At 36.7% G+C, this 115343-nt stretch carries 115 protein-coding genes, 1 pseudogene, 2 riboswitches and 1 other annotated feature (2 of these 119 cut by a window edge); of the genes and pseudogenes, 27 read left to right on the forward strand and 89 right to left on the reverse strand.

What is annotated here, in order from left to right; translation table 11 throughout:
* The 6 genes from I573_RS02610 to arr all read right to left on the reverse strand — a co-directional run.
* Positions 1–74, reverse strand: partial view of a sensor histidine kinase gene (locus I573_RS02610; RefSeq protein ID WP_016185025.1) — the 5' portion only. The gene continues 2503 nt to the left of window position 1, outside the view; 74 of the gene's 2577 nt are visible here — the first part of the coding sequence; it begins with the start codon at positions 72–74; its stop codon lies off the left edge, out of view.
* 25 nt (positions 75–99) lie between these two features.
* Positions 100–633: a potassium-transporting ATPase subunit C gene (locus I573_RS02615; RefSeq protein ID WP_016185026.1), complete on the reverse strand. Its 534-nt coding sequence runs from the start codon at positions 631–633 to the stop codon at positions 100–102.
* Between the two features lie 32 nt (positions 634–665).
* Positions 666–2696: a potassium-transporting ATPase subunit KdpB gene (gene kdpB / locus I573_RS02620; protein ID WP_016185027.1), complete on the reverse strand. Its 2031-nt coding sequence runs from the start codon at positions 2694–2696 to the stop codon at positions 666–668.
* 16 nt (positions 2697–2712) lie between these two features.
* Positions 2713–4389: a potassium-transporting ATPase subunit KdpA gene (gene kdpA, locus I573_RS02625; protein ID WP_016185028.1), complete on the reverse strand. Its 1677-nt coding sequence runs from the start codon at positions 4387–4389 to the stop codon at positions 2713–2715.
* 248 nt (positions 4390–4637) lie between these two features.
* Positions 4638–6104 (reverse strand): glycoside hydrolase family 1 protein, encoded by a 1467-nt coding sequence (locus I573_RS02630; protein ID WP_035020390.1) that lies wholly within the window; start codon positions 6102–6104, stop codon positions 4638–4640.
* A 243-nt stretch (positions 6105–6347) separates the two neighbouring features.
* A complete protein-coding gene (gene arr / locus I573_RS11560) occupies positions 6348–6740 on the reverse strand; it encodes an NAD(+)--rifampin ADP-ribosyltransferase (protein ID WP_245555061.1) in 393 nt (130 codons plus the stop codon).
* A 499-nt stretch (positions 6741–7239) separates the two neighbouring features.
* Between arr and I573_RS02640 the strand changes: the two genes are divergently transcribed.
* Positions 7240–7776 (forward strand): phenolic acid decarboxylase, encoded by a 537-nt coding sequence (locus tag I573_RS02640; RefSeq protein ID WP_016185031.1) that lies wholly within the window; start codon positions 7240–7242, stop codon positions 7774–7776.
* Between the two features lie 11 nt (positions 7777–7787).
* Positions 7788–8321, forward strand: coding sequence for a PadR family transcriptional regulator (locus I573_RS02645; protein WP_016185032.1), 534 nt, complete (start codon positions 7788–7790; stop codon positions 8319–8321).
* A 59-nt stretch (positions 8322–8380) separates the two neighbouring features.
* Here I573_RS02645 and I573_RS02650 read toward each other — a convergent pair whose 3' ends face one another.
* Both I573_RS02650 and I573_RS02655 read right to left on the reverse strand, forming a co-directional pair.
* Positions 8381–8680 (reverse strand): zinc ribbon domain-containing protein, encoded by a 300-nt coding sequence (locus I573_RS02650; protein WP_211213390.1) that lies wholly within the window; start codon positions 8678–8680, stop codon positions 8381–8383.
* A gap of 424 nt (positions 8681–9104) precedes the next feature.
* A complete protein-coding gene (locus tag I573_RS02655) occupies positions 9105–9785 on the reverse strand; it encodes a DUF554 domain-containing protein (protein WP_016185034.1) in 681 nt (226 codons plus the stop codon).
* A 162-nt stretch (positions 9786–9947) separates the two neighbouring features.
* Between I573_RS02655 and I573_RS02660 the strand changes: the two genes are divergently transcribed.
* The 4 genes from I573_RS02660 to I573_RS02675 all read left to right on the forward strand — a co-directional run bounded on the left by I573_RS02660 (position 9948) and on the right by I573_RS02675 (position 12465).
* Positions 9948–10139: a hypothetical protein gene (locus tag I573_RS02660; RefSeq protein ID WP_211213381.1), complete on the forward strand. Its 192-nt coding sequence runs from the start codon at positions 9948–9950 to the stop codon at positions 10137–10139.
* 69 nt (positions 10140–10208) lie between these two features.
* Positions 10209–10922, forward strand: a complete 714-nt coding sequence (locus I573_RS02665) for an ABC transporter ATP-binding protein (RefSeq protein WP_211213391.1) — start codon at positions 10209–10211, stop codon at positions 10920–10922.
* Positions 10909–12000, forward strand: a complete 1092-nt coding sequence (locus I573_RS02670) for an ABC transporter permease (RefSeq protein ID WP_016185036.1) — start codon at positions 10909–10911, stop codon at positions 11998–12000. Before I573_RS02665 ends, I573_RS02670 begins: the two co-directional genes overlap by 14 nt.
* A 27-nt stretch (positions 12001–12027) precedes the next feature.
* Complete coding sequence (locus tag I573_RS02675) at positions 12028–12465, forward strand: MepB family protein (protein ID WP_016185037.1); 438 nt, start codon at positions 12028–12030, stop codon at positions 12463–12465.
* A gap of 47 nt (positions 12466–12512) precedes the next feature.
* Here I573_RS02675 and I573_RS02680 read toward each other — a convergent pair whose 3' ends face one another.
* The 19 genes and pseudogenes from I573_RS02680 to I573_RS02765 all read right to left on the reverse strand — a co-directional run bounded on the left by I573_RS02680 (position 12513) and on the right by I573_RS02765 (position 37289).
* Positions 12513–13166: a hypothetical protein gene (locus I573_RS02680; protein ID WP_016185038.1), complete on the reverse strand. Its 654-nt coding sequence runs from the start codon at positions 13164–13166 to the stop codon at positions 12513–12515.
* Positions 13167–13178: 12 nt separating this feature from the next.
* Complete coding sequence (locus I573_RS02685; RefSeq protein WP_016185039.1) at positions 13179–13676, reverse strand: hypothetical protein; 498 nt, start codon at positions 13674–13676, stop codon at positions 13179–13181.
* A 125-nt stretch (positions 13677–13801) separates the two neighbouring features.
* Entirely contained in the window at positions 13802–14362 is a 561-nt protein-coding gene (locus tag I573_RS02690; RefSeq protein WP_016185040.1) for a DUF308 domain-containing protein, read from the reverse strand.
* Complete coding sequence (locus I573_RS02695) at positions 14359–16857, reverse strand: YhgE/Pip domain-containing protein (RefSeq protein WP_016185041.1); 2499 nt, start codon at positions 16855–16857, stop codon at positions 14359–14361. The genes I573_RS02690 and I573_RS02695 overlap by 4 nt, the downstream gene beginning before the upstream one ends.
* The gene (locus tag I573_RS02700; RefSeq protein ID WP_016185042.1) at positions 16844–18283 is read right to left on the reverse strand and encodes an amino acid permease; all 1440 of its coding nucleotides are present in this window, start codon (positions 18281–18283) and stop codon (positions 16844–16846) included. Before I573_RS02700 ends, I573_RS02695 begins: the two co-directional genes overlap by 14 nt.
* A gap of 128 nt (positions 18284–18411) precedes the next feature.
* On the reverse strand, positions 18412–19404 hold the full coding sequence (locus tag I573_RS02705) for a choloylglycine hydrolase family protein (RefSeq protein WP_016185043.1): 993 nt from the start codon (positions 19402–19404) through the stop codon (positions 18412–18414).
* A gap of 15 nt (positions 19405–19419) precedes the next feature.
* Positions 19420–20799, reverse strand: coding sequence for a glutamate decarboxylase (gene gad / locus I573_RS02710; RefSeq protein WP_016185044.1), 1380 nt, complete (start codon positions 20797–20799; stop codon positions 19420–19422).
* A gap of 373 nt (positions 20800–21172) precedes the next feature.
* A complete protein-coding gene (locus I573_RS02715) occupies positions 21173–21763 on the reverse strand; it encodes a nitroreductase family protein (RefSeq protein ID WP_425387038.1) in 591 nt (196 codons plus the stop codon).
* A gap of 118 nt (positions 21764–21881) precedes the next feature.
* Positions 21882–22793, reverse strand: a complete 912-nt coding sequence (locus tag I573_RS02720) for an alpha/beta fold hydrolase (RefSeq protein WP_016185046.1) — start codon at positions 22791–22793, stop codon at positions 21882–21884.
* A 24-nt stretch (positions 22794–22817) separates the two neighbouring features.
* Positions 22818–23669: an LEM-3-like GIY-YIG domain-containing protein gene (locus I573_RS02725; RefSeq protein WP_016185047.1), complete on the reverse strand. Its 852-nt coding sequence runs from the start codon at positions 23667–23669 to the stop codon at positions 22818–22820.
* A 107-nt stretch (positions 23670–23776) separates the two neighbouring features.
* A complete protein-coding gene (locus tag I573_RS02730) occupies positions 23777–26446 on the reverse strand; it encodes an HAD-IC family P-type ATPase (protein WP_211213392.1) in 2670 nt (889 codons plus the stop codon).
* Between the two features lie 329 nt (positions 26447–26775).
* The gene (locus I573_RS02735; protein WP_016185049.1) at positions 26776–27252 is read right to left on the reverse strand and encodes a hypothetical protein; all 477 of its coding nucleotides are present in this window, start codon (positions 27250–27252) and stop codon (positions 26776–26778) included.
* A gap of 153 nt (positions 27253–27405) precedes the next feature.
* Positions 27406–27999, reverse strand: coding sequence for a DUF805 domain-containing protein (locus I573_RS02740; protein ID WP_016185050.1), 594 nt, complete (start codon positions 27997–27999; stop codon positions 27406–27408).
* Between the two features lie 94 nt (positions 28000–28093).
* A complete protein-coding gene (locus I573_RS02745) occupies positions 28094–28900 on the reverse strand; it encodes a hypothetical protein (RefSeq protein WP_016185051.1) in 807 nt (268 codons plus the stop codon).
* A 147-nt stretch (positions 28901–29047) separates the two neighbouring features.
* Positions 29048–29494, reverse strand: a complete 447-nt coding sequence (locus I573_RS02750) for a MarR family winged helix-turn-helix transcriptional regulator (RefSeq protein ID WP_016185052.1) — start codon at positions 29492–29494, stop codon at positions 29048–29050.
* Positions 29495–29531: 37 nt separating this feature from the next.
* On the reverse strand, positions 29532–31454 hold the full coding sequence (locus I573_RS02755) for an ABC transporter ATP-binding protein/permease (protein WP_016185053.1): 1923 nt from the start codon (positions 31452–31454) through the stop codon (positions 29532–29534).
* Between the two features lie 149 nt (positions 31455–31603).
* The gene (locus I573_RS02760) at positions 31604–34054 is read right to left on the reverse strand and encodes a CoA-disulfide reductase (protein ID WP_016185054.1); all 2451 of its coding nucleotides are present in this window, start codon (positions 34052–34054) and stop codon (positions 31604–31606) included.
* A 209-nt stretch (positions 34055–34263) separates the two neighbouring features.
* Positions 34264–34446, reverse strand: a pseudogene (locus I573_RS11440) (transposase); the annotation flags it as partial.
* A gap of 71 nt (positions 34447–34517) precedes the next feature.
* Positions 34518–37289 carry an MMPL family transporter gene (locus I573_RS02765; protein WP_016185055.1) on the reverse strand — a complete coding sequence of 924 codons (2772 nt, stop codon included), beginning with the start codon at positions 37287–37289 and terminating at the stop codon, positions 34518–34520.
* 151 nt (positions 37290–37440) lie between these two features.
* Between I573_RS02765 and I573_RS02770 the strand changes: the two genes are divergently transcribed.
* Complete coding sequence (locus I573_RS02770) at positions 37441–37983, forward strand: TetR/AcrR family transcriptional regulator (RefSeq protein ID WP_016185056.1); 543 nt, start codon at positions 37441–37443, stop codon at positions 37981–37983.
* Between the two features lie 56 nt (positions 37984–38039).
* On the opposite strand, the gene I573_RS02775 is transcribed toward I573_RS02770, so the two are convergent.
* A complete protein-coding gene (locus I573_RS02775) occupies positions 38040–38837 on the reverse strand; it encodes a Cof-type HAD-IIB family hydrolase (protein ID WP_016185057.1) in 798 nt (265 codons plus the stop codon).
* 179 nt (positions 38838–39016) lie between these two features.
* On the opposite strand from I573_RS02775, the gene I573_RS02780 reads away from it, so the two are divergent.
* Both I573_RS02780 and I573_RS02785 read left to right on the forward strand, forming a co-directional pair.
* Positions 39017–39400, forward strand: coding sequence for a VOC family protein (locus I573_RS02780; protein ID WP_016185058.1), 384 nt, complete (start codon positions 39017–39019; stop codon positions 39398–39400).
* 13 nt (positions 39401–39413) lie between these two features.
* Complete coding sequence (locus I573_RS02785) at positions 39414–40040, forward strand: sugar O-acetyltransferase (protein ID WP_016185059.1); 627 nt, start codon at positions 39414–39416, stop codon at positions 40038–40040.
* Between the two features lie 32 nt (positions 40041–40072).
* On the opposite strand, the gene I573_RS02790 is transcribed toward I573_RS02785, so the two are convergent.
* From I573_RS02790 to I573_RS11370, 8 genes are all read right to left on the reverse strand, one after another.
* Positions 40073–41092, reverse strand: a complete 1020-nt coding sequence (locus tag I573_RS02790) for an ROK family protein (RefSeq protein WP_016185060.1) — start codon at positions 41090–41092, stop codon at positions 40073–40075.
* A 268-nt stretch (positions 41093–41360) separates the two neighbouring features.
* Positions 41361–42164 carry a gluconate 5-dehydrogenase gene (locus tag I573_RS02795; RefSeq protein ID WP_016185061.1) on the reverse strand — a complete coding sequence of 268 codons (804 nt, stop codon included), beginning with the start codon at positions 42162–42164 and terminating at the stop codon, positions 41361–41363.
* Positions 42165–42179: 15 nt separating this feature from the next.
* Positions 42180–43022: a 5-dehydro-4-deoxy-D-glucuronate isomerase gene (gene kduI / locus I573_RS02800; protein ID WP_016185062.1), complete on the reverse strand. Its 843-nt coding sequence runs from the start codon at positions 43020–43022 to the stop codon at positions 42180–42182.
* An 18-nt stretch (positions 43023–43040) separates the two neighbouring features.
* Positions 43041–44036, reverse strand: coding sequence for a sugar kinase (locus I573_RS02805; protein ID WP_016185063.1), 996 nt, complete (start codon positions 44034–44036; stop codon positions 43041–43043).
* Between the two features lies 1 nt (position 44037).
* Positions 44038–44685: a bifunctional 4-hydroxy-2-oxoglutarate aldolase/2-dehydro-3-deoxy-phosphogluconate aldolase gene (locus I573_RS02810; RefSeq protein ID WP_016185064.1), complete on the reverse strand. Its 648-nt coding sequence runs from the start codon at positions 44683–44685 to the stop codon at positions 44038–44040.
* Positions 44686–44699: 14 nt separating this feature from the next.
* Positions 44700–45518, reverse strand: a complete 819-nt coding sequence (locus I573_RS02815; RefSeq protein WP_211213382.1) for a PTS system mannose/fructose/sorbose family transporter subunit IID — start codon at positions 45516–45518, stop codon at positions 44700–44702.
* Positions 45511–46305 carry a PTS mannose/fructose/sorbose/N-acetylgalactosamine transporter subunit IIC gene (locus I573_RS02820; RefSeq protein WP_016185066.1) on the reverse strand — a complete coding sequence of 265 codons (795 nt, stop codon included), beginning with the start codon at positions 46303–46305 and terminating at the stop codon, positions 45511–45513. The genes I573_RS02815 and I573_RS02820 overlap by 8 nt, the downstream gene beginning before the upstream one ends.
* Positions 46306–46319: 14 nt before the next feature.
* Positions 46320–47240 carry a PTS sugar transporter subunit IIAB gene (locus I573_RS11370; RefSeq protein WP_016185067.1) on the reverse strand — a complete coding sequence of 307 codons (921 nt, stop codon included), beginning with the start codon at positions 47238–47240 and terminating at the stop codon, positions 46320–46322.
* 210 nt (positions 47241–47450) lie between these two features.
* Here I573_RS11370 and I573_RS02830 point away from each other — a divergent pair, with 210 nt between their 5' ends.
* On the forward strand, positions 47451–48158 hold the full coding sequence (locus tag I573_RS02830; protein ID WP_016185068.1) for a GntR family transcriptional regulator: 708 nt from the start codon (positions 47451–47453) through the stop codon (positions 48156–48158).
* On the opposite strand, the gene I573_RS02835 is transcribed toward I573_RS02830, so the two are convergent.
* The 5 genes from I573_RS02835 to I573_RS11610 all read right to left on the reverse strand — a co-directional run bounded on the left by I573_RS02835 (position 48155) and on the right by I573_RS11610 (position 54335).
* A complete protein-coding gene (locus I573_RS02835) occupies positions 48155–49954 on the reverse strand; it encodes a glycoside hydrolase family 35 protein (RefSeq protein WP_016185069.1) in 1800 nt (599 codons plus the stop codon). The genes I573_RS02830 and I573_RS02835 overlap by 4 nt on opposite strands.
* 4 nt (positions 49955–49958) lie before the next feature.
* Complete coding sequence (locus tag I573_RS02840; protein ID WP_016185070.1) at positions 49959–51122, reverse strand: glycoside hydrolase family 88 protein; 1164 nt, start codon at positions 51120–51122, stop codon at positions 49959–49961.
* A 64-nt stretch (positions 51123–51186) separates the two neighbouring features.
* Positions 51187–52017, reverse strand: a complete 831-nt coding sequence (locus tag I573_RS02845) for a hypothetical protein (protein WP_016185071.1) — start codon at positions 52015–52017, stop codon at positions 51187–51189.
* Positions 52014–53732, reverse strand: coding sequence for a DUF2264 domain-containing protein (locus I573_RS02850; RefSeq protein WP_016185072.1), 1719 nt, complete (start codon positions 53730–53732; stop codon positions 52014–52016). The genes I573_RS02845 and I573_RS02850 overlap by 4 nt, the downstream gene beginning before the upstream one ends.
* A 468-nt stretch (positions 53733–54200) precedes the next feature.
* On the reverse strand, positions 54201–54335 hold the full coding sequence (locus I573_RS11610; RefSeq protein WP_281168749.1) for a hypothetical protein: 135 nt from the start codon (positions 54333–54335) through the stop codon (positions 54201–54203).
* A 224-nt stretch (positions 54336–54559) separates the two neighbouring features.
* Between I573_RS11610 and I573_RS02860 the strand changes: the two genes are divergently transcribed.
* Both I573_RS02860 and I573_RS02865 read left to right on the forward strand, forming a co-directional pair.
* Entirely contained in the window at positions 54560–54955 is a 396-nt protein-coding gene (locus I573_RS02860; RefSeq protein WP_016185073.1) for a DUF805 domain-containing protein, read from the forward strand.
* A 91-nt stretch (positions 54956–55046) separates the two neighbouring features.
* On the forward strand, positions 55047–55382 hold the full coding sequence (locus tag I573_RS02865) for a hypothetical protein (protein ID WP_016185074.1): 336 nt from the start codon (positions 55047–55049) through the stop codon (positions 55380–55382).
* A 381-nt stretch (positions 55383–55763) separates the two neighbouring features.
* Here I573_RS02865 and I573_RS02875 read toward each other — a convergent pair whose 3' ends face one another.
* The 6 genes from I573_RS02875 to I573_RS02900 form a co-directional block, all read right to left on the reverse strand.
* The gene (locus I573_RS02875; RefSeq protein WP_016185075.1) at positions 55764–56219 is read right to left on the reverse strand and encodes a DUF3021 domain-containing protein; all 456 of its coding nucleotides are present in this window, start codon (positions 56217–56219) and stop codon (positions 55764–55766) included.
* The gene (locus I573_RS02880; protein ID WP_016185076.1) at positions 56216–56647 is read right to left on the reverse strand and encodes a LytTR family DNA-binding domain-containing protein; all 432 of its coding nucleotides are present in this window, start codon (positions 56645–56647) and stop codon (positions 56216–56218) included. The genes I573_RS02875 and I573_RS02880 overlap by 4 nt, the downstream gene beginning before the upstream one ends.
* Before the next feature lie 300 nt (positions 56648–56947).
* Positions 56948–57475: an SDR family NAD(P)-dependent oxidoreductase gene (locus I573_RS11615; RefSeq protein ID WP_016185077.1), complete on the reverse strand. Its 528-nt coding sequence runs from the start codon at positions 57473–57475 to the stop codon at positions 56948–56950.
* On the reverse strand, positions 57436–57822 hold the full coding sequence (locus I573_RS11620; protein ID WP_281168750.1) for an SDR family NAD(P)-dependent oxidoreductase: 387 nt from the start codon (positions 57820–57822) through the stop codon (positions 57436–57438). The genes I573_RS11615 and I573_RS11620 overlap by 40 nt, the downstream gene beginning before the upstream one ends.
* Positions 57812–58375: a sugar O-acetyltransferase gene (locus I573_RS02895; RefSeq protein ID WP_016185079.1), complete on the reverse strand. Its 564-nt coding sequence runs from the start codon at positions 58373–58375 to the stop codon at positions 57812–57814. The genes I573_RS11620 and I573_RS02895 overlap by 11 nt, the downstream gene beginning before the upstream one ends.
* A gap of 37 nt (positions 58376–58412) precedes the next feature.
* A complete protein-coding gene (locus I573_RS02900; RefSeq protein WP_016185080.1) occupies positions 58413–58802 on the reverse strand; it encodes a hypothetical protein in 390 nt (129 codons plus the stop codon).
* Between the two features lie 153 nt (positions 58803–58955).
* Between I573_RS02900 and I573_RS02905 the strand changes: the two genes are divergently transcribed.
* Positions 58956–59831 (forward strand): MurR/RpiR family transcriptional regulator, encoded by an 876-nt coding sequence (locus tag I573_RS02905; protein ID WP_016185081.1) that lies wholly within the window; start codon positions 58956–58958, stop codon positions 59829–59831.
* Between the two features lie 89 nt (positions 59832–59920).
* On the opposite strand, the gene I573_RS02910 is transcribed toward I573_RS02905, so the two are convergent.
* Positions 59921–60946, reverse strand: a complete 1026-nt coding sequence (locus I573_RS02910; protein WP_016185082.1) for a Gfo/Idh/MocA family oxidoreductase — start codon at positions 60944–60946, stop codon at positions 59921–59923.
* 40 nt (positions 60947–60986) lie between these two features.
* The gene (locus tag I573_RS02915; protein WP_016185083.1) at positions 60987–61958 is read right to left on the reverse strand and encodes a Gfo/Idh/MocA family protein; all 972 of its coding nucleotides are present in this window, start codon (positions 61956–61958) and stop codon (positions 60987–60989) included.
* A gap of 298 nt (positions 61959–62256) precedes the next feature.
* On the opposite strand from I573_RS02915, the gene I573_RS02920 reads away from it, so the two are divergent.
* A complete protein-coding gene (locus I573_RS02920) occupies positions 62257–63135 on the forward strand; it encodes a MurR/RpiR family transcriptional regulator (RefSeq protein ID WP_016185084.1) in 879 nt (292 codons plus the stop codon).
* Between the two features lie 774 nt (positions 63136–63909).
* Here the strand turns inward: I573_RS02920 and I573_RS02930 are convergent.
* The 4 genes from I573_RS02930 to rlmH form a co-directional block, all read right to left on the reverse strand.
* Positions 63910–64338, reverse strand: a complete 429-nt coding sequence (locus I573_RS02930) for a hypothetical protein (protein ID WP_035020408.1) — start codon at positions 64336–64338, stop codon at positions 63910–63912.
* Between the two features lie 72 nt (positions 64339–64410).
* Entirely contained in the window at positions 64411–64557 is a 147-nt protein-coding gene (locus I573_RS11495; protein WP_016185086.1) for a hypothetical protein, read from the reverse strand.
* Between the two features lie 191 nt (positions 64558–64748).
* Positions 64749–66020: a hypothetical protein gene (locus I573_RS02935; RefSeq protein ID WP_016185087.1), complete on the reverse strand. Its 1272-nt coding sequence runs from the start codon at positions 66018–66020 to the stop codon at positions 64749–64751.
* Between the two features lie 90 nt (positions 66021–66110).
* Positions 66111–66590 carry a 23S rRNA (pseudouridine(1915)-N(3))-methyltransferase RlmH gene (gene rlmH, locus I573_RS02940; RefSeq protein WP_016185088.1) on the reverse strand — a complete coding sequence of 160 codons (480 nt, stop codon included), beginning with the start codon at positions 66588–66590 and terminating at the stop codon, positions 66111–66113.
* Between the two features lie 293 nt (positions 66591–66883).
* Here rlmH and I573_RS02945 point away from each other — a divergent pair, with 293 nt between their 5' ends.
* Complete coding sequence (locus I573_RS02945) at positions 66884–68185, forward strand: S1C family serine protease (protein ID WP_016185089.1); 1302 nt, start codon at positions 66884–66886, stop codon at positions 68183–68185.
* Positions 68186–68223: 38 nt separating this feature from the next.
* Here the strand turns inward: I573_RS02945 and I573_RS02950 are convergent, their stop codons facing one another.
* From I573_RS02950 to pepA, 11 genes are all read right to left on the reverse strand, one after another.
* Positions 68224–69390: an MFS transporter gene (locus I573_RS02950; protein WP_016185090.1), complete on the reverse strand. Its 1167-nt coding sequence runs from the start codon at positions 69388–69390 to the stop codon at positions 68224–68226.
* A 10-nt stretch (positions 69391–69400) separates the two neighbouring features.
* Positions 69401–69574: a hypothetical protein gene (locus I573_RS11500; RefSeq protein WP_016185091.1), complete on the reverse strand. Its 174-nt coding sequence runs from the start codon at positions 69572–69574 to the stop codon at positions 69401–69403.
* Between the two features lie 135 nt (positions 69575–69709).
* Positions 69710–70093, reverse strand: a complete 384-nt coding sequence (locus I573_RS02955; protein ID WP_016185092.1) for a VOC family protein — start codon at positions 70091–70093, stop codon at positions 69710–69712.
* 5 nt (positions 70094–70098) lie between these two features.
* The gene (gene thiE / locus I573_RS02960) at positions 70099–70716 is read right to left on the reverse strand and encodes a thiamine phosphate synthase (protein ID WP_016185093.1); all 618 of its coding nucleotides are present in this window, start codon (positions 70714–70716) and stop codon (positions 70099–70101) included.
* Complete coding sequence (thiD, locus tag I573_RS02965) at positions 70697–71518, reverse strand: bifunctional hydroxymethylpyrimidine kinase/phosphomethylpyrimidine kinase (protein ID WP_016185094.1); 822 nt, start codon at positions 71516–71518, stop codon at positions 70697–70699. Before thiD ends, thiE begins: the two co-directional genes overlap by 20 nt.
* Positions 71515–72264 (reverse strand): hydroxyethylthiazole kinase, encoded by a 750-nt coding sequence (gene thiM, locus I573_RS02970; RefSeq protein ID WP_016185095.1) that lies wholly within the window; start codon positions 72262–72264, stop codon positions 71515–71517. The genes thiD and thiM overlap by 4 nt, the downstream gene beginning before the upstream one ends.
* Positions 72261–72896: a thiaminase II/PqqC family protein gene (locus I573_RS02975; RefSeq protein WP_016185096.1), complete on the reverse strand. Its 636-nt coding sequence runs from the start codon at positions 72894–72896 to the stop codon at positions 72261–72263. The genes thiM and I573_RS02975 overlap by 4 nt, the downstream gene beginning before the upstream one ends.
* 20 nt (positions 72897–72916) lie before the next feature.
* Positions 72917–73014: riboswitch (TPP riboswitch) on the reverse strand.
* Positions 73015–73077: 63 nt separating this feature from the next.
* Positions 73078–73175: riboswitch (TPP riboswitch) on the reverse strand.
* Between the two features lie 45 nt (positions 73176–73220).
* Entirely contained in the window at positions 73221–73832 is a 612-nt protein-coding gene (ytpR, locus tag I573_RS02980; protein WP_016185097.1) for a YtpR family tRNA-binding protein, read from the reverse strand.
* Positions 73833–73951: 119 nt separating this feature from the next.
* Positions 73952–74401 carry a universal stress protein gene (locus tag I573_RS02985; protein WP_016185098.1) on the reverse strand — a complete coding sequence of 150 codons (450 nt, stop codon included), beginning with the start codon at positions 74399–74401 and terminating at the stop codon, positions 73952–73954.
* Positions 74402–74416: 15 nt separating this feature from the next.
* Positions 74417–74734 (reverse strand): thioredoxin family protein, encoded by a 318-nt coding sequence (locus tag I573_RS02990; protein WP_016185099.1) that lies wholly within the window; start codon positions 74732–74734, stop codon positions 74417–74419.
* Between the two features lie 15 nt (positions 74735–74749).
* Positions 74750–75826, reverse strand: a complete 1077-nt coding sequence (pepA, locus tag I573_RS02995) for a glutamyl aminopeptidase (RefSeq protein ID WP_035020452.1) — start codon at positions 75824–75826, stop codon at positions 74750–74752.
* Between the two features lie 164 nt (positions 75827–75990).
* Between pepA and I573_RS03000 the strand changes: the two genes are divergently transcribed.
* Both I573_RS03000 and dcm read left to right on the forward strand, forming a co-directional pair.
* Positions 75991–76356 carry a PepSY domain-containing protein gene (locus I573_RS03000; protein WP_016185101.1) on the forward strand — a complete coding sequence of 122 codons (366 nt, stop codon included), beginning with the start codon at positions 75991–75993 and terminating at the stop codon, positions 76354–76356.
* A 386-nt stretch (positions 76357–76742) separates the two neighbouring features.
* Entirely contained in the window at positions 76743–78047 is a 1305-nt protein-coding gene (gene dcm / locus I573_RS03005) for a DNA (cytosine-5-)-methyltransferase (protein ID WP_016185102.1), read from the forward strand.
* 51 nt (positions 78048–78098) lie between these two features.
* Here the strand turns inward: dcm and I573_RS03010 are convergent, their stop codons facing one another.
* The 9 genes from I573_RS03010 to hisS form a co-directional block, all read right to left on the reverse strand.
* Entirely contained in the window at positions 78099–80216 is a 2118-nt protein-coding gene (locus I573_RS03010) for an AIPR family protein (protein WP_016185103.1), read from the reverse strand.
* Positions 80206–81198 carry a PD-(D/E)XK motif protein gene (locus I573_RS03015; RefSeq protein ID WP_016185104.1) on the reverse strand — a complete coding sequence of 331 codons (993 nt, stop codon included), beginning with the start codon at positions 81196–81198 and terminating at the stop codon, positions 80206–80208. The genes I573_RS03010 and I573_RS03015 overlap by 11 nt, the downstream gene beginning before the upstream one ends.
* A 2-nt stretch (positions 81199–81200) precedes the next feature.
* On the reverse strand, positions 81201–83891 hold the full coding sequence (locus I573_RS03020; RefSeq protein ID WP_016185105.1) for a Z1 domain-containing protein: 2691 nt from the start codon (positions 83889–83891) through the stop codon (positions 81201–81203).
* Between the two features lies 1 nt (position 83892).
* Entirely contained in the window at positions 83893–85350 is a 1458-nt protein-coding gene (locus I573_RS03025) for an ATP-binding protein (RefSeq protein WP_016185106.1), read from the reverse strand.
* A gap of 505 nt (positions 85351–85855) precedes the next feature.
* Complete coding sequence (pepV, locus tag I573_RS03030; RefSeq protein ID WP_016185107.1) at positions 85856–87265, reverse strand: dipeptidase PepV; 1410 nt, start codon at positions 87263–87265, stop codon at positions 85856–85858.
* A gap of 69 nt (positions 87266–87334) precedes the next feature.
* Positions 87335–89227: an acyltransferase family protein gene (locus I573_RS03035; protein WP_211213393.1), complete on the reverse strand. Its 1893-nt coding sequence runs from the start codon at positions 89225–89227 to the stop codon at positions 87335–87337.
* 128 nt (positions 89228–89355) lie between these two features.
* Positions 89356–90231 (reverse strand): YitT family protein, encoded by an 876-nt coding sequence (locus I573_RS03040; protein WP_016185109.1) that lies wholly within the window; start codon positions 90229–90231, stop codon positions 89356–89358.
* A 126-nt stretch (positions 90232–90357) separates the two neighbouring features.
* Entirely contained in the window at positions 90358–92139 is a 1782-nt protein-coding gene (aspS, locus tag I573_RS03045; RefSeq protein WP_016185110.1) for an aspartate--tRNA ligase, read from the reverse strand.
* A gap of 21 nt (positions 92140–92160) precedes the next feature.
* Entirely contained in the window at positions 92161–93456 is a 1296-nt protein-coding gene (gene hisS / locus I573_RS03050) for a histidine--tRNA ligase (protein ID WP_016185111.1), read from the reverse strand.
* Positions 93457–93497: 41 nt separating this feature from the next.
* Positions 93498–93713: a binding site (T-box leader), on the reverse strand.
* 122 nt (positions 93714–93835) lie between these two features.
* Here hisS and I573_RS03055 point away from each other — a divergent pair.
* The 3 genes from I573_RS03055 to I573_RS03065 all read left to right on the forward strand — a co-directional run bounded on the left by I573_RS03055 (position 93836) and on the right by I573_RS03065 (position 96176).
* Positions 93836–94264, forward strand: a complete 429-nt coding sequence (locus I573_RS03055) for an acyl-CoA thioesterase (RefSeq protein WP_016185112.1) — start codon at positions 93836–93838, stop codon at positions 94262–94264.
* Positions 94265–94347: 83 nt separating this feature from the next.
* On the forward strand, positions 94348–95400 hold the full coding sequence (locus I573_RS03060) for an FUSC family protein (RefSeq protein ID WP_016185113.1): 1053 nt from the start codon (positions 94348–94350) through the stop codon (positions 95398–95400).
* A 254-nt stretch (positions 95401–95654) separates the two neighbouring features.
* Entirely contained in the window at positions 95655–96176 is a 522-nt protein-coding gene (locus I573_RS03065; RefSeq protein WP_016185114.1) for a hypothetical protein, read from the forward strand.
* A 91-nt stretch (positions 96177–96267) separates the two neighbouring features.
* Here I573_RS03065 and I573_RS03070 read toward each other — a convergent pair whose 3' ends face one another.
* On the reverse strand, positions 96268–96564 hold the full coding sequence (locus I573_RS03070; protein ID WP_016185115.1) for a DUF1048 domain-containing protein: 297 nt from the start codon (positions 96562–96564) through the stop codon (positions 96268–96270).
* A gap of 362 nt (positions 96565–96926) precedes the next feature.
* Entirely contained in the window at positions 96927–98441 is a 1515-nt protein-coding gene (locus I573_RS03075) for a class I adenylate-forming enzyme family protein (RefSeq protein WP_016185116.1), read from the reverse strand.
* Positions 98442–98593: 152 nt separating this feature from the next.
* Here I573_RS03075 and I573_RS03080 point away from each other — a divergent pair, with 152 nt between their 5' ends.
* Positions 98594–99493 (forward strand): lactate/malate family dehydrogenase, encoded by a 900-nt coding sequence (locus I573_RS03080; protein WP_016185117.1) that lies wholly within the window; start codon positions 98594–98596, stop codon positions 99491–99493.
* Positions 99494–99531: 38 nt separating this feature from the next.
* Here the strand turns inward: I573_RS03080 and I573_RS03085 are convergent, their stop codons facing one another.
* The 12 genes from I573_RS03085 to I573_RS03140 form a co-directional block, all read right to left on the reverse strand.
* The gene (locus I573_RS03085) at positions 99532–100380 is read right to left on the reverse strand and encodes an aldo/keto reductase (RefSeq protein ID WP_016185118.1); all 849 of its coding nucleotides are present in this window, start codon (positions 100378–100380) and stop codon (positions 99532–99534) included.
* Between the two features lie 151 nt (positions 100381–100531).
* Positions 100532–101413 (reverse strand): cation diffusion facilitator family transporter, encoded by an 882-nt coding sequence (locus I573_RS03090; RefSeq protein WP_016185119.1) that lies wholly within the window; start codon positions 101411–101413, stop codon positions 100532–100534.
* 162 nt (positions 101414–101575) lie between these two features.
* Positions 101576–102211, reverse strand: a complete 636-nt coding sequence (locus I573_RS03095) for a DUF421 domain-containing protein (RefSeq protein ID WP_016185120.1) — start codon at positions 102209–102211, stop codon at positions 101576–101578.
* A 1-nt stretch (position 102212) separates the two neighbouring features.
* Entirely contained in the window at positions 102213–102662 is a 450-nt protein-coding gene (locus tag I573_RS03100) for a DUF3290 family protein (RefSeq protein ID WP_016185121.1), read from the reverse strand.
* 67 nt (positions 102663–102729) lie between these two features.
* Positions 102730–103284 carry an Asp23/Gls24 family envelope stress response protein gene (locus I573_RS03105; protein ID WP_016185122.1) on the reverse strand — a complete coding sequence of 185 codons (555 nt, stop codon included), beginning with the start codon at positions 103282–103284 and terminating at the stop codon, positions 102730–102732.
* 27 nt (positions 103285–103311) lie between these two features.
* Positions 103312–103509: a DUF2273 domain-containing protein gene (locus tag I573_RS03110; RefSeq protein WP_016185123.1), complete on the reverse strand. Its 198-nt coding sequence runs from the start codon at positions 103507–103509 to the stop codon at positions 103312–103314.
* Between the two features lie 13 nt (positions 103510–103522).
* Positions 103523–104089: an alkaline shock response membrane anchor protein AmaP gene (gene amaP, locus I573_RS03115; protein ID WP_016185124.1), complete on the reverse strand. Its 567-nt coding sequence runs from the start codon at positions 104087–104089 to the stop codon at positions 103523–103525.
* Between the two features lie 339 nt (positions 104090–104428).
* A complete protein-coding gene (gene rplT, locus I573_RS03120; RefSeq protein WP_016185125.1) occupies positions 104429–104788 on the reverse strand; it encodes a 50S ribosomal protein L20 in 360 nt (119 codons plus the stop codon).
* Between the two features lie 66 nt (positions 104789–104854).
* The gene (gene rpmI, locus I573_RS03125; protein ID WP_010742869.1) at positions 104855–105055 is read right to left on the reverse strand and encodes a 50S ribosomal protein L35; all 201 of its coding nucleotides are present in this window, start codon (positions 105053–105055) and stop codon (positions 104855–104857) included.
* Between the two features lie 61 nt (positions 105056–105116).
* Positions 105117–105638, reverse strand: a complete 522-nt coding sequence (gene infC / locus I573_RS03130) for a translation initiation factor IF-3 (protein WP_016185126.1) — start codon at positions 105636–105638, stop codon at positions 105117–105119.
* A gap of 261 nt (positions 105639–105899) precedes the next feature.
* Positions 105900–107234 carry a H2O-forming NADH oxidase gene (gene nox, locus I573_RS03135; RefSeq protein ID WP_016185127.1) on the reverse strand — a complete coding sequence of 445 codons (1335 nt, stop codon included), beginning with the start codon at positions 107232–107234 and terminating at the stop codon, positions 105900–105902.
* A gap of 245 nt (positions 107235–107479) precedes the next feature.
* On the reverse strand, positions 107480–108115 hold the full coding sequence (locus I573_RS03140) for a deoxynucleoside kinase (protein ID WP_016185128.1): 636 nt from the start codon (positions 108113–108115) through the stop codon (positions 107480–107482).
* A gap of 207 nt (positions 108116–108322) precedes the next feature.
* Here I573_RS03140 and mvk point away from each other — a divergent pair, with 207 nt between their 5' ends.
* The 6 genes from mvk (at position 108323) to I573_RS03170 (ending at position 114446) form a co-directional block, all read left to right on the forward strand.
* Positions 108323–109258, forward strand: coding sequence for a mevalonate kinase (gene mvk, locus I573_RS03145; protein WP_016185129.1), 936 nt, complete (start codon positions 108323–108325; stop codon positions 109256–109258).
* Entirely contained in the window at positions 109251–110243 is a 993-nt protein-coding gene (mvaD, locus tag I573_RS03150; protein ID WP_016185130.1) for a diphosphomevalonate decarboxylase, read from the forward strand. The genes mvk and mvaD overlap by 8 nt, the downstream gene beginning before the upstream one ends.
* Complete coding sequence (locus I573_RS03155; RefSeq protein WP_016185131.1) at positions 110240–111322, forward strand: phosphomevalonate kinase; 1083 nt, start codon at positions 110240–110242, stop codon at positions 111320–111322. Before mvaD ends, I573_RS03155 begins: the two co-directional genes overlap by 4 nt.
* Positions 111319–112359 (forward strand): type 2 isopentenyl-diphosphate Delta-isomerase, encoded by a 1041-nt coding sequence (fni, locus tag I573_RS03160; protein ID WP_016185132.1) that lies wholly within the window; start codon positions 111319–111321, stop codon positions 112357–112359. Before I573_RS03155 ends, fni begins: the two co-directional genes overlap by 4 nt.
* Before the next feature lie 88 nt (positions 112360–112447).
* Positions 112448–113137 (forward strand): response regulator transcription factor, encoded by a 690-nt coding sequence (locus tag I573_RS03165; RefSeq protein ID WP_016185133.1) that lies wholly within the window; start codon positions 112448–112450, stop codon positions 113135–113137.
* Positions 113127–114446, forward strand: a complete 1320-nt coding sequence (locus I573_RS03170; RefSeq protein WP_016185134.1) for a sensor histidine kinase — start codon at positions 113127–113129, stop codon at positions 114444–114446. The genes I573_RS03165 and I573_RS03170 overlap by 11 nt, the downstream gene beginning before the upstream one ends.
* A gap of 1 nt (position 114447) precedes the next feature.
* Here I573_RS03170 and I573_RS03175 read toward each other — a convergent pair whose 3' ends face one another.
* Together I573_RS03175 and adhE are read right to left on the reverse strand one after the other, a co-directional pair.
* Positions 114448–114873 carry a hypothetical protein gene (locus I573_RS03175; protein WP_016185135.1) on the reverse strand — a complete coding sequence of 142 codons (426 nt, stop codon included), beginning with the start codon at positions 114871–114873 and terminating at the stop codon, positions 114448–114450.
* Positions 114874–114956: 83 nt separating this feature from the next.
* A protein-coding gene (adhE, locus tag I573_RS03180) for a bifunctional acetaldehyde-CoA/alcohol dehydrogenase (protein WP_016185136.1) crosses the window boundary here: on the reverse strand, positions 114957–115343 show its end. The gene runs 2202 nt beyond the window's last position; 387 of the gene's 2589 nt are visible here — the last part of the coding sequence; its start codon lies beyond the right edge, outside the window; the stop codon is at positions 114957–114959.

A 115343-nucleotide genomic window follows, 5' to 3' on the forward strand; every position in this document is an offset into this window, starting at 1 on the left:
AACCCAAAGAAAATCCGTAATTTTCCAAACTTTCCTTCACCTTTATCTATATGGATATACTCATTCTCCTCCATTCACATTCCTCCTTTACCTTAGAAGTTAATTTTTACTTAATCGATCAAGTGCAAGATTTAATCTCAATACATTGACATATTTCCGATTTGAAAACCAGTCCTCTTTTTGATTGGCCTCGATCAAGCGTACCACTTTATCTGAATCTAGCTTTCTTGCTTTGGCAATGCGTTCTACTTGAAATTTTGCAGATTCAAGACTGATATCTGGATCAACGCCACTAGCCGATGCGGTAACCAAATCAATTGGGACATCTGTTTCTGAAGGATTTTTAAGCAGCTCTTGTTTGATCCGCTCAGCGACTTTTTTTTCTTGTTCTATAGAATTCGGTGCCAGTTGACTAACTGCTTGACTTCGACCTGAAAAATAAGTACTTTGTTCAAATTCTTGTCCAATCAGCGTGGAACCTACCATTTGATCTCCTACGACGACTTGACTTCCATTTGCTTGCGAATGAAAAATCAATTGTCCCACTCCAGTAACCAAAAGTGTGTATAGGCCACCAAATAATAGCACACTTAACGCTAAAAAACGCAGACTACTTACGATTTCTTTTTTCATATTTCTTTCCTCCATTTATTATACTGAATATCTTAGCCGACTATCAGTGAAAGTAGACTGTCGATCAGTTTGATACATATAAATGGCGCAATGATCCCGCCAAGTCCATAGACAATTAAATTATGACGTAGAATTTGACTAGCAGGTTTTTCTTGATACTTTACACCTGTGAGCGCTAATGGAATCAACGCAACGATAATCAGCGCATTATAAATGACCGCAGATAAGATCGCAGTCAATGGACTCGATAAATTCATAATATTGAGTTGTCCTAATTGTGGATAAATACTATAAAATAAAACAGGAATCACAGCAAAGTACTTTGCGACATCGTTGGCAATACTAAAGGTCGTTAGTGCACCTCTTGTCATCAACAATTGCTTCCCGATCTGTACGACTTGTAGTAATTTTGTTGGGCTAGAATCAAGATCAATCATATTTCCAGCTTCTTTAGCTGCCTGTGTTCCAGTATTCATCGCCACAGCAACATCTGCTTGTGCCAAAGCCGGTGCATCATTGGTTCCATCACCCGTCATCGCCACAAGATGACCTCTTTCTTGATAGCGTCGAATCAATTTCATTTTATTTTCTGGAGTCGCTTCCGCTAAAAAATCATCTACTCCTGCTTCAGCAGCAATCGCCGCTGCTGTTAACGGATTGTCGCCAGTGATCATGATTGTTTTGATTCCCATTTTTCGCATATCTAGAAATTTTTCTTTTACTCCATTTTTTACAATATCTTTTAAATAAATTACGCCTAAAACTTCGCCATTCATGACAACGACTAAAGGTGTCCCACCCGCACGAGCGATTCGATCTACAATTTGGTCACATTCATCAGGATATTGTTTACCTAATGAAAGCACATATTGTTTCATCGTATCTGCTGCACCTTTTCTGATTTTATCTCCTTGATAATCGATTCCGCTCATTCTTGTTTTTGCACTAAAATCAATAAAGTTTACTTCAGCTTGTTGAAACTGACGCTCGCGTAGATTGAATTTTTCTTTTGCTAAAATCACAATACTTCTTCCTTCAGCGGTCTCATCGGCCAAAGAAGACAGTTGTGCAGCATTCGCAAGTTGTCTTTCGCTCACACCGGTTACTGGTAGAAATTCACTTGCACGTCTATTTCCTAACGTAATCGTTCCTGTCTTATCAAGTAATAAAATATCTACATCTCCAGCTGCTTCAATGGCGCGACCGCTTAATGCGATCACATTTTCTTTCGTCAAACGACTCATACCTGCGATGCCGATCGATGAAACCAAAGCTCCGATCGTTGTCGGTGCTAAACAGATCAACAACGCGATCACGATCATCAACGATAACGCTTCTCCTTTCCCGGACAATTGACTACTAAATTCGGTAAAAGGGACTAATGTAATCGATACCGTTAAAAAAATAATCGTCAGCGTAATCAAAAAAATCTGTAGCCCAATTTCATTTGGTGTTTTTTTCCGCTTGGTTCCCTCAACCATCGCGATCATTTTATCTAAAAAAGAATTCCCACTTTCTGAAGAAACTCGAATGACTAAATAATCCGAAACGACTTTTGTCCCACCTGTTACGGCACTACGATCGCCACCAGACTCACGGATCACTGGTGCCGATTCACCAGTGATCGCACTCTCATCAACAGAAGCCGCTCCTTCTATGACATCTCCGTCAGCTGGGATTTGCTCACCTGCCTGAACATAAACTAGATCCCCCCGCATTAGGTCAGAAGAACGCACCTCTATAAATGATTGGGTTTGAATGTCCTCTAGCTGATGAATCTTATAAGTCATCACGTCTTTTTTTGCTTGTTTTAAACTATCAGCTTGTGCTTTTCCCCGCCCTTCAGCCACTGCTTCTGCAAAATTAGCAAATAATAACGTCAACCATAAAAAGACCGTAACGGAAATATTGAACCAATTTGGAATCGTAGTCGGATAAAAGCACAATACCGTTGTGATAATCGAACCGAGATAGACGACAAACATCACTGGATTTTTGATTTGTTGCCTTGGGTCTAATTTTATAAACGCTTGTTTGATTGCCCAAAGATATATTGATTTCATTTCATTTCACTCCATCTTATTTGATTGTAAAAAATTCAGCAATTGGACCTAGTGCTAATGCAGGTAGAAAACTCAACGCACCGATCACTAAAATGATGATCATCAGCATCGTCACAAATGTTGGACTTACAGTCGATAGTGTACCTTGATTTAAGGCTACTCGTTTTTTATTGGCCATATTTCCTGCTAAATATAAAATTGCCAAAATCGGTAAAAAGCGTGACAATCCCATCAATACACTCCCTAAAAGATTGATAAACGTTATATTTGCAGTTAATCCTGCAAAGGCACTTCCGTTATTATTTGCTAAAGAAGTTGCGCCATATAACACTTCGCTAAATCCATGTGGTCCAGTATTTGTAAGCCATTTCATCACATCTGGATGTATCGTCAGTGCCATCGTGCCAAAAAGTGTAAGAAGCAAAGGCGTCAAGATTACGATACTAGCCATTTTAATATCGAAAGCTTCGATTTTTTTACCCAAATATTCTGGAGTCCGTCCCACTAATAATCCAGCAATAAATACTGCGAGTAATAAAAAGGCCAACATACCGTACAATCCACTACCTACTCCACCAAAAATAATTTCTCCAAGTTGCATCAAAAACATTGGAACGGCACCACCGAGCGCGGTGAAACTATCCAACATAGCATTTACAGACCCATTGGATGCCGCAGTCGTTGCGACCGCCCATAAACTTGACCAACCAATCCCAAATCGTACTTCTTTGCCTTCGAAATTCGAATGGCCTAAAACTTGTGCAAAATGAGGACCCTGTACTTCACTCATTCCGACACCGATCATTGCAAGCACTACAAAAAAGAGCGACACGATCATGATCGTACGTCCTTGTTTCCATTCTTTCACCCAGAAACCAAACGTCCAGATCAACGCAGCTGGTATCAATAAAATAGCTAGATTTTCTATAAAATTTGAAATTAATGTAGGATTCTCAAATGGATACGCTGAATTTGCTCCAAAAAATCCCCCACCATTTGTCCCTAATTGCTTGATGGCGATTTGACTGGCAGCAGGTCCTAAATATAGCCACGAATCTTTTCCCTCAAGACTTTGGTACGCCACACCAGAACTAAATGTTTGGACCACCCCTTGCGAAAGAAGTACGATAGCCATCAAAAAAGATAACGGTAAAAGAAGATAAAGCAATCCTCTAGTTAAATCTTGCCAAAAATTTCCCAAAGTTGGTTTTTTTACTTGTACGAATCCACGAAATAATGCGGTGACTACCGCCAATCCTACACCGGCTGAAAGAAAATTTTGAACCGTTAATCCAAATGCTTGCGAAAGATTTGAAAGTGTTGTCTCCCCACTATACGCTTGCCAGTTCGTGTTGGTCACAAAACTAGTTGCAGTATTCAACGCTAGTGAAAATGAAATCGGCTCGAATGTACTACCTCCAGGTAAAAGATGCTGGATCATCAACAGTCCCACTAAAAATATAAGTGAACAGCTACTCAATAAAACGACATTGAGCACATATTTCTTAGCAGACATTTCCGAATGTGCAGTAGGACCGAGTATACGATAGATCAATCGTTCAACCGGTTGCATCCATCTCATCCATTTAGGAATATCTCCTTGCATGATTTGTTTGATATACCATCCTAATGGAACCGAAAGGACGAGTAAAATCCCTAAAAAGAAGAATGCCTGATATCCAATACTCGTCATAGTTCTTCCCCCTTAAATAAAAACCAAAAAAGATAGATCATTACTAATACCCCAATAACTCCTAAGAGAATCGTCATTTCTATTCGCTCCTTTTATTCAATTCGATAGCGGCTATCCTTGATGCACTTACTATAGCGAAAAAGGTATAAAGATAGTGTAAAGATATTCATGAACAGCCAGCTCCCTTTTATCGAATAAAAAAAACAACAATCACGAAACACGTGATTGTTGTTTTTTAACTTTTAGGATTAATTTAAAATATTTCCACCGTTTGTCTTGATCACATCTTGATACCAGAAGAAGCTATCTTTACGCGAACGGTCAAAGGTTCCGTTTCCTTCGTCATCGGCATCGACATAGACGAAGCCATAACGTTTGCTCATTTCAGAAGTTGAAGCAGAAACTAGATCGGTACAGCCCCAAGGCGTATATCCCATCAATTCAACTCCATCTTCGATCGCTTCGTACATTTGCTCGATATGTGCTTTTAAGTAATCGATACGGTAGCTATCATGGATCGATCCATCTTCTTCGACTGTATCTAGAGCACCTAAACCATTTTCTACGATAAATAATGGAATTTGGTAACGGTCATATAAGTTATTTAAGGTAATGCGCAAGCCGATTGGATCAATCTGCCAGCCCCAATCAGAAGCTTCTAGGTAAGGATTTGCTTCGCCTAATGAGAAGTTTCCAGCAGTCGATTCTCCACCAGCCTCTGGATTATGACGTGCCACTGAACTCATGTAATAAGAAAATGACATGAAATCAACTGGATATTGCGCAATAATCTCTAGATCGCCTTCTTCAAAGATCACTTCGATTCCATTTTCTTTAAAGAAGCGTTTGGTATACGCTGGATATTTCCCACGTACTTGCACATCCGAGAAGAATAGGTTCTCATGATCGCGTTTGATTTCTTCCATCACATCAGCTGGATTTGGTGTTGCTGGATATGCTTGCATCCGCGCTAGCATCATTCCTACTTTTAGCTCTGGATTTAATTCATGTGCGATTTTTGTTGCTAAACTTGATGCCACAAATTGATGATGGACTGCTTGATACATATCAGATAGATTTTGTTTACCATCTTCAAATAACAATGCACCACCAACGTAACCAGAGATTCCCATAATATTGATTTCGTTGAATGTTAGCCAATATTTCACTTTATCTTGATAGCGTGTTAATACTGTTCGCGCATAGTTGACGAATAAATCGATGACTTTACGGTTTTTCCACCCACCATAATTTAACGCGATGCCTACCGGTGTTTCGTAATGGGATAAGGTCACTAACGGTTCGATGCCATATTTGGCACATTCGTCAAAGACATTATCGTAAAATTGTAAGCCTTCTTCATTTGGTTGAGCATCGTCACCATTTGGGAAAATACGTGACCAGGCAATCGATAGACGGAATGTTTTAAAGCCCATTTCAGCATATAAGGCGATATCTTCTTTATAGCGATGATAAAAATCAGAGCCCCAACGTTTCGGGTATAAGCCTTCTGTATCATTGATCGCAAATTCAACTTTTTCACGTGTCATCGGTGCTGCAAATTCTTCCATATTTTTACGATCTTCAGGTTTTACAGCAATCGCAGTATCCGAAGTCGCAGGTCCACGACCACCTTCGTTCCATGCGCCTTCAAATTGGTTGGCTGCTGTTGCACCGCCCCATAAAAATCCTTTTGGAAATTGTTTGTCTGTCATAATAAACCCACTTTCTTTTCTACGTATTCTGAATATCAAAAAAGACCAAAGCAAAAAAGTGAATTCCAATAGACACACGTCTAATGGGATCAACACACTTTTTTCCTCTGGTCTTGCCCGCCGAAGCAGTAACACATCCAGTTAGAAAACGTTCTCACGCTTCCTTAACTTTATGATAGACATTTTACAAAGAAAAGTCAATACTTTTTTGGAAGCGTTATCTAACAACTGCTAAAACTAACGTTAGTTCATAATTTCACCTTGATGTTTTGCCATATTGGATTGCCATTGTTTACGATCTGCCTCACTTTGTTTCGCATAAGCGGTTACTTCACCAATAACTTTCAGCGGAAAAGTTGAACGATAAGAACACGTTAGATTACCAGGGAATTTTTTATCTGTAACATTAGGATCATGTTCAAAAATTCCAGTCGGCTCTACAATATAGATTCGCTCCTCTCCCTCACCTTTTGCTAAACTTGCAGCTAAGCTTGCACCTTCTAGGTTAGACGTAAAATAGATATGATTCATCTTTAAGTCAGCTTCATAATTTGAATTTTTCCCTGCAACTAACAAATCACCGGAAGTCAAGCTTGCTCGAGTCCCATGATAAAAAGGACCTGGATCATCTGGAATGGAAGATTGGTTTGCCGCTCGTTCTTGATTGTACCGAGCTAATTCATCATCAAGTTGTTTATACACATCTGCTAGCTGTGCATAGATTGCTTTTAGAGCGGTTTTACTATTCTGATCTTCTGATTTTTCTACATAGAATAAAGCTTTTTCTAACCATTCTTTTTTCATGAGACTATTTTGTGTTTGTTCTGCAAGTTGATATGCAGTAATAAATTTTTCTAAAGGATTATTAGCTTTTTGAAAAGCTTCTTCTACTACTTTATGTGCTTTTTTTACTTCTCCTTGAGCTGTTAAACGCATTGCCAAAACACAAGCTCCTACCGTTAGATTTTTAGGATTAAAACGTGTATAACTCATAGCGATTTACTCCTTTTCAATTTGATTAGAAAGATAGTTTAACGTGTTTATTCATAGAAAGCAACTTTGCTTGAATAAACTACTCATTTCGTGTTACGTTTATTATGTCGATAACGACACAATAAATGAAGAGGTGGATATTATGACAAAAGAATTTAAAACACTAGAAGATTTTATCGGTTCTCATTTTATTTATACATATGATAATGGTTGGGAATATGAAATGTACGTAAAAAACGAAGATACGATCGATTACCGCATTCATGGTGGAATGGTAGCAGGTCGATGGGTCCGCGATCAAAAAGTAGATACTGTAATGCTAACGGACGGTATTTATAAGATTGCTTGGACTGAACCTACTGGAACTGACGTTGCTTTAGACTTTTTACCAAATAAACACAAAATGCACGGTATGATTTTCTTTCCAAAATGGGTCGAAGAGCATCCAGAAATTACAGTAACATATCAAAATGACCATATTGATTTGATGGAAGAAGCACGTGAAAAATATGAAACATATCCTAAACTGTTAGTGCCAGAGTTTGCGAAGATCACTTATAGTGCATTTGCTGGTAAAAATAATGAAGATGTCGTTTCTGAAGCTCCTTACAAAGGAATGACTGACGACATCCGCAATGGTGATTATTTTGCTGACGATTATACTAAAAAAATAAAATAAGGAATGTCATAATGCCAAGACCTAGAATTTTACCTTATTTAATTACTGGAATGTTGACAAAAAAACACATACTTTCAGGTAAAGAAATTCTTCATGAATTTAAATATGAAATCGGTGAGTTTTGGACAGTTTCTCATACTCAGCTTTATCCAGAGCTGAACCGTATGGCAACAGAAGGATTGATACATCCTGTTGAACATCCTGATGAAACGTCAAATAAAACCATTTATTATGAATTAACTTCAGAGGGTCGCTCGTTATTTGATTCATGGATACAAGAAGTAGTTACTGAAGAAAATGAACAATATTCGATTTTAAAAATTTACTTTTTGAAAGAAACTGATCAGAAAATAATTCGACATATTTTACAAACAACTTACGATATTCATGAACAAAAATTACAACGTTTGTTCACACGTCAAACATTGCTAAATAATGAATTAAAACCAAAAACAGATCACTATGGGCACTTTCTGATTCTCTCTCGCGCAATCGATCGCGAAACGCACCATTTAGCTTGGTTAAAACACTATTTAGAACAATAAATCTAAATACGATAAAAAAGATGCCTCCTATCCATAGTAGGAGACATCTTTTTTATACGTTATTGTAAAAATAGTACTTCTTGATAAGGAATTTGTACGTAGATTTTATCTTTTTTGGGATAATGTTCGATAGTAATATTGATCGCACTTCCATCATCTAATTCTGCTTTAGCAGAATATTTGTTATCTCCTAATTTATCTGTAATAATCACGCTTTCGCAAGAATAATCTAAATCATATTGATTTTGTAAAATTTGATCAACTAATGGAACAGCTGATTTTTCCAAATCTGATGTATTTGTTTTAAATAAAAATAAAGCAACAATAACGACTACAATCGCAATAATACCTATATACACTTTATTATAATTACTGTTTCCATTTTTGGACTCCTTATAATGCGCTTGTTTTGCTCCACAATAAGGACAAAACTTAGTTGTTTCTTTTATAGGTCTCTTACATTCATAACAATTCATACTATTTCCCCAATCTTTACAATCCCCTATATTTTGAATATATTTTAAAATTATATCACGTGTTTACATAAAACGTAATCATAAAAAAACGTAAATATATTCTGAGAAAGCATCAAAAATCAAAAAAATTAAGTTTTTTAACCCTTGATTTTACTACGTTTATAATTAAAATTATAACGTTTATCAGCATTTTTCAAGAACACATTCTATGGCTGAATAACTTTTATTTATCACCGAAACATAACATTAAAAAAAGTGACTTCTCATAGACTGACATCTAATAGAATTTTATTTTTGATTCATATTCTTACATCCATCGCCCAAAACAGATAAACACCAAAATCGGGATCACAAGTGCCGGCAATAAATTTAACGTCTGAATCTTTTTAATATTCAACATTGAAAGTCCTGAAGCAAAGATCAATACGCCACCAACGATCATGATTTCAGTGAGTAAATTTTCTGGGATCGTATTTTGCAAGACGAGTCCGACGATATAAAACAGGGATTGCCAGCCAAACAAAATCGGTGCTACCCAGATGATCCCTAGACCAAATGTTGCCGATAAAACGATCGACGTGATTCCATCTAGTACACCATTGATCAGTAAAAATGTATACTCGTGCGTTGTTGCAGCTTGGATCGGACCGACGATCGAGAGTGTCCCAATACAAAACAATAACATCGCCGTCACAAACCCTGAAGCAAAGTCGGATCCTGTTTTTTGGCCGAGGTGTTGGTCGACTCGCTGTTGTAGCTTCAACCCTTCCCCAATCACCGTTCCAATAGCTAGAGATAAAATAAATAGCACATGAAACTCGCTTTTTGCTTGGTTCGTCACAAAAGTTTCGATCCCGATCAACACGGCAACTAATCCCATCGTCGTCAGCAAACTTTCTTGTAATCGCTTGGGAAATCGTTCTTTTAAAAAGCCCCCGACCAACGATCCGATAATGATCATCGTCGTATTAAATACTGTACCTAGCATCTTGCCACTCCTTAATTTCTTCGCGTTATTTTCTCTAGTGTAGCATATCCTTTGATTAGGCTACAGATACTTTTCACGCTATACTAATCATACCTAAACTATTGAAAATGGAGGTCGATAAGATGAAGTCCGAAAAAAGCGAACGCATCTTAGCTGAGAATCTTGGCGAAGGTTACCAGATTATTTTTTGAGAGCGGTGAGTATTCTCCGACTATCGAATGGGTCGACTGGATCCAACGATCAGATGATGAAGCAGATCTCAAGGTCAGTGTTAATTTTGAAGACGGTAGCGAACTGCTATTTGAAAAAGGAGCACTACTCAAACAGATCTGGCATGAAGATGTTATTGAATGACTCGTTTATTTTTCTATTATAAAACATACCAAAAAGGAGACGATGATCGTGGAGCAAATAGTGGCAAAAATGACAAATGCATCAAAATCTTTTGGGAAACAGCAAGTTTTAGATGGAATCACTCTTCAATTAGCAGCAGGCACGATCCTCGGCTTGATTGGACCTAGTGGCGCAGGAAAATCGACAACGATCAAATGTTTACTAGGGATCGAAAAACTCGATCAAGGGGTCGTGGAAACCTTTGATACCCGGATGCCCAATCGTAAGATTTTAAATCGGATCGGCTATATGGGGCAAAGCGATGCACTTTACAACGAATTGACAGGTAAAGAAAATCTAGTCTTTTTCGGTCAATTAATGGGACTAGATACTAAAACACTAGCCGATGCTATCACTAAAAATAGTCAGTTAGTCGATTTGACAGCAGCTTTAGACAAACCGGTCAACCAATATTCTGGCGGAATGAAACGCAGACTTTCTTTAGCGATCACGCTTCTTGCCAATCCAGATCTATTGATCTTGGATGAACCCACTGTAGGAATCGATCCAAGTTTACGAGTCACGATCTGGCAACAATTGCGCGCCTTAGCCAATCAAGATAAAGGAATCATCGTGACGACGCACGTAATGGATGAAGCAGAAAAATGTGATGTGATCGGCTTGATCATCGAGGGGCATTTATTCGCTTATGGAACACCGGCTGCTTTAAAAGAACAATTTCACGCAACCAGTATCGAAGAAGTCTTTTTGAAAGCTGAGGTGCATCAACATGATTCGATTTAAAGCGATTTTACTACGTGTGATCAAAGAACTGATTAGAGACAAGCGGACTTTAGCGTTGATGATGATTGCTCCACTGATTATTTTGAGTTTGATGAATTTGGTGTTTAATTCTAATACAGACAATAAAGTAACGATTGGCGTGGATCAGACCGTCCCTTCTACCTTGATTGATCACTTGCCTAAAACGGATGTGACCGTCAAAACTTATGCTACACATTCAGATTACAAAGAAAAAATGCTTGAAGACCATTTAGATGCTTTCGTCACGCTAGATCAAACAGTTTTTCATATCGCGTATGAAAACACTGATCCAACCAATACGGCTAAAGTCAAAGCGATTTTCCAAAATCTCCTCATCTCAGATAAAGTAAATGAACTCAGTCTTGAAGTACAAAAACTGTCTAAACTAACCGGGCAAAAAGTGGCAACTAATGATTTTTCGATTGAAAACCAGTATGTTTATGGAAATGCTGATAGTACCTTTTTTGATAAGATCTTTCCAATTTTGATTGGCTTTTTCGTTTTCTTTTTTGTCTTTTTGATCTCAGGAATCGCTCTATTACGTGAACGTACGACAGGAACATTGGAGCGAGTACTTGCTACACCTATTAAACGTAGTGAATTGGTGATGGGCTATTTAGTCGGTTACGGCCTATTTGCTATTATCCAAACGCTGATCGTCGTTTTCTTTTCGATCTATATCCTCGATCTACATGTGTTAGGTAGTTTAGGTTGGGTAATCCTCACCAATATCTTGCTTGCATTGACGGCTTTATCGATCGGAATCTTTGTCTCGACCTTTGCTAATTCAGAGTTTCAGATGATCCAATTTATCCCAATCGTGGTCATTCCACAAATCTTCTTTTCAGGATTGATCCCTTTAGATAACTCGGCAACTTGGATCAAGATCGTCTCCTATATTTTTCCGTTAAGTTATGGTGGCGATGCATTAACTAGCGTTATGATCAAAGGACAAGGCTTTTCTACGATTTATCTTGACCTAATGATCTTATGTCTTTATATCATCGGCTTTACTTGTCTAAATATTATTGGACTTAAACGTTATCGAAAAGTCTAAAAAACTAGATGTTGAAAGGAATAGATCATGCTCAGTGTATCGCTTTTAAAAAACTATTTTCCAACCGCTAAACTCATCAATGAAGAATATCAAAATCAAGAGTACGAAGGGATACTCTTTCAAGATGATCAGTATTCCTACCGTAGTCGATTGGCGAAAAAAACTGAGAAGAAAGCAGGTTATTTTGTCGTTTTTTGGGAAAAAGATCCGACCAACAAAAATAGAGCCTATTCTTATGAACAGGCTCCAGATTTTACTTTAGTTTGGGTCGTCGACAATCAGCATCTCGGCTACTTTCGTTTTCCAAAACAGCTGTTAAAAGAAAAGAAGATTTTACGTGATTCTAGACAACCAGGAAAAATGGCGATACGTGTGTACCCTACTTGGAGCACTTCATTAAATCCAACGGCTCAACGCACACAACGCTGGCAATTGGATTATTTTGTTGGAGTAACGAATATCTAAACTAAGAGACGACTTTACTTTTGAAAGTCGTCTCTTTTTTGCTCTATCTATTCAACGGTCAATTGATCGATCGTATACGTATGTGTGGTTTCATGATTTTGATCATCTTTTGCTTTGAATGTAAGTTCGATTTTTGAAATATCATTGATTTCATGTGCTTCTTTGATTTTAAAGTGAATCATACCATCTTTATGTGCATCATGCGTTAAGACTTCATCGTCCCAGTAATCAAAGAAAAATTCAGCATCTACTTTTTTGCCATCTTTTAACACAAGCACTGCCTTGTCTGGCTTGATATGTTTATCTGAAGAATCTTCATTTTTTAATTGATAGTTCACTGTCATCAATTCTTTGTACGTATTGCCTTCTTTATCCGAAAATTTATCTACATTAACAAGTTTAACATGATCAATCGCTAAAGTGATGTGATCCCAATCAGAATTTTTAAAATCAGTACGATATGAAACGATCTCCTTGATTTTAGGGTCTTGTCCATGTGTGACTAGTTCTTTAAAATACCCTTCATCTTTTAATGATTCGGTTCCTGCCACGATAGTATCGCCTGATTGATTCGTAGTCACTGCTTCTGTCGCAGATTCTTGCACAATTTCAGCCTTTCGTTCAGTTTTATCGCCACAACCACCTAAAACGGCCATTGTGCCTATTAAAACAACTGGAAATAATAAAGTTGATTTTTTCATTCTATTGTCCTCCTAGTGTAAATGTTTTTTTGCTTCGTCAATATCTTCTTTTACTTTTGCATAATCAAATCGTTCTATATGTCCATGTAATTTATCCACAACCATGGTATTTAACAGTTCTACATCCTCTTCTTCCATATAGATCAGTAAAGAAATCTCATCATTTTTGATTGTTGCGGCAATGCGATCGAAAATCGTATTTAATTTTTTATTTTGAATATAATTTGTACTTACGCCAGCAAGATCACCTACGATCCAACCGCATAAGATCCCTAAAGGACCACCTAAAATTCCTACAATGATTCCAATCAAACCACCTGTAAATACTCGTTCTTCGCTTTGATAATCTAATTGATCTTTGACTACAAATTTTGTTCCGTCAAAGCTTTTCTTGATCAATGCTGCTTGTTTAATCGCTAACGTGTTACTCTTTGAAATTTGTTTTAATTGCGATAAAGCTTCATAGGCTTGTGCATTTTCTTTAAACGTTACGATCCCTACTTTTTTCATTAAACATTCTTCTTTCTTATTTTGATAGTGTGTACAGTTTATTCTTAGTTGATCAACTAAACTTAGTGTACTATTTTTCTCAAGTGCTACATGTAAAATCTTGTCGGATAATCAGTCAAAATTATTCAATCTAATGAATGCAAGTTTTGTTTATTGATCACACCACCGATTATCTTAGTAAATCCAAATAATAAAAAGTAATAACTGATTAAATTGGGCACACTGATGATAGATGTCGTGCTCGCAACAATCAAAATCAAACCAATCAAGCCACCAATCAAATCGACAATCAAGGCGACAACATAATACACAGTAGAAATACGCTTAGCAAGGTCCAACATAAAAAATGAGATCACAGCATCACTTACAAACCAAATACCAAACAAAATCGATAAAGACGTCAAGGATAAAGTAATATTCGTTACTAAAATCACTCCGACTAAAATATCGACAACACCTAAAATAATCGCAGAAGATTGCTTATGATGTGTACGTTTTGAGATTTTATCCTTATTCATGATCTCAAAAAACCCTTTGATCAATGAAAAGAGCCCCATTAACTGAATCGATTGTGTGATATTTTCATCCGTATATTTCATGGCTAAAATAGCCATGAAAATATACACAATCCCTGTCAAAACTTGGAGAAACCGATACGATTGAATAAATTTTTTCATTTCACTCATGTTGTTTTCCTACTTTCTGTTTTTTGACGTGCTTCTTGTTTATTTTTTTGGATTTGAGCATCCAGATCGGCTTTGGTTGTACGTTCTACAGCTAACAATTTTTGATTGTCATTTAGTGCAGAAACATCGCCTTTATAATGTTTTTGTAGAAGTTTCATTGAATAGCCGAGCAATAACGTAAAGACTACTGCTAATCCTAATAAAATACTGTAACTTTGAAGAACCAATGTCGAACTGATACCACTAGAAATAGCATTTCTAAAAGCATAAAGTGAATAACTCATCGGTAAATACGGATGGATCATCTGATAAAACTGACCTTGGACTTGAATTGGAAAAGTTCCCCCAGCTCCGCCTAGTTGTAGTACCAATAAAATCATCGCAGCAAAACGACCCGGATTATCAAATGTCATCGCTAAAAACATAACGATTGCCATGTAACACCATGCACTAACTAGTGCAGTAAAGTAAAACAGTCCTACATTGTAAATTGGCAAGCCAATCAAAATCATGATCGTAGCTTGGATCAAGGCCATCATCGTAGATGCTCCAAATCCAATCGATACTTTACTTAACCACCAAGACGTACTTGATTGTCCTTTGATGGCTACTTTTCGAATCGGGTAAATAAAGTTAAACAACATACACCCAACAAATAGTGCCAAGGACATGATATATGGTGCTAGTGCTTCACCATAATTTTTGACTTTACTATATTGATTATTTTTTAGACTCGTTGGATCGACAAAATGATCGATTTTTTTATCCGTCACTTTAATGGTTTTAGACTGATTGACCCCAGATTCTAAACCATCCGCTAATTCTTTAGCACCTGCTTGAAGCTTCGTGATTCCAGACATTAATGCTGGTGAGTTTTGATCCAATTCAGTTAAGCCTGATTGCAATTGTACGGCTCCGTTATCTAATTGGGTCACACCATTACTTAATGTCGGGATCTGACTTTTTAGTTCATCTAAACCATTCGTTAATTGCATGCTACCAGACGCCAATTGATCGACTCCAGCTAATCCTTTTGGCAGATCGACAGCGGCTTTACTTAACACACCACTCAATTGGTTCAATTGAGCTACGATCTCTTTGGCACTTTCAGAAGTTGGCACATTGCCTGTTGCATCTTGGATCTGTTGGATTCCCGACTCAGTCTGACTGATTGCTTGTGACATCACTTGCGTATTTTGAGACATCGCTTGCGTGATCTGACTGATTTCTCCAGATCCTTTTGAAAGTGCTACGGATGCTGCTGCAAGTTCGGTTAAATTATGTTGAATCTCGCCAACTTTATGATCTAAGTTCGTTTGGATAGTCGCTAAATTTGTATCGACAGTTTGTGTCAATGCAGCAATCAACGAAGACTTAGATGCCTCTGATAATTCTTGATTTTGTTGAATCAACGTTATAATCTTTTGGTTGATTGTTTGATTCACAGTTGAAATATCAGTGGATAGTGTTCCCAATTGATTGGAAATCGTTGCTGTTTGTGATTCGACTCCAGCAGCATCAACAGAAATTTTTTGCAATTCTGCTGTATTTGTAATCAATTCTTGTACTTGTTGTTTTGCATGTTCAAGTTGTATCGTGAGATTTTTTTGTGTTTCAGGATTGACTGTTGCTTCAAAATTTTGTAAGGCACTGGCAAATTCACCTGCTCCTATCGAAAGTTCATTTAATCCTGTATCGACTTGAGTAAGATGACTTTGTAAAGGAGACAACGCCTGATCCAAACTCGTCAAAGCCGAACTCAATTCTTTAGATCCATTATCTAACTGATTCACCCCACTAGATAGTGGACCCACACCTTGTTGAAGTTTTGTTAATCCAGCAGTCAATTCACCACTACCTGAAGCAGCTTGTGCGACTCCATTGGTATACTCTCCTAACCCGGATTCAAGTTGCCCAGAACCGGATGCTAACTGAGAAGAACCGGACGCCGCTTCGCCTAGTGCGCCAATCATTTTTTGAGCTGCTTGATCAAGTGCTTGAGTATACGCTTTAACGACTTGATTGCGTACTTGTATTTCAAGTTCAGTTGCTGCAACTTCAGAAATTTCACCAGCAATATAATTAAAGGAATCATTTGTTGTATACGTGATTTCCATTTTTTTAGGCTCATCTTTGATAATGCTCGCTGCAGAAGAAGAAAAATCTTTAGGGATTGTCACGATCGAATAATACTTCATGTTTTTCAATCCATTCTCAGCCTCTTTTTGACTCATAAATTTCCATTTGATGTCGTGATTCTTTTTTAAATTTTGAACTACTTGTTCACCGACATTTAGCTTTTGTCCCATCATTGTCACGGGTTCATCTTCATTGACGATGGCAACAGGAAGATTTTTCGTACTTTCAAATGGATCCCATAGTGATTTATCAAAAACTGAGGTGTAGATGATCGGGATAAACGTAATGGCGATAACTGAAATCAATAAGATTTTATTTTTAAACAAATTCTTCCATTCATTTTTAATCATGTTCATGAGAAGTAAGCTCCTTAGCTTGTTTTAAACTTTTTTTATTAGGGATCGAATAAAATTTATAGAATAAAAAGGGAATAGCGATCGTGAAGATAAAGCAGACTCCCAGCAGCATCAAATATAATTTCCCATCTTGTTTTGACATCGTAGACGGAACAATAAACGCAGTTCCGACAGCACTTACCGAAATAAACAAACCTAAACTGGCCACGATAAGTTTTACTCGTTTTCCACCAGGGACTTGATAATCACGTTTTAGATCAGAATGTTTGTTGACCACAGTGAAATAGGCGATAAAAAATAAAATATATGCACTAAGATAGATCAAAACAGTAAGAGAGATAGCGGTTTGAAACGCAATATTCCCTCCTGAACCACCTGATCCAAAAGTCAGTAATGCCGCCCAAGCCGTTACGATCATCGCTTGGATCATCAAAATCTTCACCGGTACTCCATTTTGATTTTTTTTCGCTAGATCGGCTGGTAATAATCCTTTTGTCGCTGCAAATTGCAAGCCTTCTGTTGGACTCACGATCCAAGAACTTACTTGTGCTACGATTCCAAATGAAATCAAGAAACCAATGATTTTTACAGGCCATGAGATATGATCTGGTGAAATCAACTGTGTTACCGTATCCATGACGCCTTGATTTGAAGAGATCTTTCCATTTAATACCATCGACACTACGCTTCCACCAATCGTACTCATCACGATCCCAACCAAAACTAAAATCAATAATAATTTAGGATAATCTTTTTTAGGATTTTGTAATTCGGAAATATGTGTAGCTGACGCTTCTACTCCCATATAGGCCAATACGAAGGAAGTCAACGCTGCAAAATCTTTTCCTTTTGGTACAAAATCGGAATGACGAAAGGCATGAGAAATCGCATGTCCATCCGTGAAATAGTGGATAGATAAAAGAAACATCAAAATTACAGGTACGACAATTCCAATCGAAAAACCATATTTAGCCAATCGGGCGGTTGTTTCGGTTCCTTTTAATTGCAATAAAGTTAGGATCCAAAAAATTCCCACAACAGCTAAAAATTTAAATGTAGGATCATTATTGATTGCTGGTATTTCCAAGACATAAGACAGTGTACCTACAATAAAATAAATCATGGTGACAAACCCTACTGTAATTTGAAACCACTGAAAAAAAAGAGCCGCAAAGCCGAATTTTTCTCCTAATGGTTTCCCGACCCAGCTGTAGATTCCACCTTCTTGATACCCATCGATCGTAGCCAACTCAGCTGAACACAGAGACACCGGTAAAAACCAACACAGGCCACATAATAACAAGAAAAAAATCAGTGCTTTCCCCGAAGTAGCAAATGTCGGATACTCATATACCGTGATAAATAGTGACGCGGTCATTGCAAAAAATGCAAATTTGGACATACTTGTTTTTGCTTTCTTTTCCATTTTAATTCCTCCAACTATCATTTATTCTATAGCTATCATAAAGGATAGCCCGGTACGAAAAATTTCCATTTCTGTCCGATAGTTCGACAAAAAAAAACGAAAGAATCTAAGATTCTTTCGTTTTTTGGTTAGAAGGTTTTAAAAATAGGCGTTTTACTAATGGGAAACTCCACTACTTGATCAGATGCTAATAATTGATCATGTAACTGCACACAGCTGATTTCATTCGTATTGTAATCTTGATAATAAAATGTACTCGTTTCATTACACATAACACTAATATATTGAGAATAATCATCTGTTTGGTCGCTCTTTTGGACGATCCCTTTTGGAATTTTGACTGTACTCAAGATTTCAAAGGCATTATGCACCCCTTCTGTTTCAGTTTTAGCGGCTTCGATATGTTCTTTAAAGAAAGCTGCTCGAACAAAACGTTCAGGTGGTGTATAGCCTCCAGGTAAGCCAGATGTTCCAGTCCCTTGAGAAAAAGGATCTGCTGTAAATGTTCCAAAGGTTGTCGATGCAAATTGCATGGGTTGTGTATTTAAATAGTTGCGTAAGTTTTCAATATGCCATTCTAATTTTGGTGTATTCGTCATCACACCAACTGGATTTTGTTTGAACTGCAACGGTTCAGTTAAAGACGTTGGCTCGATTACGACACACGCTCCTGTTTTATCTGTAATGATCCAATGTAACGGCGTCACAAACCCTAAAACTGGTACAGGAATATCGATCAATCGAATGGCTGCCAAGCGCTGCGCTACGTCGTCAACTGAGCGACAGTTTCCCAGTAACCATAAAATAAATTCATGAGGAGCAAGATTTAATTGTTCAGCTAACGGATCTTCATGATAGACAGCTTCTCCAGGTAGATAAAGTTCGGCTACAGCTAGCCCCATTTCATTTACGCCATCTGCAACAAAATAAGCGCCTCCTAAATTTTTTCCTGTTCCAATAAAGCCATACTTATTTTCTATTGTTTGCGTTGCAGCAGCAAGATTCCATGTATACTTTCTGGGAATAAATACCGGTTGTGATGCTAATGGATACGAAAAATCCATCGTTCTAGCTAACATATGTTTTTGATCTGTAGTTGTTGTATAAATACTTGTACACATTTTTCTCCACTCCTTTTAATGGGTAAATCCTTGACTGTGAGGCGCTTCATTGGCATGCATCGACACATTGGCTTTATCTAATTCACCGATTGCGGTACGGATATCTTCAATCAAAGCATCTGCCATATTCATTCCAAAATCACCGCGACAAACAAATCGTTGAATCTCAATATTGTCTAGATCTTCAGGTAACGGATACGCAGGTACTTGCCAACCTTTCATTTGCAAGCGATCAGCTAAATCATAAAGATTCCACTTCACATCTACATTATCTTTTAAACGGTAACAAACGATCGGTAAGTTTTCACCATCATTATAAATCTCAAAAATACCAAAACTTTCAATTGCCTTCGCGATCTTCATCGCTACTTTTTGCGTGCGTAAATGAATCGCACGGTATCCTTCAAATCCATAACGATAGAAATTGTAGTATTGCCCTAAAATTTGGCTTGCACTACGTGAAAAGTTGATCGCCATCGTTGGCATTTCGCCACCTAGATAGCTAACATTGAAAATCAATTCTTCTGGTAAGAAATGACGGTCACGCCATAAAATCCAACCAACACCAGGATAGACTAATCCATATTTATGACCAGATGTATTGATCGACACGACATTTTTTAAACGAAAATCCCACTCTAAGTCTGGAAATACAAAGGGCGCAAACATTGCACCACTAGCACCATCGACATGGATACCTAATTCACGACCTGTTTCTTGATTAAAAGCTTCCACTTTGTCATTCAATGCTTTGATATCATCATATTTTCCAGTGTAAGTAATCCCTAAGATCCCAACGATTCCAATCGTATACTCATCGACATAGTCCATGACTCTATCGACATCGATACTCATGTGTGTGTCATCCATTGGCACGGTTCGCATCTCAATATCCCAGTACACACAAAATTTTTCCCAACATACTTGATAACCTGATGAAATAATCAAATTTGGTTTTTGTTTGTTTAGATCGATTCCACGTGCTTCTGCTTCTTTGCGCCATTTGAATTTCATTGCCATGCCACCAAGCATACATGCTTCACTTGACCCCACTGTAGAGGTTCCAATCATTTTTTTTGAATCTGGAACGTTCCAAAGATCCCCAATAATATTGACACAAGCTTCTTCGATTGCGGCTGTGCTTGGATATTCCGATTTGTCGATCGCATTTTTTTCAAATGTTTCTGCCATCAATTTTTGAGCTTCTGGTTCCATATAGGTTTGGCAAAAAGTCGCCATATTTTGTCTAGCATTTCCTTCGTCGATCAGTTGATCTTTGACTAAACGATAGGCTAATGTCGCATCGACTGGATGTTGACGTAACTTATGCAAAATGACGTTCTCACTGGCTTCTGTTGACCCAAAAATAGGTTGGTACGTGTTTTCTTGATTCATGTAAAAAAACTCCTTTTTTATTTGTGTGATTTACAAGATTTATCATAACTGCTGACAAGCCTATAAATTTGATGAAAGTTGTCTGATTTTACGACAAAATCTTATCGATGCTAGTTCAACAAATAGATTTCCTAGAGTTTTTGCATAATACTTTCTCAACTGTCAGAACAAATAAAAAGAGCCAAGCTACTTATTTTAGAATCAATAAATATCCTATTCACACCCTATAGGATGTGCGATTTGCTTATCAATGAATGAAGTTTATATTCATTGTTCCTAAGTTAAAAATAGTTGACTCAGTAAGTTAGTTTTTGTAGTCAAAAAAAAAATTCCAACTAGCTTAAATCAAGCTGCTTGGAATTTTTTCTTATATTTAATTAATTTCTAGATCGGTTACCCATTCGTTTACGGGACGACGTTTTCTAGGTCTGGTAGCAAGTGAAGGATCTTTATACCCGACACGATAGTTGGCTACTAAGATACTTCCTTGTGGAAATCCTAATCTTTGAGTAAAGGTTTCATTTAGCACAAATGGTGAAGAAGCCCAGAATCCAACTAAATCATGTGCGTCTAGTAGTAAAGAAAAGTTTTGAATCAAGGCTGCTGTTGCTTGAGAAGCATCACTATTTAATCGTTCACTAGTCGGTACCTGTTTATAGGCAAATAACACTGTGGCTGGGGCTTTTTTGATCAATCGATCTACTTTCACTGTAAACTTCTGTTCTGTTTCCTCATCGTGGATGATCCCTTCTTCTTTATAGAAGGCAATAATGAGTGAATAAAGAAATTCTTTTTCCTCATCTGTCGTAATAATTTTGGCATACCAAGGTTCTTCTTTATGATACGGAGCATGACTGGCTTGCTCTAATAATTCAAGTAATCGTTTTTTCTCAACAGGATTGTCTAAGCTCTTTTTGGAAGTTCGTCGTTCAACGATAGCATCTTTGACTAGTTTCAACTGCACCTCTCCTTTTTAAGTTAATGTTTGATTCCACTATAAGTACATATACAGCTTATAAGTATATTTAGTATAGAAATCATATCATTTTTCACAATCTTTAGATAGTTCCTTACTCACCAGTTCACTCCACTCGCTTCTCAATCCACTCAATAATATACTCATCCACTTCTTTTTCATCTTCTAATAAGATCTCATGTCGAAGCGTTGGAAATAATTTCAACGTGATATCATGGAATCCTTTTTTCGTTAATTCTGCTGCGATTTTTTTAGGACCTTTACCAAAATCACCGACTGGATCTTCTTGTCCACTGACAATCAACATCGGTAACGTCCTTGGTAAAGCATCCATCCAATTTTTTTGATTAGCAGATTCAATCAGAGAAAATAGAGTCGCAAAGCCATTAAAGGTAAACGTAAAGCCAAGCTTAGGATCTGCTTCGTAACGTGTGATATTTTCAGGATTTTTCGATAACCAACTAAATGAACTTGCTTCAGGAAATGGTTTACTAAAAGAGCCAAATGCTAGATTATTGATCCATTCAGCTGGCTTTTTAGGATTGGTTTTAGCTAAGCGATTAACGAAAGGTTTTCCTAGTGCTAATGCTGCAGGTCTAGTCCCAGTCCCCATGATGATCGCCCCTTGAATCTGTACTGGATAGCGTTGCAAGTAGGTGCGTAGGGCAAATGATCCCATGCTATGGCCCATCATGAAATAAGGTAGATCAGGATATTTTTTCTGTGTCCATTGTTTGACTTGATCGATATCTTCTAACATCAGATATGCCCCGTCATCGCCAAAATACCCATATATCGGTTCGTTAGGATCTACCGATTCTCCATGACCTAGATGATCGTGTCCGATGACAACAAAGCCTGAATCCGTCAGCCGTTTCGCAAATTCATGATAACGCTCGATGTATTCTGTCATACCGTGAATCAGTTGCACCACACCGATTGGTTTTGTTTTTGTCGTCCAAAAACATACGTGTAACGGCGTTTGGCCATCTGCAGATGTAAAGGTTAAATGTTCCATAGTTCTCCTCCTTTTGATCCTTATTTATCTTTTATTTTTATTAATGTAGCAAACACTTGAACCACTTCCAAAGGTTAATTGTGGCAACGAACGTTTATAAACAGCTAATTTCTTTAAGGTTTCCTCTCTAGACGATAACGCTTGAAACGCATAGCGCGTTAAACCATTGCTTTGTTTTTCTGACTCACTGTACTCTTTAGATACTTCATAAGCTGCAACGACTGCATTATCTGCTCCAGTATTGATCGCCAAAATATAGCGAATCTTGTCGATTTTATCTTTTCCAATCACCCAATTTCCTAATGTTCTTGATTTCAAGTTCATATCGTCTCGTGATCCGGCATAAATAGAATATTCTTTCGACTCATCTTTACTCAGTTGAAAAGCATCTTTGACTTTGACAGCTAAAATCAATTCATCCGTTGCGATTTCTTTAAGATCTAACGGCTGATACCCAAATTGTTCTTCTAACTCCTCTACAAGCATCGCACGTGTTCCGTGACCATTGACTATATTCGTCAATTCGATTCCTTGAACCAATTTAATATAATTGATCAACGCATTCTCACTAGCAAAAGCTTGTGCTTGCGTTAGTCCATAACTCACGATATACGATGAGACCGTAAGATCAGCAGCTAATATCTCGTTGATCGTCTGGATTTTTAACGTTTGTTTTGTTTCTTCATCATCTAGTGCATCCATTTCTTTTAAGCGCGTTAGTGCCGCTTGTTTATGCGCAAAAACGCGATTGCCTTTTCCTTTGCCAATATAAAAAGGCTGATTGGTTCGTGGATCCACAAGTAAATAGACATAGTACTCTTGCCCCTTTACTTCCGCCAGCATAGCCCGTGTAGAATGCGAAAATTGCTCGATCATACTTGGAACTCCTTTCTGATTTATCCTTATACCTATAGTATACCTAAATCACAAAAAACGATCAGCTTTTCACTGATCGTTTTTTTACATATACTATTATGTTACATTTATTTTTTTGGTATCGTTGTTTTTCTTTTTAATCGAATGTATTTATCAAATTCCGTAATCAGTAAAATCACAATCCCTGAAACAATCGAAATCATCCAGCCCAATACTGAAAGATCTTCAGTATAAAAAATCGTTTGCATGAAAGGTACATACGTCAAGATCAACTGTAAAATGATCATGATCCCGATGATCCAAAAGGCTTTTGGATTGGTAAAAAAGCTTTTTGAAAAAGCAGGAGCCGTCGTTCGAATATTAAACAAGTAAAAGATCTTACTTAAGACGACGATATTGATCATCATCGTACTCGCGACTGCTTGGCTAACCCCTTGATCAAGTAGCCATTCATACGAACCTAAACTGATCAAGGCCATAATGATAGAGACATAAGCCATTTGCCAAATATCATGACCATTTAATAGATGACTTCCTGTTTTTCGAGGGGAACGATTCATCAAGTTTTTTTCTGCAGGTTCAAAAATAAACGCAAATTGGATCGTGATCGCAGACACCATATTGATCCATAATAATTGTGTTGGCTGCAGCGGCATGTCACGTTGCAATAGGATCGTAAACGCGATGATCAAGCCTTCTGCAAATGATGTAGGCAACAAGAACAGAATACTTTTCTTGATATTGTCATAGATACGACGTCCTTCTTTGATGGCAACTGAGATTGTGCCAAAGTTATCATCAGTCAAAATCATATCCGCTGAATCTTTAGCTACATCAGTCCCTTTGATCCCCATCGCGATCCCGATATCGGCACGTTTTAAAGCCGGAGCATCATTGACCCCGTCTCCTGTCATCGCCGTTACTTTTCCATTTTCTTGCAAGGCTTTCACGATATCCGTTTTATTTTGCGGTGTCGTTCTGGCAAATACTTGATTGTCTAATACCGCTTGACGAAATTCTGCTTCATTCATCTCATCTAATTGCGCACCTGTTGTGACATGGATCTTATCTGCTAAACCAAGTTGTTCCCCGATCGCTTTAGCAGTCAATGGATGGTCACCAGTAATCATTTTAACTTCGACACCCGCATGTTTCATCTCTTTAAGTGCTTGAATGACTTCTTCTTGTGGCGGATCGATAATGCCAGCAAGACCAACTAAAGTGATCCCTTCTTCAAAGATATCATGGGTAATTTCTTCTAAATCGTTTGGCACTTTCATATATCCAACTGCAACGACGCGTTTTCCTTCTTTCGACAATACCGTCACATGATCTGACCAATACGTCAAATCAAAATCTGGATCAGCTGCTTGCGCCATTGGCAATAATTTATCTGGAGAACCTTTGATAAAGATAAAACGTTCCTGCTGCGGATTTTCAACTAATTTTGCGATATAACGATAATCTGAGTCAAAAGGTAGCATATCGATTTCTTCATAGTCTGGAACACTTGGATAATCATGTTGCTTATAATAGAGCGTCAAAAAGGAGCCATCTGTTGGTTCTCCATTGATCGTCCACTTATTCTCTTCTTTGACTAAGACCGTGTCATTGGCTTCAAATCCAATTTCCATGAATAAACGCAACAGGTCATCTGAGGCCACGACTTGTTTTTTTCGATCAAGTACTTCCCCTTTTGGTTCATATCCATCTCCTGTAACATCTAGATGTCGCGTTGGCAAAATCAGATCTTTGATCGTCATTTCATTTTTAGTCAGTGTTCCGGTTTTATCCGTTGCCACGACATCGACTGAACCGAGTGTCTCAACAGCAGGCAGAGTTTTGACGATCGTGTGTTTGTTTTTGGCCATATCGTTTACACCCATCGCTAAAACGACTGATGTTGTGGCAGGCAACCCTTCTGGAATCGATCCTACGATCATCGTGACGACAGCTAATGATAGGACAGACAATGAATATGTTTTTAAAAATATACTCAAAATAAACAACAAGACTGCTACCGCCATAATGACATACGTAATGCCTTTACCTAAGCCATCAATTTCTTTCATTAACGGTGTTTTTCGCGTCTGCGTTTGACTAACTTCTGTTGAAATTTTCCCAATCTCGGTTTGCGTACCAACTGCACTGACGATTCCGATCCCACTACCTGAAGTAACAGATGTCGAAGCATACGCCATATTGTTGCGTTCTGCTAAGGGTGTTTGACTGGCTTTGATCGTCTCGATTTCTTTTTCTACTGAGTCGGCTTCTCCTGTCAGAGACGACTCTTGGATTCTTAAATTATCAGCTTCTATAATACGCAAGTCAGCAGGAACATTATCACCTGCTTCTAAAAAGACGACATCACCTACAACAAGTTCCTCTGTCGGAATATCGATCCGCATTCCCTCACGATAAACCGTCGCTTCAGACGATAGTAATTGTTTGATTTTTTCTAGAGCATTCGATGCACTCGCCTCTTGATAATAGCCGATCAACGCATTGATGATCACGACTAAAAAAATAATGATCGCATCGGATCTATGCCCCATCAATAAGGTTAAAAAGGCAGCGAACAATAAAATATAGATGATCATATTATTAAATTGTCGCGCCAATAATTTCCACTTTGGTGTTGTCTGCGATTGTAACCTATTACGTCCATATTCTTCCCGATTGTTTAAAACTTGTTTTTCATTTAGTCCTTCTTCTAATTCTTTGATTTGATACTTTGCCTGTACTTCTTCTATTGGCAATTGATAATCTGGTTTCATTTTCTCCACTATTGATCTTTACTCCTTTTTATTTCATAGCTTGACTTTTAGATATGCAAAAATAAGCCCTATCAAAAAGGTATCCTTTCCTTTCCAATATGCGCTTTTCTCATCATCGCTATTCAATTAAAAAGTAGAGCCTATTTGTCTTCTGCTCACTGTCTTCCGAGTCACTTGTCATGATAAAACCACCCCCTGATAAAATATGTTGTACCATCAATCTTAGCAAAGAGTTCCCTAAAAGGCAATTTTTTTAGTAAGCGGTTTAACTAAACCTTAAAAATAAAACACTCGACCACGTACTAACGTGATCGAGTAGTGAATACTGATTATGATGGTGATTGCGAAACGCTAAAAAACTTTTTCACATTGGATAAATGAAACCGAACTTGTGGACGAACTAGATAAAAAAATAATGGTAAAGCCACAATGATCGTACGAATCCAGTAGAATGCGTAAGACGAATAAAAATGTCCTACTGGATAATTATGTGTTAAATAAGTAGATAACCCTAAACAAATCAGTGAATTGATAATAATGATCCATAACGGAAATGTGATATGAACACGATCTTTATTTTTGATCAATTTACTTCTATGTATGTACCTTGTCATTGGAAACGAAACAATATTTTTTACCAAAAAGACTAAAATAAAACTAAATGGATAGATGATCAATACTTTTTTTGCCGGATAATTGGCTAGGCCGTAATTCCAGATCATATTGTAATTCATCAAGATAAAGACCATCAAAGCCATCGTAATATTGCCTTCAAGATTATTGTTTTTTATAAAATTTTTAAACACGTGAGACCTTCTTTCAACTTAAAATTTATGCACAGAAGTCAAGTGTAACAATAATCAATGTTTTTTTGAAGCAAAATGAATTAATTTACTTATTTTTTTACAAAAAAAGGAGCGCTTCGTGAAAAGCACTCTTTTTTATCGCATCAATTTACTTTACATTTTTTTAGCAAAAATTGATGTTAATACAGGATGATTGCTTTTTGTTGCAAACATTCCAGTTGGAAGCACTAAACATAACGCCATAAACAGTGCAACGACTCCATATAAAAAAGTAAATGTTGGAGACAAGTTTAGCGTAGTGTTCATCGGTGATGCTGAATCCCCCATCATGCTGTAATAGGCTGAAAACATTGAAGAAATTGAATTCAATACACTAGCATACACTGTGACCATAAGCGTGCCGTATAAAGCGTAATATAAAATATACACGACTAAAATCGTCTTACTTTTTAGTCCTGTATCACGAAATCTTCGTACACTTAACGCCAAAGCAGGTACGATTAATGCAAGCGAAAATAAAATCACTAGTAAAACCATAAATAGATTTGGTGTTGGTTCACCGTAGTATCCTGGACTCATTGTAAATGAAGTCAAAATCCCTAAAATCAAATAAACAATTGCAATTGCTAAAATTACCCACCAGTACCCCGCACGTGTGGTTGTTCCTGAAAAATCAAAATACCCTTTACAAAAATCTTTTACTGCTTGACCGAATGAAACTTTGCCCTTTTGCTCAATCTTTTTCATGTTTCTTCCTCCTTTCGCTTTGAAACTAGTGTAACATACATACGCATTTTCTGAAAAAATCCATTCTTAGACTACTGTGAGTGTGTACTCAGATTTACTGATTATACTGAGCTAGAATCGTTTGCAGTGTTTCTTGCGCTGCAGCATCTTCTGAAATTTTGAATGGAACTTGTGTTGTTGGCCAGTAATTAAAGTCACCTTGATCGCTCGTTTCGTAAAACCCATCTGAAAACGAGCCGCTACTTTGAAATTCGTACACGACACCGTTGCTACCTAATAAATACTTTACAATTGGTTTATCAAGATTCGCAACTTGAGAAAATCCTGCAGCAAAACTTGGTTGATTTTTAGGATCATTGAGCTCATTGGAATACCCTACTGCTCCATTTTTAGAAGTATAAAACACAACACCACCCAACGCTTCTCCAATATACGCATCTGGGCTCACATTGATATTAGGATCCTGACGTTGGACTAATAGACGTTGACCATTGTCTACAACGGCGTACCAATCGCCTAAACCACTTGCTCCGTGATCAAAATAGGCATCATTTAATGCCATGCCTCCAATGGCTGCGCGATTTTCTGCCCAATCGCTAAAAGCTGTAGCGATCGCTTGCTTTTCGTCGTTGGTATATTGACGTTTTGCGCTCGCTTCACTTGATGGACTGACCGTTTCTTCTGTCGCTTGATTAACTGTAGATGATTGTGTTGACGAACTTGTAGCTTTGGTTGTCGAAGATATTGTTCGACTTGTTGAAGTCGAGGTTGTTGAAACAGTCGTTTGACTTGTTTCTTTCGTATTAGTAGAACCAATTGTTGACTCTTCATTTTTTTGACATCCAGCCAGTAGAGAAGTAGTTAATAGACAAGAAAATATAAGTGCTCGATTGCGTTTCATATTCATCCACTCCGTTTTTTAGTAGTTGATCGTACTTAATACCTTTATTCTAACATAAAAAAAAATACCACTCCTTATTCAAAAGGACCGGTATTTTCAAACTAAATGTTCAAAAGAAAAAGAAGCTTTAGCTATTTTTTAAGTGGTTCATTTCAATAATTGATCTAGGTTGGCCATCATTTTAAGTAAAGTTTGTTGTGTCTCTTCTTGTTCAGCTAACGAGATATCTTGCACGATGATCGGAAAAATTTCTTGTTCGATCTTCGTTGCTAACAACTGATAGATTTCGCTACCTTGAGCAGTGATTTTGATAATTTTATGTCTTTTATCTTCTAGTTTGGGGACCATTTCGATCAATTCTAATTTTTCCATTTTCTTAAGTAGTACGTTGATCGTTGATTTCGATTTATCTTCAAATTCGGCTAGATTTTTAGCATATACTTCACCTGGATAATGTGAAATCGTCAATAATAATTTAAAATGAGCAAATTCGAAATCGTATCCCATATCACGGATCAAATGATTGATCACTTTTTTTTGTTTACTTGTGATCATCATAATCAAACGACTTAACTCAGCAGCTTTTTCGTACATCTCCTCACTCCTTTTACACCCTAACTATATCATATCTCTAGTCAAAATGAAGTGCTTCGATCGGATCAAGTTTCGCCGCTTTTGCTGCTGGAAAATATCCGGCAAGTATGCTCACGACAATCGATACACCTAGGCCAACAAGAATATAAAGTATCGAAATATCGATCAAATTTACTTGTACCATTTGTTGAGAAGCCATGTTGACGAACAATCCTAACACACTCGCCACAATACTACCGATCAAGCCACTAAATAAACCCACACCGGCAGCTTCACTAATAAACATTCGGCGAATATCTTTTTTACGTGCACCGATCGCACGTAAAACACCGATTTCTTTCGTTCGTTCCACGACACTGATATACATCACGACTAAAATCATGATCGAAGAAACTAAAAGTGAAATACTAGCTAAACCTACCAAAATCGCAGTCGCTAAAGACAAGTATTGATTGATTTGATCGATTGCACCTTCCATTGCTGAACCCTTATACCCCATTTTTTTGATTTCATCAGCAATTTGAGGTGCTACTTGTTCATCTTTAGCTCGTAATACTACAGCAGTTGGATGGTAGTCGACCCCATTTTTACTAAAAATCTTACTTAACTCCGCGTCGCTAACTAATCCAATGGCGATACTATTTAGAATCGTTGAATTTGGCTTGGCGATCCCACTGATCCGCAAATCCTGTTTAAAGACTTGATCTCCTACAGCTAGCGACAACGAAACTTTCTTACCAATCAAATTTTCGCTTTTTTGATTCTCTCCAACAAGTGAAGAAGCTGTTTTTTCTGTAATCAACAATTCTCCATCTTGAGGCATTTTCCCAGCAACAAGCGTTTTTGCCTGACTCAAATCAGAAGTCACCATCATCAACGGAACCTGTTTATCTCCTAATTTAAGTAGAGAATTTCCTTGCAGCGTCGAATTCGTAGTATATGTTTCAACTCCTGCTATCGAACTTAACTGTTTGATTTCAGATGAGGTAAATTGAAATTGAGCTTGATTGACATTCTCGGCACCAGGACCAAATGACACACCTTTTGTCGCTGAAATATTCAGTGTATCTGTGTTCCCCACCAACTCGTTATACAAGTATCCTTTGATCCCACTACTTAATCCAAGCACGATAATGACACTAAATATCCCGATCGATCCGCCTAAAGCGACCAATAGATTTCGTTTCTTATTGCGTAACAGATTTTTAAACGCAAAACGCCATGCTGCAATCAACGAAAACTGACTAGATCGCTTCTCTTTTTTGATAAATTTAGTCTGTATCTCGTGTGTAGAACGATCCTCTATGATCCGCCCATCATCGATCCGGATAATTCGATCACACGCCTTGGCTACCCGATCAGAATGGGTAATCAATATGACCAATTTCCCTTCGGCAGCAATCGTTTTTAACAGTTCCATAATTTCAGCTGAAGTCTGTTTATCTAATGCGCCTGTAGGTTCGTCAGCTAAAATAATATCTGGATCATTCGCTAAACTGCGGGCAATCGCTACTCGTTGCTTTTGCCCACCGGATAATTGACTGATTTTTTTTGAGACATGATCACCTAATTTTACTTTTTCTAGTAACGATAGTGCACGCTGACGTTTTTCTTCTTTATTGGTTCCACTCAGATCTAAAGCCAACTCGACATTTTCCAATACCGTTAAGTTCGGGATCAAATTAAATGACTGGAATACAAATCCTAAACGATTTTTACGGTATTCATCTAGATCAAGGTCACGAATATTTTGGTTTTCGATCAAGATCTCGCCATCATAGTTAGTATCCATCCCTCCTAACATATTCATCAAAGTACTTTTCCCACTGCCACTTTCTCCAACGATCGCGATCATACCTGAAGTGGTGATCGTCAAGTTCAAGTGCTCAAAAATCGTCTGTTTCTGTTGCTTATCTAAAGTATAGCTTTTACTTAAATTTTTGATCTCAATAATCGACATCTCTATTCTCCTTTTAAATTAGTTTTATATAGAACTAATTATATTCAAAGAAAGTCCGTTGTCAATATAGTTTTATATAGAACTATTATTTTTCTATTCGATATAACAAAAAAGTGCTTTTCTATTTTAATAGAAAAACACTTTTTGCTTTAAATAAATAAATTGAGATTTGCTTGCTCGCTATCTCCTAGATATGTTGCAACACCACCATATTCGACAAAGTCAAATAACTCTTCACGTTCGATTCCCATAATATCCATGCTCATCGTACAGGCAATAAATTTTACGCCTAATTGTTGGGCTTTTTCTAACATCTCAGGTAATGGATCGACATTTTTTTGTTTCATGACGGATTGGATCATTTTTGAACCTAAACCACCCATATTCATTTTTGAAATCGGCAGCTGTTTTGCGCCATTGGGTAACATCAAGTCAAATAATTTGGCCATCCCCTGTTTTTTCACGCTTTGTTTTTTCAAGATACTCAAGCCCCAAAAAGTAAAGAAGATCGTCACTGGTTTTCCCATTGCCGCAGCACCTGTAGCGATGATCATCGACGCTAAAGCTTTATCCATATCACCACTAAAAACGACCATCGTCGCGCCATTTGCGGTTTCTTGTAAAACAGCTTCTTTGGCTTGAACACCTTCAGGTAAGTGTTGTCCTTTTACAAGTGAGGCAACGACTTTTTTACCTTTTATCTCATTAGTCACAACAGTATTTCCTGTCGTTTTCGCCCAAGCTTCGATATCTGCACTAAAGCCAAAATCACTAGCCGAAACGATCATTTTTTGCCCTGGAGACATGTGATCCATCTGTTCTTTTACTTTTAAGATCGGTCCTGGACATTGCAAGCCACACGCATCGACTTCGATCGTTGCAACTGATGGTTCTGACAAACTTACACTCGTAGTATTTAGCTTATTCTGCTTTGTTTTAAAAGGTTTATTTTTGATAGTATAGCTGGCTAATTTATATGTTTTGTAGCCTCCATCTAGATTCTTCACGTGATAGCCTGCTTGTGATAAAACTCGTGCGGCGTTATACCCACGTAATCCGACTTGGCAAAGAACATAGATCGTTTGATCTTTTGGAATCTCGGATAGGCGATCGCGTAATTGATTTAACGGAATCATTACACTTCCATCGATTTTTCCAGTTGCCAATTCAAATTCTTCTCGTACATCTAAAAAGTAAGCGCCACGTGCTTTTAATGCATCGACTTCATGCCATTGGAACGTCTCGACTGTTTCGTGCATCAAATTATCTGCGATATAGCCAAACATATTCACCGGGTCTTTAGCACTTGAATAAGGTGATGCATAGGCGACTTCAATGCTTGCTAACTCGTCGGCTTTCGCGCCAAAACGCATCGCCGTTGCAATCACATCGATCCGTTTATCCACACCATCTGTCCCAACAGCTTGAGCACCTAAAATCGTCCCATCGGTTGCGACTAATAATTTCATATGCATCGGACTAGCTCCTGGATAATATCCAGCATGTGAATTCGGATGGATATGGATCGCTTGGTACGCTATTTTTTTATTCTTTAAGATCCGTTCACTATTTCCGGTCGAAGCGGCAGTCAATTCAAAGACTTTGGCTGCCGAAGTTCCTTGTGTTCCACGATATTCGATTGCAAGACCATTGATCACATCAGCAACTAAACGACCTTGTCGATTCGCAGGCCAAGCAAGTGGAATATGCGTTGGACTTTGATCGATGGCATCTTTGACTTCGATCGCATCCCCAATCGCATAAATATCTTGTTGACTGGTTTCAAAATTCTCGTTGACTTTGATAGCGCCTTTTACTCCTAATTCTAAATCACAGGTTTGGGCTAATGTCGTTTCAGGGAGGACACCAATCGAGAGAATCGTTAAATCGGACTGGAGAGTAGTTCTACTAGCTAATATGATTTCATTTCCTGCATCTTGAAAAGAAGTGACACCATCATTTAAATATAAGGATACCCCATGGAGGTTTAATTGAGCATGTAGTTGTTGGGCCATTTCTTGATCTAAAGTCGGCATTACCTGCGGAGACATCTCGACCAATTGCACATCTAGTCCCAGTTCATGCAAGTTTTCGACCATCTCTAAGCCGATAAATCCACCACCAATTACCGTAGCGACTTGCACATGATGCTGTTTTATATACGCTTTGATTTGATCCATATCAGGAATATTCCGTAAGGTAAAGACATTTTTGGCTTCATTCAACCCAGTGATCGGAGGTTTGATGGCTTTTGCTCCAGGAGATAAAATCAATTTATCATAGGATTCTTGATACGTTTCTTGTGTCTGATGATTCAACACAGTGATTGCTTTTTTTTCAGGATCGATCGAAATAACTTCTGAAGAAATCCGGATATCTAAACCATATTGACTTTGCATTCCTTCAACTGTTTGTAACAATAGATCATCACGTTCTTTGATCACATTTCCTACATGATACGGCAATCCACAGTTAGCAAACGAGATATACTCGCCTTTTTCAAATAAAATAATTTCATCTTGTTCATTCAAACGACGTAAACGTGTAGCTGCAGTTGCACCACCTGCGACACCACCTACGATCAAGATTTTTTTGGGCATATTTCTTCTCCTTTAAGATAAAAGTTTCTCTCAATATACCTTAAAGGGTATTTTTAGTCAATAAACTATTACGCTTGTTTAAATTATTTTTCATATCTTTTAAAACTAAAATCTAAAAAAAGGGCGGTTACATAAGTTTCTAACTACTACTTAAAAAGGTTCTACAAAAATTCATTTTGAATTTTTGTAGAACCTTTTTTTACTATAAGAGAATGTCCTGAGTTGAATTTGTTTCGATCATATGTTTCATAGTCTAAAAAAGCAGTCAGTTCTGCTTGTAGGAGTGAATCAATCGCTCGTTCTAAATAATCCCGAAATAATTCATCTAGATCACTCTTTTGGGAAACATCGATGGCTGTCGATGTTTCTTTTTTATGTAGTTTAGTAAAAATCGCATCGAAAAGAAAAATTCTCCTTTTCGATGCGATTTCTTTAGTAACTTATGTCACAAGCAACTTTCATCTTATTCCTCTTTGTAAGTCAGCTTGATGTAAGCAGATAATATCAGTGGTAAACTAATAAATAAAATCAGTAAACCTACGATAACAGTAATCGAGACTTGGATTAAGGTCATAATACCAGAAGGAATCAATGCAGCAAAAGTTCCGCTTAGAATAATAATCGCCGATAAGACTACCGTACCGATTGCTGCGGCCGCTTTTTTGATTGCATTTACTGGAATAGGATTTCGCTCTAAACGTTCTTCTTGGTAACGCATGATAAAGAAGATACTATAGTCGACTCCTAATGATACTAGCATGATAAAACTGAAAAATGGAGTATTCCAAGTTAGAGTCGATGCGCCAAAGAATAGTTTAGAAATCCAAACCGTTACTTCTAGTGAACCCATATAAGCTAGAATCAGGGTCAGTATGATCATAACAGGCTGCATGATAGATTTTGTGACTAGTATGAGCATAATCAAAATACCAGTTAACATGATTACTGCTACTCTTGTGAAGTCAGTTTGAGATAGTTCTTTAAGATCAGCTGTTTGCGACGTCTGTCCACCCAAAGCAATAGTTGTATTGTCTAGTGAAGCCTGTTTTAAATAAACACTCACATCGTTTTGAATTTCATCTAGAGTTTGAACTGCCTTACTACTATTAGGATCATCTTTTAAAATAATCGTCCATTGTGCCACTTCACGATTTTTTGATAAGAAGTTGTCGTAAGATTGAGTTAATTCTTTAGAATCTAGTTGATCTTTGGGAATAAAGAATGTATTCCCTACATAAGATTCACCGACTTCTTTTGTGTATGATTGAATCTTAGTCAATCCACTAATAATCTCATCACTTCCAGAAACCATTGATTGTAAACTTTCTTTTAACGTTGCTGTTTGCGTAGCCGTCTGCTGCAACTGTGCATCAACTTGTTCTACACCCGCTGCAGTCTGATTAGTTGCCTGTGTCAATTCATTAGATGCAGCTGTCAATTGAGCACCAGCTTGATTTAGTGAAGACAAAGAATTAGAGAGCAATGTCATCTGTTGTGTCAGTTGCGATAGACTCTCCTGGAATACCGCTGTATCAGGATTTTGAATAGCCATTTGGTCAATCGTAGCATTTAATTGACTCATTTTTTGCGCTAATTGGGCTTGATTTTCATCAACTTGATTAACACTAGCCGCATATTGCGCTAAGTTTTCAGAGAAAGTAGATGAAGATTGTGCAAGTGTTTGACTCCCTGTCGCAAGTTGATTGACCCCTGATAAATCAGTGGTTGAACTATCGAGTTGCTCTATAATCTGATTCAAACCAGATTTTATCTTATTCATTCCTTCAATTGACTGTTCCAAGCCAGTTGTCGTATCCGATAATTGTTGCGATAGATACAGTGCATTGATTTTTTCTCCTAATGGTTGTGTAACAGACAATACTTGTTTAACACCAGTATTTTTTTTGATAAGTTCAGTTACTCCGTCTAAAGTAGCGAGATTTTCTTGGGTTACTAAAGAATTATCTATCTGAAGGTATAATGTTGTTGGAGCTGACATTCCCTTTGAAAACTCTTCTTGAATCAAAACATATCCTTTTTTGATTGGATTAGAATCTGCAATTTCATCTGAAGTATCGTAGTTTAAAGTTTGCTGTGTATTAGCATATAAGACACCCCCGAAAATACCGAGTATGGCTAAAATTAAAATCGGTCGTAAAGTTGCAAAGTAAGAGAGTTTTTGCCAAATCTTATTTTCTTTTTCAGCCGATAAAGTACGGATAGGCCAAAACATTTTTTGACCTAAAGTCAGCATAAAAAACATATTTAACGTCAAAAGTACAGGTATCAAAACGGCGATACCGATTGCGACTCCTACTGCCGATTGATAAAAAGAAAATTTTGCAAAACTCAACACTGCAAAACCAATCAATACCGACACGCCACTATACACAATGGTTTTTCCAGCAAAACGTTGAGCTTTTTTAGCTGCAGCTTGGTGTGTTTGCGGCTTAGCCAATTCCTCTTTAAATTTGTCATATAATAAAATATTGTAATCTGTTCCGATCCCAAATAGCACAACGACTAAAAAAACTTGTGTAAAATCAGAGATTGGAAAATTTATGTATTTTGCAAGATTCATGACGATGTTTAATGCAATGATAAATGATAACGCCACTGTACTTAACGAAAGTAGTGGTACAATCGGTGAGCGGAACAACAAAATCAAGACGACTAAAATAAAGATCGTGGCGATCCATTCCGTTTTTTTGATCCCTGTTTCGGTCGTATGCGAAAATTCATTAGTTAATAACTGGCTACCGGTCACATAGGTGTCAAATGCCTTATCATTCATCGCTTGACGAATCGCTTTGGCATCTTCATCAAGTGTTTCTTTATTATTTAACGTAATCAATACAAGCTCGGTTTGCTTATTTTTTGAAATCAGTTGAGTTGAACTATCTGGATTTGTTTCCACACTTCGAATCGCTTGAATATGATAATCTTCTTTTTTATTTTCTAGTTGTTGCAGTTTTTGCTTAACGATTTTTTGAGTAGTATCTGACAATAAGTTTTGATGATGCATGACTAAAATAATCGTTTCATCGGTCGTACTATTCCCAAATTTTTCACCTAGCGTTTTTGCTACTTCGCTTTGCATTGAACTAGGTAAGGTCACTTGACCTTGCTCTTGTACGAGTTTAGAAGTATTTGGCATCGTAAAAAGCGCAACACCAAATAAAACGAGCCAAAGAATCAGCGACCACCGATAATTTCCTCCTATTTTTTTTAACATACTAAATCCCCCTTTTATTTATCGAACACTTGTTGAATAAAATTTGTATGTTCACTATAATAAAAAGAAACGAAACTTCCAATGTGCAATCAAAAGACAATTGTACAAAATCGAACATCCCACAAATAATTGTACAAAAAAGGAGATCTAAATGGACCGACGTGTCATTAAAACAAAACAAGCAATTAGAACAGCTTTTTTAGACTTACTCGCCGATAAACCGATTGCTAAGATTACCGTTTCCGAAATTACGAAACGTGCAAATATTGGTCGAGGGACATTTTATTTTCATTACACCGATGTATACGATCTTTATGAACAAACGATCAACGATACGATCGCTGACTTGATTTCATTTTTCGACGTTGAGTATCCTTACGCACAACATGAAAGTTTCGACTACTTATTTAAAGATTTACTCGCTTATATCGCCAAAGAACGATATATTTTTCTGATCTATATTCAACATGGAATGGACAACCAAGTTCTCAATAAAGTCAAAGAAGTCTTTAAAGAAAAAATTCTTCACGAAGAAAAAATTGCCCCAGATAATATCCAAGAACAAATTGAAGTCTTATATACGATTCATGGTGTGATGGGAATTTTAGTCGATTGGTTGACCGGTAAATTAGAGGTTACCGAAAGCGAATTATCAGATAGTATCAGTACACTGTTAAAAAAAATGGAGAAATAAACCTATAAAAAAATCAGACCAATCGAGAAAGATTGGTCTTGTTTTTTTATCTATCCTTATAAAGCGATCATCATTTCAATTGTTCGTAACACTCCGTTATCGTCATTTGACTTCGTCACAAAAGCTGCCTTTTCTTTAACTTCTTCAAAAGCATTTTGAACTGCGAAACTATACGTTGCTTGTTCAAATAATTCCATATCATTATACCCATCGCCAAATGCCATTGTTTCATTTTTGTTCACACCTAGTAGTTGTTGCAACTCATTGACTGTTGTTCCCTTATGGATATTTAGATTTGTAATATCGATCCAAGCGGCTTCTGAAGCGACGATAAACGCTCGGTCCTCAAATGCTTGCAGTTGCTTGACGTTTTCAAAACAACGTTTAAATGAATCAAAGACTGTGATCTTAACAAAATCCTCTGAGATCGTCGCCAATGAATCCAACTCTTTGACTACGGCATAGGATCCCCGAACGACTTGTTTGATCTCAGCTGGAGTGTCCGCATGAATAAAAGCTGCTGTCGGTGTACAAGCAATAATCGTATGGTCTGAAGCGATCTCTTCTAATTTTTCAATGATTTGAAGGCCGGTTTTATTTGGTAATAAAGACTCGTAAATGTATTGCCCATTACGTTTGATACGAGTTGCACTGTCACCTAGAATCCAGATATCTTTTAAAAATTCTGGACCAAGTAACTCCTCTACCCGTTCGCATTGTTTCCCTGTACACGCTGCAAAAGCAATATTTTTTCGCTTCATTTCTTTAAAAACGCTCTCAAAATAAGTTTTATCAAATGTATGCTGGCTATTTAAAAATGTACCATCTAGATCTGTAATAATTAATTTGATCATCTTATCCACTCCAATAGGTTTATTTTGTATCGAATTAACTAAGAAAAAAGACTTCTTAAAGTACATTTATAATATACTTCATTTATACACAAAATACTATTATTTTACGATTTCTTAAATACCCTTTATAAAATAAATTGAAAGCGGTATACTGGAAAGAACTAAGAAGGGAGAATTTTATGCACATCGATCATATTGCGCTATATGTTAACGATTTAGAAAACATGAAACACTTCTACGAAACTTATTTTGATGTTGTAAGTAACGAAAAATACCAAAATCCTAAAACGTTATTTGAATCTTATTTTTTAACCTTCAAGACGGGCAGTCGCATCGAATTGACGACGAAGAAATTTTTGACCCCACGTGCTGCGGAAAGCTTTGGCTATACTCATATGGCACTAGCTGTCGGCACTCGCCAACAAGTCGATAAATTGGTCAAACGACTAAATGAAGACGGTTACCCGTTATTAAATGGGCCACGGGTTACGGGGGACGGCTATTACGAAGCGGTCATTCAAGATCCTGAAGGCAATCTACTCGAACTGATGGCAGATAAATAAAGGAGAAAACATAATGACAAAAGACTTTGATTACGAACAAATGCTACATGGCGAATTATATCTCGCTTCTGGTATCCAACCTGAAAACAAATCGATCCACGGACAAAAAATCATGCAACAAATCAATCAAGAACCACTTGAAAATATCGACAAAATCCATGAGTTAGAACGAGAACTTTTCGGACAGGTTGGAGACCATTTCCATGTTACTCCACCTTTTTATGTCGATTATGGTCGTCATATCACACTAGGCAACCATTTTTATGCAAATATGGATTGTATCTTTTTAGATGTCAATCGCATTACTTTTGGCAATAATGTGATGGTCGGACCACGAGTTGGCTTTTATACAGCTGGGCATCCTACCGATCCTGAAATTCGAAATACACAATTGGAATTTGGCTTACCGATCACCGTCGAAGACAATGTATGGGTCGGTGCGAATGCCACGATTCTGCCTGGAGTGACGATCGGTGAAGGAGCGATCGTGGCCGCTGGTGCTGTGGTGACAAAGGATGTCTCAAGTCGTACGATCGTTGGAGGAAATCCCGCTCGCGTTATCCGCAAACTCTCTGAACAAGATACAACAAAATGGACCGAATTAAAAGCACAGTACGAAGCGAAAAAATCAACTCACTAAAAAACGAACCTACTTGACACTTAGTTATAGTGTCAAGTAGGTTCGTTTCGGTAATACCCTTCTTCTGGTGTGACGAGCCACAACAAACCGATCTTTAAAGACAAGGCAAATTGCTCTTCGATAAAGATCTCTGCTGTATTGATCTGTTTATCCAAGATAGCAGAATTGTAAATAGCTGCTTCAAGCTCTGATTTTTTGATAGCATCCGCAGAAATAATAAAGCGATCAGGAGCGATTATGGCATTGTACATTTCCAAGATCTCGACTAAATGCTGTTTTAAAGCTGATGTTGATTCCGTTACGTTTTGACTGATCAAATTAGGTAAATATTTGGCTTCACCAGCTAGATGGTGCCGTCCTTCAATCAAATGTCCCTGAGCAAAAAGCGTGATCCCTGGCATACTACGATCCGGATAGAAAATCCCAACGACCGTTTGCTCACGCTCTACGTGATGAAGCAAAGACGAACCTATCGTAACCAGATGCGCATCGTTTTGGATAAACGTCGGTAAGTGAAAACGATCCTCCACTTGCGTTTCGAGTTCCCAATCATTGAATTTATTGTACCAACTCGACACGATTTTCTTCTGATACACTTTTCCAGGAAACGAGATCCCGATTTTTTTGATTGGATATTCTTCAATTTGAGCTAAAAATTGTTCGATAAGTTCTAAAAAGTAGTCTATTGTAAACGTCGTAAATAAACAGGTTTCCTCAAAAAATATCTCGCCAGCAAGATTTACAACATTGGCTCGTAATGCTAATTTCTTTTCATTTTCTTGCGTAACTTCTTCCACACTGATCAATAAAAAATACGCATGATGGTAATTAAAATGATAGATATTAGAAGGTCGCCCCAGATTTGGTTTGATTTTATCGCCTTCAATGATGATATTTTCTGCTACTAATTGTTTGATCAACGAATTAATGGTAACGATACTAATATTTGTCTGTTCCGCTACTTCACTTTTTAACGCTGACTGATGGGTGAAAAAATAGTGTTTCACAGCATTTAGATTTTGTTCGCGAATAATGTTGATTTCTTTTTTCATAGCTTGGTATCCTTTCTAATCGATCGGAGATACATAATCGATTTACTCAGCTATATTGACTTTACAAGGCAATATTAAAAAAAGCAATTGCTTATAAAGTTTATTTTAGAATATAGACTCTATTTATTGTTCTAAAATAAAAAAGGAATAACTCTAGATAGGATACATAAAATATTTCAAATTTTTATAAATAATACTATAAATAAAAAATACTTTTGAATAATACTCGTAAATAGTATTATCAAAAGTATTTTTCTCTATTTTTTATTTAAGGTTGTTTGCCGATATACGCTAAGATCCCACCATCAACATATAATACGTGTCCATTTACAAAATCTGAAGCACCCGATGCTAGAAAAACAGCAGGTCCAGCTAGATCTTGCGGTGTCCCCCAGCGTGCAGCAGGTGTACGACCAATAATAAATTGATCAAATGGATGTGCTTCGCCATTTTCTTGAACTTCACGTAATGGAGCAGTTTGAGGTGTTGCGATATATCCAGGACCGATCCCGTTACATTGGATATTGAATTGGCCATATTCGGAGGCGATATTACGTGTCAACATTTTCAAGCCACCTTTAGCTGCGGCATAGGCACTGACCGTTTCGCGACCTAGTTCACTCATCATCGAACAAATATTGATGATTTTTCCACCACCATTTTCGATCATATCTGGGATGACTGCTTTGGCTAAAATAAATGGTGCTGTCAAGTCGACATCGACGACTTGACGAAACTCTTCCACGTCCATCTCGATCATCGGAACGCGTTTGATGATACCTGCATTATTGACTAAAATATCGATCGGTCCAACGTCAAGTCGGATCTGGGCGATCATCTTTTTGACCGCTTCTTCATCGGTTACATCACAGACATATCCCGATACTTCGACACCTAATTCTTCAAAATTACGGATCGCTTTTTCGACTGATTCTTGCGAAAGATTATTAAAGACGATCTTAGCGCCTGCTTCATGTAAAGCGAGCGCGATCTCAAAACCGATACCATGAACCGCGCCGGTGACTAAAGCGACTTTTCCATCTAGACGAAACTGATTCATCTCAAATTCCATACACTCACTCTTTTCTTATTTTAGTTCATCCATTGCGACAACGTCCATATCCGTATAGGTGATATTTTCACCACACATCGCCCAAATAAAGGAATAGTTGCTCGTTCCAACGCCAGAATGAATCGACCAGCTTGGTGAGATCACGGCTTGTTCATTTGCGACGACTAGATGTTTGGTTTCATCCGGTGTGCCCATCATATGAAATACTCGTGTATCTGGTGTTGCATAATCAAAATACAAATAGGCTTCCATTCGTCGTTCGTGAGTATGACATGGCATCGTATTCCACGCACTTCCGGTAGCTAAGATCGTATAGCCCATTTGCAATTGACAACTCTCACAAACGTTGGGATGGATATATTGATAGATTTTGCGTTCATTTAATGTATTTTTTTCTCCCGTCACTAAAGGCGTGATCGTATCGATCGAAATTTTGACATTTGGATAACGATGATGAGCTGGTGCTGAACTGATATAAAATTTTGCTGGATCGGTAGGATCATCTGAAGTAAACCGAACTTCTTTAGTACCTTTTCCGATATAATAGCCATCTTGTTTTTTCATCGCTTCGGTCACACCGTCGATCGTGATCTGACCAGGGCCACCGATATTGATGACGCCTAGTTCACGACGTTCTAAAAAGTATTCGACACCTAATTCTGTGGATAGTGAAATTTCTAAATGGCTATCCGTTGGTGTCACACCACCAAAAATCATTCGATCATTATACGTATAGGTCAATTGGATCGTTCCGGGTGTAAATACGTGTTCGACTAAAAATTCTTCTCGTAATTCTTGTGTACTATAATGGCGGATATCTTTTGGACTATGGGTATAACGTTGATCCATATTTTGCATATGTCTACTCCTTTTTATCTAGCGTGTGATTTTCCCAGTGCATCCTAGAGTTTGAAATCGTTCTACTTCGGCAACTGAAAATTGATTACAATCGCCTGCTACGGTATGTTTGAGCACACCTGCAGCCGTGGCAAATCCAATGGCTTCTTGAGCGGTCTGGCCACTTAAGATCCCATATAAAAAACCGGCACTAAAAGCATCGCCTCCACCGATTCGATCGTTTATATCGGGGATATCGTAACGTACTGTTTCGAAATATCCAGCTGTAGACCAAACACTTCCTTGCAACTCATGATACGCACAAGAATGAACCGTACGTTTGGTACTATAAAAATACTGGACATTGGGAAATAACTGATGCATCTGCTCATAATAATACTCGATCGTAGCTTGTTCTTTTTCAGGAATATCGAACAAGTAACATGCATCTAATATCCCGGCGGAACAATAATCGACAAATGGTAAAATCTGTTTAAAAATAAGGCTAGCTTCTTCCCTATTCCAAAGACTACTTCTAAAATTACAATCGAAACTGACTTTACAGCCGCTTGCTTTGGCTTGTTTGACCAATGAGATTGTCTGTTGGGCCCATTCTTTCGATAAAGCAGGCGTGACTCCTGAGATATGAAATAGCTCGACATCTTGAAATAGATCTTGCCACTCTTCAATGTGACAATCAGCAAAACTAGAGTGTGCGCGATCATATATGACCGCAGCACCTCTACTTCCGCTACCACTTTCCACGTAATACGTCCCTAGGCGTGGCCCACCTACAAGTAGCTTGCTTGTGTCGACAGCATATCGTTGGAGATGTTGGCGTACGCTTTTTCCTAAAGCATTTTTGGGTACTTTTGAGGCAAAAGCGACTTCATGACCATAATTGGCTAAAGAGATCGCTACGTTGGCTTCACCACCACCGTAATGAACTGCTAATGTAGGACTCATATTCAATCGTTGACCGGTCGTAGTCGATAGTCGCAACATGATTTCACCTAACGTTAAGATCTTTGCCATCTCACTCCCTCACAATCTGCTGATACAAAGTACTATATTCTTTAGCTAAAGCTGTCACTTCTGTTACCCCTTTTGTTTGGAATACTTTCATAAAATGACTGCCGACACCGACAGCAACTGCACCTTGTTTGAACCACTCACTCATATTGTCTAGATCGACGCCACCAGTCGGCATAATGTTCAATTGTGGAAGTGGCTGTTTGAACGTATGGATCATTTTAGGCGCATAGAGGTTTCCTGGAAACAGCTTGATGATATCGACACCACTACTCAAAGCTTCATTCATCTCCGTGATCGTCATACAACCAGGTAAATAGGGAATTTGATATAGATTACATAAACGTGCTGTTTCACTATCGAAACTTGGACTTACGATATAGGTTGCGCCTGCTAAAATCGCTAAACGCGCTGTCGTTGCATCCAAAACAGTTCCTGCTCCGATCAAAACTTCAGGACGATCACGATAAGTGTGACGTAAAGTTTCAATGATCTCTGAAGCTTGATCTAGCGTATAGGTGATCTCGATCCCTAAGATACCACCTGCGATCAGCGCTTCACTAAACGCGATCGCCTCTTCTTTTGAATCACCTCTGACTACAGCGATGATCCCTGCTTGTTTGATTTTTTTTAAGATCTCAACTCGTTGCATAGACTCACTCTTTTCTATTTAGGAATAGGTTGTCCTAATAATCCACAAGCGCTTAAGACAATAGAAGCAATTAACACGATCCAGATCACGCGAGTAGAATTCAATTTTTTACGTCCTAACATCCAATACGTTACCGCTACTAACAATACAGGAACCAAAGCAGGTAAGATCGCATCTAATGTATCTTGGAAGACTAACTCTACTCCATTGTGTTTATAGACAAATGGCACGGCTGCTTTGACTACAGATGGGATCAACGCACCGATCACAGTGATCCCTAACACAGTCGCTGCATTTGTAAACGCTGACAACTTATCTTTTAAGGTAGTTACTAGTTTCGTTCCTTGCTTATACCCTAATGGTAATAAGGCCGCACGTCCGAATAACAAGGCGACATTGGCAACGATCCAAAGTACACATCCAACGATCGATCCTTTTTGAGCTAATGTTCCTGCGATCGAACCAAAGATCGTTCCCCAGATCACGTGGAATAATGAATCACCGACCCCAGCTAATGAACCCATCAACGCTGTTTTTAACGCTACAATCGTATCTTTTGCTTTATAGCCATCTTTTTCTTCAATCGCCAAATCGATCCCCATGATCAAGTTTCCAAAAATCGCATTTGTATTGAAGAATTGATTGTGTGTATGCATCATATCTTTGAATTGTGTTTCATCTTCAGCATAGAATTTTTTCAATGCTGGCATCATCGCGTAAAGATAACCTGAACTCATCATTCGTTCGTAGTTCCAGTTCAATTGACTTCCTAAAATGTAACGCCAGCTAATTCTATTTAAGTCTTGTTTAGTCAAAGTTTTGTCTTTACTCATCACCATCAAATCCTCCTTCAAAATCTTGATTTCCAGAAACAGTAGTAGTGGCTACTTCTTTTGTTGTATCACGTTTAAAAACGAACATCGCAGCGATGACACCAATTATCGATACCCCCATCATCGGGATATTCAAGTAAGCGGCTAAGAAGAACCCTAAAAGCAAGTACGGTACGAATTGTTTAACTGGTAAGTAGCGTAATAAAATTGCGATACCGACAACAGGTAATACACCACCAGCAGTTTTTAATCCAGTCATCAACCATTCAGGCATATTGTCTGTTAACGCAATTACTGCTGCATCTCCTAGAATCAACATGATAAAAATCGGGATTGCACGAGAAAGACCCCAGAAAATAGAACCTGATAAAACCAATTTAGGAATTCGTTTGATATGCAAATGATCGATTGCTTTGTCGATACGATGTAATAAAAATACGTTACAAAAACGAGCTGCGACATCTAACTGAAGCATGAGGAGTGACACCGGAACTGCTAAACCAATCCCATATTCGGCACCTTTACCTGAAATTACCGCAAAGGCCGTACCTAATACAGCACCGGTGAAATAATCGGGTACCGATGCACCACCAAAAGCTGCAATCCCTAGACGCATCAACTGTAACGTTCCGCCGACCATCAAACCGGTCGTCAAATCACCCATGATCAGACCCGAGATCATCCCGGCAATGACCGGCTGAGTCAACGTATTGGAAATCAAAGAATCATTAATGGCAATAAACGCATAGACTGTAATTAGTATGATTTGTAATGTGGAGATATGCATGAGTTAGTCCTCCTTTATTTGTCGTTCATCTTTTTGATAAAGTCGATTGCTGGATCATTTGGTACAAGCTGTGCTTTAATCGTCATACCACTATCGGCTAAGGTTGTAAAAATCGTTTCTTCTTGTGGCATCAATTTGATACTCTTCGTGATTTCTTTCGCGCCGTCTTTATAACTGATATTTCCTACTGTTAAGGTTTCGATCTTCCCTCCCGCGTTCACAAAATCTAAAACATCATTTGGTGTTTTGAACAATAAGAAAATACGTTGTTTCCCATATTTTCCTTTATTGATATTTTCAGCAGCTTTTCCAGGTGCTAACACAGATAGTCTCATCGTAGACGGTGCAGCAAGACGAAGAGATGATTTTTGTAACGGATCATTTGCGGCATCTGCATTTGCAACGATGATTCGCTGGGTATCCAAGCTTGTCGTCCAGATTCCAGCTACTTGTCCATGGATCAATCGTTCATCGATACGAGCATTGACAATCACTGCTTTTCCAGCATAATGACTGTAATCTTTTTTTGCTATCGGATTTTCCGGCTCAGGTTCAACTTGCGTCAAGGCCATTTTGACATCTAAGATTCCTTGACGAGCACTTTTGATTAGTTCTTGATTGGATAACGAAAAATTGGTAGCGCCTTCAATTACAAGAGGTAAAGAAAGTCCTGCGATAACAGTAACGTTTGGATCGTCTACGTAATGTTTGATTGCCGTGTTACAAGGCGTACCACCTAGAAGATCAGCAATAATCAGCACTTCTCCTGTAAAGGTTTTCATTTTTTTTAGTAGGCGTTCTTCAAAAATCAAATTGTCTTCGCCCTCATTAAGCGATAGAGCATGAATCGTATCTTGCTTCCCAATGATCATCTCCAGTGTGGACTTTACACCGTGTGCCATGTCGCCATGACTGATTAATAAAATAGTTCTCACGTGAATCACTCCTAAATAAAATAATAGTGGACCGAATGAAGTGCTTTTGCTATTTACAAACCTAATATATCATAATATGTTAGGTTTGTAAATTCAATATGTTAAGATATTGAATTTTTTTATTCCTAGCTGTTTTTAGCGGTTTCTTGCTATAATTTTCTAAATTAACATGTTATACTCAAAGTGAAAACGTTTAAGGAGGAGAAATTTATGATCCCAAAATATCAAAAAATAAAACGGGATCTCATTACAGAGATCAAACAACATAAATTCATTCCTGGCGATAAGTTCTATTCAGAAGCCGATATCAAAGCGAAATACGAAGTCAGTTCGATCACAGCAGTGAAAGCCTTAAATGAATTGACGACCGCTGGCTATCTTTATCGGATACAAGGAAAAGGAACCTTTGTTTCAAAATCAAAAGTCGCTCAGACAGTCAAGTTTTCAGATATCGAGAACCATTCTCCAGATAAAGAAACGATCAAAGTGCTTAGTATCACTGAAGAGTCTGATCCAGAGATCTTAGCAGAACTCGGTTTAAAAAAAGACGAAAGCTACTATAAGATCGTACGTGTTCGATCAGTAGAAGAAACACCTTTTTTAGTCCATATCACACATATGCCAAAATCTTTGATCAATGAAGCGTTGATTGATGATCTTTCAGCTTTTAGTAGCATTTATGAGCGTGTACGAAAAGATTCCAATATCGATCTATTCTCTTTGTCTTCAGTAGAGACTAATGAGATCGTCTTTCCAGAACATGCACCATTAATGGCTCTTTTACAACTCAGTTTTCGTGAGCCTGCAGTCAAACAAGTCAAGCATACTTACCTAGACGATAAAAGTGTCGCCGAATATATCATCAGTTATAAACATTGGCGTTACTTTAAAACAAAAATAGAAGTAGAAGCGGATTAAGCTTCTACTTCTATTTGTTTTGCAGTCAGAGCATGATCACTAAATACGAGTTCGTTGATCTCGCTTCCTTCTGTTTCAAAGATTACGACTTTATTTTTTCCGGTTATCAAAAATTCTTTCGGACAATATAAAGTGTACGTAGGTCCTTGGTTCCAATAACGACCAAGTAGATGTCCGTTGACACTGATGATTCCTTTACCATACTGACGACAGTCGATATAAGTATCGCAAACCTCAGCCAACGTGAAGTCTACCTCATAAAACGAAGGCTGTGTAGGATCAGCTTCTTTAGTAAAATCGATTGCAGCGATCTGTTCAGCATCCAAGTTCAATGATGATTGCGTATAGCCTTGATGGAAATGGATATCATGGATCACACCTCCGCGGATCCCTTTTGATTGCGTCGGATTGTTCAGCTTAAATCCATAATTTACTCTGCCCATATTTTCCACCAAAATATCCAATGCGATCGTTTCTTGCTCTTCTTTTCCACTGATCAAGACTTCTTCACCGATCGCTTCTCGATATTGAGTCGTCTGGTATTGTCGATCGACATAAAGTTGTGCGCGGTCACTAACTTCCACTAACTTGATCTTCGTTTCATGACGATAATTTTTCAACGTTAATGAATACAACATATAGCCATACCCTGTCCCAGCTTCTTCCATCGTTTGCGGATAGGTCGATTGGATCTTTGGTGCGATCGCATCTAGTGTCGCAAACAAGGATACGCTATTAGTCACAGGAAATACCCCTAAATGTTGGAGTTTTTTCGTACGTGGTGCAGCTTGTTGTACTTCAGGACAAACTTCTTTGATCGCTTGTTGTACCGCATAGTATTTTGCTGTCGGCTCGCCACTTTCAGTCAATAATGCATCGTAATCATACGAAGTGATCTGAGGTAGATCGGTCGTGCCACGAGCAGAACAACCATTGTAAAACCCGAAATTCGTCCCTCCATGAAACATATACAGATTCAGTGAACCGATCTTCAGCATCTCTTTGACATCTTGTGCAAGTTCAGCTGGATCACGCGTAATGATCGGCTCGCCCCAACGATTGAACCATCCATCCCAGTACTCCATACACATGATTGGCCATTTTTTACCATGACGGGCCATAAAATCAGCCAGCACAGCACTATTTTCTTTTGAATGACTTCCAAAATTTCCAGTCACAAATACGTCTTCTTCGATCAGCGTTCCGGCATCTAAGACTTCATCCCATGAACCATCAGAAGTAAATAAAGGCACCTCCACTCCTAGTTGTTCCATGATCGCTTTTGTTTGACGTAGATACTCTTTTTCCATACCGTAAGATCCATATTCATTTTCGACTTGCATCATCAAGACCGGACCGCCTTGTGTGATCTGCAACGGTAATAATTTAGGTAACAAGACGGAAAAATAATCGTAGACGTATTGCATAAAAATAGGATCAGTCGAACGCAAGCGCAGTTGTTTATTTTGCAATAACCATGCTGGCAATCCGCCAAATTCCCATTCTGCACAAATGTAGACGCTCGGACGTAAGATCACGTAAAGTCCCATTTTTTGTGCTAGGCGAACGAACGATACTACATCATGCCTACCGGAAAAATCAAATGTCCCTTTTTGTGGCTCATGAATATTCCAAGGGATATATGTCTCGACCGTATTTGCGCCCAAAGCTTTTAAATTGTATAAACTATCTTCCCACTGTGCTGGCGTCATACGAAAATAATGGATCGCACCACTGATCAGTTTCATTGGCTGATTGTCGATCAGGAATTCTTCTTTGATTTCAAATGTTGTCATTTTTTCACCAATATCTATTCCATTCTGGATGTGCTATACGCATGAGCGCTTCAAAATAAAAATAATCGCCCCAAAGATTTGCCTCATCGACACCTTTGCCTTCGTGATACGCATACACTCCATGAAGTAATAGCCCTTCTTCATTTATTTTGTCTCGACTGGTATAGTATTCTCCTAGTTGAACGATCAAACCTTTCGCACATGCCTCAGCATCGGGATAGACCTTAAGTGATGATGCTTCTAGTAGACCACAAGCCACGATCGCTGCAGCTGAACTATCCTTTGCATCAGGTTGAGCATCATTAAAATCAAAATCCCAATACGGAATCAGATCATTTGGTAAATGATTTAAAAACACATCGACGATCGCCGGATAGATACTTGGAAATAATCGATTTGTTAGATATTTATAATCTAGTGGTATCCCTAATACGGCCCAACTTTGACCACGAGCCCAAATCGATTCATCACTGTTTCCCTGATGTGTTGCGCCATATGTCTTCATCCCGGTTTCAGGATCAAAATAATAAGTATGGTACGTCGTCCCATCTGGTTTGATCACCGTAGAAAGTACTGTATCAAAATGTTTTTGTGCGATCGCTTGATACTTTAGATCACCTGAAAGTTGCGATGCTTGGAACAATAGTGGCAGATTGATCAAGGAATCGATGATCAATCGGTATTCTTTAGGATCGCCCAACGTTCCCCAAGCTTGAATAAATTCGCCTTTTTCCTGATAGCGAGTGATTAAACGATCCGCAGCTAAAATCAGTGTTTCTTTATATGTTTCTTTGTTCGTCTGCTGCCATCCTGCACCAATCGATAGACTATATAAAAAACCAATATCGTGGTGGTCAAGGATATAATGATCTGCTAATCGCTGTTTGAAACTTTCACAGTTACGTGTCGCTTGTTCAAAAAATACCCTGTCTCCTGTTTGTTCATAACACATCCATAGCATCCCCGTCCAAAAGCCATTCGTCCAATCATCATTGCCTTTGATACGATATTTCCCATCTGTTGCACATGCTGAAGGAAAATCATCTTGGAAGCGGATCATATTGTGACGGATCTTAGCAATACAAAACTGAAGTTGTTCTTGAAGCCACTTTTGTGATAGATGTTTGGAGCACTCGAGCAATCGTTGTTTATTTTGTTGTACAGACATACAAAACCTCCGTTCTAAAAATTAAAATGTTAATATATTAAATTTAAACGCTAAAAAAATTTTGCTATAAAATCCGACGTCCAAAAGCTTCGATCTGGGTCAATGCTGGGAACGATGAAGCATCCTGATGTTTGAGCAACTGCGAAAACGTGATCGTACGTGTTCGCTTTTTTTCGATAATAAATGTCTGAAAATCAAGTCGATTCGTCGTGTCCATTCTCTGACTAGTCCCATCAGAAAACGTGATCGTCACTTGCTCCCAATAACTATCGTGGGGATAATCACCACGAAACAGCAATTGAATCCGATCGAGTTCCACTTCACTTCCAAAGTCGATCGTTAAAGCAGCATCAGGCATTTGATTGATCCCCCATGAGGTGAATGGATAGGATCCATGTGACTGATTGGCATATTTCCCATCGATCGCATTTTTAGCAAAAAAGACTACATCATCGCGCGTCTCCACATTGGCATAGGCATGAGGAAAAGCTCCAGATCCTGCTTTTTGATCATGAGTATTTTGGGTAAGATTTTGATAATTGGTGATCTCAAAAGGATAGGCATACCGCACCATGATATGATGGCGTTTCGCTGAAAAAGCAGTCTCGACCAGCGCTTTTTTGTCCGTATCTTTCGTAAGCACTTGATAACGCCACGTGTCTTCAGGGATATATAACAAAGCAGGTGCTAACGTTTCATCCAGTTGGACGACGACATAGTTTTCTTTAGTATCAAAACGAACATCAATATAATCTCCTAGTTGATAGGTATAATCCTTGATCCCTAATACCGCTTGTTCTTTTGCGGTTACCCGATATGCTCCTACCTCTTTCTCATGATCGATCGGACCGGTGATCACTTGGTGTTCATGATTTTTTAATTCGATTGTTATCATGATGATTCCTCCTTGATATATTCTCCACCTACTAATGAGATCAAGCGATGGGTTCCTGGTGCTAAGGTAGCTGTTACGTAAGGAAAGATGGTCCGATTAGCATATAACGACGTATTAGGCTCAGGCCGTACACTGTCTGCTGCGTGATAACCTTCAATCCCCAAAATACTCGAGTGCAGATCTCCTGACACGACTTTACGTCCTTTACAATCGATCGGATGATCTTCTGCGTTCTCTAACGGTACACTAAATCCGCCATCTTTTACCGTGATCGTTCTTGTCGTTACGATCTCATGGACTCGAACGTGCCACTGGTCTAACGGATAGATCGTAGTGTTCACCTCGACTTCAGGATACGGTTGCCAAGTATATTGAACAGAAGAAGCGGTCATCTCGTAATAACTTACCTCGTGCTTACTTCTAAAATAAGTGTCTTCGTATGCAATCGCTAGTGTGTTGTCAAAAGCTCCTTGGCTATAGGTCTCTGCCGCTTTTGCGACACTAAAACCAAATTTCGTCGAATAGACAAATTTGCTGTATTTATCAGCCGCATGTGCTTGCCCTACTAAAGATAGTCCAGCAGGATACCCTAAGACATGCGACTGATCAGCTGTCGTGGTGACCAACATATTCCCTTCTTTGATCAAATGATACATCTCTTTTATTGGTTTGATTGGTGTTGCTTCCCAAAAAGGATGTTCTGGTGATGTAGCTAATAATAGAAAAAATTTAAAACTCCAATAAGGTGATCCTGGAGCGTTATAGCCTTCTGCCATCACTAGGTTTTCATAACAATACCCAATCGATAAACGCTTATCTAAAGTAAATATCGGTGCTTCCATCCAAGAGTTTAGATGTTTGGAGAGAATCCATTTCATCTCGCCCCATGGTATCGCTTCCAATTTCAGAAAGATCAAAGCGGAAAAAAAACATCCTTGAGCAAAGCGATACGTCAAACTTCTTCCAAATGGGATCGCTACACCCTCTGCATCAAAATAATAGCGATACGACTGCGCGAATTTCGTTGCCCGTTCGATAAAACACGCTGCATGAGTTGGATCTTCATGTGCCATAAACTTAGCATATAACAAGCCATAAAAATGAAACGCAAACGCGATATAATAATCTTTTTGGGACTCTTTACCATCGAAATACCAGCCATTGCCACAATACATCGTATCGATCAACTCGAGGTCGTGTTGTAAAGCAGCCCGATCCAACTCACGTCCATATCGGTATTGCGTCATGCGGATCAAGACTTTAAAAAACGTCCAATTGTTCCGTGGTATGCGTTTAGATAAGGCTTGCTCTAACCAACAAAATACTTGCTCTCGCTCTATCGCACTCGTTTCTTGTTGCCAAAGTGTCTGGTGCAAGACTAAAAACAAGCAGATCGCAGGCATTTCGACAATATATTGATCATAGTCTTTTATCTCTCCCCAATAATCAGCAGAATCCGGTGTCGTTCCTTGTACGATCTTTTTGATGTAGGTTTGTTGTAAAACTGGATCTGGTTTTGTGGTCCAGTACGGAGCTAGTCCCCACAATGGACGGATCAACGCTTCCATATCGGCACGTCTCGTATCATATACAGCACCACTCTCACCCAAATGGATTCCGAGATAATCTTCATTTTCTATTTGATATCTCAAAGGTTCCATCAATCGTTCTAATACATCTTGGAAAGCTTTCGGATCAAGATACGCTTGTATCATGTACTCTCACACCCCTTTTCTTTTTTATTTATATTTATGTGTGGCTCAATAAACCAAAAGATAATATGTTAACTTATTTATTTATATTATATACCGAATATTTAACTAACACAATAAAAAACCATATTCGGTAAATATATATTTTTATTTATTACGCAATTGAGATAAATAGTATTGTATTTGCAAACTAAATTTTTACCATTTCATTCTGATCCAAACGCTATGATTTTACTAAGTAAAACTATGACTAAACAAAAATTCATATAGACTAAATTATAAAAAATATGGTCTAAAAAATAGACTATTTCTTTTTATAGTTTAAAAATTTTGCGCTATTCTGAAATTATCTTATCCCCTTCTTCCTTTTTGAATAACCCACCTTGATCGAGCATCCGTTTGATCAAACGTGCGACGTGGCACAATAACTCAACCCAGTTTGTCATGACTCGTATTGATCAACTTAAAGGCCTAACTTTCGGCAACTTTGGTCATAAAGGTTGGATTTTGTTTCAGCTTGTCTTCATTTCTAGCATATGGAAGTTCCAAACAACGAAAATCGCTGAGTGCTACGACGGTCGCAGCAGCTTGCGCAGATTTTGCCATAAATTCAGATTCACCCATCATCCCTTTTGACACATAATCAAAAAGGATTCGACAATTGCGTGTTTTACGAGTACGTTTTAAACTAAATAATCAAAAACAGACCAATCATTCATATGAATGATTGGTCTTTAACTTTCAATTTCATTCACTAGGAATAATTGACAAATGCTCCGCTTTTCAGTAATTTTAATTTATAAAACAATTTAGAGAGGGGTAATTTGTTTATGATTAAAGCGTATAAAGAATATTGGAATAATATTACCGTAATGAATGCATCCGCAACACGAGCACAGTATTGGTGGCCACAGTTGATCAACTATTTTGTCTTGTTTTTATATACAACCCTTACACAGACGTATAAATATATTGATTTTATGCCAGATGGAACTAAAGTGATCAAAGAACTAAATCTTGTGAGTATTCTGTTTTTAGTTTTGAGTTTTTTGATTTGGCTGGCTAATTTTACAGTTAGAGCAAGACGATTCCATGACCGTAACCATAGTAACTGGTGGGTATTATTTTACCTTATTCCTTTGTTTGGAAACTTGATCATCTTGATTACATTGATTTTACCAAGCAAATCAGATACGAGATGGCCTCGTAATCAATCGCAAATTTAATCAAAAAAAACGAGCTTTTTTGAATTAAAAAGTTCGTTTTTTTATATAAGAAAATAAGTGATCGTCATCTTATAAAAGGAGGTTCTATGATATGAAACGAAAAAAAGTATTTATCACATCCCTACTACTTATCCTTATCCCAATCGTCATCAGTGTCCTATCCAATCTTTTCTTTGCTTCTTCCATCTTTATTTCTTTGATCGTCGTATATGGTGTCCTTTTAATTTTCTTACTACCTTCAGATTCTTTTTTTGGGAACGTTGTCGATTACCATACAAAAGTGGCAAATCCCACTTTTCAATCTGAAAAAAAGAAATTACATCTGAATCAAGAAAAACTAGAAGATCTGATTCTTTTTTTCGTTGTTCTATTTTCTTTACTTATCACCTTGATTATCTTTTACGTTAAAGCGACTCATAGTGCTTAGTTAATCCGTAGCCAATTTCTAGAGAAGGTGATTATGATAGATGCAAATAAGAAATGGAAATTAAAGCGAAGAATACTATTTATAGAAAAGCTAGTCATTTTGCTAATTTTAGGTATTTGTTGGTTTAAAATGATGTTTGATCTGCCCTTTATGATTACTTTTTTTAAACTCATAGTCGTCCTATCTCTATTCGTCTTATTACAAGAAAGTATACTAATCGTTTTTGAAAAACGGAACAATAAGTAAGTTTTGATGCATTTACTAAAAAGTAATATCTCAATAAAAAAATAACTTATAATTTAAAACGGTTTTAGCAAAATTCAAATAAATTTTTGCTAGAACCGTTTACTATACCCATAAAATAAACTCAACCTTTCTTTGTTAAATACTAGAATTTAGTTGACGATTAATTTTTTTAATATCGCTTTTTGCTTTAATCATAAATATGGTCCACATGATGATATAGACTAAGATATAGTAAAGTGTAAAAATCAAAACACCTACAATCGATAAAGGATACCATCTTGCTACTAAAGATAATGGAAAAAATAAACTATAGGTTACTAGAAAATGTACGATAGACATTTTGGTAATACTCCAATCTGTCTCGGTAAAAATCAAACTCGTACTAGAAAATACCGCTCCAATTAATGCCCAGATAAAAATTGAACTCACAAACGCATTCAAAGAAGAATCAAATTGATCCATGAATCTTGGGGGTGCTGGAAAATATTCTGTTAACCCGTAAGCATAGCTAAAGATAATTGATAAAATCAAGCCAATTATAATTCCAATTGGAAACCCTGCGATAGCGTGTCGAATAATTTTTTTACTCATAGTAATTTCTCCTTAATTTTTTTGATATAGCGTCTAGAGGAACTCGTTTGGATGCCATTTTTTAAGTGGATCAAAATAATTCCAGTTGGTGTTAGTTCTAAATTTGAAATTGCATAACGATTAATAATTTCTGTATTCGATATACGGATAAATTGATTTGGTAGTATTTCTTCTAGTGTATATAGTCGATGTTTGATTATAAATTCATTGTCTTTCTTATAGCCAAAGACTTTTTTCTCAGCTGAAACAAATCGGCTGAATGATTCGATCGATTGTAACTGTTTTTTTCCATCTAGTAGACATTCAATCGCAGCAATTCTTGATTCGATATCATAAATAATCGATTCAATCGTTTCATCTTTTTTACTCGCTTGTAAAATCATGACATCAGGTTCTAACTCTTTATTTTGGATAAAATTTACCTTCATGACTTCCCCTCCTTAGAAAAAGCATAACGAAATAGCGATTAAAAATCTATAGATTATAGATAGGTGGTCGAATACGAAAGGATAACTGGTAGAACTTGTTTTATTAAATGGCTTTTTTGATTTAATTTAATTATAACCATTCGTAATATGGACACAAAAACAGACCAATCACTCATTTAGAATGATTGGTCTTTATACTGATTTCTTATATTTTGTTGAGTGTATTATGGAATAAATATATTATTTATGTCTATTCCAAATTACTTTACTAAAATTAATTTCAAGAGTTTCTCTCATGACTTACTGAGATAAAAATTCATTAAATTCATCCTTATATTTTCTATGCCATCTAGAAAGTGCTGGTCTATTATTGATAATATCACCTATGCTCCATTCCATTCTTCGCTCATCTATTTCAGCTGTTACTTCGTTATCAAGTCCTACAATATAAAAATCATCATTTAGTAGTGACTTCTCAAAAAAATGCATTAACTCTTTTGTAGACCACGGAGCATCTGGTTTTTGATTTGGTTGACTAAAATCTGCATTCGGAAAATTCATAGGTGTCCAAGTGTACCCCGGAACTAATAAATGCGCTGTCACTTGATGATTTGAAATTTCTCTTAATTCATGTGCGAGCTGCTCAGTTAATACTTTAATTGCTGCTTTTGATACAGAGTAACCAACATTGCCAGGTGGTGTTGTAATCCCTTCTTTAGAACCCAAGTTCACAATAGCAGAAGGTGAATTTTGCTTAAGCAATGTTGGAACGAATTTATGTTGTATCTTTAATATAAAAAAAAATTCACTTCCATCATATCCGACCAATTATCTAATTGATCCCAAGGGCTAGTAGGTATACTTATACCTGCATTATTAAACAGAAGATTTACTTGTCCAAACGCTTCAAATGCAACATCATACATTTTTTGGATGGTTATTGCATCCGCTACACTTCCTTCAATCAATCTATATTCCGTTGAAAGTGTGTGAGCTACTTGTTTTAAATATTTTAAGTTAGTATCTACTAAAACTAAACGCATACCAGCATCTGAAAAATGTTTTGCAGCTGTCGCGCCAATACCAGCTCCCGCTCCAGTTATCACTGCTACATAATCTTTTTTAATGACATCTACCATAATTTCTACATTTTCTCCTTTTAATCTATAAATCATTCTCAATCGCTTTGATTAATTTAGCTGGAACCCCACCAATGACACAATTATCAGCTACATCTTTAGTTACAACTGCGCCAGCTGCAATGACGACATTACTACCAATTGTGACACCTGGTAAAATTGTAACATTGGCACCTATCCAAACATCGTTTCCTATTTTTACAGGTGTAGCAGTGGCTAAATTTTGCCGACGCATCTTTGGCGATAGTGGATGATTAACCGTTGAAATTAACGTATTTGGACCAATCATCACATAATCGCCTATCTCGACCTTTGCAACATCTAAGATAGTTCCGTTATAATTCATTAAAAATTCTTTGCCTACATGAATATTTTTTCCATTATCACAATTAAAATCAGGAAGTACAGTTACATTCTCTCCTGTTGTTCCAAATAGATCAGAAATAGCTCGTTGCCGCAATGTCGTTTCGAATATATCCAATGAATTCAAAAAATGACATTTTTTTGTTGCGTTGAATTTAATCATTTCAAGCTCTGAATCTTTAAAATTATATGGCAAATTATTTTGTAATTTCTCAAGTTCTGTCATTTTTAATACTCCTAACGTAATTGTATCTAATAAGTATCTATTTTAATTCCTGATAATAGTCAAAAAATCTCCATCCATTTCTTGATGTTTTACTTATTTCATTTAGTGAAACAGACTTAGATAACGCGATAACCTGCATCAATAATTTACTCTCATCAAATTGACTTAAAGCCCTCGGATGGATAAAATTAATATATGTATACTGCGAAGATAAACTATTTAAAAATTCAATTTTCGTAATAAAACTCAAGCTAACTAAAAGGATATCACCAGTATTTTGAATCACTGTTTTCTTATTCTCAATCTGAGGTATGATCAGATCACAAGTTTGTAATTTAGTCATACGCGTAACTAGTTCGATAATTATTTCCTTATCATGCTCTTCAGTTAAAAAATGAATCGAAGTTTGATTTTTTATAATGATCACCTCCGTAATTACTTCTTTACACTAACAATTTATCAAGATTTATACTTCTTTTTATCGATTTGTATCAAAAAGAAATCGGGTTTTAAAATATTACTAGATAAAATAATATATTTTAAAACTACGTTTCAAAGTAAACAGAAAGGATTGATACTTTTGTTAATCCAAGAACGAATGAAACATGGGTCTTTTACTGCTAGCGAACGAACTGTTATAGAGTATATCTTAGAAAAAAAAGAAGCAATTACCCATATGACGATTGAAGAAATTGCAACAGAATCGTTCTCTTCTAAATCTACACTTGTAAGAATTTCGAAAAAATTACATTACAGCGGTTGGGCTGAATTGAAACGAGAATTTTTAAAAGAAATTGATTATTTAAATGCTTCAAATATATTGATTGATGCCAATACCCCTTTTACAACTAAAGACTCTTTAATGACGATTGCAAATAATATCGCTACTTTAGAAAAAGATTCTATTTCTGAAACATTATCCTTACTATCTCATGATCAATTGCGAGAAACATTAACCATAATTGAAAAAAGTAGTAAAATTCATATTTTTGCTGTTAGTAGTAATTTATTATTGGCAAATAGGTTTCAACATCAAATGAAACGAATCCGAAAAGATGTGATTATACATAAATTACAAAATGAGATCCTTTTCGATGCCTATCTTGCCACTCCTAATTCTTGTGCGATTATTATTTCTTATACAGGTGAAACAGCTCAGTTGATAGACGTTAGTAAACAGCTGCAAAGAAATAAGGTTCCAATAATTTTGATTACTAGTATTGGAAGTAATACTTTAATAAATTACAGCAACAGTGTATTAAGAATCGCAACCAAAGAAAAAATGTTTTCAAAAATCTCCAATTACTCAACAGATGTCTCAATAGAATATTTATTAGATGTGCTTTATTCTTGTTTTTTTAATCTAAATTTTGAAGAAAATTTAAACCTAAAAATTGATGCCTCTAAATATATTGAAAAAGATCATTTTTCTAATAATACTTTATTGAAAGAATGAACGAAGAAAAAACACCAAATTTATATTCAACTAAATGAATACAAATTTGGTGTTTTTAATTCTATTAAACTTTCAATTCTCTACAATAGTTATTGATTCATTTGTTGAATACCTGTTTCTAAAATTTGAATCTGTAATAATGTTTCTGCATTTGTGGTTACTTTTGCTTTTCCATTTATAATCGCTTCGTATACATCCTCATAAACTCGACTATAATCTCCAACTTCAGAAACTACTTTTTCTTCTCTGTAATCGTTGTACTCGTCTAGATAAGTTAGTATTCCATAATGTTCAGGTAAATCGATACCAAAATGTTCATTATCTGGCATATAAAATAATTTAAGATGTTCTTCTTGGCGATCTTTAGTCTGTTTAATAAACATACCTTTTTTACCATACACTACAAAACTAGGACGTTCTTTAATTCTAAAATAACTAGATTTAATTGATACTTTCATCTGATCATAAAATAAATCTAAATCAAAATAATCATTCATTCGATTTTTTCCTAAAAGTTGTCGTACTTCATAATGAATCTGATCTGGTTGACCAAAATAAGAAAGTACTTGATCAATCGTATGACAAGCATGACCATAAAGATAACTCGTATCGATTGAATATTTGTCGACACTTTCTGGTATCTCTGGCCGAAAATAATCATAATGCATTTCAACCTCTAAAATATCTCCCAAATTACCACTCTCAATCACCTTTTGAACAGTCAAAAAATCTGAATCATAGCGTCTATTTTGGTAACACTGAACAAATAATCCTTTTGCTTCAGCCAATTCGAATAATTCTTTTGCTTCACTTGAAGTTTCGGTAAATGGTTTTTCAATCAATACATTTTTTCCATGTTCAAAAACTTCTTTTCCTATTTTGTAATGTGTTGCACTTGGAGTAGCCACAACTACCAATTGAATTTCTGGATCACTATAGATATCTTCAATATTTGTTGTATACGTGATGCCTCCTACTTTTTTCCATGTATTTTTTATTGTTGGTGCATAAATAGTTTTAACATTAATTTTATCTTTAAGTTTTGTAGAAAACGGCAAATGGTATCGATTAGTACTTTTCCCATTTCCAATATAAGCAATCGTTAGTACTGACATATTCATTCCTCCAGATTTCATATTATAAATTTTTTCATTTTCAACGAAGATCGGCACTTTTCAATGCTAAATCTATGACTTCCATCACTAATTTAGAATGTTGCATGCGTTGTCTCGCTAAATCGCGATTATTTTCTAAGATAATTTTTGCAAATTGTTTAAATTCTTCATACATACGATGCTCATGTACATTATAATTAAATTCCTCTGCAGCTTGTGTTTGAGCTTGCTTGGTATAACTCCGCACCATATTTGTTGGACCATTCACTACAATAGCACCGTTTGTTCCTTGAATCGTGGAACGAATATCAGCCGAACTATCTTTTGCACCAATACAAGTAACTTTAGTCGTACCATAATCTAATATTAGAACTCCTGATGTATCTACACCATGCTCGATATTAGCTAAATACTGAACAGATAAAGGTCTACCCATTAATCCTATAACAAAATGAATATTATAAATATTGATATCCATCAATGCGCCACCACCCTTTTTAGGATCAAAAGCAGGCAATATAATCCCTTTTTTAAATTGATCATATCTAGAAGAATATTGAGAATAATTGCATTCAATAATCTTTAAATCTCCAATATTGGATAAGTCTTTTTGAATCATTTTATAATTGGACAAATATTGATTTGTAATAGCTTCAATCAAAATAACATTTTTTTCTTCAGCCAATTCTTCTAACTTCGATAATTCTTCTAACGATAATGTGAACGGTTTTTCACAGATAACATTTTTATCTTTTTCTAATGCTTTTTTAGCGAATATGTAGTGTAAATGATTCGGTAACGCAATATACACAGTATCAATTGTTTCGTTATTTAGACACTCATCAAAATCCGTATAGATTGCATGAATCGAGTACCTAGTTTGTAACTCTTTCATTGTCTCTAAATCTTGCTCTACACCAATAATTGCTTTTAATTCAATTTCTGGAATACTCTCTACCATTATTAAAAAATCTTTTACAATCATTCCAGCACCTAAAATAGCTAATTTCATCGTTTATTGCTCCATTCCTGATATCTAATATTCTTTGGGGTAAATTTACTATACTGCTAGACTATTTGATTAGATATACTTATTCATCTTTAAGGTAAAATTGTTCACTAAACAAAATCATAAGCGAAAATTTATGAACATTTTGTTCAACAATCACATTAGACTATAAAACTTAAAGAACCTGAATCACTTGTCTAAAAAAGATCAGTACTAGCTAAACTAGCTTTTCTAGAATGGATTTTTATCGTCTTTTTCGTATAGAATAGAAAGTAATAAAGGATAAGAGGTGGAATAATTGATGTTAATTTTAGATAAATTAAAAAATCTTGAAGGATTTACCAATACAGAGAAATATTTAGCTCATTATATCAACGATCATCTAGAAACGGTCATCACACTGAATATTGAACAATTAGCTGAACGAACCCACATGTCCCATTCTTCTATTGTACGATTTGCTAAAAAACTGGGATATAATGGATTTAAAACTTTTAAATTAGCGCTTTTAGAAGCCTTTCACAGTAAGCAACATACATTGGATACAATAGATGCTAATTTTCCATTTCAAGAATCCGATGACTCATTAGAAGTTGCAGAAAATATTTCAAATCTTTATATCAATACGATTAAGCGCACTCAAGCCCAATTATCAAAAAAAAAACTCAATGATGCTGTAGATCTTATTTTAAAAGCAAAAAAAATTTTTCTCTTTGCTCGAGGAGACTCACAAATTCGAGCAAGAAGTTTTCAAAATAAGTTAATGAAAATCAGTATTTTCTCGTTTATCGCAGAAGAATACGCTGATGAGTCTTGGATAGCGGCAAATGTCACAGATGAAGATTGTGCAATTTTTTTATCTTATAGTGGTGAGACTCCATTTTATGATCAATTTATACAACATTTTTTCGATCAAGGTATTTCAACTATTGTATTAACTGGAAATACAAATTCAAGATTGAAACAAATGGCAACTGTAAGCTTAGTCAGCGTTCAAGAAGAACTTTCTTTCTTTAAAATTGGTACCTTTGCTTCTCAAATTTCTTTTGAGTATTTACTGGACACACTTTTTTCACTGATTTATTCACGGAATTATACGAAACATTTAATAGATTTAACAGAAAAAAACGAGCTGTTAAACAAAGGAACTTTGTCTCATAAATATGAGAAAAACAATTAATTATTAACTATAAAAATAGACCAATCACTCATGAGAATGATTGGTCTTCATGGATATAATATATAGATGAAATATCTTTTGCCACATTAATAATTTTCTCTTTATATTTTTGAAAGAAATTTAGATATTACTACTCAATACAGCAAATTTGCTGTATTATTTAAATAAAGAAAAGCGTTATCCAGACACTCTATTTGACATTACTGTATATTGGATTATAAAGGAGTGATTGTAATGAGTACTCTATGGTTAACTTTATCTCTTGTTATAGTTGTGATTGGTGCGTATTTTTTCTATGGAATTTTCGCTATGCAATTAGGAAATATGATACGAGTTAAACGTGAAACTGGCCTGACATACAGATCGCAAATTTCTGTTTCTTGGAGTGAATTTACGAAAAAATTCAAACATTAATTTGGAGTTGTTTCTTGCTTAAAATCACATATATTTTAACCTTTTTGTGAAAATTTTTAGTTGATAAGCAATCTTAATCATTAAGACTGCTTATTTTTATATTTAAGACGTTTTGGATTTTCTTAGGACTATTTGTATACAGTATTTTTTCTTCTCAAAAAGAGACAGTATTATTTCGGTTTTCACTTGTATGTTTGATTCTATACATTTATTTTATTTTTATAGAATACAACAAAATTAAGAATAAAAAGAAATAGACCATCTAATAGACATTTCAAATTTAGATTAGTGTTTCCTCTTATCTTTCCTCAAACCGTTTATTCAGTTTTTTTGGATATTACAGGCTTCTGTCACACCCTTTTATATCTCATAAAAGTAAATACATACTTCTGACTCTGGGTGAAATATGCTACCTTTATCAAAATTCTCAACACCATTTATACTCACTCTATAAACAATACCTTTTTTAGCAAAAAGTGCATAAAAAGGTTTTTTAGTAGCTTCCTCTCTGATATTAATAAAGCCAGATTGTTCAAATGAACTTTTAACATCCAATAACTGGTTATCTATCATTTCTGAAGAGGCTTTTGATAGAGATACCCAATTTTTTGAAAGAATTTTTTGCATTCTAGTTGCGATATTATCCATAAATACTTTTGGAATAGTCGAATCATTATTATCAGAATATATCCAATATTTCCCGGTTAAATTACCATGGTCATAAAAGTCTCCTGAGAAATTCCAATCTGATAGACCACTATTTGATTTTACATTGCACTTGATTTCCAAACCATTAATTTCAGTAATTTGTAATCTTTTAATTCCTTTGGTAGATTCTATGCATATCTTTTTGAAAACTTCTTAATCAAAGCCTTTTGAATATTTAATAGGCTTATTTTTTCTTTCTTTAGTTTTTTTACTGTCGTATTTAATCCATCCATAAATAGCTGCAGTAGCTAAGGTTCCTCCGATCAATAACTCCCAAAAACTAACATCATCATTATCCATTTTATTTTCTCCTATTCTAAAACTATAACTGTTTATCTTCTCTAGCGTAAAAAAATTTATTGAAGATATCCATTTTTTGATATTCTCCTAATTTCTGATAATTTGTGACCATCTTTTATAAGGATAATAATACTCATTGCGTTTTTGACACTTAATAATAGTTCGTTAACTATTGGAAAATTATCTTCATTTTAAATTTTATTCGATGGCAAATAATAAACTTTTCCTTCTTTAGATATTAATTGGACATCTTGATTATAGTAATCTGAATGATCCATATATTGACTATCTTCGTTAGATTTCTGATTTTGAATGGATTGAACTAATTCACTTGAAACTTCTACATAATTTAACTCTTTGTTTATCATGCCCGGAATATAATGAAATACCTTATCTATTCCCTCGCGTTCTCTTCTACTTTTAGAAATATCGATATATAATCTTTCTATTGCATTGTCATGCCAACTTTGTAGCTTATTATTTAATTCCTTAGATTGATCAGCATATATTTTGTACAAGGCCTCAGATTGTTCCCTAGTTTTAACTCCTAAGTTTAAAGTGTATTGCAATTCTGATATAGTCGATAACATTTTTAATAGTATTTTTTGATAGTCGTACCATTTTTGAATGTCTAATACTTGCTTTTCGTACTCTTCATAATTCGAAACTTCCGCATTAATGATTCCATCGATTTCTAGATTGGCTCGAGCTAGATTTTTTGTACAGTCACTTTCCAAAAGAATAAGTTTAGCTATTGATGATTTACGTAGCTCTTCATTTTCTATGTTTTCCATTTTAAAATCAGTCAATACTTTTATTTGAGTCACTAAACTAATAATCGAGCTACGATATTTATTATTTTCTATAGTTAAAATTTTATCTAAACTAGATTGGATTCCATCTAATTGATTATTTATCTGTGTCATATAATATTGTCCAACTATCACTGAAGCGATAGCCATAACTCCTGCTATCGAATTAGCCGATAGCATCATACCGTTTGATGAATCAACTGCTTCTAAATTAGCATGTCCTTTAATCCCATTTGCACCATGAAATATTCCTCGTTTTGCACCAGATAAAGAACTAGAATTTGCCAATGTAGCTCCATCAGGAATAATTGCTCTATATAAAGTGTCACCACTAGTTTGCAGTGCTCCCACTATATTAGATGTAGCTGTTCCTGCGTTAATTAGTCCAGGAATCAGCATATTAATACGAGTTAATAATTGACTATCCTTTACCTCTATCAATTTGTCCTCTTCTAATTTATAAGTTTGAGATAATTTCTCAATATTGATAGTAAACTCTTCTTTTTTTGTTTCATCTCTTTTCGACAGTTTATGTTCAGTTGCTTTTTCAATCTGTCCAGTTAAATTTTCTCTTTTATTATCTTTACGTAATAATAAAATCAATAAAATTCCTATTATTATAACTAGCATAGGCACAAGCATAATTACCATATAATTTTCTCCTTAATAGATACCTTCCACAAAAATAGTGATATCTATTTCAATTTATAATATCAATGTTAATTATACCAAAAAACCGCATCATTTATGATACGGTTCGTTTTTATTGATGCGAAACGCGCGGTAGATCTGTTCGACTAGAATCAAGCGCATCAATTGATGTGGATACGTCATTTTTCCAAATGAGATCTGTGCTTGGCTGCGTTTTAACACGGTATCGCTTAGTCCCAATGATCCTCCAATGATAAAGACGAGGTTACTTTTGCCTTGAATCGCAAGTTGATCGAGTTGTTTGGCAAAAGCTTCACTCGAAGGATTTTGTCCATTGATCGCTAACGCGTAGACATACTCTTGTTCTTTGACTTTAGCTAAGATGCGTTCACCTTCTTTTTCTTTGACTTGGAGCATTTCGGCTTCGCTTAAATTTTCTGGTGCTTTTTCGTCTGGTACTTCGATCAAATCGATTTTACAATAACTTTTTAGACGTTTCGTATATTCTTGGATTCCTGCGACTAAATATTTTTCTTTTAATTTTCCGACAGTAATAATTTTGATATTCATATTAAGCTCTCCTTTGATAGTTTCAACTTTATTATACACGATTTTTTTTCGTCTGATTTTGTATAAAAAATAGAACGAATGTTTGTATCCACAGCCTAAAAAGAGTTATCCACAATTTGTGGATAACTCTTCTAATTTTTTACATACTTTGTGGAATTTTTCGTAAATTATTCAATTGTTTCACAGTCTTTGATCCCAAGTTCTTCATATTTTGTTCAAACTCTTAAAGTAGACTAAACGTAATGAATAAGATTATACTATTGATAAGATCAATAGATGGGAGGACTTTATAGATGGAACAACAACCAAAAAAATCATCCATGATCCAAAAAGTTGGTATCGGTTTACTAAGTGGTGTAATCGGTGGTGCATTAAGCTTTGGCGGATTATATCTTGCAACAGGTTCAAATTCTTCTAACTCGACTACGGTGACGAATACTGCGACAAATAATTCGGGTAGTACAAACGTAAGTAACGTAAAATACAATGTAACCAGTGATGTGACACAAGCTGTGGAAAAAGTCCAAGGTGCTGTAGTGTCGATCATCAATTTACAATCAAATAATTTAAACGATCAATACAATGGTCTATTTGGTAATAATAATCAAAATGGGAATAACTCTGGTTCTACTGATGAAAGCAATCTTGAGACTGCCAGTGAAGGTAGTGGTGTCATCTACAAAAAAGATGGAAAAACTGCCTATATCGTGACCAATAATCACGTAGTCGAAGGGCAAAGTGAACTAGAAGTATTATTAGCTGATGGAACAAAAGTCAAAGCTGAACTTGTTGGAACAGATGCTTACACAGATTTAGCCGTATTAAAAATCGATTCAGATAAAGTGACTACGGTCGCAGATTTCGGTGATTCTGCAAGCCTTAAAGTCGGTGAACCTGCAATCGCGATTGGTTCTCCATTAGGTTCTGAATACGCAAACTCTGTAACAGAAGGGATCATCTCTTCATTAAACCGTCAAGTAACCAGTACAAATGATGAAGGTCAAGAAGTCAATATCAATGCGATTCAAACCGATGCGGCGATCAATCCAGGAAACTCTGGTGGTCCATTGATCAACATCAAAGGCCAAGTTATCGGGATCAACTCAAGTAAAATTGCAAGTTCTGGTACGACTAGTGGTGTTAGCGTAGAAGGAATGGGCTTTGCGATTCCAAGTAACGACGTGGTAACGGTCATCAACCAATTAGAGAAAAATGGTAAGATCAGCCGTCCTGCTTTAGGGGTATCGATGTATGACCTAAGCTCGATTTCTTCTGAGCAACAAGAACAAGTCCTAAAAGTGCCAAGCTCAGTAAAAAGTGGTGTAGTTATTTTAAGTGTAGCCAACGGAACACCTGCTGAAAAAGCTGGTCTTGAAAAATATGATGTGATCACAAAAATCGATGGCCAAGAGATCTCAAATACAACAGAATTACGTGCAGCTCTCTATAAAAAAACAGTCGGCGATACAATGGAAATCACCTTCTATCGTGGCGATCAAGAAAAAACAGTTACCGTGGAATTAAGTGTCGATCAATCGATCTTAAACCAATCCAATAGCAATTCAAATTCAAACAATATGATGCCCGGTCAATAAAAAATAACCACCACTCATTTAGAAGTGGTGGTTATTTTTTATAGTTGTTTTATACGAGAGTAAAGTAGACTAATCAACAGTCCAATAGCTAAAAAGCATCCTCCGGAAATCATGAGTATCATAGAAGCTTTCTCGATATGTAGCATACTCAATAATTTAACAATAAATGGTGATGCAGTTGTACCAAGATTATAAGCCATAATAATCAAGATCGTCCCATACCTAGTTTCTGCATCTCCTTTTGATGTAAATAAATGATTAAAAAACGGAATGATATGACGAAAAGAAAAGCCTAACACACCTGACAATATCATCACAAGTAGTAGCGAAGAAGTTTGGCTAATCCAAATAAGTGTTAGACCAGATACAAGCGTCGCAAGTGGTAATACTTTTGCGTGAATCATATGATAGGTTTTTCCAAATAAATTTCCTGCTAGAAAAGCTCCAACTGAAATACAAGCAATCAAGTCACTTCCTTGTGTGGCTTGGCCGATTCTTTTTTCGATTAGTAATGCAGTGACTTGCAAATTAAATACAATAAATAAACTAACGATCATAAATAAAAGGATCGTTAAACCTATCATTTTTCTCTTCAAATCCTTTGGAACTTTTGTTAGTCTAGTGACCACTTGTAGCTCATCGAGAGTCGTTGGTTCCTTAAAGTAAATCAAAATCCCGAAAAAGCCAACTATAGCTAGCGCGTAAACTAAAAAGGATAATTGCCAAGAAATCTTAACCAACCTACCTACAGATAATGTCATCAAAATACCACCTAGACCTTCAAATGCACTTTCTAGTCCTAAATAACGTGCTTTTAGTTTAGTATCTCCACGTGTTAGAGAGCTAATCGTTTGAATGATTAAACGGTTGAACAAGCCAATACCTAGACCTAACACACAACGTGACAGAAATAATACATAAAATGATCCACTATACCAAACAGGAATAGTTCCAAAAAAAGCAACTAAAAAAAGACCAACTAAAATAGTTCGTTTCACACCAAACCAACGTTCTATAGTAATCGAACAAAAGATTCCGATAATAATAAATAAAGCCGGAATAGTCGTAAATAAATTGATCCATTCGCGATGAATAGTTGGAAAAGTAGTTTCAATTGCTGGAATATTTGCAGAAATAGCAGGAGCTGAAGCGATGACTAGTGCTGCAGTTAATAAAGCAAATAAGGATAGTTTCTTATTCTCCATATTTTTTCTCCTAATCATCCCAATTTCCCTTAGCTAGTTGTTTCTTAATTAGTTGTTGTTTGAGTAGATCTACACTTATATGTTCTTGATACTGTTTGATTAGTTTATGATATTCTTGCGGTGTACAGTAGTGTTGCAATGTAAATAATGATTGATACCGTTGTAAAAGTTTTACACATTCCATATTCTTGCCTCCGTTCTTCTTTACATTTATTATCTGTAAAAAAAGAATGGGACGCCAATACTTCTTTTTCATTATGATTATGCTTAAAAAGCATCCACAAAAAGGCAGTGATCGACATAGGATCACTGCCTTTGCTTAATTCCCGATAAAATCCCACTTATTGCCGTAGAGATCTTCAATGATCGTTACTGTGCCATAGGGTTTGACTTCTGGCTCTTTTAAAAAGATTACACCTTTTTCTTTTAAACGAGCATACTCTGCATCAAAATCATTCGTTTGTAAAAATAAAAAAACATCCTCGCCTGCTTGACGACCAACCAATGCTTTTTCATCTGGTGTTTTGGCTTGTTTGATCAATAATTTCATCGTGGCCTGTTTCGTTGGGGCTAGTAAAATAAATCTTCGATCATACTCGACTTGCACTTCGTCTTGTAACAGCACAAAATCCCATTTTTGTGTAAAATAAGCGATTGCCTCATCATAATCGTTTGCCATGTAAGTAACAGTTTGAATATCCATTTGCTTCACTCCTTGATTTGATTGACTGCACTAACTATATCATATTGCTTGGTGATCGCAGAAACAACAGCGATTCCGCTTGCTCCCATTTGGCGTAATGCATGTTGGTTTTCACCATCGATTCCACCGATCGCAACTACGGGTAACTGAGAATACTGTTGGCAGATTTCTTTTAAAAAATCTGGCGAACTTTGGATCCCATCTTTTTTTGTCGTCGTTTCATAGATTGGGCCAATCCCTACATAGTCAACTTTTTGTTTAATTGCACGTTCAACTTGTGCTTTGGTATGAACGGAAAGTCCGATCAATAATTTAGGAGCGTGCTTGCGAATCTGTTCCACCGAGATATCCTCTTGACCGACATGAATGCCGTCTGCATTTACTGCTATTGCTAATGCTAGGTCGTCATTTACAAAAAAAGGGACTTGATACTGTTGGCAAAGTGCTTGGCATTCTTTCGCAAATTCTATTCGTTTATTTTCTTGTAACGATTTCGGACCTTTTTCACGTAATTGTACACACGTGATTCCAGCTTGTAACGCTTGCTCTAAAAGCGTGAGAGGTTCATGATGTATGCAATCTTGTGTTCCAAAGACTAAATAATTAGCTAAGTAACTGGACATCGACGACACCTCCACTCTTTTTATACGCAAAGTGATTGGTCGGTCCATGTCCATGACCCAAATTCAAAGAATCGAAAATTGCACGATCAATAAATTTTTTAGCTTCGATAATCGCAGGTTTTACAGACATTCCTTGAGCTAAATGTGCGGTGATTGCAGCTGAAAACGTACAGCCAGTCCCATGCGTATGCTTTGTTTCATAACGTGGCGTACTCAAACGATACGGTGATTCATTGACTGAAAATACCGTATCACTCGCTTGTGTTCCAGTAGCATGACCACCTTTCATAATGACTGTTTGGACACCTAACTCGAGTATTTTTTTGGCTGCTTGTTGCAAACTCTGGTCATCGGTAATCTCGATTCCGCTAATGATTTCTGCTTCTGGAAGATTTGGAGTACAGATGGTCGCAATCGGCAATAAGTTTGTTTTCAGTGCTTCGATTGCTTCTAGTTGTAACAAACTCGCGCCACCTTTCGCAATCATTACGGGATCTACCACGATCGGCATATTTTGTGTATCTAACTGTTTAGCAACTTGTTTGATAATCGTTGCATCAAATAACATCCCCGTCTTATAGGCTTGGATGGGAAAATCAGCTTGGATCGCGTTTAGTTGAGCCGAGATTATCGTAGGTGTCAACGCTTCGATTTGGTATACACCTACTGTATTTTGTGCCGTCACAGCTGTAATGACAGAAGTTCCATAGACTCCTGCTCCTTGGAACGTTTTAAGATCGGCTTGGATTCCTGCACCTCCACCACTATCTGATCCTGCAATCGTACATGCACAAGCAATCATTGTCCTACCTCCGTAAGTTGAGCTAAATTTGTGATGATTTGAGCTGGAAAATGTCCTAAGCCATCCGTTAATTTTGTCGCCAGTTGTTTGTATTCTTGACAGATGGCCACACAACTATCGACATAATGCTCTTTTGATACACTGGCGATACCCGCTGATAATAAGGCACCTAACATACAACCTGTACCAGTAACTCGTGTGATCTGATCATGACCACCTCGAACGATTTCAACCCGCTTTCCATCAGTCACGATATCTTCTTTTCCAGTTACGACTACGATACAGTGATAGTCTGTGGCGACGCGTTTTGCGATCGTTTCACAATCAACATCGCCTTTGCCACTATCGACACCTTTTGTTATCCAAGGCTCACGAGCGATCGTTGCCAGTTCTCCTTGGTTACAGCGCAATACTGTAATATTATTTTGGGTCAAGCACGCATCTACAAAAGAAAAACGAAAGGCACTCGCCCCCACCCCTACTGGATCGAGTACGATAGGAATTTGTTTTTGATTGGCCGTCTCAATAGCTATCGTCATCGCTTGTTGGGTAAGCGTCGTCATCGTGCCAATATTGACTAAAATACCTTGGGCTAAACTTGTAATCTCTTTGCTCTCTAATGGTTCATCTGTCATGATCGGTGAGGCGCCCACTGCGAGTAAAGCATTGGCAGTTTGCGTCATGACGACTTGATTCGTCAAACAATGAATCAACGGATGTTTAGTAGAAATTAACTTTAAGCTCATGCGACGACCTCCTGATACAAAGGCATCGCAAAAAATAATGCTTCATCGATCATACTTTGCATAAAATACGGGACACAACTGTCTAACGTACACTCTTCAAGCTGACAAAATTCTGCCAATCGCACTTCTTGCATCTCTTGGATTTGTTTAGTATCTGTAGTTTGATATAAGCTGAACCACTCTTTATATAATGGTTCTTGAATCGACTCTAACTCGATATCTTGAGCGATTTTTTGATAAATAAATGGACAAGCTAACAAAGAAGCATAGATATAGGCATGATTTTTTGTAGCTAAGCTAGCGTATAAATGCTCAATATAGCGTATCGTAATTTGATCAGGAACGTATTCTACTTGGGGAAGTTCACTTAGGGCACGTCGTTGAAACGGCACTTCTTTGGTTTCGACTTCTTGGATCATCTCCTCGATAAATGACTGGTATTCTTTTGGTACCATCAATTGCCATTTACGCAAGCAAATCACATAATGCTTTAAGTATTCTTGATCTTGTTGAATGTAATACGCAAACGTTATTTTCGGTAAAGTGGACGCTTTTAATTGTGTGACAAACGGATGCGTGATGCACATTTGATACGGTGTGTGGACATGGGATATGGCCAATGAATAAAACATAATTTTCCTCCTTGATTTGGAAGACGCAAGCGATTACTCCCTACGCCAGTCTTAACTGCCAGGTTCTAAGGGTCAGGTTTTAACCTTCTCAACTATAAAAGTCCCCCCGTAATAAAAAAATTGCGAAAAAAAAGCTCTCCATCAACAAATGGAGAGCGCAAAGTTTTCTCTAAGTAACTGAGTGATTCAAACTTCTGCTCCCTACGTCAGTGTTAACTGTCAGGTTCTAAGGGTCAGGTTTTAACCTTCTCAACTATAAAAGTCCCCCCGCAATGATTTTACTAATGTATAACATACTATATTTCAAACAAAAGTACAAGGTGTCTATTTTCCAACTGGAAATGCTTCACCCACAACAGCATCTTGTGGTAATTCTAAGATTCCACGTTTTTTCGGTGCATCGGCTAAGTGTAATTCTTTTGCCGAACACACCATACCAAAACTTTCTACACCACGTAACTCGCCTGGCCAAATCAATAATCCATCGGGCATCATCGCGCCTGGTTTAGCGACAACTACTTTTAGCCCTTGACGGATATTTGGTGCACCACAAACGATTTGTAGTTCTTTACCGTTATCGATTTCGATTTTTGTAATCGATAAATGATCACTATCTTCATGAGGCACACATTCCTTCACAAAACCTACGACAAATTTTGGTTCGTGATCTGGAGTTAATTGTTCTGTGAATCCTTCTTCTTGTAACCACGTATTTAATACCGCGATTTGATCATCCGTCAAGTAAACTTGTCCACGTTCATCGATCGTTAATTTTTCAGATACCTCAAAGAAGTTCCAACCGATAATACGACCATCTTCTGTTGTTAGTTTTGCGATATTGCCTTTACGTTCTGTTTGTTGTTCCATGCCTTTATCGTCTTCTAAAATCGTTAGTAATGTGTCACTGACATGCTCTTTATTATATGCAAAAATCATTGTACTTCCTCCTTAATTCTTCTCTTCGTTTCATATCTTACCAAACTTTTGAGTGGAGTTCTCGTTTGATGCTAATTTTTTAATAAAAAAATGCTCTCTATTACAGAGAGCACCTATCGTTATTCATCACGACTTACGACTAAAACGTCACAAGGGGCCGTTCGGGTCACATAGCTTGCCACGCTTCCCATCATAAACCGTTCTGTTGCATGTTTACCCGATTGACCTACCATGATCAAATCGATTTTGTATTCATGCGGTAAGTTTTTCGCTAATTCTTCTTTTGGAGAGCCATAAGCGATAATCGCATCTAAATCATGAAAGTCGACGCGTTTTGCGTGTTCTTTTAATTCATTCAATAACACACTACTCATCTCTTCTTCTTGATAAAGTTCTGATTCTCCAATACTAGAATAGCCCATATAAGAGGCAACAGGTTGATCGACTACGTTTACGGCTATGACTTTTCCATGATTACGACGTGCGATCTCAATTGCTTTTTTGAACGCTTCTTCTGCATGTTTTGATCCATCGATTCCGACTAAAATCGTATGATACTTTTGTTCCATCTTCCTCACCTTTTCTTAGTTGATTGTATTGTTGATAAACGTTGTGATTTCTTCTTTTGTTTTACGATCTTTATTCACTAAACGACCTAGTTCTTTGCCATCTTTAATGATCACAAAACTTGGGATTCCTAAAATCGACCACTGGCTAGCGACATCGATAAACTCATCGCGATCGACTTCGATAATATTCCACTCTGGAAATTCTGCATCGATTTCTGGCATCGCGGGTTTAATAAAGCGACAATCGCCACACCAGTCAGCCGTAAAGAAAAAGATATTTTGGCCTTGTTCTACATATCCTGCTAATTCTTCTAAACTTTTTGGTTTAATCATGTTTCTTCCTTCTTTCTATTGTCCAGCTACGATCGTATCCACAGTCGCACGGTCTAAATTTTTGATAACTTGGATAACCATTTCACGGGCTGCTTCGTAATCTTTGATGCTAAACAACGTTTGGTGTGTATGGATATAACGTCCAGGAACGCCAATAACACTACTTGGGATCCCTTCGTTTGCTGTATGAGCTGCACCTGCATCGGTACCACCTTTTGAGACGAAGTATTGATACGGAATATCGTAAGTTGAAGCCATATCCAGTAAAAATTCTTTCATTTTTGGCAGCATGATCAAGCCCGGATCAAAGATTCGCAGTAATGTTCCTTCGCCTAAATGACCAAAAGTCCCATTTCGAGTGATCGTGTCATCTGCTGGCGAACAATCGACCGCAAAAAAGAGTTCTGGTTTGAATTTTGTGACCGAGGCTTTCGATCCACGTAATCCAACTTCTTCTTGTACATTCGCTCCAGCAATCAGCGTATTCGGTAACGTGTCATTTTTTAAAGCTTCCAACGCTTCCAATACGACTGTACAACCGTAGCGATTGTCCCAAGCTTTTGAAATAATATTTTTGCCATTCGCGGTTTTAATCGTTTCCGCTACAGGCACGATCGTATCACCCGGACGTACACCATATTCAAGTGCTTCATCGCGTGAATCAAATCCCGCATCAAATAAAATATCCGTTACTTCAATTGCTTTTTGACCAGTTGCTCCACGTAATAAATGTGGTGGAACCGATGATGAAATACAAGGATAATCCCCTTTGATTGTTTTTAATGTAAATCGTTGTGCTGAAACGACATAAGGATTCCAGCCGCCTAAAGGAGTGACTTTAAATAATCCTCGATCGGTGATTTGTGTTAATAAAAAACCGACCTCGTCCATATGTGAAGCCACCATGATACGTGGTGCATTGGCATCTTGATTGTGACGAATCCCAAAGATCCCACCTAATCCATCTTGCTGGATCTCATCGACAAGTGGTGTCATTTCTTGTTTCATATAGGCCCGGATATCGTGTTCGAATCCGCTCGTTCCCTGTAATTCCGTTAAGGTTTTAATGCGTTGAAATGTTTGTTCTTCCATAATTTGATTGGTCGAGCCAATCATCGCCTCCTTTTAAATTGGCTTTTGTCTTATTATAACGCAAATTACTTTTCTTGAAAGGGCTCATGGTTTGAAACCTGTTACTTTTTTTTAGATATGGTAAAATACAAGAAACGTCACTACTTTACTCAAGGAGGACTTGTATGAATCAAGAACAAACACCTTTACTTAAAGGATTAGCTATCGGAGCTGGAATTGGACTTGCAACTGGGATCGTTGCAAGCATCTGGTATCAAAAAAAGAAACATTTAGCAGCTGATGATGTCTTAGCAAAAATCAAAAAGGCATTCTTAAAAGAAGGATCAATCGAAGGATCGTTTATCGAATATGAAAGCAAACCGTATCAAAAATTTGCAATCAAGGTCGATAGTTACGCTGGTGGAATCACTCGTTTTGAAGACGATCAATTAGTCTCTTATGAATTTTTAGCAGATGCTAAAACAGGTACGGTACTTGAAATCAAACGTGAAGTAACCGAAGTCAGTCCAGATATTTTAGTTGGATTTTAAAAAAAAGCGGACAATGAATGTCTTGGCCCAAAAATAAGGGTCAGAACATCATTGTCCACTTTTTTTATTTCGCTAAACGATCTAACTAATATGTGCTTTTTTTAATTAAAATTTCTCTTTAATACTGTTCCTATATCTCTATTAAACTCCGTAATTCTATCAGAAATTTTATCTCTTCCCTAATAACTTGGGAAAAATTTCATCAATTACTCTCAATAAGCAAACATGCCGAAATTGTAAAATAAGATTTTTTCTTTTCTTACCTCTTACTCATAATTTTCTATATCATAACTATTATTAATTCATTGGGAAAAGATTACAGTTATTATTACTTACTTGCGGAAGTTATTGCAACCTGCTATTATATTCATATTGGAGGGATTCACTTGACTTTTAAGGTTATAGAAACTTTCAGTGGAATCGGCGCACAAGCTAAAGCGCTAGAACGAATCAAGAAAAACAATCCTAATTTTGACTACGATATAGTAAAAACTGTAGAGTGGGAAATCGGTGCTAGCTATGCTTATGATTTGATTCACCACGGAAAACAAGACTTAGACAAATATAAAAATTTTAAAAAAAATGATTTAGTCGATATATTATCTAATTTTAATTTAAGTTCTGACGGTAAAAAGCCTATGACTCAAACGGGATTAAAACAAATGTCTATCCAACAGTTGAAAGCAATCCTACATAGCATAGAAGCGAATAAAAATCTCGTTGACATAACGAGTGTTCATGCCAAAGATCTACCCGATGCTGATTTGCTTACATACAGTTTTCCTTGTCAAGATTTATCAATTAGTAGTTATTGGCATGGAAATTTCAGTGGTATTGAAAAAGGCGCAGGAAATCGTTCTGGGTTACTTTGGGAAATCGAACGTATACTTAAGGAATATAAACAGATACAGAAAAACAAACCTCGCTTCTTACTAATGGAAAACGTTTCTGCAATTCATGGTCCTCTACATTCTGAAAATTTCAATCTCTGGATTGAAGAACTCAAAAAAATGGGATATGTTAGTTTTTATTATGATATAGATGCAAGTAATTTTGGGATTCCTCAATCAAGAGTTCGAACTTTTATGATTAGCATTCTTGTTGAAGATTTAAAGCCTGAAAAAGTAGCTCATATCAATAATTATTTTTCTCAAGTCCCTTCATCAAAAACTCATCTCTTACATGTTGAACTCAAAAAGCCTCGGATTGATCATTTTTTACGTTTAAATTATTTAAATGAACAATATCGCAAAGAGGCAATAGAAAGTACTCCTAATTTTACTGAATCTAGAAAAAAAATATTTGCCAATTCTCGAGTATTAGCAAATGGCCAAAAATGTATGGATAAATTAGCAAAAACCATAACTACTAAACAAGATCGAAATCCGAATGCTGGAATTATAATCCACGATTTAAATTTAGATAAACAAAAGTCACCCTATCGCAATCTAACTCCACGTGAAACTTTTTTGTTAATGGGATTTGATGAAGAAGATTTTCAAATGTTAGTTGATAATAACTTAGTAGTCAGTGAAAATAAAAAATTTTTAAGTCACTCAAAATTACTTAAGCTATCTGGTAATAGTATTGTTGTGAATATACTACAAGAAATTTTCAATGAACTTATTGAATTAAATAATACTGTAATTAATCCAGCAGAAAATGTTATATTCTCTACAAAATTTTCCTAAAAATTAAAAAGCGTCTACCACTGAAAATAAATTCAGATGGCAGACGCTTTTCTATTCTGATTTTAAATCAGTCTTATCTATAAAACCTTTTGATACCATAGAATTATATATTTTTATAATTCTAGCAAACTGTTTGTCCGATGGAATCTTTCCTTCCATGTGGACTTTGATAGCTAAGTCAAGAAATCTCTCATCTGTTGGATTCAAATATAAATATTTTTTCCCCCACACTTTCATCTCTTCCCATACATACGCAGGCTTGTTTACAACAAAAGTCATAGAATCGACTGTTTCTTCCTTGACTTCCGAACGTTTTTCTTTCTTAATGGTGACTAAGGTACTCTCAAATCCGGGAGCAATTGTCAAATCTAATTTCTTTGCCCTTTCCCAACACTCATTTTTTTTTGCCCATTCCGTAACATTTAAAGTCAAACGATCATCACTTGTTAAAAATTCATAAATCTCTTTTGAAGTGATTTCGCACTGGTAACGTAAAGCTTCATACATATGTTGTGTATTCCATATTTTCGTTAGGTCGATTGATTTTTTCTGTTTGGTCGCGTAATGTGCCAATATAGCAATGCTGTATGCTACGATATTAGCCCGATATGCCTTAATTTCTTTATACCAATCAAGTCCTGAAACTAATTTTTCAGTTTCTTTAAAGATAATTGCTTTGGCAATAGTATCTTTGAAATATCCACTATTGATTGACGATGAATTTTTTGCCCAAACACCATCATCCCCATTTGATCCCTGAATGATATTTGAGAATTTTTTCATAACTGCTTGGGCTCCTCTGCTTGTCTCTTGAGGATAACCATCATAGGTCATAATATATTTCGCTAAATCTGTTTTACGCAGTACTTGATTTTTCGGATGCTTCAACTGCCAAGCTTTGGTTTGCGCTTGTGTCAATTTCATTTGCTCAACAGTATATTGACCACGTGCACGTTCATAGAACCACTCTGTCTGATATTGATTACCATCAACTGCTGGTGCTAAATTTTTTTGTGAGAGCTCTTGGAATTTAACATGATACGGGTGATTTGAGAAGAAATCAGCTTCATCAACTTTATTTTGAGAGTTTGATGCACGAGAAATCTCTGGTACTAGCTTCACAGAAACATCATGTGTTTCTAAAACAGATAATTTCATCATAACTTGAACTTTTGATAAGTCAGCTTTATCTTTGATTAAAGCATTTGCTAATGAAGCGGTTGTTTGCCCGCCATTAACAATCTGCATATCACCAATATGTGTGATTAACAATCCTTTTTCCGTTTGCTGATATCCAATACTTTCACTTGTCACTGTAATACCATTGTTTAAGATAAAGAATTTTTCTGGTTCTTCTAAAATAGTTCTACGAATTCCTTTATTTATCTTCCCACGAACGCTTAGGAAAGCACGAACATTTCCTTCAAGAACTTGTGTACCATGTTCAAGATAAATATCTGCCAAAACTTGCCCAGGAATAGTTGCTAAGTAACTTTCAAATTCACCATTCTTTTCAGTGCTCTTAATTGCATAGATGCCTTCAATATTATAATCATCGAGATAAATATCAACTGGCTCTTTTTCAAAACCCGATTTAGCCATTTCGAATAGACGAGTCGCATCATAAACAGAAAACTCCACTGGAATTTCATAGATTGTATCACGTTTTTTATTTTTGAATCGCGAACTAATTTGTTTATTGGTGAAAATATAAATACGAATTTTTTTTAAATCAATATCAATTTCTTTATTACTACGATTTTGATATAATCGATAAATTTCGCTCGCTGCCATATAACCGGGACTACTTTCTTCCCAGTCAATAAATCTCATTTCAATACCACTATAAACCAATTCTTCTACTGATTTGATTAATGAATCTAAGAGTGAATCAGTCAACGCAAGTTCTGGTTCATCGATATCATCTACTACGAATAGATTGAACGTTCCATCTGCATCTTCGTATGAATAACCATCAAATTCGATTTTTCGGCCACGACGTCCTGCTAACTTTCTAAAATAGCCAACTTCATAACTCGAAATAACTTCTGATTCAACTAATTTTTCCCCCAAATTTGTTAAAAATGCTTCTTTAACCGTTATCTGATAAGTTTCAGCGTCAGTCAAAACTCCGCTAGTAAACGTAGCAATATACTCATTAAGTTCCACTATATTTACCTTCCTCTATATCTTTATAATCGATTTTAAATTCTTCCAATTCTGCTAATAACAAACTATATTTTATTGAAGCAATAGCATTTGAAAAATCTGTTTTCTTGAGTCTAGGAAATAAATCATCCACTTTATAAAAATTAGCATCGTTTAAAATATATCGATATGTATTTGCTTTATGTTCAGGCTTTATAGTAATAGTCATATCAAATCCAAGTTGTACAATCTTATTGTAAAATTCTCCTAAAATCATTTCGTTTTCGATTTGATCCTTCACCAAATTAATAAGATTAATCAAATTCATACCTTCCTCATTTTCTGGAGATGTTTTTTCTAGTTCGCTTACTGTAAGATAACCTATCGATTCAGATTCAAGTTGTTCAAGTGACGAGATATCAACTGTATTTTTTCCAACATTAATCGCTTTTGCTTCAAACCACTTTCCATCTGTAAACGCAAAATCCTTATGAGCATTTTCAGCACCAATCCACGCTTTTATTGATGGAGTAACACCATATGTTGGAATAAAATATTTCAGTAAGAGATTCAGTTCATTTGCTAGACCTTTGACGATTGATTCTGAAATGTTTTGATTTACCTTTTTAAACATTTTTTGCCAAAAAATATAACGATTGTAGACTTCACCGACTTGAACACTCTTATCTTTTTTTACAAGAAGTTCTAAATCATAAGCAAATTGAATATAAATATCTAATAATTCTTCATCCAATAGAGTAAATACGATTCCTTGATGTAAACTATCAGATATTGGTTGAACATCTATTAAACTTGTACTTGTCAAATCTAATTGTTTAAAATCCCCTTCAACTGCGATTGCGTATTTCCCTTCAAAAGTACCGATTTCCACAATTACATTGTCTCCAATAATTTGTTTAACAAAGGAATTTGATAAGTCTGAACTATTTTTGAATTGACGTTCAAAAGCGCCTCTTATTCGTGTGATTCTATCCACAGTCATAATTATTCTTCCTCCTTTTCAGTTTCTTTATCTTGGTAAATTTTATTAACAGTATAATTAACATACTTACTTTTACCACCTAAATCTGGAATTCCGATAGATAACAAGGAAATTGGTTCAGTTATTCTATTAATTTGCTCTTTTAATGAGGAATCTTCTTCCGTATATGGTTTAACACTATACACAGCTAATAATGGCTTTCTTTCTAATCTTTCATCAAAATATTCTATTTGAGGAATTGTTTTTTTAGAAGTATGCCAACTCTTCACTAATTCAATTTCTGAACTCGATAGACCAAAACGCCCATCATTCGGGGAACCTAAACGTGACCTATCTCTTTTCACAACCCCATCTTCTTTAAAGACATATACCTTACGTAACGAAGAATTTCCAATAATACCATTACCATAGTCGAAATTAGTTCCAGTTTCTTCAAGTTCTCCTGTAGGGAAAACTACATCCCATTTATCCAATTGTGCATCATTATTTTCTAAAAGCCAATTTCGGATTAAGTTAGGATCAAACTTGGAACCTGGTTCAACAATATAATTTTCTATCAACTTTATGATTTCATATTTTGGCACATCAGGTATTCCTTTAACTTTATTGGCACGGCGTTTACTCGAATCTAATGAAGTTGTTATTTTGGATTTATGTTCTTCAACAAAGTTTTGAATTATTTTTTTATTCTTCTGATTATGCTCACTATCTAAAACCGAAAATGTCAGTGTTTCTATGATAGCTTTACTATAATTGACACGTGCTGTAATTTTTTCGCCGTTTCTCATTTTATTTCTAGCTGTAATAATTAATCCTACTTGTCCGCTTCTAACTTTAATCCCAAATTGCAATGGTGTTAATCCTCTTTTAGAATTAATTTCTAAATCTTCTTTAAGTTCTTGCGTTGCCATAGCAATAAATTTAAAATCGCTAATGACATCTCTCTCCATAAAAATTTTGCATAAATCTTTATACCCATTTCTGTAACCAAACCAACGTCCCATTTGTAGAAGTGAATCATACATCACTGAGTTACGCCAATAATAGCTAATTGTTAGTCCTTCTAGAGTTAGACCACGAGAGAGCGCAAAACCTCCAATAACGATGACCCGTTCTCCTTCATCCTCATTCAATAAATAATCGACTTCTTTACTATCTTTATTAACAATAGCTGTATGGATACGATATATAGAATCATTCATATTACAAAGTATTTCATCAAAGGTATACTGGGTATCCAAATCATTATAATACTTTTCATAGCTTGATTTTAATGAAATTATTGAATTATGTGTGAGTGCTTCGTCCGAATCCAACTTGCCGTATAATCGAACATCACGCTTTACTTTTTCTAGATACTCATTTACAACAACTTTTATATGTTGGTGCATATCGGTAAAGCGACTTACGTTAAATAGCATGGACCGATGTGATGTTGTTTGTTCCTTAAAGTCTCTAATAACATTCGATATCAAAAATAAGTTTATAGCATCAATCATACTTGGAGCTAAAGTTGTAAACATATCGTGTTTTTTATGCTTCAATGGCAGATATGTACTAACTTCTTCCTTGCTGAGCGGTATTAACATTTTTTTGTTAATCGCAACCTCTTCATCGTCTGAAAAAATACTTTGAACACCTACATACTCACTCGATTCTCCAAGAATATAGATATAATCTTTAGGGAACAAGTCTTGGCCAAACATGTCGTCTTCTGATTTTGGATCAATAAAGATATTTGCATAAGGCGTGGCTGTAAAACCAATATAACTACTTTTTGTAAATAACTCGAGAATTTCTCTAATGCTTGAATTGATTGCTGTTGGGTTATCGTCCTCTTTTTTGGTATTCACACTAGCAAAGTCGGCTTCATCATCAATTAATAATACAGAGGAATCGATTTGGGTATTATTTTGCTTTTTACTATATTCCTCTAACCAATTGTAAATATTTTTTAAAGAGGATACATTTTTCTTTGTTACAATAATTATCGGTGTATTAGTTGATTCCAATGATAAACCAAAATTCTTTCTCGAAGATGCTTTAAAATCATCGTCCGGACTAGTTAAATATACTGGATCTCTAAAATCTTTATATTGCGCATTTCGAATTGCTTTGACCCCCTTACCATTAGTCCCCCTACCTAAACCTTCATCAATACGAATTTGAGTTTGTTCACGCAAAGTATTCGTAGTCCCTGTTAAAACAATAATTAGTTTATATTTTGCATCAGTTGCTAGGTTCATTAACCCAACATAATTTGCTGTTTTACCGGATTGTACATCTCCAACTACTAAACCTTTACGTTTAAAATTATCTCCATTTGGATTTCCAAGCAAATCCGTAATTTTGAATAAGTTTTCTTTCATTGCCTGCCTAACTTTTGGTTCAAAATTCTTTTGGTTCTTTAAGTAATCATCATAACGATCCCAACGAGTTACACCCAAATCTTTATAGTAATTATCGAACCATGATTTATGCTTTTCATTGGCTTCGATAGAAAAACTTTCTCCAAATGATACTTTAATAGTTTCTAAAGCTAAATTAACTGCTTCATCAAATTCATCGTCGGTCAAATCTTTAAATATCGGACTAACCCTTAAGTCTTCTGCCAAATCAATCAATTCTGGTTCAGTTTGAACAGTGCTGATGGTACTCATTAACATACTTGAAAATCTTTCTCCGTTAGTCATACTACAATTCTCCTAACTTTCTATTAATATAATCCACTGCTTCATTACTTGATTTATAAGGTTCTGTCGATAGTAACGATTTCAAAATTTCTTTTATATCCACAGATGATATTACATTGGTCTGTTCAACTATTGCTTTCAAATCGTCTATGAGATTTTCGTCTTGAGTACCTATATTTCCTTTACCATCAGCAACTTCTGCATAAATTTTTTGTACAGGTAAATTTTCCGATAATGTTTTTAGGTACATTTGGAATAAACGATATTCGTCATCATTCATAGTATATGCTAGCTGTTTATATAATGGATTTTCAGTATTTACCTCAAAATGGAATTTATTATCTCGATCACTAAAAAAACTCCACATTGATTCTATGTCCGTTACTTCCTTGTTTCCTCTAAAAGTATATACACGTCTAGAAACATTTTCACCATCCACAATAGCCTTTGATAAATTTTTTTTGATGATACTCGGCACGTTAGCCCTACTTTTTTTAACATCGATTTCCCAGAGATAATCTAAACTATTAGGAATATCTACTTGAATTCGAAGATTTTTTCCTAGCTCAGTTTTTCTAGAAACTCCTAAATAACTTCCCCAAACGATGAGGCGTTCATTTCTATACAAATAAAATCCTTGAGACTTGTAATACTCATTTGCTTTACTAGCTAAACGTTTATCTGCGGCGCTTAACTTGCTCAAATGCGGTAACACATAAGGACGCAATGTAATCGTTTCACCTTCAATTTTGATTTTCTCAATTGGACGTTCTTGGGTCCCTCCATTATTTTTTAAAAACGGATCTTTTGGTATAACTTTTTCATTATTAACTTGAATAGTTAACTTATTATTCAAAAAACGGTGGAAAATTAACGAAATATGTTCAATTGCGATGATCATTAAATCTGCAAGTTCATCTTGTAAATCATGAGTCGAATCATTAATACGGTCAAAATTTTCCCATTGTACAATGGTTCCACACTCACGTTCATTCAAATAAGATAGATTTGAAAAAGAAGAAATTTCAATTTCATCTAATTCTCTAACTACAAATCCATTGGTTTTAGCTACAATGTCCAAATCCCATTGAAAACCGTGAATTTCATTATTCATTTTTGATACAACAGTTAGAATACGGCATTGAGAAAAACTTGCAGATTTTAGACCTAATCCAAATCTTCCTAAATCATCTTTTTCTCTATATTCAGTAGGATTTTTACTACCTAAACGTAGTGCATCCAATAACTCTGAACGACTCATTCCCGACCCATCATCAATTATTTGAATAGATGGTAAACCATTTTTTACACGTTGATATATGTTAATTTCAGTTGCCTTAGCGCTAATTGAGTTATCTATAATATCTGCAATAGCAGTTTCAAAAGAATAACCAATAGAACGCATACTTTCAATTAAACTAGAAGCATATGGTTCTAGTGTCACTAACTCTTTACTCACAATTATTCTCCTTTTTTAAACTTATCATTCTAATTTCAATATAAATACTAGAGTTAGATTTTTTATCAACTAGGAAAACTTATTCAGTAATATTCTTACTGTAAATTGTAATTCAAAATACTATCTTTAGATGAAGTATTCACAAGTAAAAAGATTAGACCGAAAAAAATTTACTATCCCTTAATATTTATATTTGTTAATTCCTAGTGAAATCACTCCCAAAAATAGGTAACAAATTTTTCTATTAATGCACATCTCTCTTTATTTTATCATATTTAGAATAACTGTTTGCATCATAGCTAGGTTTAAGTTGATTCGACTCCATTAATTAGCGAAAAAATTAAAAGAGCCATCCTCTTATTGGAGAATGAACTCGTCTTAGTCATTATTATGCAAGGAATTTTTCACCGCAAGTAATTTTTCACTCTTATTTTATCTGTTATATATCTACTATTTGGGTAAAAAAAAATCAGAAACGTTATTTAACAACGTTTCTGATAATTTTTTATTTCGCTAAACGATAGATCGCGTCTGCAAAAATAACTGCTGAGCGGAATAGATCATCTAATTCCATAAATTCATTGGCTTGGTGCATCGTATCTGTATATCCTGGGAACATTGCGCCATAAGCGACACCACGTTCTAATAGACGGCCATACGTTCCACCACCGATGATTTGTTCATATCCTTTTTCACCTGTGTGATCTTCATATACAGCAAGTAATGTTGCCACTAATGGATCTTCCACTGGTACATAGTGTGGTGTCATATGATGTGGTTCTTCTGTAACTGTCACATCGAATTGACCGATTGAATCAGCTAAACCTTGTTTTAGCTCAACTTCAGTCGTTCCTTGAGGATAACGGATATTTAAGTTTACGGTTGCCTCTTTTTGATCTTTTTCAAATGAGAATAAGCTCGCATTCATCGTAAGCTCACCCATTTTTTCATCATTGTAGGCGATTTGTAGTTTTTCACCTTCAAGATCTAGATGTAAGTATTCCGCAGCGACTTGCAAGAAGTTTTTTGCACCCGCTTTAAAGTCATATTCGTTTAAGAATAAGGCTAAGTATGTTCCTGCATTGATTCCAGCAGAAGGATGGGCACCGTGAGCCCCTTTTCCAACTAATTCAATCGTTAACTGGTTCGCCGCTTCTGTAATACTTGCGGTAACTGGATTTGCTTCCACAAATGCTTCTAGAGCTGTTTTGATTGTGTCTACTTGATCTTGAGGTACTTCGATGACCGCTGTGGCAGTTCCTGGAACCATATTTGGACGCAAACCACTCTTGAAGTCGATCAATTGATACTCCCCTTCATTGCTTACTGGTGTATGAACAAGTAATGAGATATTTCCTTTTTCACCATTGATGATCGGAAATTCGGCATCTGGAGAAAAACCAAAATCTGGACGTGCTTCATGTTCGAAGTAATAATCCATATCTCCCCAACCACTTTCTTCATCAGAACCCACTACAAAGCGGATTTTTTTTGATAGTGGTAAGTTTAATTCTTTGATGATCTTCATCGCATAATAAGCCGCCATACTTGGGCCTTTATCATCTGACGAACCACGTGCGTAAATCTTACCATCTTTAATAACAGGTTCATATGGATCTGTATCCCAGCCATCGCCAGCCGGTACGACGTCCATGTGGCCAAAGATCCCTAATGTTTCATCGCCTTCACCAAATTCGATATGCCCAGCATAATTGTCGACGTTTTTGACTGTAAAGCCATCACGTTCACCAAAACTCAACATTTTTAATAATCCGTCACGTGGACCAGGTCCAAATGGTGCATCGGGCGTTACTTTATCGTCTTCACGTTCACTTTTGACACATAATAATTCTTTTAAGTCTTCTAATAACGCATCTTGGCGTTGTTCCACTTCTTTTTTCCAATCAATTGTCATGAAAAAACCTCCATTTCAGTCTTCTTGCTTATCATATCACTTTTGTTTTTTTAAATAAAATACTTTTATTTATTTTGTCAGTGCTTCTGCTAAAAGGTGTGTATATTCGATTCGACCGGTCAGAGTTGGATGGACACGATCAGGTCTAAACCAATCTTCATGATCATTACTTAGATCATACCAATCGAGCACCTTGATTTTTTTGTTGTCTTTAGCTTTATCAGCTAACATCGCATTGACATCATTTTGCCAACGTTGTGTTGGAACGCGGACGTTAATAAAGTAAACTGTACGTCCTTTTAAGTAATCCATCACTTCATCAAATTGCGCAGAAGTAAATGAACCATTCGTACCAAGCGCGATCACGACAGTATCTTTTAAGTTGCCTTGTGCATCAAGTTGTTTTAGTAGCGGGACACTTTCATAAAATTGACGTCCTACTACAGCATCGACTACCGCTTTAGGAAATACTTCATTGATATTGGCCGCTGTACCTAATGCCACTGAATCACCAAATAGCGTAAATTCTTTTTCTTGCGCCGCTTCGACTTGTTTTTTCGATAGATCGTATTTTTTCATAATATCTTCGACATTGTTACTAAAGACTTCCGCTGACTCATCCACGGTTGTAGTTGTATCCGTTGTAGCTGTCGAATCCGTCGTTGCTTCATTTTTTGTTTTTTCGACGATTTTTTGATTTTCTTTGATTTGATCTTGGAAGGCTTGTTGTTCCGCATCGATCTGATTGCTTGGTGCCGTAATGATTCCAAACAACGCAACGAGTGTAATCAACATCGCTGGTAGCTGCCATGGTTTTTGTTTGCTGACCAATGGACGCGTAAACCAAGACTTGATCGTTTTTAGTACATGACGGTAGTTGTATTTACGCAATGGATTTTCAATAAACCGATAAGACAATTCACTTAATCCAATGATCAAGATAAACTCGATCAAGGTATGGAGCCATACATGATTCGCTAAGTTACGAACTTTCGCTTCGTAAAAGATCATCACCGGAAATTGATAGAGGTAAATCCCATAGCTTCGCTTCCCGATATAATTAAATATTGGATTGGTCAACCAACGATTCCAACTTGCACCTGGATGTACCGTAACTGCAATCAATAATGTCGCCAAAATACTTACGATGTACATGCCACCGTAATAAACAAAATTGTTTTGATCGGATAAAAAGATCAAAAAGAGTAGCAAGCCTACGAGTGCGATGGCCCCAATACCATTCAATACTTTTTTAGCTTGTTTTGGAATTTGCTCTTTCAAATGGAAAGAAGGCCAAATGAAGGCAAAAGCGCTCCCCATCCACAACGAGAAGATCCGCGTATCAGTTCCATAATATACACGTGTTGGATCTTGTCCTGGATGATATAAGACAGCCATCAAAATCGCTGAAATGACTGTAAGAGCTGTCAGTACATAAAATATCGTACTTTTCTTTTTCACAAAACGGACCAATAATACAAAGACAAAGGGCCAAATCAAATAATTTTGTCCTTCTACTGCTAATGACCAAAGATGTGTAAATGGGGACTCATTTGAAAAACGATCAAAATAAGAAGCTCCATGGTCGATTTGCCACCAGTTATTGACATACAGCAAACTGCTCCAAACTACACCACGTAAGTTATTTAGTAAATTACGCTGAAAGACGGTGATATAAAAAGAAGCACTGATCAGTAGCGCCACAAGTGCCGGGTAAAGGCGCTTCATTCGTCTGACATAAAATCCTTTGATATCGATTTTATTATTTTGTTGCCATTCTTGTCGCATTAAATCTGTAATCAAATACCCTGAGATCACAAAAAAGATCGGCACACCCAGGTAGCCGCCTTTCATCGCTTTAGGCATCAAATGATAAAAAATCACACCTAAAACCGCAATACTACGGATACCATCGATTCCAGAGATATAGCGACTTTTTTTCCTTTTTTTCTCCGCCATAATCCAAATCCTTTTCTATTTTCTATTCTATTCACTTTGTTTCCATCATGCCATAAAGTCTAAAAAAAAGCATGATTGAACATAGGATTTTACTTTTTCTTCATCAAAAAAAAGAGATAGATTATCTCTTTTTAAAAATCATCTTCATAAAAACGACCTAAAATCTGGACGTTATCGGCGATACTGACAAATGCTTTCGGGTCTGCCTTTTTCATTGCTTGACGTAATGAAGGAAGTTCAAAACGTGTCACGACCGTAATCAAGACTGTTTGGCGATCATGACGATACGCTCCTTCTGCTTCATTGATGATCGTGATTCCTCGTCTGATTTCATCTTGGATTTGATTGATCACATCATCTGGATGACGCGTAATAATAATCACCTGCATTTTCTTTTGCTGTGTAAAGACCGCATCGGTTACTTTTCCACACACAAAAATCGCCAAGGCGCTATATAACGCTGCTTGCCAACCAAATAAAATCCCTGCAGCAATCAAAATGACAAAATTGAACAAAATAGAGATCGAACCGATACTCTTACCCGTTTTTTTACGAATCGCAATACTAACAAAATCCAATCCACCAGAAGATAATCCATTTTTTAAGGCGTATCCAATTCCAGCTCCCATTGTGGCGCCTCCGAAGATTGCACAAATGATCGGATCATCTGAGATTTTTTCGATTGGGATCAACTGCATCGTCACCGAAGTCAATACGACAGTGATTCCAGTAAAAATCGTAAACTTATGACCGATCTTACGCCACCCTAGAATAAATAAGGGTAAGTTTAAAAATAATAACATCATCGACACCGGAATATACAATCCGAACAATCGCTCAGATAAGGTTGAAAAAATTTGGGCGATCCCGGTGATCCCACTTGAATAAATATTGCCCGGACTATAAAATAATTGCACTGCGACTGAAGCTAAGATGGCATATACCATTGCAAATGAAAACTTTGTCGCATAATCAGGATGAGGAAAAACTTTGAACACTCGACTCATGAGGTCGCCTCTCTTCTATATTCTTTACGCCTCTTATTATACGTGAATTTTTATAAAAAAAAAGCGAGTGATCACTTTTTTAAGAAAAACCTTGGCTTTCTTTTTAAGTAATCACTCGTTATTTATTTATTCGTCTGTTTCGTCTAATTCTGCTGTAATATCTAAGTTTAATTCATACAATTGTAATGGTGAGACCGAACTTGGAGCTTGTGACATTGGATCGATCGCACGACCATTTTTAGGGAACGCGATGACTTCACGAATGTTATCTTCACCTGCAAGTAACATCGCAAAACGGTCTAATCCTAAGGCGATTCCGCCATGTGGTGGGAATCCATAATCTAAAGCGTCCAATAAGAATCCAAATTGTTCTTGCATTTCACGTGGTGCAAAGCCTAATGTTTTAAACATTTGCTCTTGTACTTCACGTGTATGGATACGCAATGATCCTCCACCTAATTCGTAACCATTTAACACGATATCATATGCTTCAGCATGCACACTTTGCGGATCAGTAGCTAATTTTTCAACATCTGAAGCTTTTGGCATTGTGAATGGATGATGCGCCGATACAAAGCGTCCCGCTTCTGCATCGTATTCAAATTGAGGCCAATCCACAACCCATAAGAAGTTAAAGGCTGTTTGATCGATCAACTCAAGCTCTGCACCTAAACGATTACGTAAGGCTCCTAAAGCCGCTGATACTACTTCAAATGAATCCGCACCAAATAATAACAAGTCACCAACTTCAGCATTTGTTGCAGCTACGATATCGTCTGTAGCATCGACTAAGAATTTAGCGATTGGCCCTTTTAGACCATCTTCTTCTACTTTGACCCACGCTAATCCTTTTGCTCCAAATTGTCCTACATATTGACCTAATTGATCCATATCTTTACGTGAATAACGGCTTGCTGCCCCTTTTGCATTCAAGGCTTTTACGACACCACCTTGTTCTAATGCCATTTGGAACACTTTAAATTCCACGTCTTTTACAGTTTCCGATAGATCAATCAATTCCATCGCAAAACGTGTATCTGGTTTATCGCTACCAAAACGGTCCATCGCTTCTTGCCAGGTCATACGAGGGAAAGCTTCTGTGATTTCGATCCCTTTGACTTCTTTCATAACTGCTTGGATCAATCCCTCAGTATAGGTTTGGATCTCTTCAGCTGTTAAGAATGTTGTCTCGATATCGACTTGAGTAAATTCTGGTTGACGATCGCCACGTAGATCTTCGTCACGGAAACAACGAACGATTTGGTAATAACGATCCATCCCAGCAGCCATTAATAACTGTTTAAAAATCTGTGGTGATTGTGGTAAGGCATAAAAATGACCTGGATGCACACGACTTGGTACCAAGTAATCACGTGCTCCTTCTGGCGTTGATTTCGCTAGATAAGGCGTTTCGATATCTAGAAAATCATTGTCATCTAAATAGCGACGAATCGCACGAGTCGTTTTCGTACGTAACAACATATTTTGTGCCATTTTCGGACGACGTAAATCTAAATAACGATACTTCATACGTACTTCATCACTAACTTGTTGATCATCTTCAATTGTAAATGGTGGTGTTTTCGCTTTGCTCAAAATCTCGATTTTATCTGCTAAAACTTCAAATTCACCCGTCTTCATCTTAGGATTGATTGCTGCATCACTACGTTTGATAACCATACCTGAGACTTCGATCACATATTCACTACGACAACTATCGGCAATCGCCAATGCTTCTTTTGATGTTTCAGGATTGAAGACAACTTGCACGATTCCTTCACGATCGCGTAAATCTAAAAAGACTACTCCACCTAAGTCACGACGTTTTTGTACCCAACCTTTTAACGTGACACGTTGTTCTAAATAACTTTCATCTACTAACCCACAATAAACCGTTCGTTTTGCCATAAGTACTCCTCTTTTCCTTGTCTATTCTGCTGATTGACTCATTTCGTCAAAAATTTGATTGAAATCGGTATACACGGTTTCTAATGCATACTCGACTTCGGTACGTGTTGCCATATTTTTTACTTTAATAACGCCTGCTTCAAGTTCAGACTCACCTAGCGTCAACACCAGTTTTGCTTTCGCTTTATCGGCACTCTTGAACTGCGCTTTGGCTTTTCGCCCCATATAATCACGATCAGCTGAATATCCTGCCTGACGAATCGCTTGGACAACCTTCAACGCTTCGATATTCGTCTCTTCGCCTAAATGCACGACGTATGCATCAATGGTATCCACAGTTGGAATCGCTGCGCCTTCTGCATCTAAGATCATAAGGACACGTTCAACACCCATCCCAAAACCAAAACCAGGCGTAGGTTCTCCACCAAACTCTTCGATCAAGTTATCATAACGACCACCCGCACAAACGGTTGATTGTGTGCCTAACGTTTTTGAATCACACATAATCTCAAAAATCGTATGGGTATAGTAATCTAATCCACGAACCATATTGCTATCGATCTCATACTTAATCTCTAGTGCATCTAGCATTGCCGTCACTTGCTCAAAATGATGCCGCGCTTCTTCTGATAAATAATCTAAGATCTGTGGCGCATCTGCCACGATCACTTTATCTTTCTTGTCTTTACTATCTAATACACGTAATGGATTTTCATGTAAACGACGTTTTGAATCGGCACTTAATTCTTCTTCAAACGGAACTAAGTAATCGATCAATGCCTGACGATAAGCTTGACGTGTTTCTTGATCGCCTAGTGAATTGATCACTAAACGCAGTCCTTTGATCCCTAGTTGATCAAAAAAGTCTAATGCCATCGCCATGGTTTCAACATCTGTGGCTGGATTTTTAGAGCCAAAGACTTCAACACCGATTTGATGGAATTGACGTAAGCGGCCTTTTTGAGGACGCTCATAACGAAACATTGGTCCCATGTAATAGACTTTATACGGCTTAGGAAATTCTGGTCCATATAATTTATTTTCGATAAATGAACGAACGATCGGTGCTGTTCCTTCTGGGCGCAATGTGATATGACGATCTCCTTTATCATGAAAATCATACATTTCTTTGGTCACGATATCAGAAGTATCCCCTACACTTCTTGAGATCACTTCGATGTGTTCAAACATTGGCGTACGGATCTCTGAAAACTGATAGTCCCCAAATAGCAAACGAGCTGTTTCTTCTACAAATTGCCATTTTGGCGAATCTGTAGGTAAAATATCATTGGTTCCTTTCGGACGTTGATAATTCATGTATTTTCCTCCTAAAAATAAAAAAAACGCCCTTGTTTTTACACAAGGGCGAGTCAATTTTCGACACGCGGTACCACCTAAATTTGAAAAGAGCTTGCTCTTTTCCTTCAAACGATTAACGCTCGTACACGGATATGGCTTTTCTTCCACTCATCTCCAGAATGTCTATTCGCTACATCTTCTTGAACTACTTGCAGCCACGGTAGTTCTCTCTTTGTAAAGAAAAATATAGGTACTTGTTCCTTCAGCGATTTTTGATTGATATTACGTATACCCTACTGTACTTCTGAAAAAAAGTCAAGCAGATTTTCATGAACGATAGTTGCTATTTTCAAAGCAAATCCGTACACTAAGAGAGCAAAGTAAAGGAGTGTCACAGATGACAAATTATTTAGGCTATCAACGTAAGCCACATTATTATGAAACCGATCAAATGGGTATCGTCCATCATTCAAACTATATTCGTTGGTTTGAAGAAGCTCGAGCAGACCTACTAGACTTTATGGATTTACCGTACCATACGATTGAAGAAGCAGGCATCATTATTCCGGTACTCGATGTTTCCTGTCAATATAAAGGCATGGTCCATTATGGTGATCAACTGACGATCCAAGTATACGTCGAACAATATACCGGAACGCGATTCCAATTTCGTTATGAAATCATAAATGAACAGACAAAAAAATTAGTGACCACAGGAACTAGTAGTCATTGTTTTCTAGACCAAGTGCGTCAGCGCCCACTTTCACTCAAACGTTCGTATCCTGAGTTCCACGCTCGTTTTATTGAACAATTTGGTGAAAAATGATAAAACGCTAAATCATAGATTTTAAATTTCTCTCACTCTTTATTTTATGCTAAGCTTATTAAATAAGGAGTGAAATATAATCTATGGTATCTTATATTAAAGAAATCTTTCGGTTCCAGCCGATTAAAACTAACCCGATTAGAGTCCTCATCGCTGGTTTTTGTGTTTTGATGATTCTACTTGCGGGTTATTTTTCTGGAAACATGTATATTGCAAGTTTTGGCTCATTAGGGATTTTTATTTTTGCCTATTATCAAAATATTCCTAAAAGTCAGCTTGTCCAACGTCTCGTCATTGTCAGTATTTATCTCTATCTTTGTTTATTAACAGGGATGCTTAGTCATCAGCTTCAATGGGTATCACCAATTATCGTCGCGATTTTTGCATTTTTAGGCCGCTTTTTATTCCGCCTACATGGAATCAGTAAACCTGGTCCATTTTTTGCAATTATGATCATTACGATGGGAGCTAGTATGCAAGTCCCTATCGCTTCGGTCGTACCGTTGAGTAGTTATTTCTTAGTTGGAGCAGTTGTTTCAATTGTTGCGAGCTTACTCGTGAGTCTGACAGAAAAGGAAAAACCAACTGCGCTTGAAAAATTAACCTTTAAAGAACGTTTGCATCAAGATCCAGGATCGATTCTAGATGCGATTTTTTACAGCGGGACATTGTTTTTTGCGACTTACCTTTCTCAAGGACTACACTTTAACAATGCGTATTGGCTTGTAGTGTCGTGTGCAGCGATTCTAATGGGTGATAATCTGCGGGCAATGGCGCATCGCCACGTACAGCGGATCTTAGGGACTATTGTCGGCTTATTGATTACAGCATTTATCTTTAATATCCATTTAAACAGTGTCGCGATGTTGATGATGATTCCATTGTTTTTTATGGTCGTAGAATATTTGATCATGAAAAATTATGCTGTCGCAACTTTTTTTACTACACCCATGGCCTTGATGCTGACTACTCTTTCTCGTCAGCAATATAGCAATACGCTACTAACAGATCGAATGATCGGGATCGTAATCGGCAGTGTCGTAGGTGTTTTAGCTGGTTGGATTTTTACAGTCGGTATCGAATTTTATAATAAAGAGTTCCATCTTCATCAAACACTTGAAAAAGAAGGCGACTAAAAAACGAGGCTGTAACAGAAGTGATCAGCTCCAAGAAACAAGCCGAATAATTCCGGTAATAGGATCATCTATTTCGGTAATTATTCGGCTTGTTTCCTTAGGAGCTACTTTTGGAACACCGTTCATTTTTTAGGGGGTGTGACAGAATTCTGTCACACCCCCATTTTTTTAAAACATTTGTTACAAAATTATTTTTCTACACAATATGCTACACTCATAAGAGGAACATAATCTGTTGTTAGAAAGAGGACACTATGAAAGAATTCGTTGAAGAATGGATCATGCATAAGATCGGTGGCGAAGCACGTACTGATCTTGCAGATTCAGATAAAAAATGGGAACAATTTCATCACCAATTAAAACAAAAGGATCCAAATCATCTCTTGGCTGATCAACAAGTATTATTTCGAGTCCATACAACGAATGAAAAAGAGCCACAAAAAGAAGATTATGATGATCTTGAACAATTTAAACTAGACTATCAAAATTATCAAACACATCGTCCAGATACTCGTTCAGAGATCCAATTTGATAATCACTGGGTCTCGTTTACGGATTCATTTGATGTCATTACTTCTGATGAATTTGCAAAAAAACGCATGCGTGGTTTAGTCATTATAGCCCGACCGAAAAAAGCCATTAAAATATATCCACAAGTCAAAGATGTCAAAGGTGATTTTTTTGATGAAAAAGAAGTCGTCGCTCCATTAGATGAGCACACGACGTTAAATGTGTTGAGCTTTCATGAATTTGTGGCTAACTATCGGCCTAAATAGGAATCATATAACTTAAAAAAGCCATCTGTTTCATACGAAACAGGTGGCTTTCTTAAGGCTCATGGCCTTTATTCGATTGCAAGAACCGCGATTAATCGTACAATTTTTCAACATATTTTGTTGCGATTCGTTCGACTAATTCACGTAGATCATTCTCTACAACCGCGACCAAATCCAAATGTTTCGCATCACTACGCTCAAATAAGTGCAAAATTTCTTCCAAAATCAGAACTTTTTTGTGTGAAGATGCATCCACATAATGGTTGATGACGCGCTTCGTTTCTATCCACTCATTTGCATAAGCATCTGATAAAAACTGAGCGCGTTCGTCGAACAAATGTAGTTTTTGTTCATTAGTATTAATTGTAAACTTATGATAAGGATCCATAATGGTTCCTCCTAACTCAGTGCAACACTGTACACCATCAAAAATAAAATCTAAGCCGCCCCTTCTATCCTATTTCATTTTTGATCATCGCACCCCTCCTAACTGGAAGGAAAAGGTTACTTTTCCTATGCGCATGTGTCCTTTATAGATGCACCACACGACAGGCTAATGAATTTATAAACTAACATCCGTTCTTTAATATCATAACATTAAATACATAAAATAGATAATATTTCGTAACATATGTTCTCCTTTTGTTCTGTCCTTATATCTTTCTTATTTAATAACTAAATTCTCCGTTTTTTATCAAAAAAGAGACATAAAAAAAGATCACTTTAACGTCATAAAGTGACCTTTTTTGCTTAGTTAAACTCTTTTTCTAACTGTAAACGTTGGACTTTCATCGTCGCAGTGCGCGGAATTTCATCCCACGTCATTACAACTGGATGATGAAGTTGTGGAAGATCGCTAACTGCTGCAAACCATTGTTCTTCATTCATCTTTTCACCTTCAATTAAAGCTAAAACAGGCTGTGCTTTTCCTTCTTTTCCTCGAACTAATACGACTTCAGCCAAAAATGGTAAATGATCTAGTAAATAATCTTCGATTGCTAGTGTACTATTCACATCTTCGATCAAATCCACTTGACGATCTTTTAAATAAAGATGGCCATCTTCATCCATACAGCCATAATCTCCACTATCCCACCATTTATCAAAGACTGTCTTCTGGAAGCGTTCATCTTCTTTATAATACGTCAATGCACGTCCTTTAGATAAAAACTGGATATGCCCATCTGTGTTCCGCGGTAATTCATTGCCTTTTTCGTCACAAATACGCGCTTGCGTCAATTGTTCTAATCCAACTCCCATGTCACGAGCATTTGACGAAGACAATGTATCTAACTGATGTGCTTTTAAGATCATCGGTCCACATTCACTTTGACCATAAACTTGTAAAAAAATCGGATTTTGTGTTTGGCTAGCTTCTAAAAAAGCGACCATTGTTTGATTGTTGATCGCATCAAAAGTTGAGTGATAATACCGTGTTTTTGTAAATAATTCCGGCTGTTCTTTTGCTAAGCGAGTCCATTGTACAAAATGATTTGGATGCGTCTCTAACGCCATTGGATGATATGCATTTAACATACGTGCTACATTTTCTAACTTTGGATTGGCGATTGGTAACATAGGAAATCCTAGTGCCATCAGTGAAGAAATCCCAATATTAAAACGCGAATGTACAGGCGAAATATGGAACGCCACGATTCTTCGCCCCTCCATTTTCTGCATAACTGTTTTTTGCCAAACTGTTCGCCATCCCATTGAGTTTGCGGAGTGACAAATCAGTTTAGGGATCCCTGTTGTCCCAGATGTATGAGTCATATAGGAGATCTCATCTACTGCTAACTGCTCTTGTGGAACTGGTTTACTTGATGTAGCTAATAAACGTTCGACTGAGATTTTTTTGGCTGTATCGTACTGAATTGGATCGATTCGAATAGCCGTTTCTTCATCATATAAAATAAATGGATTTTCTAAACGTTCTAAAAATACTTCAATCGTACTTTGCGGTAAATGATACGAAATCATTGCAGGAACTGCTCCAAGATAAGAAGCGGCTACGGCAAGAAGGTACGTATCAAAACGAGGGCTTTTATAAATTAAAATCGCATCCCCTTTTTTCACACCTAAAGCGGCCAATTGATACGCTCGTTGTTCAATACTTTCTAAACTTGCCTGATAAGTAGTTGTGGTGTGTAGTTCAGGAAAAGCGCGTAGTGGTTCATCGAGTACAATCGCACTTTCAGGAAAATGTTGTGCTGCTTGAGAATAGTTCGTAAATAAATTCAAAGGTTCATGCGTAAACGGTATCATTTGTCTCATTCCTCTTTTCATTTTAGTTGTAACACGATAAAGACTTCCTCGTTATTGTAACGAAATAATTGTGAAAAATCTAGCAAAGTTTGAGTAAAGTTGACTTTTAGCTGATTTCACGTGACAATAAGAAAAAGCATTGGAGGGATTGGATGAGCAAAATTGGGATTATTGGTGTGGGAAACGTCGGCAGTACACTTGCCCATACATTAATTGAGCGTCATCATGTCACGGACTTATATTTATTTGATCAAAAACCAGAACGTTGTCTTGCTGAACAACAGGATTTAATTTGTGCTCAAATTGGACAAAATACTACAGCTACTATTCATATTGGAGAAAAATATGAATTGGCTCAATTAGATATCGTCGTTTTTTCCATTGGAAATATTGCCTTATTGAATGGTTCCGGTAGCCGCTTTGACGAGTTAGAATTCACAAAAAAAGCCGCCAAAGAATGGGCAGCTCATTTAGTCGAATATCACTTTAAAGGAATTCTATTGGTGATCACAAATCCTTGTGATGTGATTACACATTATATGCAAAAACTCACAAGCTTTGATCCAAAACGTGTGATCGGAACAGGAACTTCATTAGATACAGCCCGTTTACAACATGCCTTAAGTCTAGCATTTGAGGTTGCTCCTAACACGATTCGTGCACTTGTCTTAGGTGAACATGGCGCCACTCAATTTGTTCCTTGGGACTATGTCAAATCCATTAATCCTCAGTTAGATTTTGGTAAGATAGATTTAGAAAGACTCGCCCATACGGCTTTAATGATTGGTGAAACCACTTTTACTGGTAAAGGCTATACTTCATTTGGAATTGCCAACCAAGCAGATCAATTGATTAGCCATTTAACAACATCCAAAACAGTATTTTTCCCTATCTCAGCTTATAGTCTTTATGATGAGATTTATATTGGACAATATGCAGCTTTGAATTGTACCGGAATTATCGAAACGTTCGAAATTCCCTTAAACGAAAAAGAAAAACAAGCCTATCAACGATCCGTTACTTGGATCAAAGAGATGGCTACACATATTTAAAAAGGGGTATGACAGATTTCTGTCACACCCCTTTTTAATTAAAATTCAGCTTCGTCAGGATTTTTCGCTTTTCCAACTACTCCGTCTAAGCCATCAATGATCGCCATATCTTCATTGGATAACTCAAAATCAAAGATTTCGCTATTTTCTAAAATACGACTTGGTGTTACGGATTTTGGTAATGGTAAAAAGTCATGTTGTAATGACCAACGTAGTGCAATCTGCGCAATCGTTTTACCGTATTTTTCAGCTAATTCTTGCATTTCTTTTACTTCAAAAATTTTACCAGTTCCTAATGGGCTATATGCTTCAAGTAAAATATCGTGCTCTTTACAATAAGCAACTGTTTCTTCCATCAATTCACCCGGTGCTAAAAAGATTTGGTTCACAACAGGTTTTACTTTAGCATTTTTTAATAATGCATCTAAATGATGGGGTCTGAAATTACTAACACCTAACGCTTTAATTTTTCCAGCTTCATAAAATTCTTCCATCGCTCTCCAAGTTTCAGCATTGGCTTCTTCCCAGTGATCACGAAATTCAACTGGATTTGGCCAGTGAATCAACAATAGATCGATATAATCCGTATCTAATTCTTTTAGGCTATTTTCAATCGATGCTTTAGCTAAATCGTATGAATGGTTACTGTTCCATACTTTAGTCGTTAAAAAGATATCTGAACGCGCAACGCCACTTTCTTTGATTCCTTGACCAACACTGCCTTCATTTTTGTAACCTTGTGCAGTATCAATATGACGGTAACCGATTTTTAAGGCTTCCTTAACCGAATCCACTGCTACTTGACCGTCTGGTGTTTGCCATGTACCAAAACCAACTTTAGGAATGTTGACTCCATTTGCTAATGTGTATGCTGTTGTTAAACTCATGAAATATCCTCCTCGACTTTTTATTTACATCTATAAGTGTATCAAAAAATGAAACTAACACCTACTGACTTGCTTAAAAAAAGTGAGCCGAATGTAATGTGCTCAAAAATTGGATCGTGTATCCAATTTTCGAGTATCATCTCCACTCCACTCACTCTTGATTATCTGGTTCGACATGGACATCGATTTCGGATACACCATGTTTTTCATATAGTCGTTCTTCAATTAAATCTGCAATGGCATGGCTTTCGACAACATTCATCGTCGCTGGCATCAATACCACGACATCCACATAAATATTCGCTCCATAGTTGCGACCTTTTAAACTTTTAACTGCAGTCACACCTTCGATCTGCATAATTTCTTGTTTATATTCAACAAGTAATTCTGTATCAAATCCATCCGAAAGTGAAAAAACACTCTCGCGAAAAATATCGATCCCCGTTTTTAAAATCAATAATCCAACAACTACTGCAGTCACGCTATCGATCCAACCAAAGTGAAACGACGCTGCAAAAACTGCAATTGCTGTTCCAATACTTGTCCAAGCATCACTTAAATTATCTTTTGCCGCAGCCATTAATCCAGAACTACGTACTTGTTGTGCTAATTTTTTATTGTATAGGTAGACACCATACATAAAAATAGCAGAAAAGATCCCTACGATCGCAGCGACCATATCTGGCGTTTCTTCTCTTCCAGTAATAATGGTCTCCATCGAACTATACAATACTTGTAAACTAACCGCGATCATGATCAATGAAGTGACTAAGCTTGCCACATTTTCTGCTTTCCAATGCCCATACCGATGATCATCATCCGCAGGTTTTCGTGATAGCCTTAATCCAATCAATACAGAAATCGACGCAATGATATCGGTCGCATTATTTAAACCATCTGCTTGTAAGGCTTCCGAATGTGCTAGATTGCCAATAATCAATTTTAAAGCTGAAACGATAATGTATGCAAAGATACTTACGATCGCCCCTTTTTCAGCTTGTTTGAGTTCTTGATATCGTTTTTCATTCCCCAATATACCCACTCACTTTCTATTTTCATCAAGGAAATCAGCATACCAAAAATTCTAAATCAATAGCTAAAGAATAAGAGATTTCTTAACATTTTGGGACTCCCATTTTATCGAATCTTGTTACCTTATTTGTCTTTAAGGGAACCCTAATTTTTTGAAACCGGTCTATTCTTGATAACGGTGTAACTTTAATTCACCAGCCAAATATTCACCTAAATAGATTTCACTGATTTTCTCAAATCCTTTTTCTTTTAACTGGTGTTCTAGCCATTCTTCATCTTGATCGATCAACTCTAAAACATCTAGATTCGCTTGACCATCGACAATGATTGGATAACGAATATTCTCATCACCAAACTGAATCAATGTTAATTGTCCATTTTGCTCCAATACGGCACTTTTTACTTCGTTGATCTCGTAGATGCCGTTCGAACGTAGTTTAAACATTAATTCATTGGCAGAAATTCCATTTTTTAAACATTCTTTGACGTTTACTTTTCCATTTTGAATCAAGGTGATCGGGCGTCCATCAATCCAACGCTTGATATAGCGATTGTGTTCTTTTGAAAATTTTACGATCAGCACAAGTAATGTCCATATGATCAATACCAAAATAAATTGCAACACAGTAATGTCATCATTGTAAATAATCCCTCCAATGATTCCACCTAAGACATAATTTTGAACTTGATCTAAAGCTGAAGTTGGAGCTAGATTCCCTTTCCCCATAATATTGATTTGTAAGATCAAACAAAGAATCCCCAACGCCAGTTTGATCATGATCGGACTATAAAACTCCATTCTATTTTGCTCCTTTGATCGTAATCTTTTGATCGAATAAATAAATTCTTGTAAGCTGATAGGCATCTTGGTTATTCGTATATTCAACTAGATAGATCTCATCTTTGATTTTAATATAACTTCCATTATTAAGTTGCGTCTCATTTAAGGCCAATTCAGTCAATGAAACTTTGTTTTCTTTTGCTATAGCTTGTAATACCCTCTCCGTTTGTGTGGAATCAGAATGCTCGGTTTGTGTTTTTTGATATTCTGAAAACTGGATCCCTGATATTAACAAAATGACTAATAAAATGATCAAACTTAGATCACGATATTTAGAAGTCAAACGGTGTCTTAGATATAAACTAAAGACAACCATCAAAATAAACAATAACCCAAATAAAAGTCCGTAACGTAACCAAACGGTATCGTTTGATTGATTGACTAAATAGTCATATGTATAAAATGTCATCCTTTTTCCTTTCTACAAAAAAGAAGCATAAGCATCAAAGGATGCCTATGCTTCTTCATACGTTTAATTATTGTACGCGTGGTTCACGTGCTTCATCAATGCTGTCTTTTACGTTTTCTTTTCCATTGTTAAAAGATGATTTTACTTTTTTTGTTTGTTTTGAAGCAAAGTCACCTACGTTTTCAGTAGCGTCACTTAAACGATCTTGAACTGTTACTGAATCTTCTTCGTATTGTTCTTGTGATTTGATATCAACGACTTCTACGTTTACTTCAATGACTTCTAAACCAGTCATATGTTTTACTTCTTTTACAATAACTTCTTTGATTTTGTTGAAGATATCTTGAACATCTTTGCCGTATTCAGCTACGATATCTAGATCAACAGCAACTTGTTTTTTACCAACTTCAACGTCGATTCCTGAAGTAACGTTATCTGTATTGACTAATTTTTCAGCAATATTTGAGAAAAATCCGCCATCTACTGCTAATAATCCATCGATGTTTTCTAAAGCGATGCCTACGATTTTTTGGATTACTTTATCGTCAAATGTCAATTCGCCTTTAACAGCTGTTGTTGGTGTAGTTGTTGGTTTAATTTCTTTGTTTTTTACGTTTTCCATGCTTCAAGCACTTCCTTTTTTTTATTTTTAGTATTTTTTATCTGGAAAGATTTTTTCCAGCAGTTCACTCTTTTGTAAATACATTCCAATGAAACTTCCCGCCGCAATCAATAATAAGACGAGAATCGTTTTGAAAAATCCCAACGAAAGAAATAAGATAGCTAAGATTAAGCCACATAGTCCTCCAATTATTGGGAATGTATGTTGTTTGAACAACTCAGACATCATATCCCTCCTCTTATTGTACGCGTGGTTGTGACGAGCGTTTTGGTGCATCTTTTTGGAGGTCTTTAAAAGTTACATGAATCTCTATTGGCGCCTCTACTCCTAGAAAACGATGAATCTCATCTTCTGTTTTTTTGTTAAATCGTTGTACTTTTTCGTAAGTGTCAACTGTTGGTCGAACAGTTCCTGTTACTTCAACACGTACTTTTTTCTTTTTCATTTTCGTTTTTACACGTGCATTTTTTAGCCATTCGGTATCGTTTGCACTTGCTTTAACCAAACCGTCGATAGCACTTTTTGATAATGTTAAGGTTCCTTTGTCCTGTTTTAAAGGAATCGTAGTTGTAGTTTTGGGGATTAATGCCACAACGATAATGCCGACTAAGATTAAAACCATAAAAACTGCTGCCATCCAAAAGAAGTAGACTGGTAAGATTCCACCAATTACTGGATAATCTTTTGGCGCGAGCAAGTGAAATTGAAATTGTCCTTGTGCTTGATAACGAATAAAGCTATCCGCTAAAACGGTGATCAATAACAGGCCAATAATTGCAATTACAAACTTTTTCCATTTTGCCATTCACCACTCCACCTTTCTGTTTATTTATGCCCTAACAAAACTGTAACATCATTTGTTTTTTTTTAAAAGTAATATGCTATGCCTTTCACAAAAGATAACGAAAATTATTTTTAAACCGTTGATACAAAAGCTTATATAACAGTCATTTTTTATTTTATATCGTTTTAAATCCTTGTCTATACGATTTAGTAAAAAAAATTTCACATACAAAATTGTAAGTTTCTCATTATTGAATACGCTATCATTTAACCTTTTTTTATATAGTTATTTAATTAAAATGCAAGTTTTTTGCTCAAAAAAAAGACCTTATTTCATTTTGAAATAAGGTCTTTTGCTAAATTATTTAGCTAATGCGCTTTTTGCTTGGTCAGCTAAAGCAGTAAATGCAGTTGCATCATTTACAGCTAGGTCAGCTAGCATTTTACGGTTGATATCGATTTCTGCTAATTTCAAACCGTGCATTAATTTAGAGTAGCTTAAGCCATTCATACGAGCAGCTGCGTTGATACGTGCAATCCATAATTTACGGAAGTCACGTTTCTTTTGACGACGATCGCGGTATGCGTAGCTATATGATTTCATTACTTGTTCTTTTGCTGTCTTGAACAAGGTATGTTTTGAACCGTAATATCCTTTTGCTAATTTAAGCACTTTTTTACGACGTTTACGAGATACTGTTCCACCTTTAACACGTGCCATTATTTAATTCCTCCTAATTGAATCTTCTATACTTAATTTTTGTCTGTTGGAAAATTTTGCGTTGAATTATTTCATTCTCGCTAATTGTTGACGGATACGTTTGTAATCGCCCTTAGATACCATTGAAGCTTTACGCAATTGGCGACGTTGTTTCTTTGTTTTACCGTGGAAACGGTGACTTGTAAACGCGCGGAATCTTTTTAATCCACCGTTACCAGTACGTTTTACGCGTTTTGCTAATCCGCGGTGTGTTTTTTGTTTTGGCATAACTAATTTCCTCCTCAAAATCTTTCGTTATCTAACTGACCTTACTCTAATAGAGCCGAATTTACTTGTCGTTTTTTGGCGCAAGTACTAAGAACATACTGCGTCCGTCCATTTTCGCTTTTTGTTCCACAGTTGAAACATCAGCTGTTTCTTCTGCAAGACGATCTAGGACTCTCTGACCAATTTCTTTATGGGTAATGGCGCGACCTTTGAAACGGATAGAAGCTTTCACTTTATCCCCTTTTTCAAGGAACTTGCGTGCATTACGTAATTTAGTATTAAAATCATTGACATCGATCGTTGGACTTAAGCGAACTTCTTTCACACTGATGACTTTTTGTTTCTTACGGGCTTCACGTTCTTTTTTCTGTAGTTCAAAACGATATTTCCCATAATCCATAATACGAGCAACCGGTGGTTTTGCATTAGGTGCAACCAACACAACATCTAAGTTAGCTTGTTCTGCGATTTGCAACGCTTCTGCTTTCGTTTTTACTCCGAGTTGATCTCCGTCTTGACTAATCAAACGTAACTCACGTGCACGAATGCCGTCGTTTACCATCATATCCTTTGCTATGGTCATTCACCTCCAAGTTTTTTGAGAGAAAGAAAGAGTTTTCTTACAAATAGGCACAAAAAAACGAGTTCTTAACGAACCCGCAACGTGACCCAAATTGATTGGATAACTATCTGCCCAGCGACAACGTCACGAGGCGAGAAGCGGGTGCTTCTGCTTTCATTTCTCAACTCTCACTATTATACAAACATTTTATGTCAAAGTCAATGATTTTCATTTGTTTTTTCATAAAAAAAGTCCGACAAGTTCGTCGGACTTACACTCATATTAGTTTGCAGCTTGAGCCGCTTTATTGATGTAGTTATAAGGTTGGTTAAAGTGTGGTAAGAAGAATAGATCTAATAATTTTAATTGGTCGATCGTCATTTTTTGTTCGATTGCTAGTGAGAACATATGGATCGCCATCGAAATATCCGATGTGTAAGAACCCATTTGTGCTCCAACGATACGACGAGTGTGTTTATCAAAGACGATACGGATTTTTACAGTCGCGTTTTCTTTCATAAATCCTGGTTTTTGAGTATCTTCATAATCCACATAATCGACTTCTACACCAAAGCGTGCAGCTGATTCAACTGAGATCCCTGTTGATACCATGTTGTAACCAAAAATTGAGATTCCGTTTGATCCTTGTACTCCTGGAGACTCAACATCAGCTCCCCCAATATTTTCTCCAGCTACGATACCTGAACGTACTGCATTTGTTGCAAGTGCGATATAAGCTGTTTGTTCCATCGCATTTGAATACACTGTCGCGCAATCCCCTACAGCATACACATCAGGTAGGCTCGTACGTTGATGACGATCAACTAAATAGGCATTATTGGCAAAACGTTCTAATTTGTCGCCACCGATAGCACTATTAGGTAAGAAGCCGATCGCATTGATGACCATATCGACATCGTAACTACCGTTTGCTGTTACAACTTTTTCAACTTTGTCTGTTCCTTGATATTCTTGAACCAATTCACCTAAATGCATTTCGATTCCGTGCTCTTTTAAGTTTTCATCCATGTTATCTGTAAACCATTTGTCATAGTAGTTTGGCAATGAACGAGTCGCTGCATCAAATAATAAAACATGTTTACCACGACGTTTTGCAGCTTCTGCCATTTCAACTCCGATATATCCAGCTCCAATAACTGCGATATTTTGGATAGAATCATCACTTAAAATTTGGTCGATCATTTGACCATCTTGGAATTTTTTCATGAAACGAATATTTTTCAAGTCACGTCCAGGAACATTTGGTGAAATTGGTACTGAACCAGTTGCTAAAATTAATTTATCGTAAGATTCTTCAAACGTTTCCCCATTTAAAGTCGTGCAGTACACGATTTTTTTATCAAAATCAATTGTTTCCACACTTGTTTCCATGTGAACTGTTGCGCCTTTTTGCAAGAATTCTTCTTTATTTGTATAGAATAATCCATCTACGCTATCGATTTGACGCCCTACCCATAATGCTGTTCCACAGCTTAGGTAGCTTAGGTTTGTGTTACGGTCGATCATGACCACTTCTTGGTTTTCAAAGTTATCTAATAAAGTATTCGCAGCCGCAACACCTGCATGGTTTGCTCCAACAATCACTGTTTTTGTCATAATATTTTTCCCCCTTGTGTTGTTTACATACATAGTATATAAAGATTGTGAACGCTAGAACTATCACAGATTTTTGCACAAGTGAAAAAACTGAGAGCAATGCTTATGAAAGCTTATGCTAAAGCAAAATACTACTTGCTCACTTTTTTTCAAAATATTTCATTGTGAATTTATTCATTTTTATTCACAAGTAAAAAAAAGAGCTAAAACCTTGTTAAATCAAGATTTAGCTCCTTTACCTTTTATTAAGAAATACAATTTAGCTTTTCTTCAATCATTTTTATCACGAGCTCTCGTGCTGTTTGATCCGTGATAAAATCTAATTTATCACCATCGATTTGTAGTTTTGGACTGGCGTCATATGTATTGAACCATTGATCGTAACGTCGATTTAATTCTTCGTAATAAGCGTATAAACTTGGATCTTGTTCGATTTGTTCATAAGAACGACCTCTTTGTTTAATGCGTGAAAGCATCGTATCTAGAGAAACTTTGATATGAACCAAAAGATCCGGACGTTTTTGATAAGTTGCTAGTGGCAATTCTTCTAGCATATTGGCAAGCAATTCATCATACACGGCCACTTCTGTTTTGGTCGTGCGTCCTAGGTCAGCATTCAAATGAAACAATAAGGAATCTTCATAAATCGAACGATCTAATACATTGTTCTCCCCTTTTCGTGCTTCTTTGATACTTGCAAAGCGTTTATTTAAAAAATAGATTTGCAATAAAAATGCATATTTTTCTGGATTTTCATAAAATAAAGGCAGTACTTCGTTTTCTTCTACTGGTTCATAAAATGCTGTACTTTGAAAATGTTCTGCTAGTAAAGCAGTCAAACTAGACTTTCCTGCTCCGATGGTACCTGCTAAAACAATCATTTTTTTCCTCCTTGATTCTTTCAATTTTACTACTATACAATAAGTTCATTTTTTTGTCATGGAAGATCAGAATGAAAAAAACGTGAAAAAAAGGTTAAGAAATCGATTTTTTTTAAGAAAAGTAACCAGATAACTTAACGGATCTACAATAATCTAGTAAAATAAAGCCTGAACTGTCAGATATTACAGAAACGAAAGAGGAGAGCCATGAAAGAAGTAGGGACTGGGGAAGCAACTGGGAAAATTATTTTGATGGGTGAACATGCTGTTGTTTATCAAAAACCAGCAATCGCATTTCCCTTTAAAGGAACCACGATTACAGCAATGATCACACAAGCAAATGAAAACACCTTAACTTCAAGTTATCATACAGGAGCACTCAAACAAACATCTGAAAATTTAGCCAATATTACTCAATTAACTCAAAAATTACAACAAGATTTGAATACACCACCATTTCATTTGACGATCCAAAGCACGATCCCTTCTGAACGTGGAATGGGTTCTAGCGCTGCGGTGGCGGTCGCGATTACACGTGCTTTTTTTGATTGGCAAGTGTTGCCACTTTCTGAAGAAACATTGTTACGCTATGTCAATTTTTCAGAACAAATCGCTCATGGAAATCCTAGCGGTATCGATGCAGCGGCAACCAGTGGCTCACAACCGATTTATTATCAAAAAAATCAAGCTATCATGCCGTTTCCTTTGCATCTAGATGCGTTTTTATTAGTCGCAGATACCGGAATCAAAGGACAAACCCGTGCGGCTGTGCGTTCCGTAGCAGAACTGGCGACTCTACAACCTGAGCTTGTAGAAAGTATAACAGCTCATCTTGGCTTATTAACTAATCAGGCAAAACAAGCCATTATGCACAATGAAGCAGAGACATTAGGAGATTTGATGGATCAAGCCCAATCAGACCTAGAAAAATTGGGTGTTAGTAATGATGAACTAAATCGATATACCCGTTTAGCCAAAGAACACGGAGCATTAGGTGCCAAATTAACCGGTGGTGGCCGTGGGGGTTGTTTTATCGTCTTAACAAAAACTAAAGAACAAGCTGAGACTATTTGCCACATCTTAGAACAAGCTGGAGTAAAAGGAACTTGGCTACAAGGATTAGGAGCTTACCAACATGCATAAAGGAACTGCGCGTGCATACACAAATATTGCCTTGATCAAATACTGGGGCAAAAAAGATGATGCATTGATTTTACCAATGAATAACAGTTTATCATTGACACTAGACGCATTTTTTACGGATACTACTGTCACATTTGATGAACAGTACACAAAAGATGTCTTTTATTTAGATACCGTGTTACAAGATGAAAAAGCGACCGCTAAGGTATCACGCTTTTTAGATTTAGTGCGCGAAAAAATGGATCGACCTTTATTTGCCACTGTAGAGAGCATCAATCATGTGCCAACAGCTGCTGGACTAGCTTCTTCTGCTAGTGGACTTGCCGCTTTAGCACTAGCCTGTAATGAAGCATTGAGATTGAATCTTTCCAAAACAGAAGTTTCCCGTTTAGCTAGACGTGGCTCAGGTTCGGCTTGTAGAAGTATTTTTGGCGGCTTTGTAGAATGGGAACAAGGAACAGATGACCTCTCTTCCTTTGCTCGTCCTATAGAAGCCGATCGCTTTGAAGACGAACTTGCGATGGTCTTTATCTTATTAAATGATAAACAAAAAGATGTGTCCAGTCGTGATGGTATGAAACGAACTGTCGATACTTCTGCGTTTTATCCTGCTTGGGTTAATACAGCTGGAGAAGATCTAACACTGATCAAACAAGCCATTGCTGAAAAATCATTTACAAAATTAGGGGAAGTCACTGAAGCAAATGCACTGAAAATGCATGCTACTACGCTTGCCGCAACACCACCTTTTACGTATTGGTCACCTGAAAGCTTGCGTGCTATGGAAGTGGTCAAAAGCTTAAGAAAAGACGGTCTAGAGTGCTACTTTACAATGGATGCTGGTCCAAACGTCAAAGTCCTTTGTAAAAAACAAGACCGACAACAAATCATCGCACGATTGACGCAAGAATTTTCAGCTGAACAAATCATCTGTGCTTTAACAGGTCCAGATGCGCATTCTATAGAAACGGAAGTGACATTATGATCGAGGTCTCAGTACCTGGAAAATTATATATCGCAGGAGAATACGCGGTCGTTGAACCGGGACACCCTGCCGTAATCGTAGCTGTGGATCAATTTATTACCGTAAAAATCGAAACAGCTCGTAAAAATGGAACGATACATTCTCAACAATATAGTGATTTGCCGATTCGTTGGACTAGACGCAACGGCGAGCTTGTATTGGACCATCGTGAAAATCCATTCCATTATATTTTAGAAGCCATTCGTTTGACTGAAAAATATGCATCAGAAAAAGGTCGGATCCTTGCCTTTTATGATTTGAAAGTAACCAGTGAACTCGACAATTCAAATGGTCGTAAGTATGGTTTAGGTTCAAGTGGTGCTGTAACAGTTGCCACAGTGAAAGCACTGAATTTCTTTTATGATTTAGAAATGGATGAAATGACGATTTTCAAAATTTCTGCCTTAGCTCATCTAGCTGTTCAAGGTAACGGTTCTTGCGGAGACATCGCAGCTAGTGCTTTTGGCGGATGGATCGCTTTTTCCACGTTTGACCACGAGTGGGTAATCAAAAAACAAAAAGAATGGCCTTTGTCTCACCTTTTATTTGAAGACTGGCCTGAGCTTACAATCACTAAGTTAAAAACACCTAAAAATCTTCGTTTATTGATTGGGTGGACTGGAAGCCCTGCTTCTACTTCTGATTTAGTTGATCAGGTGAATCAATCCAAAGAAGAAAAAAATCGCGCATATCAACAGTTTTTAGCAGATAGTAAACAATGTGTTCAAGCATTGATCGATGCGTTTGTCGCTGAAGATGTCTTGATGATCAAAAAAATGATTTTAAAAAATCGTGCACTACTTGGTGAACTTTCTCAAATTACTGGAGTGATGATCGAAACACCTGCATTAAAAGAATTATGTGAGCTAGCCATCGCTTGTGGGGGAGCTGCTAAATCTTCTGGTGCTGGTGGAGGAGATTGCGGAATCGTGATTGCAGACCAACGCACTGGCATCTTGCCTTTGATGAGCGCATGGGAAAAAGCGGAAATCACGCCTCTCCCCTTACACGTTTACCACTACCAAGGAGGCGCGCAATGAATCGAAAAGACGAACATGTATCACTAGCTAAAGCATTTCACGGGAAACATGTAACAGATTTTGATGCGATTCGCTTGATTCATCAGTCTTTTCCTGAAATCGCAGTTCAGGAAGTCGATCTTAGTACTACATTGGCTTCTTTTACTACCCCTTTTCCTTTCTTCATCAATGCGATGACGGGCGGAAGTGAAAAAACCAAACAAATCAATCATGATCTTGCACTCATTGCGCGAGAGACGAATCTAGCCATGGCAACGGGTTCTGTTTCTGCTGCATTGAAAGATCCAAGTGTTAAAGACTCCTTTACCATTGCGCGAAAAACCAATCCAAATGGCTTATTGTTCGCAAATGTTGGAGCAGGAACTTCCGTTGAGCGGGCAAAACAAGCCGTCGATCTTTTTGAGGCAGATGCTTTACAAATCCATGTCAATGCGCCTCAAGAACTCGTTATGCCAGAAGGTGATCGCGATTTTTCTCATTGGTTAGACTTAATTGAAGAAATCGTTACGACACTTTCTGTCCCGATCATTGTCAAAGAAGTTGGATTTGGCATGACGAGAGATACGATAAATGCTCTACGTCAACGCGGAGTACATGCAATCGACGTCTCTGGCCGCGGCGGTACGAGCTTTACCCAAATCGAAAACGCTCGTCGTAAAAAACGTGAATTTCACTATCTGGATGATTACGGTCAAACAACAGCGGAATCTTTATTAGAAGCCAGTTTAGTTCCTAACGATTTTTCATTACTTGCTTCTGGAGGTATCCGAAATGCTTATGATATTTTTAAAGCACTTTGTTTAGGTGCAGATAGTGTGGGAATTTCCGCAACGATTTTAAATGAACTACTCACTCATGGCGTAGAAGATACGATTGCATTTATTGAACGTATGAAAGATGAATTGCGCATGCTTTATACGATGAGTGGTATTACAAAAACAGCACATACCACAACGGTTCCTCTATTAATAGGGAGGCCACTAAAAGACTGGTGTCTAGCTCGCGGTATCGATTATCAAACATATGCCACACGTTAAACGAGAAAGGATAGTTCCTTTCTTGTTTTTTTAAGGTTTACTTTAGGTTTATACGCTATACTAAAGAAAAAGTTTGAGGAGAATGACTATGATTAAATTATTATTGGTTGAAGATGATGTGACGCTCTCTGAAAATATTAAAGAAATCGTCTCATCGATTGGGGAAGTTACACAAATGTATACTGGTAGCGAAGGATTATTTGAAGCAGAAGCTGGAATTTATGACTTGATTATCTTGGATCTAATGCTCCCTGAAATGAATGGATATGAAGTGTTAGCCAACTTGCGTAAACAACAAGTACAGACACCGGTGCTTATTTTAACAGCTAAAGATGGTTTAGAAGATAAAGTTGAAGGGTTTCAAAAAGGAGCAGACGACTATCTGACAAAACCTTTTTATCGGGAAGAACTATTGATGCGTGTGAAAGCTTTATTAAAACGTTCATTAGGATTATTTGATGAACAAACCTTAAGTTACGGAAAATTAAATTGCCAGTTGACGAATAAAGAAGTCCGCTTTGGCGATCAAATTTTACCGATTCAAGGAAAAGAATTTGAATTACTTGTCTATTTTATTCAAAACCAAAAAGTTATTTTAACAAAAGAACAAATTTTTGATCGTATTTGGGGATTTGATTCAGCTACGACCTTAACCGTAGTCGAAGTTTATATGAGTCATTTGCGTAAACATTTACGAGATACGGGACTAGATAAAAAATTCCAAACTCTGCGAAATGTTGGATATCTTTTACAAGAGGCCGATGCTCATGAAGGCTAAATTACCAAATAAACAACGAATACGATTATTTTTAGCCAATGTATTGGCTTTCGCCTTAGTCTTTTTTGCTTTAGGTGTCATCGTCTTGCAAGTACTCTCCTTATCTGCTTATCGCGAAACGGATCAACAATTAACACAAACAACGAGCGATTCTCCTACTGTACAGTTAGAGATTACCCGTTATCAAGAAAATGATCCAACCCTTCATTTAGACGAGAACAAACCCTTTAAAGAAGGTCCAAAACCCATGTTTAACAACCAAGTTATCCTATGGTCAAAAGATGGAACAATTTTAAACAAAGAAGCATTGGGTAGTCGATACGCACAATTTGAATCTTTGACTCTTTCTACTAAAAATTTGGACTCGATCCAAACGGTTCAGTTAGAAGATCAATCGAGTAATACTGCAGATTTTCGATCCATCATTCGAAAAGCTCCGGAAAATGATGCCAATATTGCTTATGTACAAGTATTAGCCAATACGAATCAAATCAAATCGGCATTAACAAATTTCCGTGCGATCTTGATTGCGTGTATGATCATCTTTTGGTTTCTATCAATCGGGATCAGTTTTTTATTAGCTAATCTCTCCATGCGGCCAATTGTAGCCTCTTGGAAACGTCAGCAAGAATTTGTTGAGAATGCTTCCCATGAGCTTCGAACACCGTTGACGATCATTCAAAATAGTCTACAACATCTTTTTACTAAGCCGAATCATACGATTTTGGATGAGTCAGAAAGCATTGCGCAAGCACTGACTGAAACGAGGCGCTTGACTGGGCTAACCAATGATCTATTGACGATTGCACGCAATGATTCGAATCAACAAGTCCTAGAGTATCAAGAAGTAACGATTCAATCGTTTTTAGATGAATTGATCAAACCCTTCCAAGAAATGGCGCAATTAGACGATAAAGCATTACTGCTCCAGCCCCTAGATAATCCGAATCAAACTTGGGTAGTCGATCGTAAAAAAATTCATCAAGTACTCGTGATCTTGCTTGATAATGCATTGAAATATACTCGACCTCAAGATGAGATCTTTGTGGTAACTACTACTACAAATAAAGAATGGCGTGTTGCGGTCAGCAATACTGGCCCAAGCATTTCAGATCAGGATAAACAACACCTATTCGATCGTTTTTACCGAGAAGATCATTCTCGTGCTAAAGAAACGGGAGGTTATGGTTTAGGCTTAGCCATTGCTAAACAATTAGTGGAAGAACATCATGGCGAAATCATGGTAAAAGATTTTAATTACCACCATAAAGTGGGTGTGACATTTGAATTCAAGCTTCCTAAAAAATAACTCAATGATGAAAGAGACGCTGCCAAAATCCCTTGGTAGTGTCTTTTTTTATAGTCTCTTGAGTGACTTCTCCAATATTGGGGTACTCGTTTTGTAGCAAGTGATTAAACTCTAGGATTCCTTCTACACTTGCACATTGACGTCTCAGATCACCACTATCTTCCATTGTTTTAGCTTCTTGCAGCCATTCAACCAGTTGGCTTTGCTGTGCGTTTAAAACCGTTAATACTTCTTTTCCATCCAGTTTACTGACTTGTGTGGTTTGTTGATCTTCGAAAATCGTAAACATGGCTAAATAATCACGTAGATCAAATAAAAAAGTTTGCGCTTCCATTTTCTGTGTTGAAATCTCAATCGCTTGGCTCCATTCTTCGAGCGCTTGACTTGATTGAATCAATTCATCTGTAAGTGTCTCCATTTTTTCCATCTTATCACACCTTTCAACTCTAGTTTAACACAAAAAAAGTGTGCTGAATTTACTCAGCACACTTCATACTTCATAAGGAGGAATTATCCTTTATAAGCATCTAGGATAATTTGTTTCAATTCAGAGATCAATGGTTCTTTTGGATTAGCTGTTGTACATTGATCTTCATAAGCAAGTTCTGCCATGCGATCGACTGTTGAATCAAGTACTTCTTGTGTCACACCCTGTGCTTTCAAGCTCATATCGATTCCAACTTTCGCGCCTAGATCATGTACTGCTTGAGCTAATGCAGCAACTAATTCTTCAGTGGTATTGCCTTTTAGACCTAAGAAACGTGCAATTTGTGCATAATCTGTATCCGCACGGAAGTAATCATATTTAGGGAACATCGCATGTTTTTGTGGATCTTTCGCATTGTAGCGAATAATGTGTGGAAGTAAAATTGCATTGGTACGTCCATGAGGGATACC

The sequence above is a fragment of the Enterococcus sulfureus ATCC 49903 genome (assembly GCF_000407605.1).
Taxonomy (GTDB): Bacteria; Bacillota; Bacilli; order Lactobacillales; family Enterococcaceae; genus Enterococcus_G; species Enterococcus_G sulfureus.

What these genes read in the sequence shown, in the direction of transcription:
- I573_RS02615 (WP_016185026.1), bottom strand. Translation starts at nt 633, where the DNA reads ATGAAAAAAGAAATCGTAAGTAGTCTGCGTTTTTTAGCGTTAAGTGTG.
- kdpB (WP_016185027.1), bottom strand. Translation starts at nt 2,696, where the DNA reads ATGAAATCAATATATCTTTGGGCAATCAAACAAGCGTTTATAAAATTA.
- kdpA (WP_016185028.1), bottom strand. Translation starts at nt 4,389, where the DNA reads ATGACGAGTATTGGATATCAGGCATTCTTCTTTTTAGGGATTTTACTC.
- I573_RS02630 (WP_035020390.1), bottom strand. Translation starts at nt 6,104, where the DNA reads ATGACAGACAAACAATTTCCAAAAGGATTTTTATGGGGCGGTGCAACA.
- I573_RS02640 (WP_016185031.1), top strand. Translation starts at nt 7,240, where the DNA reads ATGACAAAAGAATTTAAAACACTAGAAGATTTTATCGGTTCTCATTTT.
- I573_RS02645 (WP_016185032.1), top strand. Translation starts at nt 7,788, where the DNA reads ATGCCAAGACCTAGAATTTTACCTTATTTAATTACTGGAATGTTGACA.
- I573_RS02655 (WP_016185034.1), bottom strand. Translation starts at nt 9,785, where the DNA reads ATGCTAGGTACAGTATTTAATACGACGATGATCATTATCGGATCGTTG.
- I573_RS02665 (WP_211213391.1), top strand. Translation starts at nt 10,209, where the DNA reads ATGACAAATGCATCAAAATCTTTTGGGAAACAGCAAGTTTTAGATGGA.
- I573_RS02670 (WP_016185036.1), top strand. Translation starts at nt 10,909, where the DNA reads ATGATTCGATTTAAAGCGATTTTACTACGTGTGATCAAAGAACTGATT.
- I573_RS02675 (WP_016185037.1), top strand. Translation starts at nt 12,028, where the DNA reads ATGCTCAGTGTATCGCTTTTAAAAAACTATTTTCCAACCGCTAAACTC.
- I573_RS02680 (WP_016185038.1), bottom strand. Translation starts at nt 13,166, where the DNA reads ATGAAAAAATCAACTTTATTATTTCCAGTTGTTTTAATAGGCACAATG.
- I573_RS02685 (WP_016185039.1), bottom strand. Translation starts at nt 13,676, where the DNA reads ATGAAAAAAGTAGGGATCGTAACGTTTAAAGAAAATGCACAAGCCTAT.
- I573_RS02690 (WP_016185040.1), bottom strand. Translation starts at nt 14,362, where the DNA reads ATGAGTGAAATGAAAAAATTTATTCAATCGTATCGGTTTCTCCAAGTT.
- I573_RS02695 (WP_016185041.1), bottom strand. Translation starts at nt 16,857, where the DNA reads ATGAACATGATTAAAAATGAATGGAAGAATTTGTTTAAAAATAAAATC.
- I573_RS02700 (WP_016185042.1), bottom strand. Translation starts at nt 18,283, where the DNA reads ATGGAAAAGAAAGCAAAAACAAGTATGTCCAAATTTGCATTTTTTGCA.
- I573_RS02705 (WP_016185043.1), bottom strand. Translation starts at nt 19,404, where the DNA reads ATGTGTACAAGTATTTATACAACAACTACAGATCAAAAACATATGTTA.
- gad (WP_016185044.1), bottom strand. Translation starts at nt 20,799, where the DNA reads ATGAATCAAGAAAACACGTACCAACCTATTTTTGGGTCAACAGAAGCC.
- I573_RS02720 (WP_016185046.1), bottom strand. Translation starts at nt 22,793, where the DNA reads ATGGAACATTTAACCTTTACATCTGCAGATGGCCAAACGCCGTTACAC.
- I573_RS02725 (WP_016185047.1), bottom strand. Translation starts at nt 23,669, where the DNA reads ATGATCGAGCAATTTTCGCATTCTACACGGGCTATGCTGGCGGAAGTA.
- I573_RS02730 (WP_211213392.1), bottom strand. Translation starts at nt 26,446, where the DNA reads ATGAAACCAGATTATCAATTGCCAATAGAAGAAGTACAGGCAAAGTAT.
- I573_RS02740 (WP_016185050.1), bottom strand. Translation starts at nt 27,999, where the DNA reads ATGAAAAAGATTGAGCAAAAGGGCAAAGTTTCATTCGGTCAAGCAGTA.
- I573_RS02745 (WP_016185051.1), bottom strand. Translation starts at nt 28,900, where the DNA reads ATGAAACGCAATCGAGCACTTATATTTTCTTGTCTATTAACTACTTCT.
- I573_RS02750 (WP_016185052.1), bottom strand. Translation starts at nt 29,494, where the DNA reads ATGTACGAAAAAGCTGCTGAGTTAAGTCGTTTGATTATGATGATCACA.
- I573_RS02755 (WP_016185053.1), bottom strand. Translation starts at nt 31,454, where the DNA reads ATGTCGATTATTGAGATCAAAAATTTAAGTAAAAGCTATACTTTAGAT.
- I573_RS02760 (WP_016185054.1), bottom strand. Translation starts at nt 34,054, where the DNA reads ATGCCCAAAAAAATCTTGATCGTAGGTGGTGTCGCAGGTGGTGCAACT.
- I573_RS02765 (WP_016185055.1), bottom strand. Translation starts at nt 37,289, where the DNA reads ATGTTAAAAAAAATAGGAGGAAATTATCGGTGGTCGCTGATTCTTTGG.
- I573_RS02770 (WP_016185056.1), top strand. Translation starts at nt 37,441, where the DNA reads ATGGACCGACGTGTCATTAAAACAAAACAAGCAATTAGAACAGCTTTT.
- I573_RS02775 (WP_016185057.1), bottom strand. Translation starts at nt 38,837, where the DNA reads ATGATCAAATTAATTATTACAGATCTAGATGGTACATTTTTAAATAGC.
- I573_RS02780 (WP_016185058.1), top strand. Translation starts at nt 39,017, where the DNA reads ATGCACATCGATCATATTGCGCTATATGTTAACGATTTAGAAAACATG.
- I573_RS02785 (WP_016185059.1), top strand. Translation starts at nt 39,414, where the DNA reads ATGACAAAAGACTTTGATTACGAACAAATGCTACATGGCGAATTATAT.
- I573_RS02790 (WP_016185060.1), bottom strand. Translation starts at nt 41,092, where the DNA reads ATGAAAAAAGAAATCAACATTATTCGCGAACAAAATCTAAATGCTGTG.
- I573_RS02795 (WP_016185061.1), bottom strand. Translation starts at nt 42,164, where the DNA reads ATGGAATTTGAGATGAATCAGTTTCGTCTAGATGGAAAAGTCGCTTTA.
- kduI (WP_016185062.1), bottom strand. Translation starts at nt 43,022, where the DNA reads ATGCAAAATATGGATCAACGTTATACCCATAGTCCAAAAGATATCCGC.
- I573_RS02805 (WP_016185063.1), bottom strand. Translation starts at nt 44,036, where the DNA reads ATGGCAAAGATCTTAACGTTAGGTGAAATCATGTTGCGACTATCGACT.
- I573_RS02810 (WP_016185064.1), bottom strand. Translation starts at nt 44,685, where the DNA reads ATGCAACGAGTTGAGATCTTAAAAAAAATCAAACAAGCAGGGATCATC.
- I573_RS02815 (WP_211213382.1), bottom strand. Translation starts at nt 45,518, where the DNA reads ATGAGTAAAGACAAAACTTTGACTAAACAAGACTTAAATAGAATTAGC.
- I573_RS02820 (WP_016185066.1), bottom strand. Translation starts at nt 46,305, where the DNA reads ATGCATATCTCCACATTACAAATCATACTAATTACAGTCTATGCGTTT.
- I573_RS02830 (WP_016185068.1), top strand. Translation starts at nt 47,451, where the DNA reads ATGATCCCAAAATATCAAAAAATAAAACGGGATCTCATTACAGAGATC.
- I573_RS02835 (WP_016185069.1), bottom strand. Translation starts at nt 49,954, where the DNA reads ATGACAACATTTGAAATCAAAGAAGAATTCCTGATCGACAATCAGCCA.
- I573_RS02840 (WP_016185070.1), bottom strand. Translation starts at nt 51,122, where the DNA reads ATGTCTGTACAACAAAATAAACAACGATTGCTCGAGTGCTCCAAACAT.
- I573_RS02845 (WP_016185071.1), bottom strand. Translation starts at nt 52,017, where the DNA reads ATGATAACAATCGAATTAAAAAATCATGAACACCAAGTGATCACCGGT.
- I573_RS02850 (WP_016185072.1), bottom strand. Translation starts at nt 53,732, where the DNA reads ATGATACAAGCGTATCTTGATCCGAAAGCTTTCCAAGATGTATTAGAA.
- I573_RS11610 (WP_281168749.1), bottom strand. Translation starts at nt 54,335, where the DNA reads ATGGCAAAATCTGCGCAAGCTGCTGCGACCGTCGTAGCACTCAGCGAT.
- I573_RS02860 (WP_016185073.1), top strand. Translation starts at nt 54,560, where the DNA reads ATGATTAAAGCGTATAAAGAATATTGGAATAATATTACCGTAATGAAT.
- I573_RS02865 (WP_016185074.1), top strand. Translation starts at nt 55,047, where the DNA reads ATGAAACGAAAAAAAGTATTTATCACATCCCTACTACTTATCCTTATC.
- I573_RS02875 (WP_016185075.1), bottom strand. Translation starts at nt 56,219, where the DNA reads ATGAGTAAAAAAATTATTCGACACGCTATCGCAGGGTTTCCAATTGGA.
- I573_RS02880 (WP_016185076.1), bottom strand. Translation starts at nt 56,647, where the DNA reads ATGAAGGTAAATTTTATCCAAAATAAAGAGTTAGAACCTGATGTCATG.
- I573_RS11620 (WP_281168750.1), bottom strand. Translation starts at nt 57,822, where the DNA reads ATGATTTATAGATTAAAAGGAGAAAATGTAGAAATTATGGTAGATGTC.
- I573_RS02895 (WP_016185079.1), bottom strand. Translation starts at nt 58,375, where the DNA reads ATGACAGAACTTGAGAAATTACAAAATAATTTGCCATATAATTTTAAA.
- I573_RS02910 (WP_016185082.1), bottom strand. Translation starts at nt 60,946, where the DNA reads ATGTCAGTACTAACGATTGCTTATATTGGAAATGGGAAAAGTACTAAT.
- I573_RS02915 (WP_016185083.1), bottom strand. Translation starts at nt 61,958, where the DNA reads ATGAAATTAGCTATTTTAGGTGCTGGAATGATTGTAAAAGATTTTTTA.
- I573_RS02920 (WP_016185084.1), top strand. Translation starts at nt 62,257, where the DNA reads ATGTTAATTTTAGATAAATTAAAAAATCTTGAAGGATTTACCAATACA.
- I573_RS11495 (WP_016185086.1), bottom strand. Translation starts at nt 64,557, where the DNA reads ATGGATAATGATGATGTTAGTTTTTGGGAGTTATTGATCGGAGGAACC.
- I573_RS02935 (WP_016185087.1), bottom strand. Translation starts at nt 66,020, where the DNA reads ATGGTAATTATGCTTGTGCCTATGCTAGTTATAATAATAGGAATTTTA.
- rlmH (WP_016185088.1), bottom strand. Translation starts at nt 66,590, where the DNA reads ATGAATATCAAAATTATTACTGTCGGAAAATTAAAAGAAAAATATTTA.
- I573_RS02945 (WP_016185089.1), top strand. Translation starts at nt 66,884, where the DNA reads ATGGAACAACAACCAAAAAAATCATCCATGATCCAAAAAGTTGGTATC.
- I573_RS02950 (WP_016185090.1), bottom strand. Translation starts at nt 69,390, where the DNA reads ATGGAGAATAAGAAACTATCCTTATTTGCTTTATTAACTGCAGCACTA.
- I573_RS11500 (WP_016185091.1), bottom strand. Translation starts at nt 69,574, where the DNA reads ATGGAATGTGTAAAACTTTTACAACGGTATCAATCATTATTTACATTG.
- I573_RS02955 (WP_016185092.1), bottom strand. Translation starts at nt 70,093, where the DNA reads ATGGATATTCAAACTGTTACTTACATGGCAAACGATTATGATGAGGCA.
- thiE (WP_016185093.1), bottom strand. Translation starts at nt 70,716, where the DNA reads ATGTCCAGTTACTTAGCTAATTATTTAGTCTTTGGAACACAAGATTGC.
- thiD (WP_016185094.1), bottom strand. Translation starts at nt 71,518, where the DNA reads ATGATTGCTTGTGCATGTACGATTGCAGGATCAGATAGTGGTGGAGGT.
- thiM (WP_016185095.1), bottom strand. Translation starts at nt 72,264, where the DNA reads ATGAGCTTAAAGTTAATTTCTACTAAACATCCGTTGATTCATTGTTTG.
- I573_RS02975 (WP_016185096.1), bottom strand. Translation starts at nt 72,896, where the DNA reads ATGTTTTATTCATTGGCCATATCCCATGTCCACACACCGTATCAAATG.
- ytpR (WP_016185097.1), bottom strand. Translation starts at nt 73,832, where the DNA reads ATGATTTTTGCATATAATAAAGAGCATGTCAGTGACACATTACTAACG.
- I573_RS02985 (WP_016185098.1), bottom strand. Translation starts at nt 74,401, where the DNA reads ATGGAACAAAAGTATCATACGATTTTAGTCGGAATCGATGGATCAAAA.
- I573_RS02990 (WP_016185099.1), bottom strand. Translation starts at nt 74,734, where the DNA reads ATGATTAAACCAAAAAGTTTAGAAGAATTAGCAGGATATGTAGAACAA.
- pepA (WP_035020452.1), bottom strand. Translation starts at nt 75,826, where the DNA reads ATGGAAGAACAAACATTTCAACGCATTAAAACCTTAACGGAATTACAG.
- I573_RS03000 (WP_016185101.1), top strand. Translation starts at nt 75,991, where the DNA reads ATGAATCAAGAACAAACACCTTTACTTAAAGGATTAGCTATCGGAGCT.
- I573_RS03015 (WP_016185104.1), bottom strand. Translation starts at nt 81,198, where the DNA reads ATGACTGTGGATAGAATCACACGAATAAGAGGCGCTTTTGAACGTCAA.
- I573_RS03020 (WP_016185105.1), bottom strand. Translation starts at nt 83,891, where the DNA reads ATGACTAACGGAGAAAGATTTTCAAGTATGTTAATGAGTACCATCAGC.
- pepV (WP_016185107.1), bottom strand. Translation starts at nt 87,265, where the DNA reads ATGACAATTGATTGGAAAAAAGAAGTGGAACAACGCCAAGATGCGTTA.
- I573_RS03040 (WP_016185109.1), bottom strand. Translation starts at nt 90,231, where the DNA reads ATGAGTCGAGTGTTCAAAGTTTTTCCTCATCCTGATTATGCGACAAAG.
- aspS (WP_016185110.1), bottom strand. Translation starts at nt 92,139, where the DNA reads ATGGCAAAACGAACGGTTTATTGTGGGTTAGTAGATGAAAGTTATTTA.
- hisS (WP_016185111.1), bottom strand. Translation starts at nt 93,456, where the DNA reads ATGAATTATCAACGTCCGAAAGGAACCAATGATATTTTACCTACAGAT.
- I573_RS03055 (WP_016185112.1), top strand. Translation starts at nt 93,836, where the DNA reads ATGACAAATTATTTAGGCTATCAACGTAAGCCACATTATTATGAAACC.
- I573_RS03060 (WP_016185113.1), top strand. Translation starts at nt 94,348, where the DNA reads ATGGTATCTTATATTAAAGAAATCTTTCGGTTCCAGCCGATTAAAACT.
- I573_RS03065 (WP_016185114.1), top strand. Translation starts at nt 95,655, where the DNA reads ATGAAAGAATTCGTTGAAGAATGGATCATGCATAAGATCGGTGGCGAA.
- I573_RS03070 (WP_016185115.1), bottom strand. Translation starts at nt 96,564, where the DNA reads ATGGATCCTTATCATAAGTTTACAATTAATACTAATGAACAAAAACTA.
- I573_RS03075 (WP_016185116.1), bottom strand. Translation starts at nt 98,441, where the DNA reads ATGATACCGTTTACGCATGAACCTTTGAATTTATTTACGAACTATTCT.
- I573_RS03080 (WP_016185117.1), top strand. Translation starts at nt 98,594, where the DNA reads ATGAGCAAAATTGGGATTATTGGTGTGGGAAACGTCGGCAGTACACTT.
- I573_RS03085 (WP_016185118.1), bottom strand. Translation starts at nt 100,380, where the DNA reads ATGAGTTTAACAACAGCATACACATTAGCAAATGGAGTCAACATTCCT.
- I573_RS03095 (WP_016185120.1), bottom strand. Translation starts at nt 102,211, where the DNA reads ATGGAGTTTTATAGTCCGATCATGATCAAACTGGCGTTGGGGATTCTT.
- I573_RS03100 (WP_016185121.1), bottom strand. Translation starts at nt 102,662, where the DNA reads ATGACATTTTATACATATGACTATTTAGTCAATCAATCAAACGATACC.
- I573_RS03105 (WP_016185122.1), bottom strand. Translation starts at nt 103,284, where the DNA reads ATGGAAAACGTAAAAAACAAAGAAATTAAACCAACAACTACACCAACA.
- I573_RS03110 (WP_016185123.1), bottom strand. Translation starts at nt 103,509, where the DNA reads ATGTCTGAGTTGTTCAAACAACATACATTCCCAATAATTGGAGGACTA.
- amaP (WP_016185124.1), bottom strand. Translation starts at nt 104,089, where the DNA reads ATGGCAAAATGGAAAAAGTTTGTAATTGCAATTATTGGCCTGTTATTG.
- rplT (WP_016185125.1), bottom strand. Translation starts at nt 104,788, where the DNA reads ATGGCACGTGTTAAAGGTGGAACAGTATCTCGTAAACGTCGTAAAAAA.
- rpmI (WP_010742869.1), bottom strand. Translation starts at nt 105,055, where the DNA reads ATGCCAAAACAAAAAACACACCGCGGATTAGCAAAACGCGTAAAACGT.
- infC (WP_016185126.1), bottom strand. Translation starts at nt 105,638, where the DNA reads ATGACCATAGCAAAGGATATGATGGTAAACGACGGCATTCGTGCACGT.
- nox (WP_016185127.1), bottom strand. Translation starts at nt 107,234, where the DNA reads ATGACAAAAACAGTGATTGTTGGAGCAAACCATGCAGGTGTTGCGGCT.
- I573_RS03140 (WP_016185128.1), bottom strand. Translation starts at nt 108,115, where the DNA reads ATGATTGTTTTAGCAGGTACCATCGGAGCAGGAAAGTCTAGTTTGACT.
- mvk (WP_016185129.1), top strand. Translation starts at nt 108,323, where the DNA reads ATGAAAGAAGTAGGGACTGGGGAAGCAACTGGGAAAATTATTTTGATG.
- mvaD (WP_016185130.1), top strand. Translation starts at nt 109,251, where the DNA reads ATGCATAAAGGAACTGCGCGTGCATACACAAATATTGCCTTGATCAAA.
- I573_RS03155 (WP_016185131.1), top strand. Translation starts at nt 110,240, where the DNA reads ATGATCGAGGTCTCAGTACCTGGAAAATTATATATCGCAGGAGAATAC.
- fni (WP_016185132.1), top strand. Translation starts at nt 111,319, where the DNA reads ATGAATCGAAAAGACGAACATGTATCACTAGCTAAAGCATTTCACGGG.
- I573_RS03165 (WP_016185133.1), top strand. Translation starts at nt 112,448, where the DNA reads ATGATTAAATTATTATTGGTTGAAGATGATGTGACGCTCTCTGAAAAT.
- I573_RS03170 (WP_016185134.1), top strand. Translation starts at nt 113,127, where the DNA reads ATGAAGGCTAAATTACCAAATAAACAACGAATACGATTATTTTTAGCC.
- I573_RS03175 (WP_016185135.1), bottom strand. Translation starts at nt 114,873, where the DNA reads ATGGAAAAAATGGAGACACTTACAGATGAATTGATTCAATCAAGTCAA.